The organism is Microbacterium elymi, assembly GCF_021582895.2.
Lineage (GTDB): Bacteria > Actinomycetota > Actinomycetes > Actinomycetales > Microbacteriaceae > Microbacterium > Microbacterium humicola.
This window is the reverse complement of record NZ_CP091139.2, coordinates 2113557-2227887: the sequence shown is the minus strand read 5'-3', so window position 1 is coordinate 2227887 and position 114331 is coordinate 2113557. Positions and strand designations below refer to the sequence as shown.

The window sequence follows — 114331 nt, the reverse complement described above, 5'->3', positions numbered from 1 at the left end:
CAGGATCGGGGCGCTCATCGCGGTGCCATCCGGATGGCGCCGTCGAGGCGGATGGTCTCGCCGTTGAGGTAGCCGTTGTCGATGATGGACAGCACGAGGCGGGCGTACTCGTCGGGGACGCCGAGTCGTGCCGGGTAGGGCACCTGCTGGCCGAGCGAGTCCTGCGCCGCCTGCGGGAGTCCGGCGAGCATCGGGGTCTCCATGATGCCCGGGGCGATCGTGCACACCCGGATGCCGTACCGCGCCAGCTCGCGGGCGATCGGCAGGGTCATCGCGTGCACGCCGCCCTTGCTGGCCGAGTAGGCGGGCTGCCCGATCTGGCCTTCGAAGGCGGCGACCGACGCGGTGCTGACGACCACGCCGCGGTCGCCGGTGTCGGTGGGCTCGGTCTTGGCGATGGATGCCGCGGCCTGCGAGATCACGTTGTACGTGCCGATCAGGTTGACCTGGATGACCTGGGCGAAGGCGGCCAGCGGCGACGGCTCGCCGTCGCGGTCCAGCACCTTGGCGGGCGGGGCGATCCCGGCGCAGTTGACGACGACCCGCAGCGGGGCGGCGGAGGCGGCGACCTCGACCGCCGAGGCGACCTGCGCCGGGTCGGTGACGTCGGCGGCGGCGAACGTGCCGCCCAGTTCGGCGGCGATCTCGGCTCCCCGCGACTGCGGCAGGTCGACGATCGTGACCCTCGCGCCCTTCTCTGCCAGCCGCCGCGCGGTGGCCAGGCCGAGGCCGCTGGCGCCGCCGGTGACGAGGGCGGATGCTCCGCTGATCTCCATCTGTTCTCCTTCGAACCGTCCCGAACCGTCTCGAACCGCCGACCTCGAGCAGCCGACATTCCGTGCCAGCATACGCGGGACTCAGTCTCACCGTGTGCGGGCCGGCGGCGTTCTCCCCAGGGTAGCCCGGACGGGTGTTGACTGGGGGCATGGAGATCCGGATCAAACGGGTGTATGCCGAGGCCGAGGCATCCGACGGGTTCCGGGTGCTGGTGGACCGGCTGTGGCCGCGCGGGCTGTCGAAGCAGAAGGCGCAGATCGACCTGTGGGACAAGGATGTCGCCCCCAGCACCGAGGCTGCGCACGGCGTTCCACCACGATGGCATGCCGTTCGATGAGTTCGCGCGGGCATATGCCGCCGAACTGGCGGGGAACCAGGATGCGCTGGACGCGCTGCGGCAGAGCATCGCCGGGCACGACGTGGTCACGCTGCTGTTCAGCTCGCAGGATGCCGACCACACCCACGCCGGGCTGCTGCGCGACGCGCTCGCGGCCTGACCCCGTTCTTCTTCGAAATCGTACGATTTGGCCGACTGCACATGAAACTTGGCCGAAATTGATGTTCACTCGGCCGGATCGTACGATTTCGCCGCCCGGCGGGTCAGCCTGAGCGCCAGCGGGCGCGGGTCTGGCCGGCCTTGACGCTGCACACCATGGGCGTGCCCTTCGTGGTCACGCCGTGCGCGCCGATGGGCGCGCAGAACGACCCGGGATGCACCGTCTTCGGCGCGGCGGGCTTGGGCGCGGCCGGCTTCGGGGCGGGCGCCGTGCCCACAGCATCCGGCATCAGCGTGATCGTCCCCGCGGTGGCGGCCTTCTGCTGCGGGCACGTCTGCAGGATCCGGGTCATCGCATCGCGCTCGGGCGGTGTCACCCACAGGTCGTAGTCGGCCTTGACCGTGATCTGACGGGCGACGTATGCGCAGCGATATCCCTTGGCCTTCGGCAGCCAGGTCGCGGCGTTCCCGGCCCCCTTCTGCGCATTCGACGGCCCGTCGACGGCGAGCAGGTTCAGCGGATCGTTGGCCAGCGCCTCGCGCCGGGTCTGGCTCAGCCTGCTGAGCGCCGCTTTGCCAGGCATCCATCAGCGCGACGACGTGGTCGATCTGCACCGCGTTGGAGGTTCCCCGGCCCCGCACGAAGCTGATGGTCTTGCCGGTGTACGGGTCGTGCAGCATGCCGGTCAGCACGAGGCATCCGTGCGTGCCGGCCTTGATCACCACCCTCGTCAGATCGCGGCGCAGGATGTCGTTGCGGGTATCGCATCCGTTGCGGTCGACGTCCTTCCACGCCTGGCCGAAGACGACGGTGCGGTCATAGCCGGTCTTGGGCGCACGGCCCTTCACCGGGATCGTCGCCAGCAGTGCGAGCGCGGTGCCGGCGGCCGGAGGGCGGGATGTCGGGGTCGGCGTCGCCGTCGGCGTCGCCGTCGCCGTCGGTGTCGGCGTTGGCGTCGCCGTCGGGGTCGGGGTCGGCGTCGGCGTGGTCGTCGCGGTGGCCGCGGCATCCGCTGCCGGTTGCTCGGTCGCCGACGTCGACACGGATGCCGGGGGCGCGGCATCCGGCGGAAGGGTGGCGCCATACACCCCGGTGCCGGTGATGACCACGGCGCAGGCGACGATCGTGACGACCGCGCCCGCGGCCCGCCCCTTCAGCCCGGCCCAGGAGGGGCGGCCGATCAGCAGCGTGTAGAGCCCGGTGCCGAGCGCGACCAGGCCGGCCATGATCAGCAGGCCGCCCAGTCCGGTCGCGCTGACGGCGACGAGGAGCAGCACCCCGGTCAGTCCGATGCCGACCCACAGCGAGGGCCGCTTCCAGAGTCGCCTGTTCATCCCGGTCTGCCGTTCCGCATCGATCCGCTGCCGCCATCGCGTCCACCATCGCAGATGAGAGCTCTCTCATGTTAGTGGGTGCGCGAGGCAGTGAGGCCGGGTAGCCGCCGCCCGATCCGCGTGCGAGACTGCCGCCCATGCAGCTGACCGACGTCGCCGACCTGCTCGCAGGGTTCGACGGCGTGCGCGCCACCGGCGGTGACGGCGAACCGGCGCAGTGGCGGTATCACGGCCGGATGGTGGCCCGACAGCTCGATGCCACGCACATCGTCATCCGGTCGGCGTTCGACCATCGGGAGGGGGTGCTGGCGCGGCATCCCGGCACCTTCAGCGTGCCGACCCGCTTCCGAAAGCACATGATGGTGGTCGCGGACCTCGAGGCGGGTGACGAGCGCGCGATCGCCGACGCGCTGGCGGCAGCCTGGCAGCTGCAGTGCTCACCGGACTGATCCGGAGCCGGTCGCGCGATCGCGGTCGAACTCGCCCGCGCCGGCTTCTTCGTCTACGCGACGGGCGCGGCAGCCGGCACGGCGGGCCGAGTGAGATCGATCGGCCTGAGACCATCGAGGACACCGGGGACCTCATCGCAGCCGCCGGTGGGACCGGCGCGGCGCGCGTCGTCGACCATGAGGACCCGGCGGCGGTCGGGGACCTGGTGGCCACGATCGAACGCGACCCACCAGGCCACGCGGCCCCGATCCTGCTCACCAACCGACTCGCACGACGCTGCCAATGGAGATCCTCGCCACCACCACCACCCACACTCCGCCCCACCGCCGTCGCCTGATCCGATAGGCAGGCAGGATGGACGCATGTCCACCCCCATGACGCCGGTGGCGGTTCCCGCCGCCGTGGCCGAGCTGGCGCGCGGCGCGGCGCTGACGCCGGTCTGGCAGAACGAGCTGGGCGGACTGACGTTTCGCACGGACGACGGCCGGTACATCAAGTGGGGTCCGCACGACCCGGAGGGGATGCCGCGGCCCAAGCGCAGCGGCTTGCGCTGGGCCGCCGCGTACACGCACGTGCCCGAGGTGCTCGCGGTCGGCGCGGATGGCGAGCACGAATGGCTCGTCACGGCCGCGATCGAGGGCCGCTCGGCCATCGATCCGCGGTGGATCGCCGATCCGGCCACGGCCGTGCGCGCCGTCGGGGAGGGGTTGCGCCGGCTCGCACGAGGCTCTTCCGGTCCAGGAGTGTCCGTTCGACTGGGGTGTGCCGCAGCGGATCGCGAACGCGGCGGGCCGAGGCATCCGCGTTCCCGTCGCGCTGCGCACTCCCCCGCCGATCGACGCGCTCGTCGTCTGCCACGGCGACGCGTGCTGCCCGAACACGCTGCTGGATGCCGCGGGCCGGCCGATCGCGCACGTCGACCTGGGTGCGATGGGCGTCGCCGACCGGTGGGCCGACATCGCCGTCGCGGCCATGAGCACCGAGTGGAACTACGGGCCCGGCTGGCAGGATGCGCTCATCGAGGCGTACGGCGTGGCGCCCGACCAGGACCGACTCGCCTACTACCGGTCGCTGTGGAACGCGACGTGAGACCGTGACCCTCGTCCGAGAATGCCCGTGCGGCAGCATCCGTTCCTATGACACATGCTGCGGCCCGCTGCACCGCGGCGAGCGCGAGGCCGGCACGGCGGCGGAGCTGATGCGGGCGCGATACAGCGCCTATGCGGTCGGGGTGCTGGATTTCGTGTTCCGCACCTGGCATCCGCGCACGCGGCCGGCCGCGATCGAGCCCACGCCGGGGATGACCTGGACCGGACTGGAGATCCTGGCGACCGAGGACGGCGGGCCGGAGGACGAGTCCGGTGTGGTGGAGTTCCGCGCGCGGTTCGCGGCCGACGCCGGCGACGGGATGCTGCACGAGCGCAGCCGGTTCGCGCGGCGGGCGCGGCGGTGGGTGTACGTGGATGGCGAGATCCGGTAGCGCTGTTGCGCCGACCCGCCCGCATCGTCCCGCCGCCTCACGCCGCCCGCCCGCATCGTCCCGCCGCCTCACGCCGAAACCACATCAATTCGCCGAGAGCACATCAAACTCAGCCCAGACTCATGTGCACTCGGCCAAATCGTACGATCCCGGGGAAGAAGGAGAGGAGAGGAGAGGAGGGGGGTCAGAGGGACCAGACGAAGGTCCAGGTGCCGGCGGCCAGGGCCGCCAGGACGGATGCCGCGGCGACCCCCGCGGCGATCAGCACGAGCACCGCATCGCGGGGCCGCAGGACCGACCGCCGCGCCCACGTCCGTGCGCCCGGCGCCCCGAACCCGCGGGCCTCCATCGCGGTGGCCAGCTTCGTGCCGCGTCGGATCGCCAGCACGAACAGCGCGAACGCCTGCCCGGACAGGCGCCGCACCCGCCCGGTGTCGGCCACGCCGCGGGCCCGCCGCGCGAGCGAGAGCTCACGCCAGTCCTCGATCAGCAGCCCGACCAGCCGCAGCCCCGCCAGCGCGCCGAGCACGAACCGGGCCGGCAGCCGCAGCAACTGCGACAGTCCGTCGGCCAGGTCGGTCGGGTCCGTGGTCGACAGCAGCACGACGGCCGGCAGCGAGATCGCCAGCACCCGCAGCAGGATCGCCGCCGCCAGCTCGAGCGACCCGTCGCTGACGTGCACCAGCCCCCACTGCAGATAGGTCTGGCCCGCCACCCGGCCGTACAGGACGGTGGCCGCCGCGCCGAGCACCGCCGCGATCAGCAGCGGCCAGGTGCGCAGCCACAGCATCCGCGCCGACAGTCCTGACCACGGCATCAGGGCGAGCACCAGCACCAGCGTCACCCCGGCCGAGACCGGGTCGATCGACAGCAGCAGGGTGACGGTGATCAGCAGCGTCGCCACGAGCTTGGCCACCGGGTTGAACGACGAGACCCGGGCGCGCGGGTCGGCGACCAGGATGCTCATCGCCCGACCTCCGCCGGCACACCCGACAGGCGCAGCTCGTCGTCGGCCAGCGCGTCGACCAGCGCGCGGTCGTGCGTGACGAACACGACCGCGGTCCCGGCATCCCGCACCTCGTCGATCAGGTCGGCCAGCTCGCGCCAGGTGCGCGCATCCTGCCCGTAGGTCGGCTCGTCCAGCACGAGCACCCGCGGCCGGGTCGCCAGCGCCGCGGCCACGGTGAGCCGCCGCTTCTCGCCGCCGGAGAGCGTGAACGGGTTCACCGCGGCCAGCCGGGTCAGACGCAACCGGTCCAGCAGCGGGTCGACCCGTGCCGCGATCTCGTCGTCGCCGAGTCCGGCGGCGCGAGGCCCCACCGCCAGCTCGTCGCGCACGCGCGCGGTCAGCAGCTGGTGCTCGGGGGTCTGGAACACCATGCCGATGCGGGTCAGGCAGCTGCCGCGAGGTCCACGCCGCCGGCTTCGGGCCGATCCCGTCGCGCAGCGCCGCGTCGGCGGCCAGCTCGCCGCCGACCGGCGTGAGCAGCCCGGCGAGGGTCATCGCCAGCGTCGACTTGCCGGCGCCGTTGGGTCCGGTCATCGCGAGGGCGCGGCCCGCGTGCGCCGACGCGGTGATGCCGGATGCCGCGACCTGCGGCATCCGCGATCCGAACGAGCGCCGCCCCACCGCGAGGCCCTGCGCGTGCAGCGAGCGGCACTTGCTCGCCCCGGCCCCGTTCCCGGGGCGATCGCCAGGGCGCCGCGCCGGGCACCCACACGCCCGCCTCGGCCAGCGCCGCCGCGTGCCGGCCGAACACCGCGGCCGGCGGCCCGTCCGCCAGCACCCCGTCCGGCCCGAGCACCACGACCCGGTCCATGTGTGCCGCCCACAGCTCGACCCGGTGCTCGACGACCACGAGCGTGGCGCCCGCCGCGGCGTGCAGCACGGCGTCGCGCACCTCGACGGCCCCGTCCGGGTCGAGGTTCGCGGTGGGCTCGTCCAGCAGGACCAGTCCGGGTCGCATCGCCAGGACCCCGGCCAGCGCGAGCCGCTGCTTCTGCCCGCCCGACAGCTTCGCCGTCGGATGGCCGCGGCCCAGCCGCAGTCCGACCGCGTCGAGCGCCGCATCCACCCGCCGCCAGATCTCCTCCCGCGGCACGCCGAGGTTCTCGCACGCGAACGCGACGTCGTCGCCGACCCGGGCCAGCACGACCTGCGCATCCGGGTCCTGCAGGCACCAGGCCGGCCCGCCCGCGGGCGGCCGCGGGCGGCATCCCGTCCACGAGGAGGCGACCGGTCTGCTCGCCGTCCTCCTCTTCGCCGAGCACGCCGGCCAGCCCCCGCATCACGGTGCTCTTGCCGGCACCGCTCGCGCCCAGCAGGCGACCCGCTGCCCGGCGGGAATGTCGAGGTCGAGCCCCGTCACCGCCCAGCGGCGGCGGCCGGCATGCCGCCACCCCCATCCTGCGGCGGTCACGGCGACCGGGTCGAGGGTCACGTCCGGCTCCTAGGCGGCGTCGGGATCGTCCGACTCGCGCGAGCGCGCCTCGCGTCCCGCGCCGAACCGGTCCAGCGCACCGGTCGCGGCCAGGGCCCGCACGATGAGCCACGACACCAGACCGGCCAGCAGGATGCCGGAGACGATCGCGGCGACGAAGTAGATGGCGCGCGGGCCGAACTCGTAGGCCGCGATGGAAGAGAAGTTGGTGTCCAGGATCGCGGTGGACAGTCCCGCGACGGCGCCGGCGACCAGTGCGCCGAGCAGTCGCCAGTTGCGGTACAGCAGGATCGCGAAGCCGATCTCGGCTCCCAGCCCCTCGATCACGCCCCAGATGAAGGTCTCTGGTCCCCACTGCGTGCCCACGACCATCGAGACGACCGAAGCCACGATCTCGGTGTACAGGGCGGCCCCGGGCTTGCGGATCACCAGCCCGCCGAGCACGCCGGCGAACAGCCAGCCGCCGGCGAGCAGGCCGTCCAGTCCGGGCAGGAACGACAGGCCGGTCGACAGCGGGGTCCACGCCTGGCCCCACAGCCAGAAGATCACCCCGGCGGCGACGCCGATGACGCTGGCCACGACGATGTCGACGACCCGCCACCGGAATCGGCGGGCGGATGCCGAGGTGACGGCGGATTCGGACACAGCAGAATGCATGCGATGCTCCCTTCCTGCGCTGGCATGACCCAGATCAGGTTCGACGGTCGAAGCGTGGGTCGCTTCCTCTCAGCCCGGCTCACCGGACTCCCGTGGTTGTGCCGCCGAGTATAGTCGTCTGTCCGGTACCGTGGGCAGGTGCCCTCCGCCGACGTGACGCCCGACCCGCCGGTCGCTTCGCCCGGCGCAACGGGCGAGCCCGCCGCATCGGTCGAAACCGGCGAAACGGCCGAGCCCGCGGCATCCGTCCTCGATCTCGAGAAGCCGGATGACGCGGCGCTGCGCTGGTGGGACGGGGGCACCCTGACGGCGGTGCACATCCCCGGTTCTCTGGACATGTCGACCTCGCTTCCTGCGTCGGTGTCGCTGTTGGCGGTGCGCCCGCGCCGGTCACTGCGACGACCCGGCGTGCTCGTCCCGCTCGGGCTGGTGGTCCTGCTGGTCGCGGCCTACTGCACCACGATGGCGCTGTGGCCGCTGAACGCCGTCGCGCCGACCATCGCGGCGGTCACGGTGACGCCGCACGGCGCGGCGGCGGCATCCCTGGCGTGGCCGAAGGCGGGCGCGGCGGGGGTCGCCGTCGAGGGGTTCGGCGCGCCGCTGGCCTCCACCACCGAGCAGAGCGCCATCGCCAGCATCACGAAGGTCGTCACCGCGCTGGTCGTGCTCGACAAGAGCCCGGTCACCGCGAAGGACCAGGGGCCGACGTTCACGTTCACCTATGCCGACAACGCGGAGTACTGGAGCTACCTGCGCAACAACGAATCGGCGCTCGACGTGCCCATCGGCGGTTCGCTGACCCAGTATCAGCTGCTCGAGGGGATGCTGATCGGCTCGGCCAGCAACTATGCCGCCCGCCTGGCCGACACCTGGTGGGGCTCGGACCAGTCCTTCGCCGTCGCCGCGAACGGCTGGCTGGACGAGCACGACGTGACCGGCATCACGATCGCCGACCCGACCGGCTTCAACGCCGCCAACACGGCGACCCCGGCCGCCCTGATCCAGGTGGCGCGGCTGGCGATGGACGATCCGACGATCGCCGAGATCGTGGCGAAGAAGTCCGTGAAGCTGCCCGGCGCCGGCACGGTCAAGAACACGAACGACCTGCTCGCCGACCCGGATGTGGTGGGGATGAAGACCGGCACTCTCGACGGGTACAACCTGCTGGCGGTCAAGGACCTGAAGATCGGCGACGTCTCCCTGCAGATCGATGCGGTCGCCCTGAACCAGCCCGATTCCGACGCGCGGTGGGCCGCGGTGCGCTCACTGTTCGCCCAGGTGGACACGCAGTCCGAGCCGACGACATCCGTCGCGGCCGGCACCCCGGTCGGGACCGTGCACACGGCGTGGGGTGCGTCGGCCCCGGTGGTCACTGCATCCGACGCCGACCTCGTCGTGTGGAACAGCGCCAAGGCGAGCGCGAAGACCCAGCTGCGGCTCGGCACGGATTGGGATCGGGGCGCCCATGCCGGCACCCTGACCGTCAGCGGCCCGGTGAATGCGGCGACCGTCGACACGACGCTGGCCGCGCACCTGGACGGCCCTGGGTTCTGGTGGCGGGTCACGCACCCGATCGAGCTGCTCGGCTGGTTCCCAGCCGGCTGATCCCGAGCCGGCTCAGGCGAAGCGGACGGTCTGATTCAGGCGGGTGCGCACGTCGAAGATCTCGTTGCCGCCGATCTCTCGCGCGCCGGTGACCCCCAGCCGCAGCAGGCGCGGCAGCGCGCTGCGCGCGCACACCACCGTGCGCATCCCGCGGACCTTGCCCAGCTCGTCGATCGGGTGCACCACATCGTCGTCGGGCACCACCACGATCGCCGCGCCGAACCGGACGCGGGCGGCGCGTGAGACGGTGCGGATGCCGGCGATCAGATCCGCGATCGGAGTGCCGGCCACGGCATCCCCCACCAGCTCGCCGCGGCGCACGTGCACCGGGCCGCCGACGTCCTCGGACAGGATGCCGTAGAGCCCGGACGGCGCGAGCACGATGTGGTCGATCTTCTCATCCGGATGCCGCCCGGCGGCCACGTCGTGCCACACGGTGTAGCCCATGCCCAGGTCGGCGACGATCCGCGCGGTGGCCTCCTCGGCGAGCGCGTCGGCCAGCAGACGCCGGATCTGGAGCGGGGCGCGGCGCACGAGGGCGGGGTCGTACGGGTCGGGCAGCTCGACGCCGCGGCCGGCCCACTCCCGGATGAGCCCCAGATACTGCTCCCGCCGCCGGCCGCCCGGCTTGCCCTGCGACCGGGCGCGGGGACGCGTGTCGGTGCGCGGCGCGGGGGCGCGCCATCCGCTCCACTGCGCCGCAGCGTCCGGATGCACGGGATCCTGCCCGAAGCCGTGCCCACGGTCGTAGGCGGCGCGGGCGGCGGCACTGCCGACCAGCTCCCACGCGCGCTGCACCTGGATGAACATCGCGGCATCGCCTCCGGTGTCGGGGTGGGTCTGCCGCAGTCGCAGACGGTACGCCTTGCGCAGCGCCTCGTCGTCCGCCGTCGGGGCGACCTGCAGCACCTCGTACGCCGATGCGGACAGCGGACTGTCGAACACCGGTCAGCTCCAGAGCGGCAGGGGCGGCGTGTGGGCGAAGGCGGATGCCACGGTCTCGGCCGTGACCGCGTCCGGGTCGGCGGGCGTCCACTTCGGGTCGCGGTCCTTGTCGACCAGCTGCGCGCGGATCCCCTCGACCAGGTCGGGCTGGGTGGCGCCGAACCACATCACCAGGCCGTACTCCTGGGCGAGATCGGCGCGCAGGTCCGGCAGCTCGCGGGCGCGGCGCACCGCCTCGAGCGTGATGGCCATGCCCGTCGGCGAGAGCTGGTCCATGGTGTCGGCGGCGGCGGATGCCTCCGGCTCGGGCCGCGCACGGAGGCGTCGCCCGATCTCGGCGACGGTGTCGGCCGAGAACGCGTCGTCGATCCAGGCGCGCGCCGCCTCGAGCCGGGACGGCGCGGGCGTCTCGTCGAACAGGAGCACGATCCCCGTCGGGGAGGGCGGGTCGGCGCGGGTCTCGAGCGCCTCACGCAGGGCGTCCAGGCGGTCGCTGGGGACGAAGTGGTCGGCGAAGCCGGCGTAGATCGCGCCCGCAGCATCCATCGTCGCTCCGGTCAGCCCGAGGTATTCGCCGATGCGCCCGGGGGCGCGACCGAGCACGCCAGGTGCCGCCGACGTCCGGGGTGAACCCGATGCGGGTCTCGGGCATCGCCAGCTTCGACCGCTCGGTGACCACGCGGATCGCGGCGTGCCCGGCCAGGCCGATGCCGCCGCCCATCGTGATCCCGTCGGCGAGCGCGACGATCGTCTTGGGGTACTCGGCGATGCGGTCGTTCAGCGCATACTCGGCGCGGAAGAAGGCGGCGGTGTCGTCGGCGCGGCCGGCACGGATCTGGTCGTACAGGCTGCGCACGTCGCCGCCGGCGCACAGTCCGCGGTCGCCGGCGCCGTCGAGCACGACGAGCTCGACATCCGGGTCGTGCTCCCATTCGTCCAGGGCCCGGGCGATCTGCCCGATCATCTCGAGGTCGAGCGCGTTGATCGCGCGCGGGCGGTTGAGCGTGATCCGTCCGAGCCCGCCGCGGGAGCGGACGAGGACGGTGGGCTCGGCCGTGGGTGCGGGCTCGGGTGCGGACGGGGGTTCGGTCCTGGGCGACTCGGTCACGGTCGCCACGTTACCCGCTGCATGGTCGGCACCCGCAGGCGGCCGGGGCCGCTCCGTGCGAATCAGGGGAGGACGCGAGAGCGGTTTTCCGACAAGATAGGGAGGTACTGCCCGCGACGACGAGAGGTTCGGCATGCCCGAAGGTCAGGTGCTGGAATTCGCGGGGCTCTCCAAGCGATTCGGTGCGGTCCTCGCCGTCGACGGGTTCTCGGCCCGGGTCGAGCCGGGCGCGGTCACCGGATTCCTCGGGCCGAACGGGGCGGGCAAGACGACCACCCTGCGCATCCTGCTCGGGCTGGTGCAGCCCTCCGCCGGGACGGCGACCGTCGGCGGCGTGCCGTATGAGAAGCTCCGGCATCCGCTGCAGACCGTCGGCGCCGTGCTCGAGGCATCCAGCTTCCACCCGGGCCGGTCCGCGGCGAACCATCTGAAGGCGTATGCGCAGGCCGCCGGGCTTCCGGCTTGCGCGGGTCGACGACGCCCTGGGCACGGTGGGCCTGGCGGATGTCGCCGGGCGCAAGATCGGCGGGTATTCGCTGGGGATGCGTCAGCGACTCGGGCTCGCCGGGGCGCTGCTGGGCGACCCGGGAGTGCTCGTCCTGGACGAGCCGTCGAACGGCCTGGACCCCGAGGGCATCACCTGGATGCGCGGCCTGCTGCGCGAGCTCGCCCACCAGGGACGCACCGTGCTGGTCTCGTCGCACCTGCTCGCCGAGGTGCAGCAGACCGTCGATCGGCTGCTGATCATCTCGCGCGGCCGGCTGGTGTTCGCCGGCGGTCTGGAGGACCTCTCCGATCCGTCCGAGCACGCCACGGTCGTGGATGCCCCCGACCGCGCGCAAGCTGACGGCGGCGCTGACGGCCGCCGACATCCCGTTCGAGGTGCTCCGCACCGGCCTGACCATCCGCGGCACCGACCCGACCACGGTCGGCCGGCTCGCCGCGGACGCGGGGGTGTCGCTGTCGCTGCCGAGCGGCGCGGACCGGCGTTGGAGGAGGTCTTCTTCGACCTGGTCAACGGGCTTGCGCGTGCACGGGTCGGGGCAGGGCGCGGCCGGGACGGATGCTGCGGGTGCGGGTGCGGCGGGTGCCGTGGGCGCGGCGGGTGCTGTGGCCGCGGGCGCCCTGGGCGTTGCGGCCAGTGCGGACGACGATGCCGAGACCGAGCCGACTGTGGATGAGGCGGCGCGGGCCGAGGCGACTGTCGATGAGGCGGCCCAGGCCGAGGCCGAGGCGGCCGAAGCTGAACAGGCGGCCGAAGCTGAGCAGGCGGGGAAGCCTGACGTCACGGCCGAGGGCGACCAGGCAGGTGCCGAGGATGCGGCGGCCATGGCGCTGGCGGACGGCGAGGACGCCGAGCCCGACAGCCCGGCCGACGCCACCGACGAGGTCGAGAGCGGCTCATCGGACTCCGGTGAAGAGCCGGCCACCACGACTCCCGCCTTCGCGGTCGCGGCCACCGGCGTGATCGACATCATTCCGCCGGAGGAGGCGGAGGGCGACGTCGTCGCCGAGGAGGACGTCGTCGCCGAGGAGGACGTCGTCGCCGGCGAGCCGGACGCGCTTCCGGAGGACGACTGGCGGCACGAGGAGAAGACCCAGGCCGACCTCGCCGCGGACGACTTCTTCCACGCGTTCGACGGCTCCGCCGAGGGGGCTGTGGCGTCCGAGGCAGGGCTCGAGGCCACCGCCGCAGCCGACGAGGGGTCGGAGGCCGCAGCATCCGAACCCGAAGAGACAGCCGAACCTGCGGCGTCCGAACCCGAGCATCCCGACGATCCCGAGGTATCCGATCCTGAACCCGGCGACGACGAGGAAGGTGACCGGTCATGAGCCTTGCCACCTCGGCACGGTCGGAGACGACCAAGCTGTTCACGACGGTGATGTGGTGGATCCTCGCCCTCGTGCTCGTGGTGTACGTCGGGATGACCGCGGCCGGTCTCGGCTTCGTGTTCTCGGCGTCCGCGACCGGCGCGCTGCCCGGCGAGGGCAACGGCCCCCAGGTGCCGGCCGACGGCGTGGCCGGCGTCCTGTACAGCATCGCGGCGTCGGTGGGATACGTGTTCCCACTGCTGATCGGCACGCTGATGGTGACGGCGGAGTTCCGGCACAAGACGCTGACCCCCACGTTCCTGGCCACCCCGCGCCGGGGCACCGTACTCTGGGCGAAGGCGGTCGTCGGCGTCGGGATCGGCGCGGTCTACGCCGTGCTCGCGATCATCGCGGCCGCCGGCCCGGCGGCCGGGTTCCTCGCCGGTTTCGGGCTGGACACCGACCTCGCCTCGTCCGACACATGGGCGATGTTCGGGCGGATCGTGCTCGCGTTCGCGCTGTGGGTGCTCATCGGCATCGGTGTGGGTGCGCTGGTGCGCAACCAGGTCGCCGCCGTGGTGATCGTGCTGGCGTTCACCCAGTTCATCGAGCCGATCGGCCGAGTCGCCGCCGCGTTCGTGAAGGGCCTCGACAAGGTCACCCAGTTCCTGCCGGGGGCGGCCAGCGATGCGCTCGTCGGGCAGAGCATCTACACATCGATGGGCCAGTCCACCGGCGCGGCCCAGCTGGAGTGGTGGGCCGGCGGCATCGTGCTGCTCGCCTACGCGGTGGTCCTGATCGTGATCGGCAACTACGCCAGCTGGCGACGCGACGTCAGCTGAGGCTGCGGCTTGCGGCTTGCGGCAGCGGCGGCGGCTTGCGGCTCAGGCCTGCGCCGGGCGCGGCTTGCCCGCCCGCGGCTTTCGCGCGGGCTTCGCGGTCATCTCGGTGACGTCGGCGAGTTCGTCCCCGGCATCCATCCGCAGGGCCTTCACGAGGGCCAGTCCGTGGCGCGTGGTCAGGATCACCCGCTGGAACTCGTCGTTGCCCTCGAGATCGATCACGACACTCGGCCGGCGGCGCCGGATGACCGCGAAGTCGCGGCCGCCGGCGGATTTCCAGGTGCCCATCGCCGCGGCGGAGGGGATGTAGGTCCCCGGGTCGGGCACACCGCGCAGCCAGGTCCAGGCGTCGTCGGTGAGCTGCACCTTCACGATCTGCGAGCGCTCGAGCGCCACATTCTGCTTGCGGAATGCGAGCAGGTGCTCGGTCGCCGAGAGCACGACCTCGAGCTGCGTCGCGTCCAGCAGCAGGGTCACCATGTCTCCAGTGTGCCAGCGTTCCCGCCGGCCGACGGGCCGTTTCGCTCACAGTGCGGCAACAATCCCTCCCCGAAATCGTACGATCTGGCCGACTGCACATGAAACCTGGCCGAGATTGATGTGCACTGGGCCAAATCGTACGATTTCGACGCAAGGGGAGGGGGCGAGGCGCGGCGGTGCGAGACTGGGACGGTGACGCTGATCGAGCCCGCTCCCGCGCGCGACCTGCCCGCACCCGCGTCGGCCCTCGCGGCCGCGGCGGCGGGCGCGCGGTTGGACGCAGACCAGGCCGAATCCCTCCTGCGGGTGGACGGCACCGACTTCGAGCGACTGCTCGAGCTGGCGGCATCCGTCCGTGACGAGGGCCTCGCCGCAAGCCGGGCGACTCGGGGTCATCACCTACTCGCGCAAGGCGTTCGTCCCGCTGACGACGCTGTGTCGCGACCGCTGCCACTACTGCGTCTTCGTGGACACGCCGGGTCAGCTGGCGAAGCTGCACAAGCCGGCCTACATGTCGCCCGAGCAGGTGCTGCACGTCGTGCGGCAGGCGCAGGCGAAGGGCTGCAAGGAAGCGCTGATCACGCTCGGCGACCGGCCCGAGGACCGGTGGCCCGAAGCCCGCGCCTGGCTCGACGAGCACGGCTACGCGTCCACGCTCGAGTACGTCGGCGCCATCGCACGGCTGATCACGGCCGAGACCGGGATGCTCGCACACCTGAACCCCGGCGTGATGTCGCGCGCCGAGCTCGACGTGCTTGCGCCCCACGGCCCCCTCCATGGGCATGATGCTCGAGACGACCTCGCGGCGGCTGTTCGCCGAACCGGGCCAGGTCCACTACGGCTCGCCCGACAAGGATCCGGCGGTGCGACTGCAGGTGATCGAGGATGCCGGAGCCGCCGGGATCCCGTTCACCACAGGCATCCTCGTCGGCATCGGCGAGACGCTGCAGGACCGCGCCGAGTCGCTCATCGCGCTGCGCGAGCTGCACGAGCGCCACGGGCACGTGCAGGAGGTGATCGTGCAGAACTTCCGCGCCAAGCCGGGCACCGCGATGCGGGGCGCCCCCGATGCCGAGCCTGCGCGAGTACCTCGCCGCCATCGCGGTGGCCCGGCTGGTGATGGGGCCGCACATGCGGATCCAGGTGCCGCCGAACCTGTCGGATGCCGCCGAGCTCGCCCTGCTGGTCCGCGCGGGCGCCGACGACTGGGGCGGTGTCTCGCCGCTGACCGCCGACCACGTCAACCCGGAGCGCCCCTGGCCGGCGCTGGACAAGCTCGCCGCCCGCACCGCCGAGCTCGGCTTCGCGCTGCGCGAGCGGCTCACCGCGCACCCCGAGTACGTGCGGGATGCTGACGCCTGGATCGACCCGGAGCTCGCACGACGCCGTCGCGGCGCTGGCCGACGAGCAGACCGGGCTGGCGCGGGCGGAATCCGCCGCGGCATCCGCCCTCCCCGCCCTCGCTGCCGCCGCCGGCACGCGAGCCGATCGCGTGCAGAACTCCGGAGGATCGCGCGCTGCGGCGCCCGCCACGCCGGAATCGGCCCGAATCGGCGCGGCTCTCCGGAGTTCTGCACGGCTCGACGAGGTGCCCCGCCTCGCCGAGACCGCGGCGTCGGACCCGCTCGCCCTCGACGACGCACAGTGGGCGGCCCTGCTGACCGCGACCGGCGCCGACCTGGATGCCCTCACCGCGACCGCGGACGACGTCCGCCGGTACACGGTGGGCGAGGCGGTCAGCCTCGTCGTGAACCGCAATCTCACCACGACCGGGTTCCGGTCCGCGCCCGACGCCGACCCGGCGACGTTCACCCTCGACGAGGTGGGCGCGATCGCCGCCGACGCGTGGGAGCTGGGTGCCACCGAGCTGTGCATCCAGGGGCGGGTGCCGGATGCCGCGGACCCGGCGAGCTACCTCGACATCGTCCGCGCCGCCCGGCGGGCGGCCCCGCGCCTGCACCTGCACGCGTACCGGCCGCAGGACGTGTGGGACTTCGCCGAACGCTCCGGCCTCGGGCTGGACGCGGCCCTGCACGCGTTGCGCGACGCCGGCGTCGGCAGCGTGCCCGGCACCGGGGTCAAGGTGCTCAGCGAACGGGTGCGCGGCCTGGTCGCGCCCGGCGACCTCGAGATCGACCGATGGGTCGAGGCGATCACGGCCGCCCACCGCGCCGGCCTGCCGTCGACGAGCGTGCTGTTCTACGGGCACGTCGAGACCGCCGCGGAGCGCATCGCCCACCTGCGGATGCCTGCGCCGCATCCAGGATGAGACCGGTGGCTTCGCCGAGTTCGTCCCGATCCCGCTGCCGCCCGCCGCCGCACCGCCCGCCGCCGCACCGCACGGGGCCACCCCGCACGGGGCCGCACCGCCCGCCGCCGCACCGCACGGGGCCGGCGGCGTGCCGCTGGTGCCCGGCCGTGCGCCGATCGACGAGCACCGGGCGATGGTCGCCGTGTCGCGGCTGCTGCTCAGCGGCAGCATCCCGCACATCCAGGTCCCGTGGCCGCGGGTCGGGCGGGACGCCGCGCGCACCCTGCTGCAGTCCGGCGGCGACGACCTCGGCGGCGCCCTGCTGGACGGGCGCGTCCTCCCGCAGGCGGGCGTCGAGCACGGCAGCGAGCTGCCGGTGGCGGATGCCGCGGCCCTGGCCGCGCACCTGTTCCGGCCGTTCCGCCGCCGGACCACGGACTACCGCGAGGCGACCCGATGACGCACGCCGAGGTGGTGGTCGTCGGGGCCGGCTTCGCGGGCCTGGCCGCGGTCATGGCGCTGCGCGCGCAGGGCATCGAGGACGTCGTCGTGCTCGAGCGGGCGGCATCCCTCGGCGGCACCTGGCGCGACAACACCTATCCGGGGGTCGCGTGCGACGTGCCCAGCCACCTGTACGGGTTCGCCGGTCACCCGAATCCCCGCTGGTCGGGGGTGTTCGCGCGCGGCGACGAGATCCGCGCCTACCTCGAGCACGTGGCCGCCGCCGAGCGCATCGCGCCCTGGCTGGAGACCCCGATGCTGGACGCGCGATGGGATGCCGGCGCCTGGCGCATCCGCACCGGCGGCGCCCGCCCGGGCAAGCTCACCGCCGACGCCCTGGTCCTCGCATGCGGCCGGCTCACCGAGCCGCGGATCCCCGACATCCCGGGGCTGGAGTCCTTCCCCGGGCCGATGTTCCACTCGGCCCGGTGGGATCACCGGGCCGCGCTCGACGGCGCGCGCGTCGGCGTGATCGGCACCGGCGCCTCGGCCGTCCAGCTGGTGCCGCAGCTGGCCCGCACCGCCGACGTGACCCTGTTCCAGCGCACGCCGGCCTGGATCGTCCCGCGTGAGGACCGTCCCTACACCCCCGCCGAGCAGGCGACGTTCGCCGCGCATCCCGACGCGCTGGCCCGGCTGCGCGACGAGCTCTACCGCGAGGGCGAGGCGCGGTATGCGTCGCGTTCCGGCGATGCGGATGCCGCGGCCGCCGCCCGCGCCGTCGCGCTGACCCATCTGCACACCCAGGTGGCCGACCCCGCCCTGCGCGCGGTCCTGACCCCGGACTACGCGTTCGGCTTGCAAGCGGGTCGCTGCTGTCGGACACGTTCTACCCGGCGCTGGCCTCCGGCGCGGTACGACTGGAGCCGTCGGCCCTCGCCGCCGTCGCCGGCCGCACGCTCGTCTCCGCGTCCGGCGCCCGGCACGACGTGGACGTGCTGGTGCTGGCCACCGGGTTCCAGTCGACCCGCCAGCCGTACGCCGAGCTGGTGCACGGCGAGGCCGGCACGCTCGCCGAGCACTGGGACCGCGGCATGACCTCGTTCGGCTCGACCGTGGTCGCCGGCTTCCCCAATCTGTTCGTGCTCGACGGGCCCAACGCATCGCTCGGCCACAACTCGTCGGTGCTGATGATGGAGGCCCAGGCCGGGTACACGGCCCGCACGCTCGCGAACCGGCGGGGCGTGCTGCGGGTGGACCCCGACGCCGAGACCGCCTACACCGCCGAGATCGACCGCGCAGCGGCATCCACCCCCTGGCTGGCCGGCGGATGCCGCAACTGGTACGTCGACGAGCGGTCCGGGCGCCTCACCCTGCTCTGGCCGGGCACGGTCGACGCCTTCCGGGCGCGGCTGGCCGCGGCATCCGGTTCCGAGTTCCTGCCCGTCCCGGTGGAGAAAGGCGCATGATGACACTGCGATTCGGCTACAAGGCCTCCAGCGAGCAGTTCGGTCCGACCGAGCTGCTGCGGTTCGGCGTGCTCGCCGAGGAGATGGGGTTCGACTCGGTCTTCCTCTCCGACCACTTCCAGCCGTGGATGCACGAGGGCGGGCACGCCCCCGCCGCCCTGCCGTGGCTCGGGGCGCTGGGCGCACGAACCTCGCGGGTGCTGATCGGCACCTCGGTGCTGACCCCCACGTTCCGCTACCACCCCGCTGTGATCGCGCAGGCGTTTGCGACGCTCGGCGTCCTCTACCCCGACCGGGTGATCCTCGGCGTCGGCACCGGCGAGGCGCTGAACGAGGTGACCCTGGGGCTGGACTGGCCCGACCCGCCCGAGCGCTTCCAGCGGCTGAAGGAGGCGATCACGCTGATCCGCGCCCTGTGGGCGGGCGAGCGGGTCAGCTTCGACGGCACGTTCTGGCAGGTGACGGATGCCACGGTCTACGACCGCCCGGAGCACGAGGTGCCGATCTACATCGGCGCCTCGGGACCTGCCGCCACCCGGCTGGCCGGGCGGATCGCCGACGGCTACATCACCACGAGCGGCAAGGATCCCGCGCTGTACACCGACACACTGCTGCCCGCCCTGCACGACGGCCTGGGCAAGGCGGGCCGGGCGGCCGCCGACGTCGACACGCTGATGGAGGTCAAGGTCTCGTACCACCCCGACCGTGACACCGCGCTGGAGAAGACCCGGTTCTGGGCGCCGCTGGCGCTGTCGCCGGAGGAGAAGCGGGACGTGCACGACCCGATCGAGATGCAGCGGCTGGCCGCCGAACTGCCGATCGAGCGGGTCGCTTCGCGGTTCATCGTCTCCACCGACCCGGACGAGCACGTCGAGCAGATCGGCCGGTACATCGAGCTCGGCTTCCGGCACCTGGTCTTCCATGACCCGGGCGCCAACCAGGAGGAGTTCCTGCGGATGTACGGCGCCGAGATCCTGCCGCGCCTGCGCGCGAAGTACCGGTCGTGAGTCGGGCGCGCGTGCAGAACTCCGGAGTGTTGACGTGAACACGGTGCCCCGGGGGAGATGTGCACGATAACACTGAGAGGACTCCGGAGTTCTGCACGGGGTGGACCGTCGTCATCCCGGTCAAGCACGCCGCACACGGCAAGTCACGGCTGTCCGCGGCCGGCCGGGACCGTGCGGCGCTTGCCCGCGCGATCGCGCTGGACACGATCGCAGCCGCCTGCGGGGTATGCGCGGTGTGGGTGGTGACCGACGACGCCGACATCGGCGCGGCCGCCCGTGCCCTGGGTGCCACGGTCGTGCCCGAGGGCGAGCGGCGCGGCCTGAACGCCGCGATCGCGGCCGGCATCACTGCGGCCGCGGCCGCCCTGCCGAACGCGCACCGGGCCGCACTGCTGGGCGACCTGCCCGCCCTGCGCGGCACGGACCTGGCCGCCGCGCTGCGGGCCGCGGCATCCGTCGATCGTGCGGTGGTGCCGGATGCCGAGGCCACCGGCTCGACGCTGGTCACGGCGCGCGCGGGGGTGGCGTGGGAGTCGGCCTTCGGCGAGGGCTCGCTCGCACGGCATGTGGCGCTCGGGTGCGTCGTGATGGATGCCGCCGCCTCACTGCGTCGCGACATCGACACCGTCGATCAGCTCGAGTCGGCGGCCGGTCTCGGGCTCGGGCCGCGCACCGCGACCGTGTTCACGGGACGCCGAGACGCGGCGGAACTCTAATCCGGACGGCGGACGCGCAGCACGAGCGCCGTCACCGCCAGCAGGATGACGACCACGCCGTAGCCGACGCACACGGCGCTCAGGCCGGCCACGGGCACGAGCATTCCCGCGAGCACCGACGGCACACCGAACGACAGATACGCGAGCAGGAAGATGACCGCGAACGTGTCGGCGCGTTCGGCGGCCGGGATGCGGGGCGTCAGAGACCCGAGCACACCGGAGAACGCCGTGCCGAACCCCGTGCCCGTGACGGCGACGGCGCCCAGGTAGAACCAGAGCGATCCGAACGCGAGCGCGACCAGCGACAGGGTCGTGCCGGCGGCCAGCGCGGCCGTGCCGACGATCAGCGACGTGCGCGGCGCGCGCCGACGCAGCAGGAAGGCCGCCAGCGCTCCGACACCGGCCAGCACCACGACGGGCAGGGCCTGCCAGAGGTGGGTCGTCCCACCCGGCTCCTGGCGCACGATGTTCGCGCCGAGCGACAAGAACAGCCCGCCGGTCGCCCAGCCGGCGACGATCGCCGGCGCCGACCGCCAGAAGTCGGCCCGGATCGCGGCGGGCACCGACAGCCGGAACCGCAGCGACGCCCACGCGCCGGTGCGGCCCGGCGACGTCTCGGGCACGGTGGCGAACAGCGCCGCCACCACGAGGTAGGTCGCCGTCAGCGACAAGAACACGTCGGCGAGCGCGGCGTCTGCCACCTCGAGCGCGATCCCGGAGACGAGCGCTCCGAGTGCGAGGCCGATGCCCGGTGCGAGTGCGTTCCACAGGGCGGCGAGACCGGGGCGGTGCGCGGGGGCGAAGTCGAGTGCGGTCGCCGACAGCGCCGAGATGAGCAGCCCGCTGGCCAGACCTTGCACGGCGCGGGCGAGGACCAGCATCGTCACACTGTCGGCATGCCAGAACAGCACCATGCTGCCGGCCAGGACGACGAAGCCGGCGATCGCCACCGGGCGCCGCCCGATGTAGTCGGACAGCGAGCCCGCCGTCAGCAGGGTCAGCAGCAGGGTGACCGCGTAGACGGCGAACACCGTGCCGATCACGGACGTGCCGAAGCCGATGCGGTCGGCCAGCACCGGGTAGAAGGGCGAGGGCGCACTGGCACCGGCCAGCATCAGGATCTGCGCGGCGATGGCCAGCACGAATCCGAAGCGGTTGCCGAGGACGCCGGTGCGTGCCGATGCGGCCGTGCGCGCCTCGGCTTCAGAGCGGGTGACGCTCACAATGGACTCCCCCACAGTTCGAGATCTATCGAACGACAACGCGATGCCGCACGCGCCATTCCCCGGCCGGCGGGTTTCGGTGCGGCGCGACGTCGCCCGGTGACGGTCGTCACGCGTTCAGCGCGGCCGTCGCGATCGCGGCGGACGCCTCGACGTCCGTCATCCACAGCGGCGCGACGACCGCGCGGATGCCGAGGGCCGAGACCGCCGGGGCGAGGGCGGCGTCCTCCTCGGCCATGACCCAGGCGTCCAGCAGCCCTCCGTCGGCGCGCGCGCCGTAGTGCGCGGCGACGGCATCGGTGCGGGTGTCCACGCCGATCGCCGTCAGGCACACGTCGGCCATGCCGCGGACGACGCGTCCGCCGATGATGCCCGAGACCCCGACCACGCGGGCGCGGGTGGCCCGCAGGGCGTCGCGCAGGCCCGGGACCGCCAGGATCGGCCCGATCGAGACGACCGGGTTCGACGGCGCGAGCACCACGACGTCGGCCGCGGCGATCGCCTCGCGCACGCCCGGGGCCGGTGTGGCCCGGTCGATCCCGGGATTCTCGAACGCCCGCGGGGCGAGGGCGGCGCGGTGCCGCGTCCACCACTCCTGGAAGTGCATCCGCCGCCCGTCCGCCAGCAGGACGTGCGTGTCGACCTCGCTGTCGGTCATCGGCAGCATCCGCACGCCCAGCGGCCAGCGACGCGACAGCTGCTGGACGACCTGTGTCACCGACATCCCGTCGCGCAGCCAGCCGGTGCGCGCCAGGTGGGTGCCCAGGTCGAGGTCGCCGAGCGTGAACCAGGGCCATCCGGCGCCCCACTCCTGCAGTTCGGCGTTCACCCGCTCGGTGTCGCCGGACCGACCCCAGCCGCGGGCGGTGTCGTTCTGCCCGGCCAGCGCGTAGAGGATCGAGTCGACGTCCGGCTGCAGGCGCACGCCGGACAGCCACAGGTCGTCGCCGGTGTTCACGACGGCGGTGGCGGGATCGGCGCTCGTGGACGCGAGCGCCGCGCGGACGCCGAGCAGGAACTTCGCGCCGCCCACGCCGCCGGCCAGGACCACGACGCGGGCGGATGTCACGGGCAGCCGCTCAGAGGTGGAATTCGTCGCTGGCATGGGGCAGCGGCAGCGACGAGACGGCGTCGATCAGGTCGTCCACGGTCTGCCGAGGGGCGACCACGTCGACGGTGAGCCCGACCCGGCGGGCGTCCTTCGCGGTGCGCGGTCCGATCGCGGCGATCACCGTCTCGTCCGGGATGTCGGCGAACTGCTCGCGCACCTGCTGGGCGACCGAGCCGCTGGTGACCAGGATCGCGTTGATCCGGCCGTTGGCGACGTCCCGCGCGATGCGCTCGGTCACCGGCACCCCGACCGTGCGGTAGGCCACGACCGAGCGCACATCGTGACCGGCGGCGATCAGCCGCTTGGTCAGCACCGGCTTGGCGATCTCGCTGCGGAGGGTGAGGATGCGCTTGGGGTCGGGCTCGAGCGCGATCATCTCGTCGGCCATCCCGGCAGCCGAGTTGTCCTTCTCCGGCACCAGGTCGACCCGGTAGCCCACCGCCTGCAGCGCCGCCGCCGTGGTCTCGCCCACCGCCGCGACCCGCGTGGAGGCAGGGATCACCGCGCGGTACGCGTACAGCACGTCCACGGTGGTGGCACTGGTCAGGGTGAGCCAGTCGAACCGGCCGTCGCCGAGGTCGGCGAGCGCCTGCTCGAGCCCGGCGAGATCCTCGGTCGGGGCGAAGTTGATCAGCGGCGCCACGACCGGAACAGCCCCCTGCGCACGCAGCGTGGCGGCGACGCCGTCGCCCCACGGGCCCCCGCGGGGCACGAGGACGCGCCATCCGGTCAGGGGCTTGGCGACGATGGCGCCGGTATGCGGGTGGGCTGTGTTCATCATGTGGTGTTCAGGGTCGGCTCACGGATAATGACGTCGGCCGCCCCGTGTTCGAGCAACCGACAGGCGCATTCGACCCCGGCGCGCATCTGCGCGTTTCGGGTTCGCGCCGTCGGCAGCACTCGCACCATTGCCACTGCCTAGCCACCGAGCATACCCCCGCCCGGGCCGTGCTCCTACCTGAGCGCCTCCCGGAGCGTCCGGCACAGGCCGTGCGGGCCGCCGGATCTCAGCGGGTGTAGAGCCGGACCAGACCCCACACGGTCAGTCCCACCGCCGTGGCGACCCCGGCCACAGCGACCACCGCCATCGCCGGGTTCTTCCGGGCGAAGGTCCGGGCATCGGCCGCGCCGCGCTCGGCGGCGCGCGAGATGCGCTTGGGCACATTCGCCTTCTCTTCGATCGCCGCCAGCGCCGCCTTCAACTCGGCGCGCGCGCGTTCGACGGGGTCGTCGATCCCGAGGGACACCGCCGTGCGCGGCACCGGGACGTCGGTCTCAGAACTCATCGGCCACATCCTTCACGATCTTCACGTCACGGGCGACGGCCTGGCCCGGATTCTCGCGCCTGGTGAGCCGGCGGAACCGCAGCAGGCCGAGCAGGGCGAACACCGCGGTGATCACGATCATGATCCCGAACACGACGATCGCCGACAGCCAGACCGGCCACCACGACGACAGGCCGGCGATCAGGAACGTGCCGAACACGGGAACCGACCAGAACAGGAAGAACAGCGCGACGACCATCCATCCCGCGCCGAACCCGGCATCCTTCGCGGTCTTCGCGACCCACGCCTTGGCTTGCGTCGATCTCGGCGACAACGAGGTTGCGGATCAACTCGGGCAGATCGCCCAGAAGGGTCAGGAACCCGTCATCGGCGCGGTCGCGGAAGCCGCGTGGAGTGGTCATCTCAGCTCCCATCGCGGTCGCGGAGCGCGTCCTTGACCTCGTCCGCCGTCGTCTGGGCGGCCCGGGCGACGTCGTCGCCCGACCGCGTGCCGGCGCGGACCGCGGCATCCACCCGCTCACCCGCCGTGCCGCGCGAGCTCGCCGCGCGCGTCACCTTGACCGCGCCGTCCCACAGCGCGTTCGGCAGCGCCATCACGGCGGACTTGCCGAAGTCCTTGGCCCGATCCACCTGCTTCTGCACCGCGGGAAGCTCCCAGACCCGCTCGGCCTGTTCCTTGATCTGCTCGTAGCGCTCACGACCTGCCCGCGCGCCCAGGACATATCCCGCAGCCAGTCCGATCACAAGTCCGACTTTTCCCCGCATCAGGTCTCTCCTCACGGTTGGTGTCCACCCCAGGGTAACGCTGTATTCCATTTCAGGCATCCACCCCTGAAGACGAGGGCTTCTCGCCGAACAGGGCACGGCGGCGCAACCGGTCGGCAGTGGCCGCGGCATCCGGGACGACCTGTGCGAGCCCGCTCCCGGACAGCCAGGCGCCGGTCGCCGCCAGGCGCGGCAGGGCTTCGACCGCGCTGCGCACCCGGTCGGCGGCGGCGGTGCGGCCCATCAGGGCCCGGGGCGGGGCGAGCGTGAAGCGGGCCCGGTCGAAGGCCCGCACCTGCTCCGGCCGCAGGGCGACGCCGAACAGCGCGGATGCCTCGGTCCGCGCGAGCTCCGCGGCCTCCGCCTCGTCCATCCCGGCGGTGGGCGGCGGCATGCCGGGTCCGCCGAACGCGACCCGCACGAGGTGCCGTCCGCCGGCGGCGGGGATCGCCCACTTGGCGGTCAGGTGCAGCGCACCCGAGGCGGCGCGGGACCCCGGTGCGGCGACCACTTCGGCGCCGCGGGGGCGGGCGTCCAGCTCGGGTGCGTCCAGGACGAGGGTGACGGTCTCGACCGGGGTGCCGGCCGGCGCCGCGGCCGGCAGGCCGGGCACGATCGGTTCGAGCAGACGCCGGGCCTCGCGCTCGGGCACCGCGAGGATCACCGCGTCGAACCGCTCCGGCGGGGGCGCCTCGTCGGTGGTGTCGAACTCGTCCGAGGATGTGTGCACGATCCATCCCGCACCGGACGACGCGCCGGCGGCCTCGAGCGCCGAGACCGTGACGCCGACCCGCACGTCCGCACCGAGGTCGTCCAGCCGGGCGGCCAGCGCGTCGACGAGCCGCGACATCCCGCCGGCCATCGATCCCGCGCCGGACTGCCGAGACGTGTCGCCGCGCACGATCGCGACCGCGCCGGACAGCGAGCCGGCACGGGTGAGCGCGGCGTTCAGGCCGGGGGCGGCCAGGTCGACGTCGATGTCGTCGGGCAGCGCCCCGAACACGCCCGCGGTGAGCGGGGCGACCAGGCGGTCGAGCACCTTCGCGCCCATCCGGGAGCGCACCAGGGTCGACAGCCGCCGTTCGTGCCCGATGGTCAGCGGCGGGCGGAGGCGGTCGAGGTAGGCCCGCCATGCGCCGCCGGTGCCGAGGATCCGGCGCACCTCGTCGCCGAACATGTTCTCCGGGATGCCGAGGACCGCGTCCGCCGGCAGGGGGCGGCATCCGTCCCGCCCTCGATTCCGCTGACCCAGCGCGTCTCTGTCACCGGGGCGATCACCGCCTCGCTCAGCCCGAGGTCGGCCACCAGCGCGGCCACCGCGCCGCCGCGTGCCGAGAACGAGTCGGCGCCGGTGTCGGCCGGGATCCCGTCCAGGTCGACCGTGCGCACGGTGCCGCCGAGCCGGTCGGCCGCCTCGTACACGGTGACCGACAGCCCTACTTTCGCGCACTCCAGCGCGGCGACGAGGCCGGCGATCCCTCCGCCGACGACGGCCAGCCGGACGGCACCGGCCTGATCGGCCAGCTGATCGAGCGGGATCGGCTCCGAGCCTGGTCCGGCCGTGGGCGCGGGATCCTCTTCATGCGATGCCACGGGTCCATCCTTCCATCCGGGCCCGGACGCCGCCTGGGATCTACTGGAGCGCGGAGGTGAGGCGTGCGATGTTGTCCAGCACCGTGGAGCGCAGCGGCTGCCCGCATCCATTCCTCCAGGGTCAGCTCGCGCGAGAGCTGACGGTACTCCTCCTCGATCCGGCGCATCTCGGCGACGAACTCCGCGCCGCGCACGAGCATCGAGATCTCCAGGTTCAGACCGAACGAGCGCATGTCCATGTTGCTCGAGCCGATGATGGCGACCTCGTCGTCGACGGTCATCGACTTGGAGTGCAGGATGAGCGGCCGCCGGTACAGCCAGATCTTCACCCCCGCCTTCAGCAGCGCCTCGTAGTAGCTGCGCTGAGCGTGGTAGACCATCGCCTGATCGCCCTCTTCGGACACGAACAGCTCGACCTCCACCCCCCGGTGGCACGCGGTGGTCACCGCCAGCAGCATCGCCTCGTCGGGCACGAAGTAGGGGCTGACCATGATGACCTTGCGCTTGCGCGTAGTACAGCAGCGCGAGGAACAGCTTCAGGTTGTTCTCGAATCGGAAGCCCGGTCCGCTGGGCACGATCTGGCAGTCCAGGTCGCCCGAGCTCGGGGTGATCTCGAACAGCTCGACCTCGTCCTCGAGCGTCTCGTCGGTCTCGCTGTACCAGTCCGAGAGGAACACGGCGTTCACCGACGCCACCACCGGGCCCTCGATCCGCACCATCAGGTCGACCCAGTGCAGTCCGCGCCGGATGTTCTTGCGCAGGTTGTAGGTGGAGTCGGTCACGTTCTGCGAGCCCATGAACGCGACGTCGCCGTCCACCACCAGCAGCTTGCGGTGGTTGCGCAGGTCGGGACGCTGGTATTTCCCGCGCAGCGGCTGGACCGGGAGCATGAGCTGCCAGTGCGCGCCCATCGCGGTCAGCCGCTTCAGGGTGCGCCGGTAGTGCGGCTTGCCGCGGTTCGCCCAGTGGTCCAGCAGCACCCGGACGGTCACCCCGCGGGCCGTGGCCTCTTCGAGCGCCCGGAAGAAGTCGTCGGTCGCGGCATCCGCCTGCAGGATGTAGAACTCGACGTGCACGTACTTCTTCGCCTGGCGGATGGCCCCCGCCATCGCCGCCAGACTGGCGGCGTAGTCCGAGATGAGATGCGCGTCGTTGTCGCCGGCCAGCGGCATGGCGCCGAGCGTGCGGTTCATCGTGACCGTCGAGGTGAACCAGTCCGGCGCGTGCGGGCGCAGCGTGCCGAAGTCGAGGTGCGCGCTGGTCTCGCGGATGTAGTCGTTGATCGCGTCCTGTTTGCGCCGCCGCTTGCGCGGCAGCCGCGGGGTCCCGATCAGCAGGAATAGGAACACCCCGACGAAGGGGATGAAGTAGATGGCCAGCAGCCATGCCATCGCGGCGGTCGGGCGGCGGTTGCGCGGCACGATGATCACCGCGGCGATGCGGATGGCGATGTCGACGATCAGGATGACGATCGGCCACCACGTCGCGATGAACGCCGTCATCCGGCCCCCTCTCGGCGAATCCTCGCTCCAGCGTAGCGGGCGCGCGCCGTCGGCCGTGACGCCCACCGCGGAGGCGTCGCGAGGATCGAGCGGGTCAGTGCTCGGAGGCGGGCGGGGCCGGCGGCATCCCCCGCTTGGCACGCTCCTCCGCCTCGACCTTGGCGTAGGTACGGCGCTCGTTGCGATCCATCCGCACGACCGAGCGCAGGATGAACAGGAACAGCCCCAGCACCACGACGGTCGGGATGAGCGACCAGAACGCGGCGACCCAGAAGTTGTCCATGCCTCCATCGTACCGGCGCCGCCGGAGCACCGGATCCGCTACTTGACCAGCGGGAAGAGGATCGTCTCGCGGATGCCGAGGCCGGTGATCGCCATCAGCAGCCGGTCGATGCCCATGCCCATGCCGCCCATCGGGGGCATGCCGTGCTCCATGGCCCGCAGGAACTCCTCGTCGATGCGCATCGCCTCGACATCGCCGGCGGCGGCGAGGGTGGCCTGCGCGACGAACCGCTCTCGCTGGATGACCGGGTCGATCAGCTCGGAGTACCCGGTGGCCAGCTCGAAGCCGCGAATGTACAGATCCCACTTCTCCACCACGCCGGCGATCGTCCGGTGCTCGCGGACCAGGGGGCTCGTGTCGACCGGGAAGTCCATCACGAATGTCGGACGGGTCAGCCCGCCCTTGACGAAGTGCTCCCACAGCTCTTCGACCCACTTGCCGTGGGTGGGATGCGGCGGCTCGTCCACTCCCTGCGCGTCGGCCAGCGCGCGCAAGCTCGTCGAGGGAGGTCTGCGGGGTGACGGTGACACCGGATGCCGCGCTCAGCGAGTCGTACATCGAGATGCGGTCCCAGTCGCCGCCCAGGTCGTATTCGGTGCCGTCGGCCCAGGTGACGGTGGTGGATCCGGCGACGGCGATCGCAGCGTTCTGCACGAGCTCCTGCGTGAGGCCGGCGATGCCGTTGTAGTCGCTGTACGCCTGGTAGGCCTCGAGCATCGCGAACTCGGGGCTGTGGGTGGAATCGGCGCCCTCGTTGCGGAAGTTGCGGTTGATCTCGAACACCCGGTCGATCCCGCCGACGGCGGCGCGCTTCAGGTACAGCTCGGGAGCGATGCGCAGGTACAGCTCGGCGTCGAACGCGTTCGAGTGCGTCACGAACGGGCGCGCCGAAGCCCCGCCGTGCTGGATCTGCAGCATCGGCGTCTCGACCTCGATGAAGTCGTGCGCGGCGAAGGTCCGGCGCAGGCTGGCGTTGACCTGGGCGCGGGCGCGCACGGTCTGGCGCGCCTGCTCGCGCACGATCAGATCGAGGTACCGGCTGCGCACACGGCTCTCCTCGTTGAGCTCGGTGTACATGTTCGGCAACGGCAGCAGCGCCTTGGACGCGATGGCCCAGTCCTCGACCATGATCGACAGCTCGCCGCGGCGGCTGGAGATGACCTGGCCGCGCACGTAGACGTGGTCGCCGAGGTCGACCAGCTCCTTCCAGCGCGCGAGCTGCTCCTCGCCGACGACGGCCAGCGACACCATGGCCTGGATGCGGCTGCCGTCGCCGGACTGCAGCGACGCGAAGCACAGCTTGCCGGTGTTGCGGCTGAACACGACCCGGCCGGCGACCGCGGCGGTGACGCCCGTCTCGGCCCCCGCCTCGAGGTCGCCGTAGCGGGCGCGCAGGTCGGGGATGGTGTCGGTGACCGGCACGCTCACCGGATACGCGCCACCGGCGGCATCCGCCCGCTCGGCGATGAGCCGCTCGCGCTTGGCCATGCGCACGGCCTTCTGCTCGATGACGTCCTCTTCGGTCGTCTCGGGCGCGTCGGCCGGTGCGGTGCGGGGGGTGTCGGTCATGCGGCGGGGCTCCTCGGAAGTCGCCGTCCAGTCTATCGGCGCGGCACACTGGTACTCGGAGGCGATCGTATGGTCCAGCCGAGGCACCGCGCGCGGGCGGCTGCCGTCCTTGCGACGCTCGCGGTCGCCCTCGTCTCCTGTGCGCCGGCCCCCACCCCGACCCCGGTTCCGACACGCACCGCGTCGGCCCCGGCATCCGCCTCTCCGAGCGCGCAGGCGACGACGACGCCGATCCGGCACCTCGTCGTGATCTTCGGCGAGAACGTGTCTTTCGACCACTACTTCGGCACCTACCCGGTCGCCGCCAACACCGACGGCACGCCGTTTCATGCGGCATCCGACACTGCGCACGCGGACACGCTGACCACGTCCGGGATGCTGACGCACAATCCGAACGCGTCGGCGCCACGCCGTCTCACCCACGAGCAGGCGCTGACCTGCGACCAGGACCACGACTACACCGACGAGCAGCGCGCGATGAACGGCGGCCGGATGGACCGGTTCGTCGAGCACACGTCGCGGGACGCGTGCCGGAGCGGGTTCGGCGAACCCGGGCTGGTCATGGACTACTACGACGGGAACACGGTGACGGCGCTGTGGAACTACGCGCAGCGGTTCGCGATGAGCGACAACTCGTGGGACACGGTGTTCGGCCCGTCCACGCCCGGCGCCATCGACCTGATCTCGGGGCAGACGTGGGGCATGACCCTCGTCGATCCGCACAGCGGCGCGGTCGTCCGCGATCCGGCACGGGTCGCCGCGCCGGACGCGCAGGGCCGCGGCACCCTGATCACCGACGTCGATCCGGCTCTCGACGACTGCAGCCGGCGCGGCACGAATGCTCCGCTCGGCCGGTTCCCGGCATCCTCCCGCACGATCGGCGACCTGCTGTCGGCCGCGCACGTGACGTGGGGCTGGTTCTCCGGCGGGTTCCGCCCGACCTCGGCATGGGATGCCGCCACCGGCGCGCCCGCGCAGTGCGGGGCGAGCCGGACGAACGTCGGCGGGGCGCGCATCGCCGACTACGTCCCGCACCACGAGCCGTTCCAGTACTACCCGTCCACCGCCAATCCGCATCATCTGCCCCCGACGTCGGTGGCGATGATCGGGTACGACGATCGCGCGCACCATCAGTACGATCTGACCGACTTCGACGCCGCACTGACCGCCGGACGGCTTCCCGCGGTGTCGTTCCTGAAGGCGCCGGGCGCGCAGGACGGCCACGCGGGCTCCTCGGACCCCCTCGACGAGCAGGCCTTCCTGGTGGGCACCCTCAACCGGCTGCAGACCTCGGCCGACTGGGCCTCGACCGCAGTCGTGATCGCGTACGACGACTCGGACGGGTGGTACGACCACGTCGCCCCGACGATCCTCAACGCCTCGCGGTCATCCGACATCGACGCCGCCATCTGCGCCGACGCGGCCGCGCCCGTCGCCGGCGGTCAGATCGGGCGCTGCGGGCCCAGCCAGCGGCTGCCGCTTGCCGGTGATCTCGCCCTACGCGCGGGCGGGGCGATCGACCACACCGCGACCGAGCAGACCTCGATCCTGCGGTTCATCGAAGACAACTGGCGCACCGGCCGCATCGGCGGCGGCAGCTTCGATGCGCGGGCGGGCACGCTGGACGGCCTCTTCGACTTCGACGGGCCGCCGCACGCCGAGCCGCTGCTGCTCGACGCGAACGGGTCCGTGCGGCACTGAGCCGCGTGCCCCTCCTGTCGTCGGTTCGGTCGACGCGAATGGCTGTCCTGGGGCCGAATCGACCGCCATATGCGTCGACCGAGACTCCGCGGGCCGGTTCGGTCGACGCGAATGGCTGTCCTGGGGCCGAATCGGCAGCCATATGCGTCGACCGAATGGGCGGATGCCGCATCCGCCCGCCGCTCAGGGCTTGAGGTCGGCGGCGTCGCCCGGGTCGGCGAGCGCCTGATCGACGCTGGAGTGCACGATCGTCGACAGGAACGCGCGCGGGTTCTCCACGCCGGCCGAGGCGAGCAGATCGGATGCCTGCCGCACGATCGATCGCGAGAACTCGGTCGCGGTCGCGATGGCCTCCGCATAGGCCGGGCGGTCGGCATCCGCCACCACCACCGGCTCGCAAGCCCAGCTCGACCGCGAGCGCCTGGGCGATCGGCAGCACGGCCGCCGGTGCCGTGACCGCGGCGAACGCGTCGGTGAGCTGGCGGATGTCCATGGATGTCCCGGTGAACGTGATCGCCGGGTGGATCGCCAGCGGGATGGCGCCGCGGGCGGCGGCGGGCGCGAGCACGTCCAGGCCGTGGCCGGGATCGGTGTGCAGCACCAGCTGGCCGATCTGCCACGCCTCGACCTCGGCGAGGCCGGTCACCAGCCCCGGCAGTTCGTCGTGCGGCACGGCCAGCACGACCAGCTCGGCGCGGCGCACGATCTCGGGCGTGTCCAGGAAGGGCACCCCGGGCAGCACCGACTCGACCCGGTCGTCGTCCGACCCGTGCGTGATGCCGACCACGGCGTGTCCGGCGCCTGCCAGCGCCGCGCCGATCACCGGGCCGACCCGGCCCGCGCCGATGATCCCGACCCCCAGGCGCCCGTCGGCCCTCACAACCGCCCACCCCCGCCCGGCGTCGCCGGATCCTCCCCGGCCCAGCGGTGGCTGCGGTCGGTGGCGCCGGCCGCGACGGCGGCGGCCTCGGCGCGTGCGAACAGCGCGACCGCGGCATCCCGGTCCACCGCCCCGAGCTGGCCCGAGACCCGCCCGGGGATCGTGTGCGCGTGCACCTTGGCCGCGCCCAGCGCGCGCGCGAGCGGGCCCTGATGCAAGCCCGACGCTCTGCAGCCGCGCGAGCGGGAAGATGCCCAGGTTGCGCCACACCATCCCGCGGCGCAGGCAGCAGTCCGGCCTCGGCCAGGAGGAAGCCGTTGCGCCGCCACGACAGCGGCCGCAGGATCCGCGCGCGGCGCGGCGTGTTGGTGTACGGGTCGGCCGCGCCGGGGCCGAGGATGCCGTGCTCGAACACGAGCGGCCACTGCTTGCTCCGGCATCCCGGGCATGACCAGCCGCAGCACCCGCTCGACGTCGGCGCGGTCGCCCACCGGCAGCACCTCCGAGAACTGGTCGGTCTGACCGGAGTTCGCGCTCTTGCCGCTCATCCGGTTCACCCGCACCGCCCACCAGCCGAACGCGCGCCACATCAGCGGCTGGCTGATCTCGACGGCGTGGATGCGGCCGGGCGGCAGCGTCTCGGTCACGGTGGTGAACAGGCCGTAGGTGATGCGCACGCCGTCCGGCGTCGGGGCGATCGAGTACCGCAGCGACTTGGTGATCGACCGCATCAGGACGGCACCGAACGCGAGGAACATCGGCACGATCGTGAACAGGATCCACGGCGTGCCGACGATCGAGCCCCACACGGCGATCGCGATCAGGGCCAGCAGCACCAGCGTCCGCCCGCCGAACAGGTGCGCGAGGATCAGCCGCACCACCGGGATGGACACGACGGATGCCGGTTCGGCGACCGGCTCCTCCGCGCCGAGGACGAGGGAGTTCACGGCGTCGGTGACCACGGATGCCGCGGCCGCCACGCGCGAGCCGGCCGGGGGCGCCGCGCCCCGGGCCCGGGCCTCGGCCAGCTTGCGGCCCGAGGCCAGGCGCAGGATGTCGCCCCGGACCGCCTCGGCGTTCGAGGTGGACAGGTAGTCGAGCTTGACGTTGGCGTCCGAGCCGGCGCCGACGACCTCGAGCTTGGCCATGCCGCACAGACGGGCAAGCATCGGCCGGGTGAGGTTCACGCCCTGCACGCGGTCCAGCGGGGCACGGCGATGGCTTGCGGAACAGCACGCCCTGCCGCACCTCCACGTCGTCTCCGGTGATGCGGAACGTGTGGAACCGCCACGCCAGGTAGAACAGGCCGATCAGGACCAGCACCACCACGAGCACGGCCAGCAGTGCCAGCAGCACGAGGTTGTGCGACAGGATGAAGTCGATCGGGTCGCCGCTGTCCTCGAAGTCTCCGGCATCCGGCACCGCGGAGTTCACGAAGAAGTCGATGATCCGCTCGCGCAGGTTCGAGATCACGAGGCCCGCGACCACGACCAGCACGAACCCGCCGCGGAACAGCGGCGTGAGCGGGTGCAGACGGTGCCAGTCGCCGTCGCTGAGCGGCGAGCGCGCGCCGGGCAGCGGAGCCCCCTGCGCCGGCGGTCCCGCAGCCGGCGGCACGGGCTCGGCGGTGGTCATAGTCCGGTCCTGCGGGTCTCCGCCACGGCGATGAGGGTGTCGCGCAGCCGCTCGGCCGCGCCCTGGGTGAGCCCGGGGATGACGACGCCGGTGGATGCCGCGGCCGTCACGAGCTTGAGCTGCGCGATGCCGAACGCCCGGTCGAGCGGGCCATGGGTGATGTCGACCAGCTTGCATCCGCCCGTAGGGCACCGCCACCTGGCGCTGCCAGAGGATGCCGCGGCGGAACACCAGATCGTCGTGACGCAGCTGATACCCGAACGACCGAGCCTGCCGCGGGGTGATCACGGCGGTGGCCGCTAAGACGGCGGCGGCGATGCCGCCGGGGATCCACACCCATGCCTCGTGGGCGAAGACCGACAGCGCCGTGGCCGCGATCAGCACGACCACCAGCATGGCGGTCACCGAGATGAGCCGCACCCAGACGTAGGCCCGCGCGAGCTGATGCCAGGTGCCGTCGCCGAGCGGCAGGCGGTTGTCGCCGCGCGGCTCGAGGACGACGTCGAACGTGCGGTCGTCGAGCACCGCGTCGCCGAGCTCACCGGGGGTGGGAGCCTCCGGCGAGACCGGAGTCGTCCGGTCTGTCGGATCCGGACCCGCCTCGGGGATGTTCGTCATCGTCGTCCTTCCGGATCGTGCAGAGGTGCTCGGCGATCAACCCGCCGGCCACCAGCAGGGCGGCGCACACGACGGTCGCGATCAGCGCACTCAACGAGCCTACCGACGGGTCGTTGGGCCGGGTCAGCAGAAACAGGATGAGGCCGAGTCCCAGCCCGACGAACAGCGCGCCCAGCAGGCTCGAGGCCTTCGCCAGCATCGCGACCCGCACCGCGTGGAACGGGTTGACCGGTCCGGCGGACCGGCCGTGCGTGGCCCTGTGGATGGGCAGCGCGAACAGGACGACGACGATGCCGAGGACGACCAGCATGATCGGCAGCGACACCATCGGGGTGAACGTGGGGCGCCCGGCCGCAGTCAGCAGCTGGTCGAACAGGTAGCCGGCGCCGACGCCGAGCACGGCGGCGATGATCAGCGACAGCGGTCGGGTGCGCTTCATCCGTCCTCCCCCAGGCGGTCCAGCAGCGCGCGCACGGGGCCGGCGCCGGGCAGCTCCGCGTCCGGGTCGAGGGCCAGCCACGGCGCGAGCACGAACGAGCGCTCGGCGGCGCGCGGGTGCGGCAGCGTCAGCGCCGGATCCGCGCTGAGCACCGCGCCGTACGCGATGATGTCCAGGTCGAGCGTGCGGTCTCCCCACCGCTCCGCGCGCACCCGGCCGTGACGCGCCTCGATCTCGTGCAGCGCCGCCAGCAGCACCGACGGGGCCAGCCGGGTGCGCAGCGTGGCGACCGAGTTCAGGTATCGGGGGGCCGCGGCATCCGGCCCGTCCGGCTTGATCGCGATCGACGAGATCGGCTCGGCGACCCGCACCCGGTCGGTCAGCGGCAGGGCGCGCAGCTCGGCGGCCGCGGCATCCAGAGTCCCGTCCCGGTCGCCGAGGTTCGCACCCAGCGCGATCACCACCGGGGTGCCGGGCGGGGGCTCCGGGACGAACCCCTGCGCGAGCCGCCGGCTCATGCCGACTCCCGTTCGCGGCGGATCGTGACGGTCACATCCTCGAACGGGACCGTGATCGGGGCGTCCGGCTTGTGCACGGTGACGGCCACCGCACGCACCCCCGTGAACGAGAGCGCCCGCTCGGCGATGCGCGCGCCCAGTGTCTCGATCAGGTTGACCGGCTCGCCGGCGATGATCTCGGTGGCCGCCACGGCGACGTCGCCGTAGTGCGCGGTGTCGGCCACGTCATCGGATGCCGCGGCCGCCCGGGTGTCGACGAACAGTGTCAGATCGACCACGAACACCTGCCCCTCGCGCCGCTCGTGCGGGTAGACGCCGTGGTATCCGAACGCGCGCAGGCCGCGCAGCGTGATCTCGTCGAGCTCGCCCATCATCCTCTCCACGCCTTCGCGACGCGCAAGCGCGTCGCGGGTGCCGGCCACATCGTGCACCCGCACCCCCCACACGCCGGCCTGGGCGGCCAGGACGCTTGCCACCGCGGTCGCCAGGTCGCGGCGCTGCTCCGTGGCGGGGCCGGCGTCGTCCTCCTCGAGCAGGTCGGCGAGGAACCGCTTGCGGCTCGTGCCGACCAGCACCCGCGGGCCGAGCCCCACCAGCGCCGGCAGCCCGCGCAGCATCTCCCAGTTCTGCACCCCGCGCTTGGCGAAGCCGATGCCCGGATCCAGGATGATCCGCGCCGGGGGATGCCGGCGGCCGCGGCCGCCTCGATCCGCCCGACGAGTTCGGTGACGACATCCCGGGCCACGTCGTCGTACTGCGCATGCGCGTACATGTCGTCGGAGTGGCCGCGCCAGTGGCTGATCACGATGTCGACCTCGAGGTCGGCGGCCACCCGCAGCATGTCCGGGTCGGCCAGGCCCCCGGCGACGTCGTTGATGATCCGCGCCCCGGCCTCGACCGCCGCGCGCGCGGTCGCCGCGTGCATGGTGTCGACGCTGATCAGTGCGCCGGCGGCGGCCAGTTCGCGGATCACCGGCACGACGCGATCGCGCTCCACCGATGCCTCGACGTGCGCGGCGCCGGGTCGGGTCGACTCGCCGCCGATGTCGAGGATGTCGGCGCCGTCGGCGCGCAGCGCCAGCCCGTGCGCGATCGCGTCCTCGGTGTGCAGATACCGTCCGCCGTCGCTGAACGAGTCCGGGGTGACGTTGACGGCTCCCATGATCAGGGTCATGCGCTCTCCCGTCCGATCAGGGCCACGAGTTCGGCCCGTGCCGCCGGGTCGGCGAGCTCGCCGCGCGCGGCGATCGTGACGGTCGAGGCATCCGTCTGCTTGCCCCCGCGCATCGTGACGCACTCGTGCACGGCGTCCAGCACCACCAGCACGCCCCGGCAGTCCAGCGCCTGGGCGATGGTGTCGGCGATCTGCTCGCCCAGCCGCTCCTGCACCTGGGGCCGGTCGGCGAGGATGTCGACCACCTTCGGCAGCGCGCCCAGGCCCACCACCTGCTCGCCGGGCAGGTAGGCGATGTGCGCGCGCCCGGCGAACGGCAGCAGGTGGTGCTCGCAGACGGAGCGGAAGCGGATGCCGCGCAGCATCACCGCGCCGGACGGCGTGGTGTCCGGCGCGGGGCCGGACGACACCGAGATGGTGTGCGCGAGGGGGGCCGCGGCATCCTGCCCCACCCCGGCGAAGAAGTCGGCGTACAGCTCCGCGACCCGCTGCGGGGTCTGTCGCAGGCCGGGGCGGTCCGGGTCCTCCCCGATCGCGTCGAGGAGCTCCCGGACCAGGGAACTCACGCGCTCACGGTCCACGGCCACACGCCCGAGCCTACGCTGTCGCGGGACGCGCCTGCCCGCTGGGGCGACGGCGCGCTCCGGCGTGCGAACCCTCCTCGGCCTCGGTCGAGGCGGCGATGCCGGCCGGCTGGCGCGGGACCTCGACCGGGGGCATCGCCGAGACCGGACGCTCGTCGCTGGAGAGCCACTGCGGGCGCTCCGGCAGCTTCGTGATGTCGGTGAAGATGTCGGCGATCTCGAGGTGGTCCAGCGTCTCCTTCTCCAGCAGCGCGAGCGCCAGCCGGTCGAGGACCTCGCGGTTCGCGTTCAGCACCTGGTAGGCCTCGTTATGCGCCTGCTCCAGCAGCGCCCGGACCTCCTCGTCGACGGTCTCGGCCATCGAGTCGGAGAAGTCGCGGCCGTGGCCCATGTCGCGGCCGAGGAACATCTCGCCCGAGGACCCGCCCAGCTTGACCGGCCCGATGGCGGCGGTCATGCCGTACTCGGTGACCATCTTGCGGGCGATGCCGGTGGCCTTCTCGATGTCGTTGGATGCCCCGGTGGTGGGGTCGTGGAACACGATCTCCTCGGCGACCCGGCCGCCCATGGCCCAGGCCAGCTGGTCCTGCAGCTCGTTGCGGGTGATCGAGTACTTGTCATCCAGCGGCATGACCATGGTGTAGCCGAGGGCCTTGCCGCGCGGCAGGATCGTGATCTTCGTGACCGGGTCGGAGTAGTTCATCGCCGCGGCGGTCAGGGCGTGGCCGCCCTCGTGGTACGCGGTGATCAGCTTCTCCTTGTCCTTCATCACCCGGGTCCGGCGCTGCGGACCGGCGATGACCCGGTCGATCGCCTCGTCCAGGGCGCGGTTGTCGATCAGCTTGCGCGTTCGAGCGGGCGGTCAGCAGCGCGGCCTCGTTGAGCACGTTGGCCAGGTCGGCGCCGGTGAACCCCGGCGTCTTGCGGGCCACGACCTCGAGGTCGACCCCGTCGGCCAGCGGCTTGCCGCGCCCGTGCACCTGCAGGATCTGCAGGCGGCCCTGCAGGTCGGGGGCGTCCACGCCGATCTGCCGGTCGAAGCGGCCCGGACGCAGCAGCGCCGGGTCGAGGATGTCGGGGCGGTTGGTCGCCGCGATCACGATGACGTTCGCCTTGGGGTCGAACCCGTCCATCTCGACGAGCATCTGGTTCAGGGTCTGCTCGCGCTCGTCGTGGCCGCCGCCCAGGCCCGCACCGCGGTGCCGGCCGACGGCGTCGATCTCGTCGATGAAGATGATCGCCGGGGCGGTCTCCTTCGCCTGGCTGAACAGGTCGCGCACGCGGCTGGCGCCGACGCCGACGAACATCTCGACGAAGTCCGAACCCGAGATCGAGTAGAACGGCACGCCGGCCTCGCCGGCGACGGCACGGGCGAGCAGGGTCTTGCCGGTTCCGGGAGGGCCGTACAGGAGCACGCCCTTCGGGATCCGCGCGCCGACGGCCTGGAACTTCGCCGGCTCCTTGAGGAAGTCCTTGATCTCCTCGAGCTCTTCGATCGCCTCATCGGCCCCGGCGACGTCGCCGAAGGTGACCTGGGGCATCTCCTTGGTCACCAGTTTCGCGCGCGACTTGCCGAACTGCATGACCTTGCTGCCGCCGCCCTGGGCCGAGGAGAGCAGGAACCAGAACAGCAGACCGAGGATCACCATCGGCAGCGCAGCGACAGGAAGCCGTCGAACCAGCTCGCCTTCGGGACGGCGTCGTTGTAGCCGTCCTTCGGGTTGGCGGCGTTGATCGCCTCGACCACCTGGTCGGCCCGGGCCGACACGTAGTAGAACTGCACGTCGGTGGAATCCTGGTACGCCGTGGAGAGGGTCATGTCCACGCGCTGGTCGCCGTCGGTGTTGACGACCTTGGTGACCGTGTCGCCCTTGAGCAGGTTCAGGCCCTCCTGGGTGGTGATCTGCTTGGCCCCGCCGAGGCTGGAGATGAGGGAGAAGCCGACGATCAGCAGTACCCCGATGAGCAGCACATACATCAACGGGTTGCGAGTGATCTTCTTGAAATCCATGGTGGGGCGACGCCCGAGCCCTTTCCTTGCGATCCGCATGCTCGCGGATTGTCGTTTCAGGGTATCGCGCGCCCGCTAGGGGTCGTCTGTGCATTCGCCCACGGCGTACAGGCGCCGGGGCTGCACAGGCTCAGCTGTAGACGTGCGGGGCCAGCACCGCGACATCCCGCAGATTGCGGTACTTCTCGTCGTAGTCCAGGCCGTACCCGATCACGAACTCGGTCGGGATGTCGAAGCCGACGTACTTCGACTCCACGTGCACCTTGGCCGCCTCGGGCTTGCGCAGCAGGGCGAACACCTCGACCGAGGCTGCACCGCGCGATGCGAAGTTCTCCAGCAGCCAGCTCAGGGTCAGGCCGGAGTCGATGATGTCCTCGACGATGAGCACGTGCTTGTCATGGATGTCGGTGTCCAGGTCCTTGCGGATCTGCACCACGCCGCTGGACTTGGTGCCGCTGCCGTAGGACGAGACGGCCATCCAGTCCATCGGGACGACCATCGGCAGCGCCCGGGCGAAGTCGGCCATCACCATGACGGCGCCCTTGAGGACCCCGACCAGGAGCAGATCCTTGCCCGCGTAGTCGACGGCCACCCGGGCCGCGATCTCGGCGAGCTTCTCGCGGATGTCCTCCTCGGTGACGAGGACGGTCGTGATCTGATCGGAGATGTCCGCCGCGCGCATGCCTCGAGTCTACGGGCCGGTCCCGGACGCGCCGAATGCCCGGGATTGACTGCGCGGTGGATTCACTGCGCGGTGGATTCACTGCGCGGTGAACTCGATCCGCGCGCCGCTGCGCTGCGCCCGGCAGCCGGGCAGATCGATCGGCCCCTGTCCGCGCCAGTCGATGACGAGCCGGGCGACCTCGAGGGTCTGGGCGCGGGTCAGGCTCTGCCCGAATTCGCTGGCCACCACGTGCCGGATGACCCGGTGGCGCAGGGCCGCCGGGTTCGCGGCGAGCGCGGCCACCGATACGGCGATGCCGGCCTCGGCGGGCTCGACGATGTCCTCGATGGTCTCGTCGATCATCTCGGCGAAGGCCGCGGCATCCTCGCGCAGCTGGTCCGCAGTGCGCGCGAGCGCCTCGGCGATGCCGGGTCCGAGCTCGGCCTCCAGGACCGGCATGACGGTGCGGCGCACGCGCACCCGCGCATAGGCGGGGTCGTCGTTCTGCGGGTCGTCCCACGGCTCGGAGCCCTGGGCGGAGCAGGCCGCGCGGGTGGTCGCCCGCGGGATCTCCAGGAACGGCCGCAGCAGGGGATGCCGTCCAGATCGGATGCCGCGGCCATGCCCTGCAGGCTCGCGGCGCCCGATCCGCGGGCCAGGCCCAGCAGCACCGTCTCGGCCTGGTCGTCGCGGGTGTGGCCGACCAGGACGGCGGCCGCGTCCGCCTCGGCCGCGACGCGGGACAGGGCCCGGTAGCGGGCCACCCGCGCGGCCGCCTCCGGCCCGCCGTCGGCGCCGACCTGCACCCGTTCGACGCGTGCGTCCAGGCCGAGCTCCTCGGCCTGCCGGGCGGCGGCCTCGGCGACTTCGCCCGAGCCGGGCTTGCAGCCCGTGGTCGACGGTGACGCTGATCAGCGTCATCCCGTGCTTGGGCGCCTCGAATGCGGTGGCCGCGGCGAGGGCGAGCGAGTCGGCGCCGCCGGAGAGCGCGACCACCACGGCGCCGGGCCGCACCTCGGCCAGGGCCGCCCGGACCGCCCGACGGGTGTCGGCGACGGCGGGGTCGAGACTCGGCCGGTGCTCCATTCCCTCACGGTACCGCCGCCGCACGCCGCTAGGCTGGTGCGCGGAATAGGCTGGTGCGCGGAATTCCTGTCACCGAAGGAGCACAGCATGGGCGCGTACGACGCCGTCATCGAGATCCCGCGCGGCAGCCGCGTGAAGTACGAAGTCGACCACGAGACCGGGGCCGTCCACCTCGACCGCATCCTCTACACGGTGTTCGGCTACCCCGCGGAGTACGGGTTCTTCGACAAGACGCTCGGCGAGGACGGCGACCCGCTGGATGTCCTGCTGCTGCTGGACCAGACCCTGTTCCCCGGGGTCCACGTCACGGTGCGCCCGGTGGCGGTGCTGAAGATGAGCGACGAGGCCGGCGGCGACGACAAGGTGGTCGCGGTCCTGGCCAAGGACCCGCGCTGGGCGCACATCCAGGACGTCGACGACATCCCGGAGCACACCAAGAACGAGATCTCGCACTTCTTCGAGCACTACAAGGACCTCGAGCAGGGCAAGTGGGTCAAAGTCGACGACTGGGCGAACGCGGCCGAGGCCGAGCGCCTGGTCGGCGAGGCATACGCGCGCTTCGAACAGCACTGACGCAAAGCGTCAGGCGCGCTCAGACCGAGATGCCGCGGCGGGCCATGAACGGGACGGGATTCGTCGTGCTGCCGTTCACATAGACCTCGAAGTGCAGGTGGCAGCCGAACGAGTTGCCGGTGTTGCCCTCGCTGGCGATGACCTGCCCGGCGCTCACGTACTGGCCGTACCGGACGTGGATGCCGCCGGGGCGGATGTGGCCGTAGCCGGTGCCGATGCCGCTGCCATGGTCGAGGCGGATGTAGTTGCCGTATCCGCCGTTGTACCCGGCGTAGGTGACCCGGCCGGAGTGTGCGGCGTAGATGTTCGATCCGCACGGGCCGGCCAGGTCGACGCCCTCGTGGAATCCGCTGGAGCAGTAGGCGCTGCCCGCACCAGACCATGCGCGGTCCGTAGCCGGAGCTCTGCCCGCCGCTGTTCGGCCGGCACCAGCCGGAGCCCAGCACCGAGCCGCCCCCGCCGGAGCTGGCGGGCGACCCGTCTCCCCCGCTGTTGTGGTGCTTGGCCGCTTCGGCGGCGGCCTTGCGGGCGGCCTCCTCCGCGCGTTTGCGCGCGGCGGCTTCGCGGCGCTTGCGCTCCTCCTCGGCCTTGCGGCGCGCCTCGACCCCGGCCCGGTAGCCGGCGATCGTCTTGGCGGTGTTGTCCTTGAGGGCCGCCAGCTTGCGCCTGCAGCACATCCAGGTGCGCGTTCTGGTTGGCCACGGCCGCCTCGGCGGCGTCGGCGGCCTGCTGCGCGGCCACCATCTTCTTCTCGGCGATCTTCTGCAGCCGGTCGCGCTCGGCGCGCTGCTCTTCGCCTGGTCGGTCAGGCTCTGGGCGGAATCCCGGGCGGCCACGGCATCCGAGTACACCGCTCGGTTCGCGTCCAGGCTTGTCCATCGTGCCCAGGCGGGCCAGCAGGTCGTCGGCGTTCGCGGCCGAGCCGGACAGGAACAGCTCGAGGGAGGCGTTGTCGCCGCCGTTTCGGTACAGCTGGGCGGCGACGCGACCGGCCTTGTCCGCGGCATCCGTCGCCGTCTTCGCCTGCGCGTCGGCCTGCGCCTGCAGGTCGTCGGCGCGGTGGGATGCCTCGAGGAACGCCTGCTTGCGCCTCGAAGTACTCCTGACCCCGCTGCTCGAGAGCCGCTGCGCCTCGGCCGCCGCGTTCTTCAGGTTCTGGATCAGCGTCTCGATCCGGCCGATCTCGCCGTTCTTGGCCGACTGGTTGGCCTTGGCGCGCTTCACGTCGTCCCACGAGGGATAGTCGGCCGCGTACGCGGCGGGGATGCGGGGGGCCGCTGCGACGCCCACCGCGGCGACCCCGACGATGCCGAGCGCGAGCGCGCCCCGTCGGGTGACCGTGCTCGGCCACAGTGCACGTCGTTCGCGCTCGGTGGGGGCGCAATCGCAGGCGTCGGGATCGACCTGTTCGTCGAGCACGCGGCCTCCTCTTCGTTGCGGTGTCTCACCGGGCACTATCGGCACAACTCGCTCCACAGTAACAACATCCGTCACAGATACAACAGATTTCGCTCCTGTGCGGGCACCCCGACCATCTTGTGCCCTGCCCTTCCCGCGCCGCGGAGCCGGCCGGGCGGGTCGCCGAATCGGCCCCCTGCCCGATTCGCGAAACGTGGCCGAATCTCTTATGCTTGAGCGTCGGCAAGCGTGAGCACCAGGCCTGCGAAGGCAGGGGTTCATCGGGCCCCATCGTTTAGCGGCCTAGGACGCCGCCCTTTCACGGCGGTAGCACGGGTTCGAATCCCGTTGGGGTCACTCTTCCGATACAATTTCATAGTTCTGGCCCTGTAGCGCAGCTGGTTAGCGTGCCGCCCTGTCACGGCGGAGGTCGCGGGTTCAAGTCCCGTCAGGGTCGCTCCAAGCGACGGGCCCTTTCCGAAGGGCCTTTCGTGTCGGACGCGGCGGAAGTTTCACACGGATGCCGCGTGGCTCTGTAGCTCAGTTGGTAGAGCGCACGACTGAAAATCGTGAGGTCACGGGATCGACGCCCGTCGGAGCCACACGGATGATCATTACGTCATCCTAGAAACCCTCGCGGAGCTTCTATCCGCGGGGGTTTTGCTTTGCCCTGGTGAGAGGCGGTCACGCGTTCCAGCCACGCGACGACGCGTACTCATGGATGCTGTCGACCATCCGCCCGATGAACGGGTCGTCGCCGAGCTTGCGCTCGCGCAGCATCCGCCGCCGCCGCGTAGGCGATCACGATGCCGTCCGTGATCTCATGGGCGCGCGCCTCAGCCCAATCGCGGTCGAGGCCGACCCGCGCCGCCACCCTGACCAGCGAATCGAGGCTGATCCGTCGGACGCTGTACTCCCCCTCGATCGACATGGCGAGCTGTTGATGAGGCGGGCAATCGCGGCGATACCTGGGCCGCCCTCGGACTGATACTTCATGTCCGGCGGCACGCTCAGCGCCTGACAGAGGTCCTCCTGATGGAGCCGATGCCAACGCCCGTCTTCGAGCCGGCGGTCGTAGCGCGTGGAAACGAACACCGCGTGCCTACGTTCGGTGGTCACCAAGAAGTCGTCAGACCTCGCTGACGTCGACGACGAGGCCGAGCTCTCGGAGAACGCGCATGAGCCGGAAGAGCGTGACGGTTGTTGACCCGTTCTCCAGCCGCACGACCCACTCGCGAGTGACGCCGGCGCGGCGCGCGAGCTCAGCTTGAGACAGCCTCAGACCTTCGCGGCGCTCAGCAACGAGTGCCCCGAAGTCGGATGCAGCGCGTACTTCCATCTCCACCTCACAAGTGACTTATAACGCACAACTCTGCATGTGACTTATAACGCACACAAGGGGAAGCGACTTATACCGCATGCTCCGTGCACATTCAAGGCCGGCCTAGCGACCGGTTCCGCGGCTTGCCATGCTCAAGAGATGCGGCACTCAACTCCACCTCCCGGAAGATCTACGAAGAGGTTTTTGAAGCAGAGCACGGACGGCACCCACTGACGTAGGGGCTTCGTCTCTTCTCCGAGGTCCTCAGCGGCCGAGGGCCTGCCGGACCTGGTTCGCCGTCTGCTCCACCCAGGGTTCCTCCATCATGTCGAGATGCTCACCCGGCATGACATGCACTTGGAGGCCGTCGGCCACCCACGGTGTCCATAGCGGCTCGGGGTCGGGACCGACGGTCGCCTTGAGCAGAACCGCACCCCCCGGATACTGCTTCGGCTCGTACCGCGACACGAGTTCAACCGACACGTTGAGGAAATCGTGCATCATGTCCAGCTGCTCCTGCTCCCTGGAGCGGCCCCCCTGGCGCGGCACGTTGTCGCGGACCGCCCGTCGAATACGCACAACGCGCAGCGCTCCGAAGCCGCGCCGCAAGAGCGAGCGCACGGTGAGCGGCGCGAGCTTGAGCACCTCCACCGGCCTCGTGACCGTTCCGACCGCGATGGCGCGTGCGAGGGCTGCCGGGCTCGCACCCGCATCCATGCCGAGGCGCTCAGCGACACTCGAGAGCGTCCGTGACGCGTAGTCTCGCCAGTGCTCGCCGATCCCCACATACGAGTCGAAGAGCAGTACCGGTGCCCCGACGGTCTCGCCCTGTGCGATGAGCTGCTGGGCCATCTCGAAGGCGACGACCCCACCGAAGCAGGATCCCCCGAGAAGGTACGGACCCTCCGGCTGGACGGCCTTGATCTCGTCGATGTATCGGGTCGCGAGGTTCTCGATGCTGACGGTGCGGTCGAACCGATGCCGGTGGCTGTCGAGCCGGGTCGCGGCACGGATGGCGTGCACCGGCTGGTCGGGACCGAGCCGTGCCGCCAGGGCGCGATAGAAGAACACGTACCCACCGCCAGCATGGATGAGGAAGAGAGGCGCCTTGTCTCCGCGCGGCTGCAGTGGCACGACCAGCGCAGCGGGAGGGTCGAGGGCATCACGGAGGAAGCGCGCCAGACCCGAGACGGTCGGATCGGAGCGGAATTCCAAGGCGGAGAGCCCCTCGGCGGCGACGCCGAACTCCCGGCGGACCTGTGCGAGCAGCCGAACGATCTGCGCGTCGGTCAGCGACGCGCCGGCTTCACCACCGGCGGGAGGCTCCGAGCCGACCGCCGAAATCCACACGGATCGCAGACTCTGCTCGAGATCCGTGCCTTCGAGGGCCACCGTTCGAAGCTCCGGCGTCATCGAGACGAGAGCCGTCAGCCGCCGGCTCAGCGCTCCGACGGTGGAGGCGTCGAACAGCACCTGAAGAGGCAAGTCGACGCCGAATTCCTCACCCAGCTGAGAAATGAGCCGCAAGCCCCAGAATCGACTGACCGCCGAGTTCGAAGAAGTCGTCGTCGGCGCCAACCGCCCTGAGGTCCAAAACGGCGCAGAAGGCCGCTGCCACCCGGACCTCCATCGGCGAGATCGTGGTCGAGTCGCCAGCCGGAACGGCATCAGCTCCGGGTTCCGGTTCGGGAAGGCGTCGCCGATCGATCTTTCCGTTAGGCGTGAGGGGCAGTTCGGCGAGCATCATGAACTGGTGCGGGACCATGTAATCAGGCAGCGCGTCCCGCAGGTGGCGACGCAACTCGGCGCCCGTTGGGGCACCGTCCTCGGCAGGTACGACGTACGCCACCAGCCGGGCTGCCGCGGTCTGTGCGCGGTAGGCGACCACCACGGCGTGCTGGACCGCGTCGTGTGCGAGCCAGAGCCGCCTCGACCTCACCCACCTCAACCCGGAATCCGCGAATCTTCACCTGCTGATCCAGGCGACCAAGGTGTACCAGTTGCCCTGCCCGAGTGAACCGAACGAGATCACCGCTGCGGTAGACCCGGGAGCCCCTCCCTCGGTCATCCACCCAGGTCTCGATGAATTTTTCGGCCGCCAGGTCCGGCCTGCGATGGTAGCCGCGGGCCAGTCCCTCGCCAGAGATCAGCAGTTCGCCGGCGATGCCGATCGGTACAGATTGCAAACGGGCGTCCACGACGTGGAAACGCGTGTTGGCGACAGGGCGGCCGATGCTGATGACGGCCGGGGCCGACGTGATGCGCTGCACGGAGGACCAGATGGTGGTCTCCGTGGGTCCATACATGTTCCAGAGGGAGCTCGTCCGGTCGATCAGTGGCTGGACGAGATCGGGCGGCAGGGCTTCGCCTCCGATGAGCCCCTTCAGGCCGGGGGTCCCTTCCCAGCCCGAATCGATCAGCATCCGCCACGTCGCCGGCGTCGCCTGGAGCATCGTGATCGCCCCGCTGTCGAGGTGCGCGCGCAGCAGTCTTCCGTCGGCCGCGGTCTCCCGGGTGGCGATCTCGACGTGGCCGCCCGTGACGAGCGGCAAGTAGAGCTCCAATCCGGCGATATCGAAGGACAGGGTGGTGACGGCGAGGAGCGTATCGTCCTCGCCGCAGCCGGGTTGCTCGGCCATCGAGCGAAGGAAATTCGTCAGGGCGCGGTGGGGGATCTCGACACCCTTCGGGCGTCCCGTGGATCCCGATGTATAGAGCACGTATGCCAGGTCCTCGGGATCGGGTCGTACGCCTGGCTGATCGGTGGCCCCACTCGCCACGCGAGGACGGTCGACGTAGACGATCGAACGATCGCCTGTATCGAGATCGCCCTGCATTCCCGTCTCTGTCAGCAACACACGCGTATCCGAGTCCTCGAGCATGTAGTCGAGCCGGTCGCGAGGGAAGGCAGGATCGAGAGGCACATATCCTCCCCCCGCCCTGAGGACAGCGAGAACACCCACGAGCAGGTCGACGGACCTGTTCAGATAGACCCCGACCAACGTTCCCGGCCCCACCCCCGCGACGCGAAGCTCCTCCGCGAGGTCTCGGGCGCGTTCGCTGAGCTCGGCGTAGGTGAGCCGTTCATCGCCGCACGACACCGCAATGGCATCCGGCCGCCGCTCCACCTGCCATTCGAAGAGGTCGACGACGGTATCCTCGCTGGGGTAGTCGCGCTCTGTCTCGTTCCACGCATCCAACTCGGCGCGCTCGGCATCGGTGAGCATAGACACGGAGTCGATCGGGACATTCGGATTCGCCATGAGCCTCGTGAGGCAGGCAAGGTAGTGCGCGAAGACCGCATCGCGGTCGGCGGCTTCATATACGTCGTCGCTGAAGTCGATGGACAGCGTGGGATGCTGGCTGCCGTCGAGGTCGTGGATCTGGACCTGCATGCTGCCGTCACCGTAGCTCGGCCGGTACCAGTGATGGTCAATGGGCATATTGGCGAACGGCCCGAACCGGGCCTTGACGTAGTTCAGTGTGACGTCGTACGCGCGGCCGCCGGGATTCCCTGCCGCATACGGCAGATGGCGTTTCGTGCCGAGCGCTTCGGACTGCACCTTCTTGACCAGGGTCTGGAAAGTGTCGTCGGCGCCCACGCTCACGTCGAAGGGATTCTGCACCATGAACAGGCCGATCGCCGACTGGAACGGACGTTGCCTGTTGTGCCACGTAGTCCCGATGACGACCCTCTCGTGACCGCCCAGCTTGTGCAGATAGGCGATGAGCGCGGCGCAGAAGACGCTGTACGCCGAGAGATTCTCTGACAGGGCGCGTATGTCCTCTGATTGGGCGAAATCGCGAACCGCCTGGGTGAGTTCCGGTCCCAGCGGATGGTCCACGCGATGACGGTGCGACACCGAGTTGGGAGTAGTCCGACCGTCATAGAAGACCACAGGATCCGGGGGACTTGAGACTCTCTGGTTCCAGTAGGCCTCGCGGATCCGGTACTCCGGAGTATCCGCCTCCGCCAGGTCGCGCTCAACGTAAGAAGCGAACGACGGTGCTTCCTGGGGGACGGCGGCATGTCAGACCCGGAAAGATGGAGATACCAGGCGCCGATGCGCTGGAACATCAGGGCGATCGATGAGGCATCGGTCAAGATCTGATGACACACGAAACCCCAGGCGTACCTGTCCGGAGCAAGTTTCAGGATCGTGGACTCGAAGGGGCGCACTGACAGATCGATGACCGCGTCGACATTCTGCAGCGCCCAGGCTTCGAGGTCGCCGTCGACGTCTGCGCTGGCGGACAGATCGATGAACTCGGAAGTGAATTCCAGATGCTCCCGCACGTCGGCGCGCGGGCGACCATGAGCGCGCGTGATCCTGGTGCGGAGCGCGTCGGCCTCGTCGATCACGCGTCGGAAAGCCTCGTGGAAACGAGAGAGGTCCAATTCACCGTGAATGATGAAGACGCTCTGCTCGTTGAAGATCGGCTTGTCGGGTGCCGCTTCCTGCCCCAGCCAGATGAGGAACTGATTTCGGGTCAGCCCCGTCTCCTCATCCACGAGGTCGTCGTCGGTTCGCCCCCACGGCGAAGCTGCACCAGACATTGCTCACGCTCCCCACGGCCGCGCATCATTGTGCCTACCCCGCTCACCAACGGCCCGCGGTCATACTCTATTGCGTAACGGTGCGGGCCAGTCCGCGCCTGATCGGCGGATGCATGGGAGTGAACGCAGGGGTCGGGCGGGAGCAGACGGTGGGCATCGAGTGGCTTTGGGATGCTGTCAGCGCGGCCGCCGACCACGACTGCAGGGCTACGACGCGTGTGTGGCGTCTTACTCTTCCCCACTTTGACTCGAGTCAACTCGACGAGGCCGTCCGGCTGGGTTGGCTCACCCGCCTCGAGCTCGAGGCGGCGAACCGCAAGGTCGGAGCCGAGTTGCGGAGCAGGCTCGGCGCGCGACGAGTCCTCCGACGCCTCGTTGTCGCCGCAAGCCTGGGAAGGGCTCCAACCGAGGTGGCGGTGGATACGATGTGCCCCCGTTGCGGGGACGCCTCGCATGGGCGGCCACACGTGGTCAGCCCCGTCCCGAACGCGCCGCAGATCAGCACATCGTCCATCGGCGACCGCGCCGTCATCGCACTCAGTTCGGATTCGCTTGGCATCGACATCGAGTCATCCGGCCGGGCAGATCTTCTGCACAGAGGACACGGAACACGTGGGATCGCCGGATGGGAACGAGTGATGCAGGTTTGCCCTCCGAACTCTTCCACTGTGGAAGTATGGTCTGCGCTTGAAGCCCTGTCGAAGACCACGGGGCGCGGGCTCTTGGCTTCCCCCAGGAACTCGAGACGGCGATCGCCATGCACCGACTGTCATGGATTCCGGATGCGGGCGGACGGATCATCTGCGTCGCGGCGGCGGACGCGATGCCCGTTGCGACGATCAATGTGGCCGTATGAGCTGCCTCCGTGCGACTGACGTCACCCGCCGCTGAGCTCGCGCACCATCGGCAGATCCGGCTCGGCCCAGTCCAGGGCCGACAGCTCGGCGGGGCGCACCCACTCCATCCGGTCGTGATCGGTGCTGTCGGTCGGACGCTCCCCTGACAGGGTCGCGGCCAGACAGGTGAGGCGGATGCTGCGGCCTGCGGCATCCGTCACGTCCGTCCGCAGGACCTCCCCGATGCGGATGTCGATGCCCAGCTCTTCGCGGACCTCGCGCACGAGCGCCTCGGCCGGCGACTCCCCCGGTTCGACCTTGCCGCCGGGGAACTCCCAGCGGCCCGCGTCGGCCTTTCCCTCACGGCGACGGCAGGCGAGGATCCGGTCGCCGTCCACGATCACCGCGGCGACGACGTCGAGCGGGGCGGCGGTCATGTCGGCATCGTCGCACAGCGCACGGATTCCGTCACCGCACGCGCCGGTGCCCCCGAGAATGACGCCCGGTATCACCGCGCAGACGACGACCTCTTGCAGGGTGAACGTCACGGTGTGACACGGATCCGCGGTATCCCTTCCGCAACGGACCCGGGCACGATAGAGTGACAGCGGCTGGAGCAGTGGGATGCTCCGATCATCGGCCGTGGGAAGCCGATGAGCCGTCTGGGGAATACGACAGGTGGGAACCTGTCGCGACATTACTGGGGAAGTAAAGATGTCGACTGGGGACGCGTTGGCACGCGTGCGCTTGACCGCGCGTGCACTATGACGGCGATCGACGCACTGCCGGGAGTGATCGGCTTCGATCAGCTCACGCCGTCGCGCCACGCCGAGACACCGCACACGGCGGCCGTGACGACCGGCGTCTCGCCGCGCGTCCAGCCCGCGCTGGAGCGCCGCCTGCTCTGGGAGCGGCGGTACCGCCGGCGGCTGCGGGTCTCGGACGCGATGATCGTCCTCGGGGCCTCCGCGGGTGCGGGGGCGCTCGACCTGCTCACCGAGGCATCCGGGCCGATCGACGCCTGGGCAATGCTGCGGATCCCGCTGCTGACGGCTGCGGTGTGGATCGGGATGCTGTCGCTGTTCGGCACGCGGGCGATGGCGATCCTCGGCGGCGGCGCGACGGAGTACAAGCGCGTGGCGCACGCGACCGGTCTCGCCTTCGGGATCGTCGCGATGCTGTTCGTGGTCTTCCAGTGGCACGGGGTGCGGATGCAAGCTGATCGCCGCACTCCCGCTCGGCCTGTTCGCCGTCCTCGTCGGGCGCTGGAGCTGGCGCCGCTGGCTGATCGCCCAGCGCGAGTACGGCCACTGCACGGCGCGCACCCTCGTGACCGGCACCCGGGACGACGTCGAGTACGTCATCCGGCAGCTCGAGCAGGATACCAACAAGGGCTACTCGATCGTCGGAGCGGCGCTCGAGGACGGGTCTCAGACCCCCATGATCGTCGACGGACGCACCTATCCCGTTGTGGGGACGACGGGTACGGTCGCGCTGCGCGCGCGCCAACTCGGCGCCGACTCCGTCGTCGTGGCGAGTCGACTGGACAGGGAGCCGGATTTCATCAAGCGCTTGAGCTGGGAGCTCGAGGGCACGGCATCCGAACTCATCCTGTCCAGTCGTCTCGCTGATGTCGCCGGCCCTCGGATCTCGCTTCGCCCGATCGACGGCCTGCCGCTGATCCACGTGAAGATCCCCGAGTTCGAGGGCGGACGGCACCTGCTCAAGCGCGCGATGGACATCGCCATCTCTGTGCTCGCGCTGATCCCGATCACGCTGATCGGCCTGCCGATCGCGCTGCTGATCAAGCTCGAGGACCGCGGCCCGGTGTTCTTCCGCCAGGTCCGCGTCGGTCGGGACGGCACCCAGTTCAAGATCCTCAAGTTCCGGACGATGCACGTGGATGCCGAAGCCCGCCTGGCCGAGCTGAGGGACGCCAACGAAGGGTCCGGTCCGCTGTTCAAGCTCAAGCACGATCCGCGCATCACCCGGATCGGCACCGTGCTGCGCAAGTTCTCGCTGGACGAGCTCCCGCAGTTCTGGAACGCGCTGCGCGGCGACATGAGCGTGGTGGGCCCGCGCCCGCCGCTGCCCAGCGAGGTCGATGCGTACGGCGGCGCCGTGTATCGCCGGCTGTACATCAAGCCGGGCATCACCGGCCTGTGGCAGGTGAGCGGGCGCAGCGACCTGTCGTGGGACGAGAGCGTGCGGCTCGACCTGCGCTACGTCGAGAACTGGTCGGTCATGACCGATCTGATGATCATGTGGCGGACCTTCCGCGTGATGATCGACCCGAAGGGGGCCTACTGACTCGTTCGGGTGCCTACAGCATCCGAACCACCGACTGGATCCGCGACCATGCTCCCCTTCCCAAAGGACACGATCGCCGCACGGCACGTGTCCCCATGGTCGCGGATCCCTGGGTATAGATGAGATGATCAAGCGCCGACATCCGCGCGGGAAGCAGCGGATGTCGGTGGGGATCCGACTGGGGAGGCGGAGCATGAGCGATCAGAAGCGCACATCGGCGCTGACGACGGGGATGAAGGTCGTCATCGGCGTCGTGGCGGCGGTCGTCGTGGCGGGCGTGGTCGTAGTAGCCGTCCTGTGGAACGCACAGGCGACGCCGACCGCGGCACCCGGACAGACGGCCTCGCAGGCGGCGAACGGGTCGGGCGGATCGAGTGGGCCGAGGGGATCGAGCGGGCCGAGCGGATCGACCCCGTCGACCAAGGCATCGGCCAAGCCCGGTCCTCTGCCGCAGGCGACGCCCACTTCCGGGTCCGAAGTCCTGCCGCCGACCGCCACGCCGGACGACCGCCTGCCCTCGATCGCCCCGGCGACACCGCTGGTGAGCGCGCCGCTGCCGAAGTCGGCGGCGAAGGATCAGGGTCTGGTCAAGGGCTTCCCCGCCTCGGTCATGGGCCCGACGGTGAAGGCGGACGTGGTGTCGTCCTCGATCGCCACACAGGGCACCCGGATGCAGGTCACGCTCGTCGCCCGTTCGTCCGAGTCGGAGAAGGCGATCCGAGCCCACTACGAGAAGCTCTGGGAGTCGCTCGGAATGCAAGCCGGGATCCAGCGACGACGGCTCGGTGGCCTTCATCGGGCGGTACGAATCGGTGACGCTGGCGACGGGGTCGTCCGGGACCGGCAACCGGTACACGATCTTCGGCGTGTTCCGGACGAAGTGAGGCTGCATGTACATCTCGTTCTCGAACAAGCCGAAGCAGGCCCAGAAGCAGAAGACGGATGCTGCGGCCGACCCGGCGGCGACGGGAACGGGCAGGCGCCGAGGCGTGCGAGCGGTCTCGTCCGCCGTCGTCAGTCTCGGGATCGTCTCGATGCTCACCGACATCTCGTCCGAGTCGGTCAGTGCGATCCTGCCCCTGTACATCACCGGGTTCCTCGGGCTGTCGACGATCGCGTACGGGTTCATCGACGGGCTCTACCAGGGGATCAGCGCCCTCGTCCGGATCGCGGGCGGATACACGTCCGACCGGCTCGACCAGCCGAAGTGGGTGGCGTTCGTCGGCTACGCCCTCGCGGCCGTCGCCCGCATCGGGCTGCTGTTCGCCTCCGGGTTCGCCGCGCTGACCGCCGTGATCTCCCTGGACCGGATCGGCAAGGGCATCCGCACCGCTCCCCGTGACTCCGTGATCACCGCGTCGTCGCGCCCCGACAACCTGGGCACGTCGTTCGGCGTGCACCGCACGCTGGACAACATCGGCGCCGCCGTCGGGCCGCTCATCGCATTCGTCATCCTGCTGCTGATCCCGAACGGCTACGGCACGATCTTCGTGGCCTCGCTGGCCTTCGCGGTGGTCGGCGTCGCGGTGCTCGGCCTGTTCGTGCCGAACGTGCGGGCGCAGCGACCGTTCCCGGATGCCGTGCCCGCGGCATCCGTCCCTCCGGCGCCGCGCGCCCCACGGCCGCCCCGCCCGAAGTTCGACTGGAGCGTCATCACGGCCGGCCCGATGCGGCGGGTGCTGGCCGCGGCCGGGATCCTCGGGCTGCTGACCATCGGCGACGGCTTCGTCTACCTCGTGCTGCAGGCACGCAGCGACTTCGCCGCGCAGTGGTTCCCGCTGATGTACGTCGGCACCAACATCGCGTTCCTCGCGCTGGCCATCCCGCTCGGCCGTCTGGCCGACCGCATCGGACGGGCGCGGGTGTTCGTCTTCGGGCACGTCGGCCTGCTGGCCGCGTACGTGGTCGCCGCTCTGCCGATGGCGGACGTCGCGGCCACGCTGCTGTGCCTGGCGTTCCTCGGAGCGTTCTACGCCGCCACCGACGGCGTGCTGGCCGCGCTGGCCGCGCAGCTGACGACTCCCGAGACGCACGGCACCGGGATCGCCGCGGCACAGACGGTGGTCGCGTTCACCCGGTTCCTCTCGGCGGCCGGCTTCGGCATCCTCTGGTACGCCGCGGGCCGCGAGACGTCGATGATCATCGTCTCGGTGCTGCTGGTGATCGCCATCCCCCTCATCGCGCTGCTCCTCCGCCCGTATCTGGCTGCCCGCGGGCGAGAGGTCGACGCGTGAGTCCGCGGGTCAAGTGGCTGGCGATCACCCTCGTCTCGGTGCTGGCGCTCGGGGTGACGGCGGGCGTCGGCGTGTACGCCTGGGCGCAGTACCAGGCACGGCAGAGCGCTCCGTCGGCCGCAGAGACCACCGCGCCGACCGAGTGGGCGCAGGGCGACCGGATCGTCTTTCGCAACACCGCCACCGGGCAGGGTTACGGGCTGGTGGGCAGCGTGCCGCTGGATGATCCTGGAGGGGCGCGTGCGCTGACCGATATCGCCTGCGATCGGGTGGACGCCACCGACACCGCGTTCTCGTGCCTGCGGTCCGAGCGGGGCATCACGCCGAGCTACAACGCGCGGATCTATGACGACGCGGGCGCGGAGCAGCTGGAGTGGCCGCTGCCGGGCGTGCCCAGCCGGACCCGCTTCTCCCCCGACGGGTCGCTCGTGGCGACCACCGCGTTCGTCACCGGCCACGCCTATGCGACGATCGGGTTCTCGACCGAGACGGTGATCCGCAAGACGTCGGACGGGAGCAGCTTCGGCAACCTCGAGGACTGGACGCTGTACCTCGACGGCAAAGTCAGCGCCCCCTTCGACCGCAACTACTGGGGCATCACGTTCGTCGACGACGACACGTTCTACGCGACCGTCGGCATGACCACGGTCGGGCAGACGTATCTGGTCAAGGGCGACATCAGGAAGCGGACGCTGCGATCGGTCATCGAGACGGTGGAGTGCCCCTCGCTCTCGCCGGACGGCACGCGCATCGCGTTCAAGCGCGTCACCTCGGGCGCCGGCCCGACCGTGCACTGGACGCCCGCGGTCTTCGACATCGCATCAGGCAAGGTGACGGTGCTGGATGCCGAGACCCGCAGGCATCGACGATCAGATCGAGTGGCTGGACGACGGCACGCTTCTGTACGGCATGCCGAACGACACCCCCGGCGATTCGGACGTGTGGGAGCTGAAGGCCGACGGGACGTCTGCGCCGACGCTGCTCATCCCGCACGCGTGGTCGCCGGCCGTGGTGCGGGAGTAGTCCTACTTCACGTGCTCGCGGTACCAGGCGTACGTGGCCTCGATGCCCGGCCGCAGGGCGATGTTCGGTTCCCATCCCAAGCCGCGAAGCCGACTGACATCGAGCAGCTTTCGCGGGGTCCCGTCGGGCTTGTCGGCATCCCATTGCGTGTCGCCCTCGTACCCGACGACACCGGCGACGGTCTCGGCGAGCTCGCGAATGGTGATGTCCTCTCCTGTGCCCACGTTGACTGTGTCATCCGCGTCGTAGTGGTCGAGCAGGAAGAGCACTGCGGACGCCAGATCATCGACGTGCAGGAACTCACGCCGAGGCGATCCCGTTCCCCAGAGCGAGACGGTGGATCCGTTCTCGCGCGCGTCGTCGAACTTCCGGATCATCGCCGGCAGCACGTGTGAACTCGTGAGATCGAAGTTGTCCCCCGGACCGTACAGGTTCGTGGGCATCGCGGAGATCCAATGCCGGCCGTACTGCCGTCGGTAGGACTGGATGGCGATGATGCCGGCAATCTTCGCTATCGCGTATGCCTCGTTCGTCGGCTCCAGCTCTCCGGTCAACAGCGACGACTCCGAGATGGGCTGGGCTGCGTACTTCGGATAGATGCAAGACGATCCGAGGAAGAGCAGCCGATCCACATCCGCGGCATGGGCCGCCTCGAAGATGCTCGTCTGGATACGGAGGTTGTCGTTGAGGAAATCGACCGGCGCCGTGGAATTGGCGAGAATTCCGCCGACGCGCGCCGCCGCCACGATCACCACATCGGGCGCGGCATCCCGCACCGCATTGGCAGTGGCCTGAGAATCACGAAGGTCGAGTTCCGATGAACGCCACCCCACGAGGTTCCGGAATCCCTTCGCCTCGAGTGCCCGCCAGATCGCCGAGCCCACCAGGCCGCCATGTCCCGCCACATAGATGACCGCGTCGCGATCGAGTGTGCGCTGTACCATTTCGTCTCCCCATCGACGCAGTATGGAATCTCGCCCTTCAGCTCTCATGCTACGGGAAATCACCATGCCCGTAGCGGGGTCGTCGCGCCATCGGAGACGTGGGAATCGAGCGGCGCCACGCTAGAGTGAGCGTCGGGGAACAGTGCGGCTGGGGAGCTTCAGGCCGCCGGCCATCTCGCAATGTTTCGGTGAAGCATCGACAAGGGGCATGCATGACCACCACGAAGATCGCTCTGATCACGGGCATCACGGGGCAGGACGGGTCGTATCTGGCCGAACTCCTGCTCGAGAAGGGCTACGTGGTGCACGGGCTGATCCGGCGTGCATCGACGTTCAACACCCAGCGCATCGATCATCTCTACCGCGACCCGCATGATGAGGATGCACGTCTCTTCCTCCACTATGCGGACCTGACTGACGGATCGCGTCTCGTCACCCTCATCGAGCGGATCCGACCGGACGAGGTCTACCACCTGGTTGCGCAGTCGCACGTCCGCGTATCGTTCGACGAGCCGGAGTTCACCGGGGACGTGACGGGAATGGGCACCACCCGCATTCTCGAGGCCATCCGGGAGTCGGGACTGCCCACTCGCTTCTACCAGGCGTCCAGCTCGGAGATGTTCGGGGCGACGCCCCCACCGCAGAACGAGTCGACGCCGTTCTACCCGCGGTCACCGTACGGCGCAAGCCAAGCTGTACTCGTACTGGATGACCCGGAACTACCGCGAGGCCTACGACATGTACGCGGTCAACGGCATCCTCTTCAACCACGAATCCCCCCGTCGAGGGGAGACATTCGTTACCCGGAAGATCACGATGGCCGCCGCCCGGATCGCCTCCGGTCTGCAGGAGCACCTCTACCTGGGCAATCTCGACGCTGCTCGGGACTGGGGGTACGCCAAGGAGTACGTCGAGGCGATGTGGCGGATGCTGCAGGCCGACGAACCGGACGACTTCGTGGTGGCGACCGGCACGACGTACACCGTGCGGGACTTCCTGCAGTTCGCTTTCGAGCATGTGGGTCTCGACTGGGAGAAGCACGTCCGCTTCGACCCGCGGTATGTGCGCCCGACCGAGGTCGATGACCTGATCGGGGATCCGACGAAAGCCGAGGCGCGGCTCGGATGGAAGCCTCAGACGCACGCTCCGGACCTCGCTCGTCTCATGGTCGACAGCGATCTGGAGCTCGTCGCAAGCCGCAGCCTCGCATGACGGGGGAGACCGATCGATACCTGCTGGTAAAGGCGAAGGGCGGGTTCGGCAATCGGATCCTCTCCGCCTGCACCGGTGTGGTCATCGGGGCGCTGACCGGTCGGACGGCGGTGATCGACTGGCGAGACGGTGAGTACCTCCCGCGGGGCGAGGACGCCTACCCGCTGCTCTTCGACAGCCCGACGCCGACTCAGGCGGCCGAACTTGACGACATCGCGTCGGTGAGCCCGCAGGTGTGGAAGGGACGACTCGCACAGCATCCGACCGACGTCATCTCGGAGCTCTTCCCCGCTCACCACAGCAATCCGTTCGTGTATCGCAAGCTGTCGATCGACCTGTCACACCCTGCCGTAGAAGAACGCGTCGCCGTGTTCTGGTCCTACTTGCCGAAGATGGCGAGAATCCGGCGTCATGCCGCGAAGAGCCCTCAGTTCCGCAGGCATGACCCGCAATCAGCTCACCCAATGGGCCCTCGGTCGATGCTTCACCCCGAACGCCCGCGTACGGAAAGAGGTCGAGGCGCTGTTCGCCGGGCGCGAGCGCCCCGTCATCGGTGTGCACATCCGGTACACCGACCGCAAGGTGTCATTGGATCGCGTGTTCCGCGAGGCGGCCAGACTTGCTGCGCGCGTGCCCGATGCGCAATTCTTCCTCGCCACTGACAATCACGGGGTGCAGGAGCAGTTCCGATCTCGTTTCGAGAATGTCTTCGTGATCGACAAGGAACTTGGCGACGACGACAATTCGCTGCATGAGCACCTGGTCCTCGACGACCCTCGCCGCGAGGCCGAGAACGCCCTCATCGATATGTGGGCGCTTGCACAGTGCGACTGGCTCATCCATTCGCGCCATTCGACGTTCTCGGTGGCTGCCGCCCTCATCGGCGGCATCGCCGCGAGCCGCCAGCGCGATATCGACCGATGGAACGTGCGCGTGGTCGTCAAGCGATGGGTCCAGACCTGGGCCTAGGTGCTCTGCCCTGGCGACTCCGGTTCGACGGTGCCAGCCGGTGACGTCGCGGTCTTCGCAAGTCGGCGCTTGCTGCCCACGACAATGAGCCACGCGATCAGAGCGCCCACTGCCGCGCCGATCGAATTCGAGAGGATGTCACGGACTGTGGGAGTGCGGTCCGGGATGACGATCTGCGCGACCTCGACAGCCGCCGATATTGCGATCCCCAGCACCGCACCATACGCGGGGTGGCGGAACAGCAGCGTGAGGAAGAACCCCATCGGCACGAAGAGCACGATGTTGGCGACGAACTCGACCCAGCCATCTCCGAATGCCGGGACTCCCGGAAGTGAGCGCAGACCCGCCGCCAGGACGTGGATGACCCCGCCGTACGAGACCGGTGCGAGCAGAATGAGGGCTGCGACCAGGAGGTAGCAGCCGAGCCCGACCAGCGCGGCTCGGCGATATCGCGGCGGCGAGTCACCCGTGGTGCGCATCGGCGCTCCTCGCCGTCGGCAGCACCGTCACCGGTCCGTTGACCTCCGCACGTGAAGCCCGCCTCATCCCGGAGACGAGCTCGACGTCCGAAATCGATATCGTGCGCATGGCGGCGGTCAGTCCTGCCACGAGGAAGAACAACCCTGCCGAGATCGGGAAGGACAGGCCATCGAAGAACAGAAGCAACGTGCAGATGGTGATCATCGCCGCTGCCAGCCCCCTGCTCATCGCGGTCGTGTCATCGAACGGCGACCTCGTCCCGGCGACCAGGGCACTCCCGATCGCAGAGAATGCCACAGCAGCGAAGCAGATCAGACCGAAGACGCCCAGCTCCACCGTCAGGAGCACCCACGCGTTATCGAAGATGTAGTAGCGGGGAAGGAACGTACCGAAGCCCTGCCCGATCAGCGGCGATGACGAGATGAACTCGGGAACACGAGCGAGGGCGTCCGTGCGCGACTGCGTGCTCGGGTCGTCGGAGGCACCGACGAACAGCCCGACAATCGTGCCGAACATGCCAGGCACCAGCGCGAGGACTCCCAGTGCGAGGACGCCGCCGCCGATGCCGATCGTCCATCGGAATCGTTTGGGGATGGCCGGCATCGACCCGATCAACGCGATGGCGAGCCCGATGATCGCCGACCGGGATACCGCGATGACCGACGCGATGAGGATGAGGGCGACCGGAGCCCACCACACCCCAGCATGCGGAGAAGGCCGATTGCGGAAGCCCTTGTGAACGGCCACGGTGATCGCGAGCGGCAGCGCCGCCACCACCGCCGTCCCGTATTCGAGCGGGTGGATGGCCGTGCCGGAGGCGCGGGTGAATGAACCGCGCATGGCGACACCGGAGCCGTCGACGGCGATGCCGGGAATGGATACGATCCAGTCGAGCAGCGTCTGACCGGTGAGGAACTGCGCAAGGCCCAGCGCCGCAAGCGCGCCACCGGCGATTGCGATCCTCCGGACGAGCGTGGCGGCATCGGCGTGCGTGCGAATGCCGTCCATGGCCACCAGGAGCACGCCACCCCAGGAGGCCAGCCGGATCAGCGCGGTCGTGGCCGGGCTGATCTGGTCCGCCGGCTGCCCCCGAAGCATGGCCGCCGCGAAGCTGATGAGGACGACCACGATCAGCGCGCCGAAGGCGAACCTCAGAGGCTGTCGAACCGGCACCGTCACGTGCGTGCGTGCCTGGAGCTTCGAGAGCAACCACCAGAACAGCAGGATCAGTCCCCACAGCAGCGACGGACGCCCGAGGCCGCCGAGGGCCGCGATCGAGACACTGGACGGGATCGCGACGAGCAGCACCAGGTATACGGTGAGCATCGTCGCCGCCGTGAACCCGGAACTCCCGACGGCTCGCGCCCGCCGCGAGGCCGAGACGGGCGGAGGGAGGGCCGGACTCGGAAGCGCCACGATACCTCTCAGTCGCCGGTGTGCGGGCGCCCGCGTCCGGTGGATGCGCCGACCGGCTCCGCGTCAGCATCGGTGAGGGCAGGACCGGTCTCGACGAGATCCGGATGCGCACCCTCGGCCTCGACGTCTGCGACTTCTGCGCCCGGCCCCTCGTCGCCATTCAGAACGCGCTCGTCCTCCGGCGCTCTGGGCTCTCCCGCGTGTCCGCCCTTGCGACCGGTGCGGCGCGCTCGGCGCGCCAGCCCGTCCACGAGACTGGCCACGATCAGAGAGAGCGCCACGACCGCGAGACCCACCCCCGCCGTAATGATGAAACGCGTCTTCTGCTCGCAGGCTGCTCTTCTGGTCCTCGGTCAAGGTCGTGATCGACATCTGATCGACGGCCTTGACCTTCTGCTCGATCTGCAGATCGTGCAGGACGCGCGTCGTCGTCCCGATCAGGTCATCGAGAGCGGCGCCGGCGTCGGCGTCGCTCTGCGCGACCACCGTGGTGCTGATCACCGGTCCGGCCATGACCGGATCCCGCACGACGGTCACCTCGATCCCGGGGTACTTGTCCGCGACGGACCCGATCCCCTGCTCGAGTTCATCACCCGAGCGACGATGTCGGCGGCCTGCGTCAGTCCGCCGAGGAACAGATAAGGGTTCGTCGTCCCTGCCGGCACGGTTCCCTCACCGGGAAGCAGAAGCTGAGTCGCCGTGCGCTGATAACCGGGCTTCACAACGGTGAAGGCACCGAAAGCCATCACGACAGCCAACAGCAGGCCAGGCACGACGATGTACCAGCGCCGGAGCAAGCCGCGCAGTGTGTCGGCAAGATTCATGTCCTCAAGTCTCCCATTCGCGGTGCGGGGTCAGACGTGGTACTCCCGCGTCGACCTCGGTGACCGATTCGCGGACGCCGTACAGCGCGGTCCACGGCGATCGCCGCCCAGCCTCCGGCGATCAGGCCGGCGAGCGCCAGCGCAGCCGCCGCGAGCAGCTGAGTGGAACGCGAGGAGGAGATCTCAATGATCTGCGTGGTCAGCGGCTCCACGCTAGCTGTGATCCGGTCGGACGGCGCGGTGAGCGATGCGCTCTGCTGTGCGCGAGCGACCCCCAGGATGTTGTCCAGGATCGACTGCTGCATTCCTGCCACCCAGTCACGGGTTGCACCCACGATCTGAATGTCGATCGTCGCCGTGGGGAAGCTCGCCATCCATTGATTCCCTGCATTGCGCAGCGACACCATGACGCCCTGCCGCACACCGGCGCCGTAATACGGCGCGTCGGCCGAGGAGTAGGTCGGGACCGGCTTGCCGCGGTTGATCTCCGTGGCCACCGCGCTCGCGAACGCGATCACGCTGGAGTCGTCGGTGCCGCTCCCGGGAATGAGTGTAGACCGGGTCGGCAGGGTGAAAGTGATCGTTGTCTTGGTGTAGAACGAGCCCCCACCGCGGTAGAAGGTCACGCCGATGGCGGCCACCATAATGAGGACGATGAGGAAGGCATACCAGCGCCTTCCGATCGCCCCGATTACATCGCGAACGCCCACGCTGCCCCCGTTCCCCAATCGGCGCGTGTTCGGTCAGCATACACATCCCCGCATATGAAGCACCGGGGGTCCGCTGAGGATCCGCCGCATGTTCGTGCCACGACCGCCTGGCCGCTACGGTGATACCCAGGGGCTGGCGCGGGGACGCCGCAGAAAGGGCGGGTCGATGCTCGACCTCTCGATCATCGTCGTGTCGTACCACAATGCGAAGGATCTTCCGGGGCTGATCGCCTCGATCGAGCCGGCCGCGGGGGACCTGACCTGGCACGCCACGATCGTGAACAATGCCGTGGACGAGGATCTGGTCGGTCTCATCCCCGGAAACGACAATGTGAGCGTCGTCGACTCCGGAGCCAATCTCGGCTACTCGGGTGGCATCAACGCGGGTCTGGGTCGGGCGCCCCGCGCACGGATCACAGTGTTCCTCAACCCCGACCTCGCGCTCCGCGCCGGTTCGCTGACCCTGCTGGTTGCGGCTCTGGACTCGGCAGCGAGCCGCAGTGCCTCAGATCCTGGACGCGCAGGACCGCCGACAGGACTCGCTCCGGCGAGAGCCGACGCTCCTGCGGGCGCTGGGCGAGGCCGCTTTCGGCGATGCCTGGCCGACTCGTCCGGGCGCCCTGTCGGAGACTGTCCGCAACCCCGTGGAATACGCGCGTCCCCACCCGATCGATTGGGCGACCGGAGCGGTCCTCGCCGTGCGCAGCGACGTCGTGGACGCCGTCGGCCTGTGGGATGCTGCGCGGTTCTTCATGTACTCGGAAGAGACCGACTTCGCGCGGCGAATCCGTGAGCGGAGCGAGTTGCTCGTCTACGTGCCGGAGTCCATCGCCACCCACCGCGCCGGCGGATCGGGCAGGCTCACCGAGCTCGACGCGCTCCTCGAGGTCAACAAAGTCCGGTACTACCGCAAATGGCACGGCCCCATCGCCGCAAGGGCCTTCCACCTCATCGTGTTGCTGCGCAACGTCCTCCGGCCGCATCGCCCGGGGGCGCGGGCCGCCGCACACGCACTCGTGTCGCGCCGCACGCGCGGCCGCCTGCCTGGGGGGACCGATGAACCCCGGGACGATCATCATCGCCGCCCACAACGAGGAATCGGTCCTGGGACGCACCCTCGACGCGCTCGCAGAGCTGCGCGAGGACGACTCCGTGCGGGTCATCGTCGTCTGCAACGGCTTGCACCGATGGGACGGCGGCGCTCGCCGCCTCGCGCACGGGGGTGCAGGTGGTCGAGCTCGCCGCCGCATCCAAGGTCGGCGCCCTTCGGGAGGGTGACCGGCATGCGGGCCCAGGTCCGCGCATCTACCTCGATGCCGACATCGTTCTGACCAGCAGAGCGGCCCGGGATGTGATCCATGCCCTCTCGACGGGCTCGCTCGCCGGTCGCCCGGCGCAAGCGGTTCGACACCCGCCGCGCTGGATGGGCGGTGCGCCGCTGGTATCGGATCCGGCACGCCCTTCCTTCGATCTCGTCCGCACTCTGGGGCGCGGGCTGCTACGCCCTTTCCGAGCGCGGACGCCAACGGTTCGGGGAGTTCCCAGACCTGGTCTCGGACGACCTGTTCGTCGACAGCCTGTTCTCACCCGAGGAAGTCACCATCGTCGACACGGACCCGGTCGTCGTGACGGCACCACGTCGGCTGGCCGACCTCCTGCGCATCCTCCGTCGAAGCTACCGGACCCAGCGCGAAGTGAGTGACCGGAACGACGGCCTGTCAGAGGGCCAGCGAGGGCAGTTGGCCGACATCAGGGTTCTGCTGCGGCGGGAACCGGCGCTCATCATAGATGTCTTCGTGTATGTCGTCGTGATCGGATGCGCCCGCTTCTCCGCCCGCACATCACGGTCGGCACAGCGATGGGAGAGGGACCGGAGTTCCCGCGAACTGGGGTGACGCCTGGGTGACCAGGTTCAGCCGACGGCGGCGGTCGCGAAGAACCGCTCGTGCCAGACCTCGAGCGACATCAGCGTCCAGATCCGGATCTCCTCGTTGAAGTTCCCGCTGTCATGCCGGTCGAGGAGATCACGCACTGCCTTGCGGTCGAACGTCTCGGCTACGAATGATCCCGGTCCCGTGAGTCGGTCGTGCACGCTGTCGCGCAGGGAGGTGCGGAACCAGGAATCGAGCGGGACCCGGAATCCGACCTTTCGCCGGTCGACGATGTCGGCGGGGAGGTGGCGGCGCGCCACCTCCTTCAACACCCATTTCGTCTGACCTGTCCGTACCTTCATCGACGACGGCAGCCGGAAGGCGAGCTCGGCGAGGCGGTGATCCAGCAGCGGAGGACGCAACTCCAGCGAGGCTGCCATCGACATCCGATCTCCGCGCTCGAGAAGGTTGTCCGGCAGCCAGCTTGCGCAGGTCGGCCAGGAGCATGGCGCGCACGGGATCCACGGCGCGGGCAACCGCCGCCACCGAGGAGCGCCGGGTCGGAACGCCGGCGAGCAGCTCTGCGCGCTCGCGGGCGGAGAATGGTGCGAACCAGGTCCGGAATTGTTCGTCTCGGTCCGGCGTCCCCCACACCCGCAGGCCGATCCGCGCCTTCGCCAAACGTGCAGGCAGATGCCGATCGACGGCGTCGCCGATCGCCTGCCGGGCTCGGCCGGGAAGGACGGATGCGGCCGCCATGGTGCGGGCGACCCGATATTTGGGGTAGCCACCGAAGAGTTCGTCTCCGCCCTCTCCCGACAGCACCACCGACACGTGCTCACGCGCCGCCTGCGCCAGCCGATACACGGCGAAGTCGGCCGGCTCCGACATCGGGGCATCCCGGTGCCAGGTCAACTGCGGCCACAATTCTTCGAAATCGGCCGCGTCGACCCGTACCTCGTGATGATCGGTTCCGACGTGTTCGCTGACCTGCCGCGCGAAGGGAAGCTCATCATGCCTCGGGTCTCCGAACCCCGCGGCGAATGTCTTGAGACGCCCACCGTGCAGCTGGGCTGCCTTCGCGACGATCAGGCTGCTGTCCACGCCACCGCTCAGGTACGCGCCCACCGGGACATCCGCGACCAGGGCAGCCTGCACCGCGTCCGTGATCGCGGCGTCGACCGCGTCCACAGCCTGGTCCGGTCGCCAAGCCGCGGCATCCTCGGCGGACGGCTCCCAGTACTGATGCTCGATCTGCCGCCCGTCCCGGGTGAACTCGATGCGGTGCGCAGCCGGCACCTTCCGAATGCCTTCGAACAGCGTGTGCGGCGCGGGGACCGATCGCCCGTACAGATAGGCGTCCAGGCTCTCGAAGTCGACACGGGGCGACTGTCCCATCCCGGCCAGGACCGCCTTGACCTCAGATCCGAACAGCAGTTCGGTGCTCGTCACCCGGTAGTACAGCGGCAGGACACCGAGTCGATCGCGCACGAGATGAAGCGTTCCCGTCGACCTGTCCATGGCGGCGAACGCGAACTGTCCCACCAGGCGATCCACGTATCCGATGCCGTGGCGGGCCAGACCGGCCAGAAGTGTCTCACTGTCACCATCTGTGTGGAACGGATAGTCGAGGGAACGGCGCAGCTTCCCGATAATTGAAGATCTCGCCGTTGAACACCAGCGACCAGCGACCATCTGCCGACTGCATCGGCTGGTGCGATCCGGCCAGGTCGATGATCGAGAGTCGACGATGCCCGAAGCCGACGGGCCCATCCACCCACCAGCCGCCGTCGTCGGGCCCCCGGTGACGCACGGTCCCCGCCATCGCCTCGATGGTCTCCCGCGTCGCCCCAGCCCCGTCGTAACGGACCATCCCCACGATTCCGCACACACCCCGATGCTATCGTGCGCGCGGTTCGATACATTGGTGGGATCGACGATCGTCGGCGGATCACTGGGGGTCTCCCGCATGACAAGGACGAATACACGCCCGCGCGTGCTCATCATCGTGCAGAACCTGCCGGTGCCGTTGGACCGCAGAGTCTGGCTGGAGTGTCAAGCGCTCAACGCCCAGGGGTACGAGGTCTCGGTCATCTGCCCTAAGGGTCCGGGGGATCCCTCGTTCCAGGAGATCGACGGCATCCACGTCTACAAGTACGCGCCCGCTCCCGAGGCGAGTGGCCTCCTTGGCTTCGCCGTGGAGTTCGCCTACTCCTGGATTCGGACCGCGCTGCGATCGCTGCGGGTGCGACGTCGACACGGCTTCGACGTGATCCAGGCATGCAACCCGCCGGACACTTACTGGCTGCTGGCCCTCCTCTGGCGTGCGCGCGGCGTTCGATTCGTGTTCGACCAGCACGATCTGAACCCGGAACTGTACATTTCACGGTTCGGTCGGCCTACGGGCATCCCGGGCCGGATGCAGCTCGGCGGCCTCGTGCTGCTCGAGCGCAGCACCTATCGAGTGGCCGACCGGGTCATCTCCACGAATGGCTCGTACAAGCAGATCGCGCAGCGCCGCGGCGGCGTGCCTTCTGAAGTCGTCACCATCGTGCGAAGCGGGCCGGATACCACGGTCATGCGGCCGGTGTACCCGGATCCGGCCATTCGCGAGGGGGCGGACCACGTCCTGGCATACCTGGGGATCATGGGGCCTCAGGACGGTGTCGAGAATATCCTCGCCGTGATGGACGACCTCGTGCACCACCGTCAACGCACGCGCGTGCGCGCTGTCCTGATGGGCTTCGGCGATTGCCTCGACGAGCTCAAACGGGAGTGCACGAAGCGCGGACTCGACGACTATGTCGTGTTCACCGGACGCGTCGGGCCCGATCAGATCGCACAGTATCTGAGCTCCGCGGACATCGGGTTGGGCCCCGATCTGAACACACCCCTGAACAACGTGTCGACGATGAACAAGACGATGGAGTACATGGCCTACGGCGTGCCCGCCGTGTCCTTCGATCTGACCGAGACGCGCGTGTCTGCGGGTGACACCGGAGTGTTCGTGTCCTCCGGCGACATCTCCGCCTTCGCGGACGCCATCGAGGCACTGCTCGACGACCCCGACCGGCGCGTGGAGCTCGGGGTGCAAGCGCGCCGACGGGTGGTCGACGAACTCGACTGGAAGCCGCAGGCGGAGGCATACGTCGGGGTCTTCGACGATCTGCTGGCGAATGCAGCCACTCCGGAGCGACAGGCGAACTGGCCCTACGCTCCGCGCCCCACCACCGACGCTGATCATGCAGCGGCGACGTATGTCGATCTGGATGACGAGCACGAGCTGCGACGGTTCCTACGGGAACATACCGGGCCTGAGCGCGCCGGCTCGTGATGTCCTGGGAATGAGGCATCGTTCATATAACGTGTTCATCACAGTTTCATCAATTACTCTGCTAGCACCCACCCTTCCGCTACCCCGGAGTAGTAATGCCTCCCGAGAATCCGCAGACGCGCGCGTCTGCCCGCCGTGCCCGCAAGCTGACCAGACGCACCCGAAAGCTGATCGCCGTCCTCGCAGGCACGGTGGTCGCGGCTGGAGCGCTGGCCGCGGTCCCGGCGCTGGCCCGCGCCCAGTCCACGCCCGGGATCTTCTCCGACAACCTGTCCCCGGCCGTCGCGGTCGACCCCGATCGGTCCGCCGTCGAGCTCGGTGTGGCATTCTCACCGCAGCACAACGGCGACGTCACTGCGCTGCAGTACTACCAGAGCCCCGCTCGATCGGGCGTCACGTCTGCGACGCTGTGGTCATCCGATGGCGGCGTGCTCGCACGCGTGAACGTCGGTCCCAATGGCACCGCAGGGTGGCACACCCTCCCCCTTGACGACCACATCCGACTGCGTGCGGGCGAACAGTATGTCGTGTCGTACCACGCCTCGCGTGGCGCGTACTCGGTAACGGAGAACGACCTGACCTCGTCGCGCAAGCAGAATGGATTCGTGCTGCGCGCCAACGCCGGCGTCTACCAGTACGGACAGTCGGCCTTCCCTCGGCACACCTACAAGGGATCGAACTACCTCGTCGACGTCGTGTTCCACAAGTCCGGCGGCGGGAGAGCGCCGAGCCGACGACACCCGCTCACCCGACGCCGAGCACCGAGCCGACCTCCGCAAACCCGGTACCGAGTACTCACCCGACCACCAAGCCCACAACCAGGCCGACACCGAAGCCCACGGCCAAGCCGACTCCGAAGCCGACCACCACGCCGACTCCGAAGCCGACACCCACGACCAAGCCGACCACGCCTCCGAGCACGCCGCCAGACGCGGGAAGCACGTCAGGCCCGGGCTGGACCGTGAATGCCAAGACCGTGGGGCTGGCCCCGCTCGGTCTGTCCTGCGCCACGCTGCCGCGCTATTCGGGCAGCGCTGACGTGCCGGCGGGGACAGTGATCTCCGGAAAGCTCATCACGAGCGGGTTGAACCTGTCAGCGGGAAACATCACGATCGAGAAGAGCTGCATCCAGCCCACCAGCGCCGGTCGAGGGATGCCGATCATCAGCACCCAGGACTACAACACCTTCAAGATCGCATCGAGCAAGGTCACCGTTCGGGACAGCGAGATCGACGGTTCGAAGCTCAGCAAGGAGAGCGCCGCCTGGGCCACCGGCACGATGGGCAATGCCAACCTCGTGAGCAACTACATCCACGGCTTCGGCAGCGGCATCGCCGTCATGAAGTCCGGATCCAGCCTCGATGTCCGGATCGAGCGGAACTACGTGACCGACCTGATCGCCTGGGGCGACCCCGCCACCACCGGGAACCATTGCGACGCGTTCACCGTGCGCGATTTCACTGCCGCGTCGCGCGCCGACCGTCAGCTGGCGATCGTCGACAACCGGTTCGACGCGAACTCCGGCAACGACACGGGTGCGCTGTTCATCCAGTCGTACTCCGGCCGCATCGACAACGTCCTCGTGCAGGGAAACTACCTCGAGGGCAATGGCTACCAGATGGGCGTCAACGAGCTGAACGACCCGTACAGCAACCTGCGGGCGGTCAACAACCGATTCTCCGGCACCGGATTCGGCGCGACCTACGTGCAGCGCGGTCCGGGATGGGCGCAGTGGGCTGACAACTACATCTACAGCTCAAGCGGAGCCGATGCGAAGGGCTCGGTCGTCCGCCAGCCGTGATCCTCGGATGACCTCGTGACGGGAGGATGCGGTGGCGATCGCCACCGCATCCTCCCGTCCGTTTCAGTTCCGCACTGCATTCCGGAGCACTTCCGCATGCGCGGCGGCCATCGTGTCCAGGCCGACGTCGGCGACCGTCGCGACGTCGTCCGTCTCGTCCCCGCGGCGACGGAGCACACCCTCGGCGACCGTCGTGATCGCGTCGGCGAGCTCTTGCGCGTTCGGCTGATGACGCGATCGGCGGCGCTGTGCAGCCACCCGAGCATCCGTCACCCCATCCGCCGCCCCGGTCGCATTCGAGACCAGCACAGACCGGCTCCGATCTCGTGCGATCAGCTCGCGAGAGCCGCCGACGTCGCTGAGAACGAGAGGAAGGCCATGCCCCATCGCTTCGGTCGCTGCCATCGGCCAGCCCTCGAAGAATGAATTCAGCAGGAACGCGTCGGCTTGCGCTCAGAAGCACCCCGGCATCGGAGTTGCCGAACAGGTGAACCCGCTGTGCGAAGCGGCTTTCTCGCCGCAGACCGTCGGCGCGGCGATACTCCACCCAGTCAGAGGGGTCTCCCGCCAGCACGAGGTGCATCGGGACATCGGTCTGCGCGAGGGCCCGAACGAAGCCGGCGACGGTACCGGCATTGTTCTTCTGCGCGTCGTAACGGGCCAGGCACACGAAGACCACATCGTCCTCACCGAGCACTCCCCCGAGCCCGTCCGCGAGGTGGTCTCGCGCGACGCGACGCGCTTCCGCATCCGGCGGACCGGGATTCGGTGCGCCGTTCGGGACGACCACGAGCCGATCGTGCAGGGACGCCGGAACGTGGCGTGCGTGGAAGTCCGCGACGACGCGGCTGACGGCCACCGCCGTGAAGCTGTGAGCCAACAGCGTCTCGAATCGGCTCCACTGCGCCCGGGTGTAATGGATCTCGGTGTTGTGGAGGACGGGGATCAGCGGGAGCCCGGTCTGGATGGCCGCCTTCTCCAGGAGCGGAGGTGCACTGTGCGAGCTGCACGACATCGGCATCGATCCCCTGCAGGGCGGTGGCCTGGGTCTCATCCGGCGGCACCGAGATCACTTCGACGCCGGCGGCGCGAAGACGCATCGCGCGGGGGCCGTCGCCGACGCAGACGATCACCGGCCGGATGCCGTGCCGCGGCATCCGGCGCACCAGCATCTCCACAACGGCCCCGATCCCACCGATGTCGAGTCGATCCGTCACGATGGCGCACACCATGTCGGTGGCATGGACGGCGCTGTCTGGGACCGGGGCTTGCGGCCTTCGGGTGGGCCACCGGTGGGAGCGAGTACACGCGACCGGAGAAGAGTCGCCGCAGGATGGGATGGGCGTAGGCGTAACGCCACTTCGGCGGCAGCAGACTCGTCCCATCGGCCAGGGCACCGAAGAGCCGCGCGCTGACCGCACCCGCCACCCGGCCCGAGGTCAATGTCACGCCGTCTCCACGGCCTCGGTGCGCGGCCGGGTGGGAATGAGCCCGGCGTACGGCCGACTCCGTCGCGCGGGCAGGAGTTCGGCCAGGTCGTCGCGCTGCACGCCGACGGCGAGCCACAGTCCAGCCTCCTGCGAGTGACCGACCACGTAGGTCCTGTCCTCGAGTTCGAACGCGGAAAGGACCGCCGGTTCGAGGTTTGTCAGGATAAGAAGTTCCTCCCTCTTGCGCTGCGCGATCAGAGCCTGCATCCCGGCGCGGTCCTCGGAGGACGCAGCAAACGGAAGGCCGAAACGGGTGAGGCCGTCGACCGCCGTGCCGCCGGTTCCCGTCGACCTGAGATCTGCTGCTCGGATCGATGAACTGCCGCTTGCGCCGCGCGAGCTCATCGATGACGAACCGCACGTCGGCGAGCACGATGTCGCTCAGGGTGACGGGTGCCTGGGCTCGGACAGCCGCCCAAGACTCTCGTCCCCACCGTGCCAGGCCCTGTGCCTTGCGGCGCAAGCCTCGACCAGCCGCCCGGGCTCCCGCCTGCCTCGATCGTGCCGCACGTGGTCTGCAGCGGCAGCAGGCCGGGGTAGGCATCCCCCACCCAGCGATGGGCGACGTCGAGGCGGTCGAGGTTCACGGTGAGACTGTTGTGTGTGAGCGGGATGTCGCGGACGGCGGCCCTTCGTCCGCGACTGCGCATGCGTGCCGAGTACTCGACGGCGTAGGCGTGCCAACCGAGCGAAGCCTGGTCCGCCAGGGGCTCGTCGGCCCATTGCCGGCGAGTGATCATGAACAGCACCTCGTCCATGCTCTCCACGTCGCGCCACGTGGGTGCCGCCGCGCCGAGGGCGATCACGCGGTCGCGAATCCGCCCCTGGATGCGCTTGTGCGCGTCGATTCCGGCGGCCCCGACGACGCCGACGGACGCGTCCGCCAGGAGTTCACCGGCAACGCGTTCCAACTCGACCAGGGAGTGCAGGTACACGTCCTGGTGGACGAACACGATCACGTCGTTCTCGGCCTGGGCTGCACCGTGGTTGAGCGCTGCTCCCGCCGTCGCGAACACACCGTCTCGGTTGTCGACGGGAAGGAACTGCGTCTCAGACGCGTCTACACGGCCGGCGTCGATCGACCGCTGCAGGCAGCTGGCCAGGACATCGGGATCGTTGAACACACACACGATGGACACCGGAGTGCGCGCCCCTTCCGCCGGCGCCGTGGCGTCGTCGCTCATCTACCCATCCTCCCTGAACCTGCGAATGTACGGGATCCGCTTGCCCCATTTGGATCGGGCGACGATGGTCAGCAGCTCGGGAATGACCCGTGGTGCCATCAAACGTGTGACCGCCAGATGCAAGACGGTCACGGCCACCGCAACGAGGACCACTGAGGTCCACGCGGGCAGCGTCTGAGTCGCTGCGGCAACGCCCCATCCCCCGGCTCCCGAAATCGCCACGGCGGCGAGCAGGAATCCGAATGGCCTGGCCACCACACGCGCGCGCGTCTTGAGAAGCCGAGATGTCAGGAACCATCGCGAGATGGTGGCGATGATGCACACGCCGAGGAACCCCCAGGCGATGGCGACAAGCCCGAGATGCGCCAGGGCGGCAGTCGTTCCGAACGTGAGGGCGTCGATGATCAAGGCATAGACGAACCACACGCCGGGTCTGCCGACGCCGTAGAACATGCCGTAGTCGAGCCAGGCGCCCACGGTGAGGATGCCGGCAAGGGACAGGATCTGCGCCACCTGATAGCTTGCCTCCCACCCTTGTCCGAAGACGATGGGGACCAGGAGGGGGGCGGTGACCGCCAGGATCGTCAACGGCAGGGACAAGGCGAAGTAGACCAACTGCAGGGCCCGCAGATAGGCGCTGCGAAGCCGCTCGGGTTGATCGCGGATCTTGGCGAACGCGACCTGCATCACCGGGACGATGGCGCTTCCGGTCAGATCCTGTACGACCTGGACGAGCCGTTGCGCGATGTTCATGTAGCCGAACGCGGCGACACCCAGAGTGGCGGAGATCACGGCGGCCTCACCCCAGGCCCGCAGCATCGCGACGAACTCGACGCCCAACACCTTCCCGCCGAACGTCGCCATCGTCCGGAACTCCGACGGGGAGAAGGATCGTGTGGGTCGCCACCTCGCGGTGATCCAGGCGAGGATCGTGGTGATCAGCGGAGCCACCAGTGTCTGCGCCACCAGCGCCCACACACCGAACCCCGAGAATGCCATCACCATCGCCACGACCTGCGCCAGGCCCGCCGCGATCGCGCCCTGTGATGCGAGGACGGCGAAGCGCATCCGACGGCGAAGAAGTGCCATCGGCACGGAACCCGCAGCGGTGAGCACGACCCACACCGACAGGGCCTGCATGACCGGGACCACATCCTCATCCCGGAACACCAGTCCCAGCACCGGCGACAACGCCATCATCGCGCCGCACAGGACGACACCCGCCGCGAGCGAGAACCAGAACGCCGTGCTGAGCATCCGCTGATCGCTCTTGTCGACCTGCACGATGTACGCGGCGAAGCCGAGGTCGGCCAGCAGGAAGAAGAAGGGCAGGACAGTGGATGCCTGCGGCCACCGTGCCGAAGTCCTCGGGCGAGAGCAGCCGGGTCAGGACGGCGATCGTCACGAAGCCGAGAAGCCGGATCGCCCACTTCTGAGCGGTCAGCCACAGGACTCCGGAAGCGGCCCGGCCGCTGACGTTGCCCGAGTCGCCGTCGTCCCCTCCGGTGTCGCCGCCTCCCACCGCCACTGTCACGTCGGGCGGGGTCCACTGGGGCTCCGGGACGGACCCGTACTCCGTCTCCGGGACGGCCCGGTAGTCCGGCTCCTCCGAGGGTGGATGAGTCATCCGAGATCACCACCCGCACCTGGGCCCCGCAGCCCGCCGCGAAGAAGTCGGCCGATCTTCTCCAGGAGACGCCGGCCTTCGCGCGGAAGATCGAGGATCCATTCGCGCCGGCGGTAGGAGCCCACCGCGGCTGCATAGAACTCCGCCATGCGGTCGGACATGGCATCCAGTCCGAATCGCTCGACGGCGAACTCCCGCCCGAATCGGCCGAGCTCCCGCCGCTGAGAATCGTCGACGATCAGAGGGGCGGCGATCCGCACGAGATCGCCGACGGGGTCGGCGGGTCGATCTGGGCTCCAATAGCTGGATCGTGCGAGCGCGTTCGCGGTACCCGGCTCGAACAGCTCGGACCACCCCGCCTCGCCCTGCACGATGAGCGGCTTGCCGAACGCCAGGGCGCGTGCGGCCGACCCGCCCATGCCCAGCATGATGTCGGCCGCGGAATACGCGGGTCGAGGATCGGAGGACGGTCCGAGCAGGCGCACGACCTGGCGCCCCACCGCCTCGTTGACCGCACCCGCCTGAGCTCGCAGCGCGCTCTCCGCGTCACCGCCGCCGACGACGAACAGTGTGGCTCCGGTGGAGGCAAGGTCGCGCATCGCCTCGATGGCCACCCCGATCGAGACCGCCTTCATGCGGCTGTCCAGCCGACTGACGATCCCCATGAGCACGCCGTCGCCCAACTCATGCGTCGTTCGGAAGCCATCCCCCTCGGCGCCCTCTGGCGAGTCCGCCGTCAGATCCACCGGCGGCGAGACGAGGATCGTTCGACCGGGTCGCGCCGCCAGCTCGTCGACGAGGTAGCCGGTGCCGACGACCAGCGGCATGTGCCGGTGCACAACCGGGGTGACGCTCATCTCGTACACGGTCTGCACCCACGGCAGGCGTCCGAATCGGGAGGGACCCCAGTAGGTCGGGCGGGCCGCACCCCACATCCCGTACACGTGGATGAGATCGACGCCCAGCGCCTCGGCCATCCGCTTCAGCTGCCGGGCGTGGGCCGCCATGCCCGGCTCCGGCTCGTAGGCCTCGATGCGCACGTCCCGCGTGCACGCGTAGTCGTACAGGCTCGGACCGGGCCCGGCGCTGCGCCGATCGCCGACGAGAACCGACTCGTACCCGCGCGCACGAAGCTCGTGCGCGAAGTCGACGGCGTTGATCTGCGTGCCGCCGAGTTCGAGGCTGTTCAGGTGGACGAGGATGCGCATGATCGGACCGCTCAGCCGATTGCCTGGTGCAGCGCCGCGACGACGACATCCTGCTGCGCCGCGGTCAGGTGCGGGAACATCGGCAGCGACAGGATGCGGTCGGCCGCGGCTTCGGCGACGGGGAACTGTCCCCGTCGGTAGCCGAGACCCGCATAGGCGTCGGCCAGCGGCACGATCGTCGGGTAGTGGATGCCGACGCCGATGCCGGCCTCGCCCAGCTCGGCCATGACCCGGTCGCGTTCGGAGACGCGGACGACGTACAGGTGCCAGACATCCTCGTTGCCCGGATGCACCGCGGGGACACGCACCCCATCGATGTCGGCGAGGAGCTCGGCGTAGCGGGCCGCGGCCGCGCGCCGCGCCTGGTTCCAGCGATCGAGCCGGCGCAGCTTCGCCCGCAGCACCGGAGCCTGGATCGCGTCCAGCCGCGCATTCATTCCGATGTGGTCGTGCACGTACTTGACCGAGCTGCCGTGTGCCGCGAGGTTGCGGATGAGGGCCGCGGCATCCGCATCATCGGTCATCACGGCACCGGCGTCGCCGGCCGCGCCCAGGTTCTTGCCCGGGTAGAAGCTGGTCGCCGCGATCCGCCCCAGTGCGCCGGCGCGGCCGGCCGCGGATGTCGCGCCCTGCGACTGCGCCGCGTCCTCGATGAGCACGAGTCCGTGCCTGTCGGCGATCGGCGTGATCCGTTCGACCGGTGCCGTCTGGCCGAACAGGTGAACCGGGACGATCGCGCGCGTGCGATCGGTGATGGCCGCCTCGATGGCGTCCGGATCGATCAGCAGGTGGTCGTCGTCGACGTCGACGAAGACGGGGACGGCTCCGATCCGCGATGCCGCCTCGGCCGTCGCGATGAACGTGTTCGCCGGCATGATGACCTCGTCGCCGGCCTCCACGCCGGCGGCGCGATATGCGAGCTCGAGGGCGTCGGTGCCGTTGGAGACGCCGATCACGTGGTCCACGCCGATGTAATCGGCGTACTCCTGCTCGAACGCTTCGACCTCCGCTCCGCCGATGAAGCCCGCGGACGCGAACTGGCGCTGCCACACCGGCAGCACCTCGTCGGCGATCTCGGCCTGCTGTGCGGCCAGGTCCAGGAACGGCACGTTCACGCGTTGTCTCCCATTTCTCGTGCGGGTACGCCCGCCCAGGTCTGCTGATCAGGCACATCCCGGGTGACGGCGGCCCCCATCCCGATCGTGGCCTCCGCCCCCACCGTCAGCCCTTGCCGCACGGAGGCGTTCATCCCGATGTATGCCGCTTCGCGTATGCGCACGGTCCCGCCCAGCGCCACACCCGCCGCAAGAGTGCTGAAGTCCTCGAGCACGTCATCGTGTGTGATCGTGCTGTTGGGCATGATCACCACATGCCTTCCGATATGGGCGTCTGCGGTGACGACGACCGAGTCGAGAAGGATGCTGCCCACGCCGACGTCACTCGAGCTGCCGAGCCGCGCGGAGCGCGCGACATAGGTGGCGTATCGGTCGTCGCCGATGCCGAACTTCGTGAAGCGGCGGACGATGCTGCGGCGGCTCGCGCTCGGACCCACGCACACCAGCAGCTGCCTCGGTCCGCTGCGGCGCGAGCGCGAGCGGTCCGATCACGGGCACGCCGGCCACCTCTGTCTGATGCAGGTCCACATCATCATCGAGGATGCCGGTGACCCCGGTGATACCGGCGGCGAGGACTTCGCGGGCCAGCCCGCTCGCCCCCACGAGCAGCGAGCCCGCACTCATGATCCCGATCCCCCGGGATGTCGCAGCTCCGCGATGACGCGCTCCTGGTCGGCGCCGGTCAGCGCGTGGAAGACCGGAAGGATCAGCGTCCGATCGGTGAGGCGCTCGGTCACCGGCAGCCCGCGCTCGGGAGTCAAGTGGCGATACGGCGGTTGCCGGTGCGAGGCCATGATGCCACGGCGTGCCGAGATGTCTGCGCGGGCGAGGGCCTCCAGCAGCCCTTCCCGATCCGTGGGGTACTCGTCCCCGACCTCGACCCAGAACGACTGGAAGTTGCCGGTGCCGTAGTCGGGATCGGCGACCGCACGCAGCCCGCCGATCTCGGCGATCGCCTCCTGGTAGCGGGCCGCGATCTCACGGCGACGCGCCACGACCTCCGGCAGCCGGCCGAGCTGGACGAGTCCGACCGCGGCCTGCAGGTCGGTCATCCGGAAGTTGAAGCCGACCTCGGTGTACTCCTCGGCGGGCGGCAGGACGGACCGGTGACGATCGGCGGCAGACACACTCATCGCGTGTTCGCGCAGATGCTTGGCCCGCGACGCCCAGCTCTCGTGCGTGGTGGTGAGCATGCCGCCCTCGCCGGTCGTGAGGAGCTTGCGAGGATGGAACGACCACGCCGCGATCTCGGCGCCGGCGCCCACCGGCCGCCCCTTGTACGTCGATCCCGCGCCGCACGCGGCATCCTCCACCACGATGATCCCGAGCGGATCGGTGACCGCGCGCACATCGTCGAGGTCGAGCGGGACGCCGCCCTGGTCGACCGCGATGACCGCGCGGGTCCCCGGCGTCAGCGCGGCGCGCACCGTCTCACCGGTCACATTGCCGGTGAGCGGGTCGACATCCGCGAAGACCGGATTCGCGCCGACATAGCGCACGGCGTTCGTCGTGGCGATGAACGAGAACGACGGGATGACGACGTCATCGCCTGCTCCGACGCCGGCGACGATGAGCGCGAGATGCAGCGCCGTCGTGCGAGCTGGTCGTGGCCACCGCGTACGGCGCGGCCATCACCGCCGCGAACTCCTGCTCGAACCGGGCCACGCGCGGTCCCTGCGCCACCCAGCCGCTCGCGATCGCCTCCGCGACGGCATCCGCCTCTTCCTGGCCGAGCCAGGGGACCATGACGTTGATGCGCTCGCTCATGATGCGGCCACCGCACGACCGGCCGCGATCTCGTTTCGCAGCGGACGCCACCACTCGACGAGTTGACGCAAGCCCGTCCTCGAGGCCGATCGTCGACTCCCAGCCGAGGTCCCGCTTCGCGGCGCCGACGTCGGCGAGTCGACGCGACACGTTGTTGACCGCGCGCTCCGGGCCGAACTCGACGCCGAGGTCCGAATCCATCGCCCGCAAGCGCCTCGGCGAGCTCGAGCAGACTCGTCTCGGTGCCGCTGGCGATGTTGTAGGTGCCCTCGACGATGTCGCTGCCCGCCGCCAGCACGTTCGCACGGGCGATGTCGGGCACGCAGACGAAGTCCATCGTCTGCTTCCCGTCACCGAAGATCAGCGGCGGCTTGCCGTCGACGATCCGCTCCATCCAGCGCACCAGCACCTCGGTGTACAGTCCGTGCACATCCATGCGCGGGCCGTACACGTTGAAGTAGCGCAGCAGCACGTAGTCGATGCCCTTCATCGCACGGAAGCTGCGCACCAGTCCCTCGTTGAAGGTCTTCGCCGCTCCGTAGAGGGTGTCGTTGTTCTCGTGGTGGTGCCGCTCGGTCGTCGGGAACTCCTCGGCCATGCCGTAGACGGACGCGCTGGAGGCGGCGACCAGCTTTCCGACCTTGTGCGCGGCGGCGGCTTCGACCACGTTGAACGTGCCGTCGACAAGCACCTCGAGGGCGAGTCGAGGCTCTTCGGCGCACTGGGTGATCCGGATGGCCGCCTGGTGGAACACGATGTCCTTGCCCGCGACCAGCTCGTCCACGACCGCCCGGTCGCGGATGTCGCCGTCCACGAGCGTGGCCCGTCCGGTCGCCAGCGCATCGTCGAGGTTCGCGACCCGGCCGCGGACGAGGTTGTCGAGCACGTCGACGTGGGCGGCTCCGGCATCCAAGAGCTGGTCGACCAGGGTCGAGCCGATCGTTCCCGCACCGCCGGTGACGAGGATGTTCGCGCCTTCGATCTGGGTCATGTCCGGTCCGTTCCGTGGGTGGTGTCTACAGGGTAGGGGGCGCCGTCGCGGCCGAGGCTGCCCTTGGCTGCTTCGAGGATCGACAGCACGCGCAGTCCGGATGCGCCGTCGGTGCGGGCCTCGCGTCGGTCGCGGATCGCGGAGGCGAACTCGGCCGTCATGTTCGACAGCGCCTCCTTCTCGGGGAGCGCCGGGGCCCAGGTGTCGCCGAGTCGGTAGGAGATGTTGGCGGCGCGGGCATCGGTCGTGGTCGCCTTGGACTGCTCCGCGAGGTCGACCCCGCGGTCGTAGACGCTCAACCGCTGCTGCGGGTTGAGGTCGTCCCAGACGAGGGTGCGCTTCGTGCCGCCGATGACCATCTGGCGGATCTTCGTGGGACTGAGCCAGTTGACGTGCACGTGGGCCATCGCACCGCCCGCCAACGGCATGGCGAGATACCCGATGCACGATTTGCCGGTGCGCAGCGGATCGGCTCCGTGGGCGGACACGGTGGCGGAGTCGATGCCGCCGGGCAGCACGAAGTCGATGATCGACAGGTCGTGCGGCGCCAGATCCCAGAAGACGTCGACGTCGGGCTGGATGAGACCGAGGTTGATGCGGACGCTGTCGATGAAGAGGATGTCGCCGAGGTCGCCGGCCGCGATCAGCTCGCGGATCTTCAGCACCGCGGGGGTGTAGCAGTAGGTGTGATCGGCCATGAGCACGAGCCCCTCGGCCCGTGCGGTCTCGACCATCTCGTGCCCGCGTTCGACCGTGTCGGCGAGCGGCTTCTCGACCGTGACGTGCTTGCCGGCGGCCAGCGCCGCCATCACGACGGAGTGGTGGGTGCGGGCAGGTGTCGCGATCGCGACCGCATCGATGGCGGGATCGGCCAGCACCTCGTCGAGACTCGCCGACACCGGCACCCCGCCCACGCGATCTGAGACCTGTTGGGCGCGCTCGATGTCGAGGTCGCAGATGACGGCGAGGTCCCATTCGGAGCTCGCCGCGAAGTTGCGCGCCAGGTTCGGGCCCCAGTATCCGGCCCCGACCACAGCGACGTTGAGTCGTTCAGTCACAGAAATCCTTGTCTCGTCGCGTCGCCCTCCCCCGGCGGCGCGGCGGCTGCTATTCGGCCGGCGTGAAGGTCACGTCCACCCAATAGTTGTTCGTCGACAGGTTGGAGGGGAAGTCTTGTGAGTAGACCCAGGCACTGCCCTGGGCAGGGATGGTGAACGGCCCGACGCTCGTTGCGGCGGCCAGCGTTCCCATATCCACGGCATAGCGGCCGGTCGTGCTGTAGAGGCCGACCCGATACTCGGTGTTCGGCTCGAGCGTCACCGGCGTCGCGAACTGGGCGGTCTGCCACCCGTCGGCGGTCTCGCCCATGAAGTCGACCTGGGCGATCTTGGTGCCGTCCGCGTTCCAGAGGAACCCGGTGTGCTGCCCCGTGTTCGCGCTGCCCTTGTAGAACCGCACCCCGGTGGCTTGGCCGGCGGTGTCCACGGTGAAGCGGGTCGCGACCTGGACGGCGTCGGGGTCGTTCCACCAGGGGTTGGATGGCAGTGCGTCACCGAAGATCGTCTCCGCGGTCTTCACGACAGGCGGGTCGGCTGTGGCGAACGACCACGTCCCGCCGGTCACCGTAGCGCCGTCGACGGTGACCGTGACCGAGTACGAGGCCTTCCACGCGAGCGGGTCCGTCGGGGTGAAGGTGACGGTCTTGGTGGCGGCGTCGTACGCGGTGGTCCCCGCCACGTTCCCGATCGAATTCGCCAGCGCGATCCGGGCGGTTCCCGGATCGGTGTCGAACGTGGCCGTCACCGTGGTCGTCGGCGAGACATCCACCGCGGCGCTGGCCGGCGTGGCCGAGGTGACCGAGTACACCACCGCCGGTTCCGGCGTCGGCGTCGGCGTCGGTGTCGGCGTGGGCGTCGGGGTCGGCGTCGGCGTGGGCGTCGGGGTCGGCGTGGGCGTGGGCGTCGGGGTCGGCGTGGGCGTCGGCGTGGGCGTCGGCGTCGACGACTGCCCGTCGAACACGATCTCGGCGTCGACGAAGTATGAGGTCGCGCCCACGGACTGCGTCGGGAATCCACCGTTCGCGGCGTACAGGTAGCGTCCGTTCTGGGTCGCCAGCCCGGTGATGTTCCCGTTCACCAGCGCGGAGGAGAAGAAGCCGTACTGGGACGCGTAGTGGCCGGCGGGCGCGAAGTACGACACGACGTACGTCTGGCCGGGCGACACCTGGACCGGAGTCGTCAGTGCTCCCGCTGCCAGCCGGTATCGGTCTCGTTCGCGAAGATCACACCGGCGAGCTTGGTGCCGTCTGCGGCCCACAGCGATCCGTTGTGGGTGCCGGTGTTTCCCGCGCCCTTGTAGAACCGGACCGCGGTCACCTCGCCGGGTTCGGCGACGGTGAACGCCGTTCCGACCTCGACCGCGGCGGAATCCGGTTCGGCCGTCTTCTGCGGGATGGTGCTGCCGAAGAGGGTCTGGGCCGTGCCGGAGACGGCTGTCGCGAATTCCACGTCGACGAAGTAGTTGGTGGAGTTCCACGATGTCGTCGGTCGGCCCGACGAACCGTAGACGAACGTCCCGTTCGCAGGAGAGGTCGCCGTGAGCGGTCCGCTGGTGACCGGTGCGGCGAAGGCTCCGCCCTTGTACGTGTAGTTCCCGTGCGGTGCCAGATACGAGACCGTGTAGACCACACCGGGAGCGATGTCCACCGGAGTGCTCAGCACGGCCCGCTGCCATCCGCTCGCCGATTCGCCGGAGAAGGTCACGGTCGCCAGGGGCGTCGAGCCGGAGCCCCACAGCCAGCCGATGTGCGTGCCGGTGTTCGTCGCCGCCTTGTAGAAGCGGATCGCCTGGACCTGCCCGGGAACGGATGCCGTGAACGACATCCCGAGGACGACGGAGTCGGCGTCGTCGGTCGCCGTCGTCGCCCCGGTGGGCGGGCCACTGAACATCGTGACGATCGACGAACCGGAATCGGATGCGGTGGTGAACGACCAGGTGGCGGCAGACCCCGCTCCCCCGTTCGCCCCGACGACGCCGGAGACCGCGACCGTGACGGTCGCTCCGGCCGACAGCGTCGACGACGGGGTGAATGTCACGGTCTTGCCGTCGCCCGACAGCGATGTGGCTCCTGCGACCGCGGCACCCCCGGCACTGGCCGTGATGGTCGCCTTGCTCAGCGCCGCGTCATACGTCGCGCTGATGGTGGAGCCGGTCGACACACCGGTGGCGCCGTCCTGCGGTGAGGCCGAGACCAGAGTGGGTCCGGCGGCCTTCGCGGCGAAGACGACGTCGACCGCGTAGTCACTGGTCGAAGACTGGTTCGGGAAGCCGCCCGCGTAGGTGAAGACGGCGCCGTTGGCGGGAACCTGCAGCGGTCCGCGGGTGTAGGCGCCGGAGAACTTCCCCGAGGACACGGAGTATCCGCCCACCGGCGCCGTGTACGAGGCCACGTAGGTGGTGCCGGCGGAGACGGACACGGGTGTCGACAGCGTCGCGGTCTGCCACCCCTGCGTCGGCTCGTCGGTGAAGTTCACCGTCGCGAGGGCGGTTCCAGTGGCGTTCCACAGCGTTCCCGTGTGGACACCGCCGTTGCCCGCGCCCTTGTAGAAGCGAAGCGCCGTGATCGTCCCCGCCTGCGTGCTGGAGAACCTCACCCCCAGCGTGACCGCATCGGTATCGGATGCCGAGGCGATGTCGGGGCGCGTCAGATCGGTGAACAGTGAACACGGGCAGGTTCCGTCGGGCAGTACGACGCTCGCCGTCGTGAACGCCCACGTCCCCGTTCCCTGGGCGAGGGCGACGCCCTGCTCATCTGTCGCGGCGACCGTCACGGTGTACTTCGTCGAGTTCGCCAGCGCAGACGACGGGTCGAACGTCGCGGTCTTGGTGGTGGAGTCGTACGTGGTCGTCCCGGGGACGGCGGTCCCCGAGGCGTCCTTGAGCGTCACCGAGAGGGTGGCCGTGTCGACAGCACGGGAGAAGGTGATCGTGATCGGATCGCCGACCGGGTTGCTGGACGACCCCTGGGTGGGAGTGGTCGTCATGATCCGCAGCGGCGACCCGTCCACCTTGTCGAACAGCACATCGACGTAGTAGTTCGTGTCATACCAGCTCGAGGTCGGCAGCGTGCCGGGGGCTCCGAACACCCCGGGCGAAGCGGCGCCGACGCCCGGAGTCACGGACACGGGGCTGCTCGGCTGTGCGTCATACGGCCAGTACCGCGCGTCGGCCGCGTATCCGCCCTTGGGCGCGGTGTACGAGACGGTGTATTTCTGCCCGGCGATGACCTCGATCGGTGTCGTGAAGAGGGCCTTCTGCCACCCGGTGGCAGTCTCGTTCGTGAATGTCACGGTGCCCAGCCGCTGCCCGGTGGAATCCCACAGGGATCCGACGTGGGTCCCCGTGTTCGCCGTGCCCTTGTAGAAGCGCACGCCGTTGACGAAGCCGTCGCTGGTCGGAGTGAACTGCAGGCCGAGTTCAACGGCGGCGGTGTCGTCGGTGCTGGTGATCACGGGAGTGGTGTTTCCGAAGACGCTGTACGGGGCGGTCACGGTGACCGGAACGGAGACGCCGGCGGATGAGTAGTTGGCGCTGTCGTCGATCGCCCGGGCCGTGATCGTGGTGGTGCCCGAACCCTGCTGGATGTACGTGTAGGTCCAGGAGGTGGTGCCGGTGGCCGGATGCCAGGTCGACCCACCGTCGGTGGAGACTTCGACACCGGCGACGACGCCGCCCACATCGGCAGCCGTGCCGGTCGCGGTGACCTTGGTGCCGCCGGCGATCGTCGCTCCGATCGCCGGGCTCGTGATGGTCGTGGTCGGCGGTGTCGAATCCGTGCTCTTGGATGCGGCCGTCAGACCGCTCATGAGAGTGGAGGGCTGGGCCCCCATGTCGGCGAGCATGTTGACCTCGGCCTGCTGCATGCGCGGGTCGGCGGGTGCACCGTCACCATCGTGCGTCGCGTCCAGGCCCCAGCCCCACTGGATCGTTCCGGCGCCGAACACCAGCGCGCCGCTCTGGGCGCGATAGAGAGTGAGATGGTGTTCGGTCGTTCCGGGCACCACGACGTTGCCGTAGTCGGTCAGGTACTGCGGAGTCGGACCGATGGTGGTCGAGAGCCGGATGAGCCCCGCCGGCCGGAAGCCGTTGTCGACATCCTCGTCCGACTCGTAGCCGACGGTATGCGCCGCCAGCGCCTGCGACGTCCCGGCAGCAAGAGAGGTCAGGCCGGTGTTGCGCCACAGCCGCGTCTTGCCCTCGGCCGCGGTGACGGTCAACGGCAGGTCCGTGTTGTTGCTCATGTACATCGTGCCGGTGAGCCCGTTCTCCGGCAGCGTGCCGCCGTCCGCGGCGGACGCGAACCGTGGATCTCGCCAGGTGCCCGTCCACTCCGGAGTGGAGTCATCGATCTTCGCCCCTTGCGGATGGGCGGCGTTCCCCCATGTCTCCTTGTACGACACGAGCGTGCGATACGGCGTGCTCGATCCGTCGGCAGCGGACGCTTCGTAGCGCGTGTGCCAGTACACCTCGTTGCCGGAGAGGAACTGCAGATTCACGCCCGCGTCCCGGGCGGCCTCGACGTTCTTGCGCTGTGCCGCCGACCAGTACTCGTCATGGCCGACCGACAGGAAGACCTTGTGGTTGAGCAGCTGCGCGCCGTACCGGTCGGTGTCGACCCCGGCCATGTAGCTGACGTCGTAGCCGTTGCGCTCGAGGAAGCGCACGGTGGCGTACTCCGAGCTGAAATAGCCGTCGCGCCCGTCGACCCAGCCGCGCGTGACGATCGGCCGGTTGTAGCTGATCTTGTACGCCCGGCCGTTGGCCGCCCCCTGGTAGAAGTCCGATCCACCGTAGGTGTTGTAGGCCTGCCAGGTCGGATCGGATGTCTGGAAGACGACGTCGGAGTGGTTGCCGTCGTTGCGGACGATGAAGATGATGTGGCTCTCGCCGCCGGTGTCATTGCGGTGCAGCAGAGCGATGTAGACACCCGATACGGCGGTGGAGGGCACATTCCACGACGCCGACACGCCCCACGTGCCGCAGTCGTAGAGCTCTGTCGTCTCATCCGAGATGCACTCGGGCTGCTTCTGCGGCAGGGTCGCCGTCACGGGAACGGACTGGATGAACCGGGCCCCGAGGCCCTGGTAATACCCGGTGCGGTAGATGTCGACCTTGTACGAGGCGGCATCTGTGTCGATCTTGAACGCGATCTTGCTGCCCGCGTTGACGCTGATGTCGGTGGCGAACCCCTGGATGCTGGGGTCACCGGCCCCCTGGATGTCCCAGACGTACGGATCCGTGCCGGGCTTCGAGTTCTCGCAGACGATGGGGTTGATGCTCGGGCCGCACGTGCTGCCGGTCGCGTTGGCCGGTTCGGGGACCGTGATGGCCACGAGGGCGCTCGCGACGACCACGAGTGTCGCCAGAAGTCCGGCGGCGCGCAGGCGCCGACGCGCCGTCCCGATGACAGCTGCTGAATTGCGCATATTCCCCAGTCCCCAGAAGACCGACGCCGGCTCGCGGGCAGCGAGCGCATCGACCCAAGTTGTAGACCCGCGTCACCCTGCCTGTGATACCCCAGATGGCAGAACGAGTGAGTCTCCCCGCTCGCGAGTATAGCCACGACGCGCGACACGCGACAGGTCTGTTTCCTCAGATCGGCTCAAGATACCTATGCTGAGGGCACCCATCGCACCGGAGGCGCCCCCGTGAGCATTGCCGAATCGGCCGACATCCAGCCCACCGCCGACGTCGACGGACGCGCCGACATCGGCGCGAACACGCGCGTGTGGCACCTGGCCCAGATCCGCGAGGGCGCCCGCGTCGGCAGCGACTGCAACATCGGCCGCGGCGCCTACGTCGGTCCGGATGTCGTCATCGGCGACAACTGCAAGCTGCAGAACTACGCCCTGGTGTACGAGCCCGCGCGGCTGGGCGACGGCGTGTTCATCGGGCCGGCCGCCGTGCTCACGAACGACGAGTTCCCGCGGGCGATCACCCCGGACGGCGCACTGAAATCCGCCGACGACTGGCACGCGGTGGGCGTGACGATCGGCCAGGGCGCATCGATCGGCGCCCGCGCCGTCTGCATCGCCCCGGTCACCGTCGGCGCCTGGGCGCTGGTCGCCGCCGGTGCCGTGGTGACGAAGGATGTCCCGGCGCACGCGCTCGTCGTCGGCGTGCCCGCCCGCCGCATCGGCTGGGTCGGACGCGCGGGGCGGCCTCTGACCCAGGAGGGCCGACGCTGGGTGTGCCCCGAGACCGGCGAGCGGTACCGCGAGGACGGCGAGACGCTCACGCTCGTCTGAGGGCACGGCGCTTCGTCTCGCTGCGCTCGCTCAGCGATCTTGAGGAGCAGCACGGCGCTTCGTCTCGCTGCGCTCGCTCAGCGATCTGTGGGAGGGCTGGGACGGGAGTGGCGATCACATGCCATTCCAATGGTAATCTCATGGTATGCGGACCACCATCGATCGTTCCGGACGCCTGGTCGTCCCGAAGGAGCTTGCGCGACGCCATCGGGATCAGCGCTGGGGTCGTCGACATCCACGTCGTGGGGAACGTCCTTCAGATCGAGGTGCCCGACGTCGCAGATCCTCTCGTCCAGGACGAGGACGGCCGCCTCGTGGTGGCGGCCAGCGGTTCGACCATGACCGACGACGACGTCCGCGAGCTGCGCCTTGGCCTCCAGCAGCGCTGAGCGTCTCCTCCTGGACACGAGCGCCGCCCTCGCACTGCTCATCCTCGATCACGAAGCACACGTCGCCGTTGCCGCGCGGGTCCGCGGCCACGAGCTCGGACTGGCCGGCCACGCCGCGTTCGAGACGTTCTCGATACTGACCCGTCAGCCCAGGCCGTGGCGGTTGTCGCCTGCGGCCGCCCATCGAGCCATCAGGGCCGGATTCCCCGCGGGTCACCAGTTGTCGACTGACGGAGCAGATCGCCTGTTCGCGCAGCTGCCCGCAGCCGGCATCGGCGGAGGGGCGGTGTTCGACGCGCTCGTGGCGGCGGCCGCCCACGAGGCGGAGACGCTGATGATCAGCCGTGACCGACGTGCGGCCACGGTCTACCGTGCGATCGGGGCCGCGGTCGAGTTCGTCTGAGATCCGACGACCAGGGCGCTTCGTCTCGGTCGCTTCGCTCCCTCGCTCAGCGAGCTGGGGGCGACCGCGCTTCGCTCCCTCGCTCAGCGAGCTGGGGGGTGGTGCGAGCTGGGGGGTGATCGCGCTACAGCTCGCCGGGGGCGATCGCCTGGGCGTCGAGCTCGTCGACGATCTCGCGGGCGACCGAGGGCGCACCGGCCTTGCGCGGGGCGTAGACCACGAGCGAGTGGAACATGAACCGCACCACGAAGGCGAGCGCCAGGGTGATGGCGGCCGCGATCACGCTGGACAGATGCCAGGTGTTCACCAGCAGCGCGATCATCGGGATGCGCACGACCGCCTCGGCATTGTTGAACGCGAACGACTTCGCGAACCGCGACCACACACCGGATGCCTCGCCCCTCATGTCCTGGAACACGAAGCGCTCCTGCAGCACGAAGTTGCCGACGATCGTCAGCTCGGCGGCGATCACGGCGGCGGGGATGTAGTGCATCCCGAGCTTGGTGAGCGCCCACATGATGATGAGATTCGCCACGGCACCGAGTCCGCCGATGATGGCGAACAGCGACATCTTGCCGAACCGAAGCCCGGTCAGCTGCACCAGGAAGTGCACGCCCTGACGCACCGATGCCTTCGACTCGCCGGCGAACCGGTCGGCGAAACGGAACGGCACCTCGGCCACGCGCAGGCTTTTGCGCGCGAGGATCTCGAGCAGGATCTTGAACCCGCGCGGCTTGAGTCCGTCCAGATCGATGGTGCGCCGGTCGACGATGAAGAACCCGGTCATCGGGTCGGACACGCCGCGCAAGCCGGATCGGGAACATCGCGCGGGTGATCATGGTCGACAGGCGCGAGATGAGCACGCGGGTGCGGTCGGCCAGCCCCTGCGCCGACCCGTCGCCGAGGTAGCGGGATGCCGCGACCAGGTCGACGTCGCCTTCGGCGAACCGGTCGCACAGCAGCCCGATGTCCTCCGGCGGATGCTGCAGGTCGCCGTCCATGACCAGACAGACATCCGATTCCGCCGCGCGCATGCCCTCCACCACGGCACCGCCCAGGCCCCCGGTCGCGTGCTCGCGATGGATCAGCCGCACCGGCACGGGCGCGTCTCGGCCATCCTGCAGCCCGGCCGCGGCTTCGCGCACCGCGGCGGGTGTGGCATCCGTGCTGTCGTCCACGAAGATGATCTCCGCATCGATGCCGCCGATCGCCGCGATCGTGCGACGCACGAGTTCGGCCACGTTGGGCGCCTCGTTGTACGTCGGGACGATGATCGACAGCTGCATGGGACTTCCGTGATGCGGACGACGCGGGGTGCGTCGTGCCGGTTCCATCGTCGCATGCGCACCTGACGTTGTGCTGGCGTCATCGGCATTGCTCAGCCGACGCTGGGCGAGCTCACCAGGGCCCCGGATCGCTCCCCGGTCGCAGGCGCCCCGTAGGATCAGGAGCCATGCGAGTCAGTGTGATCGGGTGCGGGTATCTGGGGGCGGTGCACGCCGCGGCGATGGCGCAGCTGGGCCATGACGTGATCGGCGTGGATGTCGACGAGGTCAAGCTCGCCGCGCTGCGACGCGGAGAGGCTCCGTTCTTCGAGCCGGGCCTGCCCGAGCTTGCGCGACGCGACCGCCAGCGGCCGGCTGCGCTTCACCGACGACATCGCGCAGGTCCGGGGCGCACAGGTGCACTTCGTCGCGGTGGGCACCCGCAGCTGCGCGGCTCGCACGGGGCCGATCTGCGCTACGTCGATGCCGCGATCGAGTCGCTCTTGCCGCACCTGAATGCGGGGGATGTCGTGGCCGGCAAGTCGACGGTCCCGGTCGGGACCGCCGCCCGACTGGCCGAGCGGATCGCCGAGGCCGGGTCGGGGGCGGTGCTGGCCTGGAACCCGGAGTTCCTGCGCGAGGGCTTCGCGGTGAAGGACTCGCTCACCCCGGACCGCCTCGTGTTCGGGCTGTCGCCCGCGGCGGACGCGGCATCCGCCGGCGAAGCCGCCCTGCGCGAGGTCTACGCGGACGCGATCGCGGCCGAGACGCCGCTGGTGCTCACCGACTATGCGACCGCCGAGCTGGTCAAGGTGTCGGCGAACGCGTTCCTGGCCACGAAGATCTCGTTCATCAACGCGATGGCCGAGATCGCCGAGGCGACGGGCGCGGATGTCACCCAGCTGGCCGATGCGATCGGCTTCGATCCACGGATCGGACGGCGCTTCCTCGGAGCCGGGGTGGGGTTCGGGGGCGGATGCCTCCCCAAGGACATCCGCGGATTCATGGCGCGCGCCGAAGAGCTCGGGCGCGGGGAATCGGTCGCGTTCCTCAAGGAGGTCGACGCGATCAACCTGCGCCGGCGCCGCAAGGTCGTCGACAACGTGGTCGAACTGCTGGACCACGAGCCGTACGGCAAGACCGTGGCGGTGCTCGGCCTCGCGTTCAAGCCGCACTCGGACGACGTGCGCGACTCTCCCGCACTCGATGTCGCGGTGCGGCTGAAGGGGCTGGGCGTCGAGGTGCGCGCGACCGACCCCGAGGCGATCGAGAACTCGCGCGCGCTGCACCCGAGCTGGACTATCGCGCGTCGTTCGAGGATGCCGTCCGCGGCGTCGACGCGATCGTGCTGGTCACCGAGTGGGACGAGTACCGCTACCTCGACCCCGAGGTGGTCGGCGCCCTGGTGGGCGCGCGGAACGTGGTGGACGGTCGCAACAGCTACGACCCGGCCTGCTGGCGTGCCGCCGGCTGGACCTACCGCGGCCTCGGCCGCCCCTGACCCGCCCTTTCTCGCGTCGAAATCGTACGATGTGGCCGAGTGCACATCATCCTGGGCCGAATTTGATGTGCAGTGGGCCAAATCGTACGATCGCGCACAGCGCCGACCCAGCAGGAGGTTGGGAGAATGGAGGCATGACGACCTCCGCGACCTCCATCAAGATGTTCGGCGCCGAATGGTGCGGCGACTGCCGCCGCACCAAGAAGCAGCTCGACGAGCTCGGCATCGACTACGAGTACATCGACCTCGTCGCCGACCCCGAGCCGCCGATGTGGCCAAGGAGATCTCGGGCCGCACGAACATCCCGGTCGTGCTGTACCCGGACGCCTCGCACCAGGTCGAGCCGTCCAACGGCGACGTCGAGGCGAAGCTGCGCGAGCTCTCGCTCATCTGACGCCCGCACACCGGTCCCCGGGCGGGGCGCTTCGTCTCGCTGCGCTCGCTCAGCGACCTGCGGGCGACCTCATGCGCTCGCTCAGCGACCTGCGGGCGACCTAAGCTGAGACGGTGGACGACGGCGTCGAGCGCAATACCCGGACGATCGAAGAATCGGTGATCACCGACTTCGAAGACCGCATGACCTACAGCGGATACCTGCAAGCTGGGCACCCTGCGCAGGCGCAGCATCCGCTCAGCTCGCCCGAACACCACGACGAGCTGCTGTTCATCATCCAGCACCAGACCACCGAGCTGTGGCTGAGGCTGATCCTGCACGAGCTCGGCGCGGCATGCCGGCTGCTGCGCGAAGACGAACTCGCCCCGGCGCTGAAGTGCATCGCCCGGGTCAAGCACATCCAGAAGACGATCACCGACCAGTGGTCGGTGCTGGCAACGCTCACCCCGAGCGAGTACGCGCAGTTCCGCGGTGTGCTCGGCAACGCGAGCGGCTTCCAGTCGGCGCAGTACCGCGCCGTCGAGTTCACCCTGGGCAACAAGCACGCCGGGATGCTGAAGGTGTTCGCCGCGGATCCGGAGAACCTCGCGCTGGTCGAGGCGGCGCTGCGCGCACCGAGCCTGTACGACGAGTTCCTGCGGCTGCTGGCCCGCGCCGGGCATGCCGTTCCGGCCGCGGTCCTCGAGCGCGATGTCACGAAGGCCTGGGAGTACACGCCCGAACTGGTCCCCGTGTTCGCCGAGATCTACGCCGACCCGGCAGCGCACTGGGGCGCCTACGAGACCTGCGAAGAGCTCGTCGACCTCGAGGACAACTTCCAGCTGTGGCGGTTCCGGCATCTCAAGACGGTCGAGCGGATCATCGGCCACAAGCGGGGCACCGGGGGCTCCAGCGGCGTCGGCTTCCTGAAGCGGGCACTGGACCTCACCTTCTTTCCCGAGCTGTACGCCGTCCGCACCGAGATCGGTGCCTGAGATGGCGCATTCGGATGCCGAGGCCCTGCAGGCTCTTCTCGGTCCGTCGGCCCGATTCTGCCGCCGCGGCCTGACCGGCCAGGACGGCGTCGCGCTCGCGCCGCTGATCGACCATCATCTGCATCTGCATCTGGTCGACGAGCATGCGCTGCCCGCCCACGGGATCGCCGGCGCCGTGGATCTCGGCGGCGATCCGGCGTACTTCGCCCGGCGGCCGAAGCACGGCATGCCGCAGGTGGAATATGCGGGGGCGTTCCTGACCGTGCCGGGCGGCTACCCCTCGTTCCGGTCGTGGGCGCCCGCCCAGATCGTGCACATCGTCACCTCATCCTCGGCGGCGCCCGGGGTCCCGGGCGGGGCGCGGACCTCGGTGGACGAGATGGCGGACGCCGGGGCATCCGTCATCAAGGTGGCCCTGCACAACACCGAGGGCCCGGTCTTCGACACGCATACCCTGCAGGTTCTGGTGGCCGCGGCGCACGACCGCGGTCTGCCGGTCGTCGCCCACGTCGAAGGCGACGGGATGACGCGGCGCGCGTTGGATGCCGGAGTCGACGTGCTCGCCCACGCCCCGTTCACCGAGCGGATCGACGAGGACCTCGTCGCCGCGGCGGTCGCCGCCGGGCAGCGGTGGATCTCGACGCTGGCGATCCACGACGACCCGCAGCTCGCCCTCGACAACACCGCCGCGTTCGCCGCCGCCGACGGCCGGGTGCTGTACGGCACCGATCTGGGCAACGGCGACCGGCCGGCCGGCCTGGTGCCGGCCGAGCTGCGCTGCCTGCACCGGGCCGGGATCCGCGGCCCGGCGCTGATCGGCGCACTCACCGACCCGTGGCCGCGCGCCGCGTTCGACCGCGGCGTGGCGACGTTCGTGACGGGCCCGGCGCCCGACGCCGAAGCGGGCATCCCCGCCTGGCTCGGCGGAGCGACCGTCGTCCCCGCCGAGGAGCTGATCACCCGTGAGCCCTGACGCGGCACCCACCCTCGCCCAGGCGCAGGCCGAGGCATCCGGTCTGGACGCCGCCGATCCGCTGCGCACCCACCGCGACGCGTTCGTCGGCTCCGAGACCCCGCTGGTCTACTTCGACGGCAACTCGCTGGGACGCCCGCTGCGGGCCAGCGTCGACCGGGCGGCGTCGTTCGTCCGCGACGAGTGGGGCGGGCGCCTGATCCGCGGGTGGGACGAGACGTGGATGGACCTGCCGTTCTCACTCGGCGACCGGATCGGCGCGGCGGCGATCGGCGCGGCGCCCGGGCAGACCGTGATCGGCGACTCCACCACCGTGCTGCTGTACAAGCTGGTGCGGGCGGCCTTCGATCTCGCGCACTCGACCGACCCGCGGCGGGTGGAGATCGTGGTGGATCGCGACAACTTCCCCACCGATCGCTACCTCGTCGAGGGCATCGCCGCCGAGCGCGGCGGACGCGTCCGCTGGATCGATGTGGGCCTGACATCCGGCGTCACCGCGGCGCAAGCTCGGGGTGCGGTCGGGCCGCAGACCGCCGTGGTGCTGCTCAGCCACGTCGCATACCGGTCCGGGTATATGGCGGATGCCTGCGGCTCTCACCACGATCGCGCACGACGCCGGCGCGCTCATCGTGTGGGATCTGTGCCACTCGGTCGGTGCGGTCGAGGTGACCGCGGATTCCTGGGGGTTCGACCTGGCGGTGGGGTGCACCTACAAATACCTGAACGGCGGACCCGGCTCACCGGCCTTCGCGTACGTCGCCCGCCGGCACCAGGAGCGACTTGCCCCGCCGATCCAGGGATGGATGGGTGCGGCCGACGTGTTCGCGATGGGGCCGGAGTATGAGCCGGGAGCCGGAATGCGCCGCTTCGTGTCGGGCACGCCGTCGATCACGGCGATGATCGCGTTGCGCGACATGGTGCCGCTGATCGAAGAGGTCGGGATCGGGCCGATCCGCACGAAGTCGATCGCCCTGACGTCGTTCACGATCCTGCTGGCCGACGCGTGGCTCGCACCCCTGGGCGTCACCGTCGCCTCGCCGCGCGAGGCGGCGCGGCGCGGAGGACACGTCGCTCTCGCCCATCCCGCCATGCGCGCGGTGACGGCGCGGCTCTGGGAGCAGGACGTGATCCCCGACTATCGCGATCCGGGCGGCCTGCGCATCGGGCTCTCCCCGCTGTCGACCTCGTTCGCCGAGGTCGTGACCGGGATGGCGCGCGTACAGGAGGCGCTCCGCGCGGTCTGAGGCGGTACGGGTGGGCCGGGTGGAGCGGGCCGGCGCGGGCCGGCGCGGCGCGGGTACGCAGGCGCCGGGCGATCCCGCCGGCGGCCGTACACTGGCGCGATGAGCCACGACGCTCCCGACACCGCTTCGCCCGCGCCCGCGCCCGAACCCGCCGGGCCGCACCCGCCCGCGCCCGAACCCGAACCCGCCGGGCTGCCCGCCCAGGCCGCCACCACCCCGCCCACGCCGCGGCTGAGCGTGGGCGTGATCACGCGCTACGCCATCGGCTCGATCGGCACGGGCGGGTTCGCGACGCTGCCCGGTCTGGTGCTGACCTACTACCTCACCGACTCGCTCGGGGTGGCGGCGATCGTGGCGGGGCTGGTCATCACCCTCGCCAAGATCTGGGACGTCATCATCGACCCGGTGGTCGGCGCACTGAGCGACCGCGACCGCACGCGGCACGGGTCGCGGCGGCGGCTGATGCTCATCGGGGCATGCACGATCCCGCTCTTCTTCGCCCTGACGTTCGCCGCGCCGCCGGCGTTCGGCCCGACCCTCGGCGCGGTGTGGGTGGTGATCGCCTTCCTGCTGACCGCCACGTCGTTCAGCCTCTTCCAGGTGCCCTACATCGCCCTGCCGGCCGAGCTGACGCCGGGGTACAACGAGCGGACGCGCCTGCTGACCTGGCGGGTCGTGATGCTCACCCTCGCGATCCTGCTGTTCGGCGCCGGCGGCCCGGCGCTGCGCCGCGTGACCGGCGACCCGGTGACCGGCTACCTCGTCATGGGCGTCGTCGCGGGCGTCGTGCTGGGCATCGGGATGCTGGTGGCCACAACCGTCGCGCGGCATGCCGGCGGCAACGCGGGCACCGCCGCAGCCACCGGCGCGGGCGCCTCGGCGCTGTCGGCGGAGGGCGGCATCCGCGCGAACTATGCGGCCGGCATCGGCGCCCTCCGCCGCAGTGCCCCGTTCCGTACGCTGCTGACCACCTACCTGCTGCAGGCGCTGGCGACCGGGCTCATGCTGGCCGGCGCGCAGTACGTCGCGACGTGGGTGATGCACTCCGAGTCGGCCGTCGAGCTGCTGTTCGTGGCCCTGATCGCGCCCGCGTTCGTCGCGGCGCCGCTGTGGGGCTGCTGGCCGACCGCATCGGCAAGGAGCGGTCCTTCGCGATCGCCAGCGTCGTGTTCGCCGTCGCGGCGCTGTCGCTGCTGGGCCTGCAGTGGAACACCGGCGACTGGGCGTACCTGCCGGTCGCCGTCGCCGGCATCGCCTACGCCGGGATGCAGTCGCTGCCGATGGCCATGCTCCCGGACGTGATCTCGCACGACGAGCGCACCCACGGCCGCGGCCGCGCCGGCGCGTTCAGCGGCGTCTGGACCGCCGGCGAGACGATCGGCTTCGCCCTCGGCGCCACGGCCCTGTCGATCATGCTCGCCGTCACGGGATACGTCTCCTCGACCGCCGGGACCACGGTCACCCAGCCGGATGCCGCGGTCACCGGCATCGTCATCAGCTTCAGCGTGCTGCCCGCAGCCCTGATCGCCGGCAGCCTGATCGCGCTGGGACGGTATCGGCTCCGCCGCCACGACATCGAGTCGGCGGCATCCGGTCGCACCGACGGTGAGACGGGGTCCCATGCGTAGACTGTGACCGAAGCGCCCGAAGGAGAGCGTCGTGCCCACCAGCAACACCCCGAAGCCGGCCCCGAAGCGGGCCCCCGCGAAGCGCAAGGTCGCCGCATCCGCCCTGTCGGATGACGTCCGGGCACCCCTCGATGCCGCGATCGCCGCGGTCCAGCGGGGGGCACGCTCCTGGAGCCATCTGACGCTGGAGCAGCGGGCCCGCCTGATCGAGCGCATCCGCGCCGCCGTGGTCACCTGCGCCGACGAGTGGGCGATGACCGCCGCACGATCGAAGGGGCTGGACGAGACGCATCCGCTGTTCGGCGAAGAGTGGCTGTCCGGACCCTACGCGATGCTCACCGCCCTCGACGGCTACCTGGCCACCCTGCGCGCACTCGCGCGCGGCGCCAGCCCGCTGGACGGCGTGAAGACGGATGCCGCTGCCCACGGCGGCCTGCGCGCACACGTCTTCCCCGCCTCGCGCATGGACGGCCTGCTGCTGTCGGGCTACACCGGCGAGGTCTGGCTTCGACCCGGGACGACTCAGGCCGCCGCGCGCGACGCCGCCGGCCTCGGACAGCGACGGCCCGCCGAACCCGCCACCGTGGGCCTGGTCCTCGGAGCCGGGAACATCACCTCGATCCCGGTGCTGGACGTGCTGTACGAGCTGCTGGCCGCGAACCGGGTCAGCGTCCTGAAGGTGAACCCCACGCAGGACTCGCTGGTACCCGTCTACGAGCGCGCGCTGGCGCCGCTGATCGAACCCGGGTTCCTGCGCATCGTCCACGGCGGTGGGGATGTCGGCGCGTATCTGACCGGGAATCCGGCCTTCGATCACATCCACATCACCGGCTCGGCGGCGACGTTCGACGCGATCGTGTGGGGCACCGGCGCCGAGGCGACCCGACGACGCAAGGCCGACGACCCGAAGCTGACCACGCCGATCACCGCCGAGCTCGGCGGCGTCTCGCCCATGATCGTGGTGCCGGGGCGCTGGACCGACGCGGACCTGGCATACCAGGCATCCCATATCGCGACCATGCGCCTGTACAACAGCGGCCACAACTGCATCGCCGGGCAGGTCGTCGTCATCAGTCGCGACTGGCCGCAGCGCGACGCCTTCCTGGCCGCGCTGCGCGCCGCGTACGCCGCCGCGCCCCAGCGGCCGATCTGGTACCCGAACGGCGAGCGCCGGCTCCAGGAGGCGGCCGAAGACTATCCGGACGCGGAGTGGTCGGCCGACCGCACGCGCGCCCTGATCGACGTGCCCGGCGATGGCGAGGCGACTGCACTGGAGACCACCGAGTACTTCGCCCCCGTCCTGGGCGTGGTCGAACTGGACGGCAACGGGCAGGAGTTCCTCGACGCGGCCGTCGCGCACGCCAACGACAGGCTGGCCGGCACCCTCGGTGCGAACGTGCTCATCGACCCCGACACCCAGCGGGCGCTTGGCGCCGGGTTCGAGCGTGCGATCGCCGCGCTGCGCTACGGCGGCATCGCGGTCAATGCCTGGACCGGCATCGTCTTCGCCACCCCGATCCTGTCCTGGGGCGCGTTCCCCGGCGGCACGATCCAGGACGTCTCCAGCGGCATCGGAGTCGTGCACAATACGCTCCTGCTGGACCAGGTCGAACGCTCGGTCATGCGCGGCCCGTTCCGCCCCTTCCCCCGTTCGGTCGGCGGGAGGAACCGCTTCTCGGCGCTGCCCAAGCCGCCCTGGTTCGTCGATTCGCGCACCGCCACCCCGGTCGCCGAGGGACTCACCCGCTGGCACATGGACCACAGCATCCCGCGCCTGGTCGCCACCCTCGCCCAGGCGATGCGGTCGTGAACCTCGACGCCGACTACGTCATCGTCGGGGCCGGTTCGGCCGGCGCCGCCCTCGCGGCCCGCCTGAGCGAAGACCCCTCCGTCTCGGTCCTGCTGCTCGAGGCCGGCGGGCCGGACAAGGCGATGGAGCTGCACGTCCCGGCCGCGTTCTCCACGCTGTTCCGCGGCCGGTACGACTGGAACTACGACACCGTGCCGCAGGCGCAAGCTGGAGGATCGCACCGTGTACTGGCCGCGGGGCAAGACCCTCGGCGGCTCGTCCTCGCTGAACGCGATGATGTGGGTGCGCGGGTTCGCCGCGGACTACGACGCGTGGGCGGATGCCGCGGGGAGCACTGGTCGTGGGACGCGCTCGTGCCCTCCTTTCGTCGCGCCGAGCGCACCCAGGACGCCGTCGACCCGACGCAGGGCATCGACGGCGCACAGCCGGTCGAGCACCAGCGCGATCCGCGTCCGCACACGGCCGCGTTCCTGCGGGCCGCCGACGAGGCCGGGTACCCGGTCACCGCGGCGAACCTGCCCCGGGACCAGGGCTTCTCACAGACGATGGTCACGCATCGGCGCGGCGCGCGGGCATCCACCGCCGATGCCTATCTGCGCCCCGCCCGCCGGCGCCGGAACCTGACGGTGGTGACCGGCGCGCTGGTGCGGAGGGTGACGTTCGCGCGCTCCGCCGAGCACGCCCCGCGCGCCACCGGCGTGTACGTGGACATCGCCGGGGTGACCCGGCACGCCCGCGCACGGCGCGAGGTGATCCTGTGCGGCGGAGCTGTGAACACCCGGCAGCTCGCAGCTCAGCGGCATCGGGCCGGCCGCCGAGCTCGCCGCGCATGACATCCCGCTCGTCGTGGACGCGCCCGAGGTCGGCGCGAACCTGCAGGACCACCTCGTCGCCGGGCTCGCGCCGGCCGCGCAGGGCGGCACGCTGTTCGGCGCGGAGAGGCCCGCGCAAGCTGGCGGACTACCTGATCCGCCGGCGCGGCATGCTGACCTCGAATGTGGCCGAGGCGTACGGATTCGTGCGCACCGACGTCGCCGAGCGCGCCGGCGGACCGGCCGGGCTCCCCGACATCGAGATCATCTTCGCCGCCGCGCCGTACGTGGGCGAGGGGCTCGTGCCGCTGCCGGGCGAGGGGATCACGGTCGGCGCGATCCTGCTGGAGCCGCGCAGCCGCGGCACGGTGCGGCTGGCCTCGGCCGATCCGACCGCCAAACCGCTGATCGACCCCGCGTATCTGAGCGACCCGGTCGACCGGGAGACGCTGCTGGCCGGCCTCGCCGTGTGCGAACGGCTGATCGACACCGAGGCGCTGCGCGCGGTGACGACCGGCTCCTGGGTGCAGCCCGTCGGCGGAGAGCGGATGTCGCCGGCCGAACGCGCCGAGGTCTCGCTGCGCCGCTACTCGCACACGCTGTACCACCCGGTGGGCACCGCGCGGATGGGGCAGGATGCGGCATCCGTCGTCGACCCCCGCCTGCGGGTGCGCGGCGTCGAGGGCCTGCGCGTGGCGGATGCCTCGATCATGCCCAACATCATCCGCGGGCACACCAACGCCCCCGCGATCGTGATCGGCGAGGTCGCCGCCGACCTCATCCGGGGATGAGGCCGACGACGACAGCCGGTGGCACCGTCAGGCGTGGACCGCGTAGCCGGCCGTCCAGGCGACCTGCTCGCGGACGGCGAGGACCATCTGCAGGAAGCCGAGCGCCTCGAGCTCGCGGGCGCGCTTGAGGCTTCCCGCGTCGACGGTCTTCAGCCCGGCGGCCTCGATGACGCCGCGCAGGCTGTCCTTCGCCGCATCGTCGTCACCGGCGAGCTGCACCGTCGTGACGGCGCCGCCGACAGCTCCGGTGGCCAGGGTCGCGGCGAAGTTCGTGTTGAACGCCTTGACGACGCGGGACTGCGGAAGGGCGGCCGCCAGCTCGGCAGCGGCGGACGAGTCGGCCGGGACGACGAGCCCGTCGAACGTGGCGAAGTCGACCGGGTTGGTGAGGTCCACCACGACCTTGCCGGCCAGGCGGTCGCCGATCTCGCCGGCGATCTCGGCCAGCGCGGGGTACGGCACCGCGAGCACGACGATCTCGCCCGAGACGGCGTCCAGCCCGACGGCCGTGCCGCCGACCTCGGCCGCCAGCTCCTGTGCCTTGGCGGTGTCGCGCGCGGCGATCTGGACGGCGGCGCCGCTCTTGGCGGCGATCTTCGCGATGGCCGATCCCATGTTCCCCGTGCCGATGACGGTGACAGTGCTCATACTGGTGTCCTTTCCCATAAAGTTGTAATGGCAACTATCTAGTGGAACGGGTTCTGCGGCAGGATATTCCCGGAGGTGCAGGATGAGTGCCCAGGTCCCCCGCATGGACGAGCGCGAGGCGCGCGCCTGGCTCGCGCTGATCGGCACCGCCCAGCTCTGCCCGCCGCGCTGGACGCCCAGCTGCAGGCCCAGGCCGGGATGACGCACTTCGAGTTCATCGTGCTCTCGGCGCTGCGTCGCTCCCCCGAGGGAATGCTCGGGATGTCGCAGCTGGCCGCCGTCACCGCCGCGACCCTGCCCCGCCTGTCGAAGGTCGTGCAGAAGCTGATCGGGAGGGGACTCGTGGAACGGCGCACGGATGTCGCGGACCGCCGGGCGGTGAACCTCACGCTCACCTCCGCCGGCCGGCGTGCGCTCGTGCGCGCGACCCCGGGCCATATCGCCCTGGCCCGGCACCTGGTCATCGACGCCCTGACCCCCGCGCGAGCTGGACGCGCTCGCCGACGCGCTCGAGCCGGTCGTGGCGGCCCTGGACCCCCACCGGAGCGTCCAGCGGATCGCCGGCGGCGACTGACCGCGCGGAGCTACCCGCGGTCGGCGAACCGGTCCGTCGCCGCGCGCAGCGCCCGGGCGATGCCCGGCTCGCCGGCCGAGTGGCCGGCATCCGGGACGATGACCAGCTCGGCCTCGGACCACGCGCGATGCAGGTCCCACGCGGTCATCGCCGGTGTGCACACGTCGTAGCGGCCCTGCACGATCACCGCCGGGATGCCCGCAGCCGCGCCGCGTCGTCGATGAGCTGGCCCTCGCGCAGCCAGCCCCCGTTGAGGAAGTAGTGGTTCTCGATCCGGGCGAAGGCGACCGCGTGCTCCGGCTCCACAGCCTCGGCGACGCGCCCGGGATCGGGCAGCGGCGAGACGGTGGACGCCTCCCACCGACTCCACGCCACCGCGGCCGGCACGTGCACGGCCGGGTCGGGGTCGCACAGCCGCCGGTGGTACGCCTCGATCATCCGGGAGCGCTCCAGCAGCGGGATCGGGGCGATGAAGTCCTCCCACAGATCGGGGAACAGCACCGATGCCCCGCCCTCGTAGAACCACTCCAGCTCATGGCGTCGCAGGGTGAACACGCCGCGCAGCACGAGCTCGCTGACCGCCTCGGGATGCGCCTGCGCGTACGCGAGGGCGAGCGTGCTCCCCCATGACCCGCCGAACACCTGCCACCGGTCGATGCCGAGGTTCTTGCGCGAGCGCTCGAGGTCGGCCACCAGGTGCCAGGTCGTGTTGTGCCGCAGATCGGCGTCCGGCTCCGAGGCGTGCGGAGTGGAACTGCCGCAGCCGCGCTGGTCCAGCAGCACGATGCGGTACCGCTCCGGGTCGAAGAACCGCCGATGCCACGGCGCCGTGCCGCCGCCGGGGCCGCCGTGCAGGAAGACCACCGGCTTGCCCTCGGGATTGCCGCTGACCTCCCAGGCCACCCGGTTGCCGTCGCCGACCAGCAGCATCCCGCTGTCGTACGGCTCGATCTCCGGATAGAGGATGTCGTCGAGACCCGCCGGTGTGCTCACCGCTCTCCCCCTGTCACGACGCACAGATCGCGCCCCTGACACGTTATCGTGCCCGACCGCCGGAACCCGGCAACCCCGCCCGCAACCCGTTCCACGGCGTGGGCCCGAGGAATAGGCTCGGGAGGTACGCCCGACCGCGAGACCGCTCAGGAGCACGCATGGAACCGATCATGCTGGGACTGCTCATCGCGGTGGTCGGGGTCCTGGTCATCGTCATCGTCACCGCGCTGGCCCAGCGGCTGGGCGTGGCCGGCCCCTGCTGCTGGTGGCCGTGGGACTGGCGATCGCCCTCATCCCGACGGTCGAGATCCCGCCGATCCCGCCGGAGATCATCCTCGTCGGCGTGCTCCCACCGCTGCTGTACTCCGCGTCGGTGAACCTGCCGGCCGTCGAGTTCCGGCGGGACTTCACCTCGATCTCGGGGCTGGCCGTGGTGCTCGTGCTGGTCAGCGCGCTCGTGCTGGGCGTGTTCTTCTGGCTGGTCGTCCCGGGCTGCCGCTGCCGGTGGGCATCGCGCTGGGCGCCATCCTGAGTCCGACGGATGCCGTGGCCACCTCGATCGCGAAGCGGCTGGGGATCAGCCCCCGCGTGGTGACGATGCTCGAGGGCGAGAGCCTGCTCAACGACGCCACCGCCCTGGTGCTGCTGCGCACCGCCGTGGTGGCGATCGCGGGAAGCTTCTCGGCCTGGGCGGCGATCGGCTCGTTCGTGTGGGCGGTGCTGGCCGCGCTGATCATCGGCGGGGTCGTGGGCTGGCTGGCGCTGCGCTGCGCAGGTGGATCCGCGGCTCGGCCGCCAACACCGCCATCAGCTTCACCGTGCCGTTCCTCGCGTATCTGCCCACCGAGCAGCTGGGCGGCTCGGGCCTGGTCGCCGCGGTGGTGGCCGGGATCGTCACCGGTCAGGCCGGCCGGCGGCTGCTGACCCCGGACCAGCGTCTGAGCGACACGATGAACTGGCACACCATCGAGCTGATGCTGGAGGGGGCGGTGTTCCTGGTCATGGGCCTCGAGCTGCGCGAGGTCATCTCCGCGAACATCGCCGGCTCGGGCGGTCTGTGGCACGGCGCCTGGCTGGCCCTGTCGGCCCTGGCGATCGTGCTGGTGGTCCGCGCCGGCTACGTCGCGCTGCTCGTGTCCGGCAGCGGGCGCCGCGCCCGGCGCGTGGACCGGGACCGGCTCAACGGGTTCAGCGCGCGGCTGGATGCCGTGGCCGACGGGCGCGAGACGCTGCCGGACCGCAGCCGCCGCGGTCACCCCGAGCGCACCGACCGACGGGTCAACGCGATGCGCACGCGGGTCACCCAGTCGCTGGCCGACCTCGACTACTACGAGGGCTCGCCACTGAACTGGAAGCACGGATCGGTCATCGTCTGGGCGGGGATGCGGGGCGTCGTCACGCTCGCGGCCGCGCAGACCCTGCCGCGCGAAGGTCTGGACCACCGGGCGCTGCTCGTGTTCGTCGCGTTCCTGGTGGCCCTGATCAGCCTCATGCTGCAGGGCTTCACGCTGCCCCTGCTCGTGCGCCGGCTGGGCCTGGGCGGCGAGGCGGCCGAGGCGGTCAGCGCCGAGGAGCGGGCACGGCTGGCCGCCGAGCTCGAGCAGGCCGCGGTGACCGCGCTGCAGAACGGAACCGTGGTCAAGCGGGACGGGACGCCGTTCACTCCGGGACTGCCCGAGAAGGCGGCCGAGCGGATGAGCGCGCCGCCGGCCGAGGACCGGTCGGTGGCGGCCCGCGAGCTGCTGGAGCTGCGGATGGCCGCGATCGAGGCGATGCGCGCACGCCTGGACACGCTCTCGCACGACGGCACCTTCAGCACCGCCGCGCTGCGCCATTCGCTCGCCGAGCTGGACGCCGACCAGCTCAGTCTGCAGGCTCCGGCTGCAGGATGAGTGATGGGCGGGCCGCCACGGGGCAGAATGAGAGCATGCACGACCACACGCACCCCCCGATGCACTCCGCCGCCGAGTGCCCGGAGTGCTTCGTCGAGCTCGAGCGCGACCGCGGCTGGTGGCAGGCGCGGCCGGCCGGCTCGCGGCTGGTGGGCCTGGTGGTCGCCCGCGACGACATGCCCTCGATCATGCGCAGCGCGACGACCTCACCCGGTTCGGGGTGCCGATCGAGGGGTTCCGCCACCCGGCCCCGGAGACGCTCGAGTCGTGGGAGGAGCGGCTGGTCCGCCTGTTCGGGACGCTGCGCCGCGGCGATGTGCTCGTGGTCGCCAGCATCCACGCCCTCGGCCGCGACATCAGCGAGGAGACCCGCACGGTGGCCGAGCTCGAGCGGCGCGGGGTCGTGGTGAAGGTGCTCAGCCACGAGGGACGGCACCTGTTCGACGCCGGACGCTGAGATTCAGGCGTCGTCCTCGTCGTCGCCGGCCTCGGCGTCCAGCAGCGGGAGGTCCTCGCGGGTGACCAGGCGCGCGGCGATGGCATGCTCGACCAGCCGCACCCGCCGGTTCGTCGCGTAGGAGCGGGCGCCTCCGCGCATCCCCGGCACGCCGATCCGGTCGAGCTTGTCGCACACGTTGTCGAGCTTGCGGTTGAACCGGGTCAGCGTCCAGCCCAGTCGCTGCGCGGCCTGCGCCGACGTGGGCAGTTCGCTCATCCCGGCTCCTTCGCGCCGCAGCACGGGCTCGGCCAGCGCGAGGATCATGACCCGCTGGCTGTGGGTGAGCGGCACGTCGCCGATCGTCGACTGGCCGTCGTCCTCCTCGAACCGCACCGTCTCGCGGAACGCCGGCTCGGCGGCATGGACCACGAGCTCGTACGTGGTGGGTCCGGCGCTGAAGATCACCGTGGTCGTCTCGAACACGAGCGGCAGGCGGGCGCCGGGTGCCAGCCATGCCTGCACGCGTCCGCCCGAGTCGGTGACGGTCGCGGCCAGCCGCGACCCGACGTTGGAGAGCAGCCACAGCCCGTCCTGGCACTGGATGGTGAGGAAGTGCCGGTGCAGGAACAGGTTGTCCTCGAGCGCCAGGTCGCCCTCGCGGCCGACCGTGAACACGCTCCCGGGATGCACCGGGAACCGCTCCCCGGCGAATTCGACCGTGACCGGCTCGTCCTTCGTCTGCGCGTCGGTCATGACACGCACTTCGTCGTGGCCTGCGAGGCTGCCGCCGTCGGCGCGCAGCGTGCTGACGGCGATGCAGGTCCGGCCGGAGTCGTCGGCCGGCTGGGTGACGGTCGCCTCGTCCACCTTGCGGGGCTGCCCGGGGCATCCGCCCGCGACACGTCCTGCCAGAGGAAGACGTCGTCGGCGGCGCCGTCCGCGTTCTTCCACGTCCACACCACCTGGCCGCCCTTCACGGTGCCGGTCAGGTCGGTGGGGGCCGGCACGGTCGCCGGCAGCGCGTCCTGCGGCTTGCTGGTCGTGCTGCTGGCCTTCGGCTCGGCGCTCGCGTCGCCCAGGAGCGCGGGCAGGGCGACCAGGGCGACGATGACGATCGCGACCACGAACACTCCCGCGCCGATTCCGGCCCACAGGCCGATCTTCGGCCGGGAGCGGGCGGCCGGGTCGGCGGGCGCATCGGCGAGGGCGGGGGCCGGGGGCGACCCCGGGATGTCGGGGATGCGCATCACCGTCTCGTCCAGCGACGGCGCGGTCGCGTGCGCGGCGGCCGGCGTACGCACGACGGTGTCCTCGGAGGCGGCCGGCCCGGGCAGGGTGGGCGCCGGCCGGGTCGGGGCGGTGGTCGGCGGGCCGGCGTGGGTGACGTCGGCGGGATGCGTCAGCCCGGCCGCCGGCGCGGTCTCGGGGTCGATGCTGACCACGCCGCGCACCCGGGTGAGGCCGTCGTCCTCGTCCTCGACGATGTCGTCGGGCATCCCGTCGTCGAGGATGTCGATCGGGGCCACCGCCAGCGACAGCTCGATCTGCACCTTCTGCAGCGCCCGGGCCAGTTCGAGCGCGGACGGGAACCGGTCGGCCGGGTTCTTGGCCATCGCACGTTCCAGCGCGCGCTGCGAGCGACGGGGGCACGTCCTGCCGGCCGAGCGGCGGCACCGGGATGGTCTCGATCCGCTGGATGAGGTCGGCGGCGGTGTTGCGCTGGCCCTGCAGCTCGAACGGCGAGCGCCCCGCCAGCAGCGTGTACACCGTGGCGCCGAGCGCGTACACGTCCGAGCGGACGTCGCTGCGCGGCACGTCGGCGAACGACTCGGGCGGCGACCACGGGATCGACAGCCCCGCCGACTCGGCGGCCGCCGTGGTGGTGGAGGCGATGCCGAAGTCGGTCAGCGCGGGCCGGTTGTACTCGGTGACCAGGATGTTGGCCGGCTTGATGTCGCGATGCAGCACGCCGGCGCGGTGCGCGGTCTCGACGGCGGCCGCGACCTGCACGCCCACGCGCAGCGACTCGGCGACCGAGAACGGCTCGCGCCGGTAGCGCACCTGCAGGTTCGGCTTCGGGCAGTACTCCATCACGAGGTAGGGGCGTCCGTCGCCGGCCACCCCGGCCTGGTAGATGGTCACGATCGCGGGGTGCGTGGACAGCATCGCCATCACGTTCGCCTCGTCGGTGAACTCGCGCACCGAGCCGGACGACATCCGATCGGTCAGCAGTACCTTCACCGCGACGCGGCGGCGCGGCAGCTTGCTGCTCGTACAGGTAGACGTCGGCGAACCCGCCCGACCCGAGCAGGTCGATGTACGTGAAGCCGGGCAGCTCCGGCGGCGCGGCGGGGGTCCGACGGGGGCTCACGCGATGTCCTCCACGGTCACCGTGATGCCGTCGCCGAGGTCGAGCACGTCGCCCGGCACGACGACGTTCCGCTCGCCCGGGTGCAATCGGACCGGGTCGGCGCCGATGCGGCGCAGCGTGGTGCCGTTGGTGGTGTGCAGGTCGGTGGCCAGGATGCTGTCGCCCTCCACCCGCACCTCGAGGTGGCTGCGCGAGATGTCCTGCTCGGGGCTCTCGACCGCGATCAGGTGCGGCAGATCGGTGCCGGTCACCCGCGTGGAGCGCGGACGGCGGCCGATGACGACCGTGCGATCCAGGGCCACCAGCTGCCCGGTCGACAGGCGCAGTCGCCCGGGTGCGGTCGGTCGCGGCGGGGCGAGCGGCTCGTGGGCTGGGTCCTCGGCCGTAGCCGCGCCGCGCAGGGCACGTGCCTGGGCGACCGAGACGGTCTCGCCGTCATGATCTCCGCGGACACGCACGGAAGCCACTGTATCGGCGACGTCCGTCGCGTCGGAGGTGTCGGCGGCCGGCACGCCGTGGGGCGGAGTGGGCGCGAGATCGAGGGGGATGCCGGTGATCTCGGGGATCAGCGTCGCATCCGCCGGCACCCAGGTGTCCAGACTCGGCTCGGTCCCTTCCGTCGGCTTCGGCTCGGGTTCTGCAGGCTCGGCCTCGAGTTCGGGCTCTTCGGGTGCGGGCTCTTGCACGGCCTCGGGCGCGGGTTCTTCAGGGCCGGCGGGGACGGGCACGGCGGCCGTGACCGCAGGCACCGGCTCGGACCCGTCGGCCGCGGCATCCTCATGGGTCCAGTCCACGGTGACCGCCGACGCGCGCACCACGCCGTCGCGCAGCGGCAGGCGGACGTCGTCGCCGTCCCCGGAGGCGGACAGCTGGATCTCGGTGCGGGTGATCCCGGACAGCACCCGCTCGGACCAGGTGGTCACCCCGACGCCGGTCAGGCGGGCGGGCGCGTCCCCGCCGAGGGCGGTCACGGTGATGTCGCCGCGCACCGCGACACGCAGGCCGTCGGGCTCGGCGACGGCGACCACGAACGGCGGGATGGCGACCAGCGAGGTGCCGAAGGCTCCGGTGAGCGCCTCGAGCACGGCGGCCAGGCCCCGTCCCTCGTCCACCTGCCGCCAGATGCGGGTGAGCAGATCGGTGGCGATGTCGGCGTCGATGAGCACCACCGTGGCACGGGTGGCGACCAGGTGTGCCTGGCCCGGGGCATAGCGCACGGCGACCATCAGCGGGCTCCTTCACTCAGACGCGGTTCACGGGGTCGGGTGTCGGCATCCAGGTCATCATCGTCGTCCGGGAAGACCGGCTGCGTGCCGCGGCCGCTCGAGCGGCCGTCCCCGAGGACGCTGATGGCATCGACCACGAGAGCGGTGATGTTGTCGCGCCCGCCGTGCAGGATCGCCTCGTGCACGAGCCGGGTCGCGGCCGCCTGGGGGTTCGCCTCCTCGCGCAGGATCGCGTCGATCCGCTCGTGGTTCAGCTCGCCGGTCAGCCCGTCCGAGCAGACCAGCATCCGGTCGCCCTCCTCGGCCGGGATCAGCCAGTAGTCGGGATCGCCGTCGCTGCCGGCGCCGATGGCACGGGTGATGACGTTGCGCCGCGAGTCGCGCGTGGCCTGGGCCTGGTCGAGCTCGCCGCGGTCGATCAGCTCCTGGACCACGGAGTGGTCGACGCTGATCTGCTCGAACTCGCCCTGGCTGAGCCGATAGGTGCGCGAGTCGCCGACGTTGATGGCCAGCCAGTACCCGTCGCCGTCGATGTCGGCGATCGCGACCCCGGTCAGGGTCGTGCCCGCCCCGGCGCCGCCGGCATTGGGCAGCCGCTCGACGCCCAGTCGTGCCCGGTCGAACGTGGTGCGCAGGTCCTCGACCGAGACGCTCGGCCGCCCGATCAGGCGGGAGAACTCGTCGATCACAGTGGCGCTGGCGACCTCGCCCGCCTGGTGGCCGCCCATCCCGTCGGCGACGAGGAACACCGGGGATGTCGCGACGTACGAGTCCTCGTTGAGCCGGCGCCGCAGTCCGGTGTCGGTGGCGGCGCCGGCCTGCACGGTGATGACCGGGGTCACGGCGGGATCCTGCGCGGGGGCGGTCACTGTGCGGTCTCCACGGTCACGCTGCGATCGCCGAACTCGAGGCGGTCGCCGGGTCGCACCGGGGTGCGCATGCCCGCGACGAGGCGCGCCCGGCGTCCATTCCGCTCGAGCACGACGCCGTTGGTCGAGTGCCGGTCGATCACCCAGGCGCCGTCGGCGTCGCCGCCCATCTCGAAGTGCGTCTTGGACAGCGATAGGGTCTCGTCGCGCACCGCCACCACGGTAGCGCCGTCCTCGTGGGCGGGATTGCGGCCGAACAGCGTGCGCCCGCACACGCCGGTGCGCGTGCCGTTGTCCCAGGCCAGGAGCGCGGCGGGCGCGCTGGCCGCGGCCGGCGCGGGCGCGGGCGCGGCGTCGACCTGATCGCGCGCGACGGTCGCACCGAGCGTCTGTCCCTCCGCCGCGGACATAGCCTCGCGGCCCTCGCCGGTCGGCACCGAGGGATCGGCGGTGCTTCCGGAACGAAGGACAGCGTCCTTCTTTGCAGAAGCCTCCGCGAACGGGAGTGCCGAAGGGCCGGATGCCGCCAGCTGCCCGTCGCCGGACGCCTGCGCGCCGCGGAATCCGGGGACGGCGGAGATCACCCCGGAATACTCGATCGGGAGGGCGGGAGTGGCGCGCGGCGGGGCCACGAGCACCAGTGGGGTGGAAGACGGCGGGGTGGAAGACGGCGGGGTGGAAGACGGCGGGGTGGAAGACGGCGGCGTGTATGCGGCGGCCGGCGGGGGCGCGTATCCGAGCACCGGTGCGACGGAGCCGGTGGGGGGCACGGCCGGCGGGACGGAGACGGCCGGCGCGACCGCAACCGGTGGTCCCGACGGCGCCGCGGTGCGAGCGCGCGCGACGACGGATCGGGCTGCCAGATCGTGCCATCCCTGTCGATACGGGCTGCGGTCGAACAGGGGGCTGAAGTAGCCCACCACGATCGATCCGGCCAGGGCCCACACGATGTTACGCACCAGTGCACGCCAGAAGCCGATGGGCGCTCCGGTCTCGCGGTCGGCCAGCTCCACGCCCAGCAGGCGCTGACCGACCGAGCCGGCGCCACCCTGCATGAGCGTGTACACGATGCCCCACGCGACCGCTGTGACCCAGACCACGAACTGCACGATCAAGATCGCGGCGGCAAGCGTCCCGGGGTCGGCGGGGCGCAGCGAACCGAACACCGCCGCGGCGACCAGGCCGCCCACCAGGAGCACCGCGCCGAGCGCGATCGCCGCGTCCACCACGTAGGCCAGGGCGCGCGCGCCCAGAGACGCCCCTGCGTTCATGCGGTCTCCTCCTGCGGTCGCTGCTGGTCCGCATCGGTGCCATTCTGCCCGTGCTCGGCACGGTCTGCGCGCGGGCGCGGCGTCCGCGGGGTGGGAAGCCACCGCTCCAGTCGGGTGCCGAGCGGCAGCGAGCGGAGGTTGAGCCGGGCGCCCACCCGCCGCCAGAACCCGTGGGAGCGGCCGATGTCGCCCACGATCTCGTCGACGTGCTGCCAGAACCGGTCGACGTCCTGGTCGGTCGGGTCGGCCGGCCCCCACACCTGCGCGTCGGCGTGCTCGGCGAGAACCGTGACGGACGGCTGGGCGAGCGCGGTCCGCACCGCCGCGGCATCCTCGTTCCGGGTCGCGCCGGTGCGCACCGGCGTGCCGTAGTCGACCGCCCGATCCATCAGCTCGTCCCAGCCGCCGCTGATCCGGTCGGACGCGCGCTCGGCGAACTGCCGCTTGCGTCGGCGGCTGGTCTTCAGCGCTCCGATCACGAGGAACGGCGACGCGATGAGCGCGAGCACGCCCGCACCGATGCCGACGGCGCCGAGGATGGCCAGGAGGATGCCGGCGGCCGGGTTCTTGTCGTCCTTCTTGCCGTGGTCGGCCGGCACCGTCGGCGGCTCGTCCGCCGGCTGCTGCTCGGGCGGCGGCGGCTGGAGGACCTGCGGCTTGGGCTTCGACTTGGGCTTCGTGGCCTGGTCTGTGGGCACGTGGTCCTTGGGCGGCGTCGGGTCGAACGCGACCCAGCCGACGCCGGCGAACGGCACCTCCACCCAGGCGTGCAGGTCGTCCCCGGTGGCCGAGAACGTCGTGGCGGACGCGGCATCCTCCCCCGGGTAGAAGCCCATCACGACCCGCGCCGGAATGCCGAGCTCGCCGGCCAGCAGCGCCATCGCCGCCGCGTACTGCTCGTCGTCGCCGACCATCTGCTGCGAGCCGAGCAGCGCCGAGATGCGCGCGGCCCCGTGACCGGCCAGCGACCGCACCTCGCCCTCGAGCCCGTGGCTGAAGAACCCGCCGTCGGCCAGGTACTTCTGCAGCTTGCGCACCTGCTCGATGGGCGTGCTGGCGTCCGCCGTCGCCTTGGCCGCGATCGCCGCGAACGACTCCGGGACGCCCTCCTGCGTGGGGATCTTCACCGGCACGAACGGCACCTTGGCCAGCGCCTTGTCGGTGGGCTGGTCGGCGACCACCGTCTGCAGATCGTACTCGTCGCCCTTCTGCAGGCTCGCGGTGACCAGGCCGGTCGAGGTGGCCTCGTTGTACAGCGCGGACCGGCCCAGATCCTCGGCGCGGGCGCCGGTGAACGTGACCGACTGCACGGCGCCGACCTCGGGCAGCCAGACGCCGTCCAACGCGCCGATCTCCACATGCACGTCCGCGGGCGTGCCGGTCGCGGCGGCGGACATGTTCGCGCGCACCGGCGAGAACGCGCTGGACGAGCCGAACCCGGTGTCGGACACGTTGTAGACGGTGCCGCTGTACGCGTCCATCACGGCGAGCCGGACGCGGGCGCTCCCCGGCAGCCCGTCGACGGTGAACAGGGTCTTCTCGCGGTCGTCGCGAACGTACTTGCGGAATGACTGCAGCGGGCTGGCGTAGTCGTGGATGTCGAACGGCGGGATGACGACATCCCGCAGGACGTACCGCGGCGCCGCCGGAGCGGCGAACCCGCTGGTGACGACCCCGGCGACCACGGCCAGCACGATGATCCCGGCGCTGGTGGCCAGTCGGCGGCGCGTGCCGGAGCGCGTGGCCTGCCCGGTCTCGCCCAGCGAGACCACGGTCTCAGCCGGCGCCCATGCCTGCCGGAGGGCGAGCCAGCCGACCGCGACGACGGCGAACACGATGCCCTGCACGATCGGGGCGGCCGGGCTCGAGGTGCCCAGCGCGATCTGCACGATGAGGCACGCCCCGGCCGGGCAAGCGCCCAGGCGGGCCGGCGGCGCAAGCGCGAGGCTGCCGGCCAGCACCGCGGCGACCAGCACGAGCAGGAACGGCATGATCCCGAAACCGTCGGCCACCGTCAGCGGGGCGACCGTGGTGACGACGTCCTTCCACGACGTGATGACCCCGGCCGCCAGCGCGCGCAGCGAGTCGAGGGTGGGCACGAACCCGAGCAGAGCGCTGTGCGGCACCGCCAGCGCCGAGCCGAAGACGAAGTAGACGCCGATGGTCGCGGCCGCCACGATCAGGATGCCCCAGCCCAGACGGGCGCCGAGCGCGGCGACCCCCAGCCCGAGCACGAGACCGCCGAGCGCCGGCAGCAGGTACGACGGTCCGCCGAACGTGGGCCAGAAGCCGATGATCGGGACCAGGAGCAGCAGGGCGATCCCGGACAGGTCCAGGACCCAGCGCCGGGTCGGCAGCGAGACCGTCACGACAGCACCTTCCGCAGGGCCAGGGGCAAGCTCGTCCAGTGCGCCCACCGTCACCACCGACGCCTCGCCGATCCGCCGCATCGTGGGCGCCACGCCGGCTTCGGCGCGGATGGCCAGCACCCGGGCGCCGTACGGCAGTCGTGAGCAGGCGAGCCGCAGGCGCGCAGGCATCCACCGTCGATCCGCACACCAGCACGACGATCGACGCGAGCGGGACGGCGGCCGCGACCGCGCCGGCGAGGTCCTCGATCCGCCCGTGCCTGGTGCGGGATTGCTCGAGCGCGGCCAGGGAATCGAGGAACCGCTTGCCGCTGGAGGCCGGCAGCGTGCGCCCCGGCACGTGCACATCCACCCGGCGCGAGTCGCGCAGCGCGCGCAGGCCGAGCGAGCCCGCCACCGAGATCGCCAGCTCGAACTCCTGCGGTGTGCGGAAGTCGCCCGGCACCGTGGACAGCGCGATGACGAAGTGCGACCGGCGGGTCTCTTCGTACTGGCGGACCATGAGGTCGCCGGTGCGCGCCGTGGAGCGCCAGTGCACGTGCCGCAGATCGTCCCCGGCCTGGTACTCGCGCAGCGCGTGGAACGACACGTCGTCGGGCGACAGATCGGAGGCCGGCAGCCCCTCCAGGTCGCGCATGAACCCGAGCGTCTGCCCGTCGAACGCGATCGTCTTCGGGTGCACATAGAGATCGACCGGCTCGTCCTTGCGGTGCACGCGCTCGAACAGCCCGATCGGGTCGCCGCGCACGACGCTGACCGGGCCGATCGGGAGCACCCCGCGCCGGCGGGTGGGGATGGCGAACAGCTCCTCGACCGACTGGCCCGGGGCGAGCCGCTGCACGGCGAACACCCCGCGGCCCGCGCCGACCGGCAGCACCACGCGGGACGGCAGGATGGCGCGACCGGACGGGTTCGAAAGGGTCAGTGCGCCGACGGCGCGCTCGCCGACGACCACGCGGGTCCGCGTCAGATCGAGGTCGACGTCGTAGGCGGTGCGGCCGATGAGCAGCAGTGCGCACAGTGCGAGGATGACCGTGAGCACGACAGCGGCCACGACCATCTCGGACCAGCCCATCGTCTCGCCGCCGATCCACAGCGCGACGGTGACGGCGATCAGCACCCAGGTGATGGGGCGGATGACGCGGGCCGCTGCCCGCGCACCGCGGAGCATCGCGGTGCCGGCGCGGGCCGCGGCATCCTGCCACGGCGACCGCTCATCGGTCGCCGGTGCGCTGATCGTCGACGAGGTCATCAGGCCACGGACCTCGCCTGCGGTGCGGCGACGCCGTCCAGGACGCGGGCGATGACGGTGTCGGCGGTCACGCCGGAGAACTCGGCCTCGGGGTCGAGCACGAGCCGGTGCGTCCACACCGCTCCGGCGAGCGTCTTGATGTCCTCGGGGATGACGTAGTGCCGGCCCTGGCCGGCCGCCCACACCTTGGCCATCCGCACCATCGACAGCGACCCGCGCACCGAGACGCCCACCCGGGTCGACTCGTCGTTCCGGGTCGCCTCGGACAGCTGTGCGGCGTAGCGCAGCACCGCGGTCTCGACGTGCACGGTGGCGGCGAGGTCCGCCATGTCGGCCACGGCACCGGTGGTGATGATCGCCTGCAGGTGCGCCGACGGGTTGCGGTCGGCGGATCCGGCGAGGATGCGCTCGGCCACGGCCAGGTCGGGGTAGCCGATCGAGGTCTTGATCAGGAAGCGGTCCAGCTGCGCTTCGGCAGCTTGTACGTGCCGGCCTGCTCGATCGGGTTCTGGGTGGCGATGACCAGGAACGGCCGACCCACCTCGTGCGGCTGGCCGTCGACGGTGACCCGCGACTCCTCCATCACCTCCAGCAGCGCGGACTGCGTCTTCGGCGAGGCGCGGTTGATCTCGTCGGCCAGCACGATGGAGGCGAACACCGGTCCCCGGTGGAACTCGAAGGTGCGGGTGTTCTGGTCGTAGATGGTGACCCCGGTCACATCCGACGGCAGCAGGTCGGGCGTGAACTGGATGCGACTGGACGTGCCCTGGACGGTGGCGGCCAGCGCCTTGGCCAGGCTCGTCTTGCCGGTTCCGGGCGCGTCCTCCAGCAGCACGTGGCCTTCGGCGAGCATCGCCGACAGCACGAGCGCGACCACCTCGCGCTTGCCCATCAGCGCCTGGTCGACGTTGTCGACCAGGCGGGCGAAGGTGCCCTGGAACCAGGCGGCCTGTTCCGGTGTCATTGTCATCTCGATATCCGTCCTTCTGCGACCCGCGCTACCACGTGGATCTCTGATAGTCCTTGCCGTCGATGGTCACCCAGACCTGCGAGCCCGGGTCGCCGAAGTAGCAGCCCAGCTCGATCGAGCCGTTCGCCGGGAAGTCGTAGCGGGAGCCTCCCGTGAACGGGGTGCCGCCGTTCGGGCCGGTGGCGTTGCAGTACACCGTGTGACTGCCGGCGTCGAAGTGCGACACCGTCACCTTGAAGAAGGAGCACGTCGACGTCGTGCACATGCCGGACACCTTGTGGGGAGTGCCGCGCGAGACGACGGCGGTCGGATTCGGCGGATCCGCCGTCCTCGCGCTGGCCGATCCGATCGATCCCCAGCCGGCCGAGTTGTGCGCCTGCACCTCGATCTTGTGCGTCTGGGAGTAGCCGTACGTGTCGGACGTCGATCCGCTCGATGACTTCGTCTGCCAGCCGCCGCCGTCGATGCGAATGCGGGTCTGGTCGACGGCGTCGCCGTTGGCCGATCCCGGCGACCAGCTGTAGGTGATCTTCTGTCCGTTCGCCGATGCACTGGCCCCGGGCGTGCCGGGCACGCCGTAGGGCTTGGCGCCGGTGGAGGAGCCGGAGGCCGCACCCGTGTAGCTCGCGCCGTCGACGGTGGAGACCGCCCGCACGCGCACCTTGTACGTCGTGCCGTTGCTGAGGCCCGTGACGGTGTTCTTCGTGCCCGTCCAGCTGCCGGCCCAGGCACCGCCGTTGAGGCTGTACTGGTATCGGATCTCGCTGCTGGTCGCGCCGTTGCCCTCGGCGGCGGCGTAGCTGACCGTGATCTTCTGGTCGCCGGCGGTGGCCGTCGGCGTGCCCGGCGCGCCCGGCGCGACGACACCGCGCCTGGCATCCGACACCGGGCTCCACGCGCCCCAGCCGGCCTTGTTCTCGGCGCGCACCTTGTACACGTAGTCGGTCGTCGAGGTGTCGACGGTGACCGCCTGCGATGTCGTGCCGCCGCCGACGGTGACGGTGCGCAGCGTGGAGGACCCGCGCATGACCGCGAGCTGGTAGCTGGACACCGCGTCGCCGTTGTCGTTGGGCGCGTTCCACGACACCTTCATCTGCGCCTGCGATCCCACCGGCGACATCATCGACGTGGTCGGCTTGCTGGGCGCGTTCGGCGCCTTCGCCGGGATCTCGGTCGCCGACCAGGAGCTCCAGCTCGACGGCTCGGGCGCACGGTTCACCGCCTGCACGCGCACCTGGTAGGCGACGCCGTTCTCCAGCCCGTCCCACGTCATCGAGTTGCCGCTGACCTTGGTCTTCTGGGCGATGCCCGACGGCGGGGCCGGCGAGATCTCCAGGTTGAACGACTCGACCGGCGAACCCGGCGTGGGCGGTGTGACCCACGAGACCTTCAGGCTGCTGTCGCCGAAGACGAGCTTGGGCGCCTGGGGCGTGTCGGGGCGGGCATCCGGACGTGCCGTCTCGGACGCGGGCGAGGCCGGCGACGGGCCGACCCGGTTGGTGGCGACGACGGTGAAGTTGTACTCGACGTTGTTCGTCAGCCCGTTCAACGTGCAGGTGGTGGCCTGGCACGCCTTGCTGTACCCGCCGCCGACGGCGGTCACGGTGTACCCGGTGATGGGCGCGCCGTTGTCGACGGGCGGCGCCCAGGACAGCACCACGGTGCGGTCCTGCACGCTCGACACGGTGGGCTTGCCGGGGGCCGCGGGCACACCCTGGACCGTGACGATGACGTGCCCCTCGACCTCGCGGTCGGGGTCGCCGGTGGCGTCCTGGATGCGGTAGCGCACCGTCATCCGGCCCACGAAGTCGGCGC

91 protein-coding genes, 3 tRNA genes, 36 pseudogenes and 1 riboswitch (2 of these 131 only partly in view) are annotated in these 114331 nt (G+C 70.6%); of the genes and pseudogenes, 54 read left to right on the top strand and 76 right to left on the bottom strand.

Features of this window, described 5'->3' with window-relative positions:
• Both L2X98_RS12095 and L2X98_RS12090 read right to left on the bottom strand, forming a co-directional pair.
• Positions 1-18 carry the 5' end (the start) of an enoyl-CoA hydratase/isomerase family protein gene (locus L2X98_RS12095; RefSeq protein ID WP_259611062.1) on the bottom strand. It extends 741 nt beyond the left edge of the window, so 18 of the gene's 759 nt are visible here — the first part of the coding sequence; the start codon lies at positions 16-18; its stop codon lies beyond the left edge, outside the window.
• A complete protein-coding gene (locus L2X98_RS12090) occupies positions 15-776 on the bottom strand; it encodes an SDR family NAD(P)-dependent oxidoreductase (protein ID WP_259611061.1) in 762 nt (253 codons plus the stop codon). Before L2X98_RS12090 ends, L2X98_RS12095 begins: the two co-directional genes overlap by 4 nt.
• 149 nt (positions 777-925) lie before the next feature.
• On the opposite strand from L2X98_RS12090, the gene L2X98_RS21095 reads away from it, so the two are divergent.
• Entirely contained in the window at positions 926-1114 is a 189-nt protein-coding gene (locus L2X98_RS21095; RefSeq protein ID WP_354002764.1) for a DUF488 domain-containing protein, read from the top strand.
• On the top strand, positions 1101-1274 hold the full coding sequence (locus L2X98_RS21090) for a DUF488 family protein, N3 subclade (protein ID WP_354002763.1): 174 nt from the start codon (positions 1101-1103) through the stop codon (positions 1272-1274). The genes L2X98_RS21095 and L2X98_RS21090 overlap by 14 nt, the downstream gene beginning before the upstream one ends.
• Positions 1275-1377: 103 nt before the next feature.
• Here the strand turns inward: L2X98_RS21090 and L2X98_RS12080 are convergent, their stop codons facing one another.
• The gene (locus L2X98_RS12080) at positions 1378-1857 is read right to left on the bottom strand and encodes an HNH endonuclease family protein (RefSeq protein ID WP_259611060.1); all 480 of its coding nucleotides are present in this window, start codon (positions 1855-1857) and stop codon (positions 1378-1380) included.
• A 245-nt stretch (positions 1858-2102) separates the two neighbouring features.
• On the opposite strand from L2X98_RS12080, the gene L2X98_RS12075 reads away from it, so the two are divergent.
• The 5 genes and pseudogenes from L2X98_RS12075 (at position 2103) to L2X98_RS12055 (ending at position 4538) form a co-directional block, all read left to right on the top strand.
• Complete coding sequence (locus L2X98_RS12075) at positions 2103-2468, top strand: hypothetical protein (RefSeq protein WP_259611059.1); 366 nt, start codon at positions 2103-2105, stop codon at positions 2466-2468.
• Between the two features lie 277 nt (positions 2469-2745).
• On the top strand, positions 2746-3057 hold the full coding sequence (locus L2X98_RS12070) for a hypothetical protein (RefSeq protein ID WP_259611058.1): 312 nt from the start codon (positions 2746-2748) through the stop codon (positions 3055-3057).
• Positions 3042-3395 (top strand): hypothetical protein, encoded by a 354-nt coding sequence (locus L2X98_RS12065; protein WP_259611057.1) that lies wholly within the window; start codon positions 3042-3044, stop codon positions 3393-3395. Before L2X98_RS12070 ends, L2X98_RS12065 begins: the two co-directional genes overlap by 16 nt.
• Positions 3396-3420: 25 nt before the next feature.
• Positions 3421-4147, top strand: a pseudogene (locus L2X98_RS12060) (phosphotransferase).
• Between the two features lie 4 nt (positions 4148-4151).
• Entirely contained in the window at positions 4152-4538 is a 387-nt protein-coding gene (locus L2X98_RS12055) for a YchJ family protein (protein WP_259611056.1), read from the top strand.
• Between the two features lie 184 nt (positions 4539-4722).
• Here the strand turns inward: L2X98_RS12055 and L2X98_RS12050 are convergent, their stop codons facing one another.
• The 3 genes and pseudogenes from L2X98_RS12050 to L2X98_RS12030 form a co-directional block, all read right to left on the bottom strand.
• Positions 4723-5505, bottom strand: a complete 783-nt coding sequence (locus L2X98_RS12050; protein WP_259613306.1) for an energy-coupling factor transporter transmembrane component T family protein — start codon at positions 5503-5505, stop codon at positions 4723-4725.
• Positions 5502-6979, bottom strand: a pseudogene (locus tag L2X98_RS19480) (ABC transporter ATP-binding protein). The gene L2X98_RS12050 and the pseudogene L2X98_RS19480 overlap by 4 nt, the downstream one beginning before the upstream one ends.
• A gap of 9 nt (positions 6980-6988) precedes the next feature.
• Positions 6989-7636 (bottom strand): ECF transporter S component, encoded by a 648-nt coding sequence (locus tag L2X98_RS12030; protein ID WP_259611054.1) that lies wholly within the window; start codon positions 7634-7636, stop codon positions 6989-6991.
• A riboswitch (TPP riboswitch) is annotated at positions 7631-7740 on the bottom strand. Its footprint overlaps the gene before it by 6 nt.
• Before the next feature lie 34 nt (positions 7741-7774).
• Here L2X98_RS12030 and L2X98_RS12025 point away from each other — a divergent pair.
• On the top strand, positions 7775-9241 hold the full coding sequence (locus tag L2X98_RS12025; protein ID WP_259611053.1) for a D-alanyl-D-alanine carboxypeptidase family protein: 1467 nt from the start codon (positions 7775-7777) through the stop codon (positions 9239-9241).
• A 12-nt stretch (positions 9242-9253) separates the two neighbouring features.
• On the opposite strand, the gene L2X98_RS12020 is transcribed toward L2X98_RS12025, so the two are convergent.
• Together L2X98_RS12020 and L2X98_RS12015 are read right to left on the bottom strand one after the other, a co-directional pair.
• Positions 9254-10186: a J domain-containing protein gene (locus tag L2X98_RS12020; RefSeq protein WP_259611052.1), complete on the bottom strand. Its 933-nt coding sequence runs from the start codon at positions 10184-10186 to the stop codon at positions 9254-9256.
• 3 nt (positions 10187-10189) lie between these two features.
• Positions 10190-11195: pseudogene (locus L2X98_RS12015) on the bottom strand (enoyl-CoA hydratase/isomerase family protein).
• Between the two features lie 232 nt (positions 11196-11427).
• On the opposite strand from L2X98_RS12015, the pseudogene L2X98_RS19475 reads away from it, so the two are divergent.
• The 4 genes and pseudogenes from L2X98_RS19475 to L2X98_RS12000 form a co-directional block, all read left to right on the top strand.
• Positions 11428-11676, top strand: a pseudogene (locus L2X98_RS19475) (ATP-binding cassette domain-containing protein); the annotation flags it as partial.
• Between the two features lie 55 nt (positions 11677-11731).
• Positions 11732-11941: pseudogene (locus tag L2X98_RS19470) on the top strand (ATP-binding cassette domain-containing protein); the annotation flags it as partial.
• 175 nt (positions 11942-12116) lie between these two features.
• The gene (locus tag L2X98_RS12005; RefSeq protein ID WP_259611050.1) at positions 12117-13127 is read left to right on the top strand and encodes a hypothetical protein; all 1011 of its coding nucleotides are present in this window, start codon (positions 12117-12119) and stop codon (positions 13125-13127) included.
• Positions 13124-13948: an ABC transporter permease gene (locus L2X98_RS12000; protein WP_259611049.1), complete on the top strand. Its 825-nt coding sequence runs from the start codon at positions 13124-13126 to the stop codon at positions 13946-13948. The genes L2X98_RS12005 and L2X98_RS12000 overlap by 4 nt, the downstream gene beginning before the upstream one ends.
• A gap of 42 nt (positions 13949-13990) precedes the next feature.
• Here the strand turns inward: L2X98_RS12000 and L2X98_RS11995 are convergent, their stop codons facing one another.
• The gene (locus L2X98_RS11995; protein ID WP_259611048.1) at positions 13991-14428 is read right to left on the bottom strand and encodes a hypothetical protein; all 438 of its coding nucleotides are present in this window, start codon (positions 14426-14428) and stop codon (positions 13991-13993) included.
• A 355-nt stretch (positions 14429-14783) separates the two neighbouring features.
• Between L2X98_RS11995 and L2X98_RS21085 the strand changes: the two are divergent.
• The 8 genes and pseudogenes from L2X98_RS21085 to cofC all read left to right on the top strand — a co-directional run.
• Positions 14784-15017 (top strand): annotated as a pseudogene (locus L2X98_RS21085) (hypothetical protein); the annotation flags it as partial.
• 187 nt (positions 15018-15204) lie between these two features.
• Positions 15205-15783, top strand: a complete 579-nt coding sequence (locus tag L2X98_RS21080; protein WP_354003091.1) for a hypothetical protein — start codon at positions 15205-15207, stop codon at positions 15781-15783.
• Positions 15777-16697: a radical SAM protein gene (locus L2X98_RS21075; RefSeq protein WP_354002762.1), complete on the top strand. Its 921-nt coding sequence runs from the start codon at positions 15777-15779 to the stop codon at positions 16695-16697. Before L2X98_RS21080 ends, L2X98_RS21075 begins: the two co-directional genes overlap by 7 nt.
• A 130-nt stretch (positions 16698-16827) precedes the next feature.
• Positions 16828-17139 carry a hypothetical protein gene (locus tag L2X98_RS21070; protein WP_354002761.1) on the top strand — a complete coding sequence of 104 codons (312 nt, stop codon included), beginning with the start codon at positions 16828-16830 and terminating at the stop codon, positions 17137-17139.
• A complete protein-coding gene (locus tag L2X98_RS11985) occupies positions 17136-18218 on the top strand; it encodes a flavin-containing monooxygenase (RefSeq protein ID WP_259611047.1) in 1083 nt (360 codons plus the stop codon). Before L2X98_RS21070 ends, L2X98_RS11985 begins: the two co-directional genes overlap by 4 nt.
• On the top strand, positions 18170-18589 hold the full coding sequence (locus L2X98_RS11980; protein ID WP_259611046.1) for an alpha-lytic protease prodomain-containing protein: 420 nt from the start codon (positions 18170-18172) through the stop codon (positions 18587-18589). Before L2X98_RS11985 ends, L2X98_RS11980 begins: the two co-directional genes overlap by 49 nt.
• Positions 18589-19596, top strand: a complete 1008-nt coding sequence (gene fgd / locus L2X98_RS11975) for a glucose-6-phosphate dehydrogenase (coenzyme-F420) (RefSeq protein WP_259613304.1) — start codon at positions 18589-18591, stop codon at positions 19594-19596. Before L2X98_RS11980 ends, fgd begins: the two co-directional genes overlap by 1 nt.
• 59 nt (positions 19597-19655) lie before the next feature.
• Complete coding sequence (cofC, locus tag L2X98_RS11970; protein WP_259611045.1) at positions 19656-20312, top strand: 2-phospho-L-lactate guanylyltransferase; 657 nt, start codon at positions 19656-19658, stop codon at positions 20310-20312.
• On the opposite strand, the gene L2X98_RS11965 is transcribed toward cofC, so the two are convergent.
• From L2X98_RS11965 to lysS, 11 genes and pseudogenes are all read right to left on the bottom strand, one after another.
• Positions 20309-21535 (bottom strand): MFS transporter, encoded by a 1227-nt coding sequence (locus L2X98_RS11965; protein ID WP_259611044.1) that lies wholly within the window; start codon positions 21533-21535, stop codon positions 20309-20311. The genes cofC and L2X98_RS11965 overlap by 4 nt on opposite strands.
• Positions 21536-21644: 109 nt before the next feature.
• The gene (gene cofD, locus L2X98_RS11960; RefSeq protein WP_259611043.1) at positions 21645-22604 is read right to left on the bottom strand and encodes a 2-phospho-L-lactate transferase; all 960 of its coding nucleotides are present in this window, start codon (positions 22602-22604) and stop codon (positions 21645-21647) included.
• 10 nt (positions 22605-22614) lie between these two features.
• Positions 22615-23424 (bottom strand): uroporphyrinogen-III synthase, encoded by an 810-nt coding sequence (locus L2X98_RS11955; RefSeq protein ID WP_435526279.1) that lies wholly within the window; start codon positions 23422-23424, stop codon positions 22615-22617.
• 229 nt (positions 23425-23653) lie between these two features.
• On the bottom strand, positions 23654-23932 hold the full coding sequence (locus tag L2X98_RS11950; RefSeq protein ID WP_259611041.1) for a hypothetical protein: 279 nt from the start codon (positions 23930-23932) through the stop codon (positions 23654-23656).
• Positions 23922-24245 carry a phage holin family protein gene (locus L2X98_RS11945; protein ID WP_354002760.1) on the bottom strand — a complete coding sequence of 108 codons (324 nt, stop codon included), beginning with the start codon at positions 24243-24245 and terminating at the stop codon, positions 23922-23924. Before L2X98_RS11945 ends, L2X98_RS11950 begins: the two co-directional genes overlap by 11 nt.
• 89 nt (positions 24246-24334) lie before the next feature.
• Entirely contained in the window at positions 24335-24697 is a 363-nt protein-coding gene (locus L2X98_RS11940) for a hypothetical protein (RefSeq protein ID WP_259611040.1), read from the bottom strand.
• Positions 24698-24749: 52 nt separating this feature from the next.
• A complete protein-coding gene (locus L2X98_RS11935) occupies positions 24750-25874 on the bottom strand; it encodes a protoporphyrinogen/coproporphyrinogen oxidase (RefSeq protein ID WP_259611039.1) in 1125 nt (374 codons plus the stop codon).
• Positions 25793-26143: pseudogene (locus L2X98_RS11930) on the bottom strand (FAD-dependent oxidoreductase); the annotation flags it as partial. The pseudogene L2X98_RS11930 and the gene L2X98_RS11935, both read right to left, overlap by 82 nt.
• Before the next feature lie 187 nt (positions 26144-26330).
• A pseudogene (gene cls, locus L2X98_RS11925) lies at positions 26331-27793 on the bottom strand (cardiolipin synthase).
• 94 nt (positions 27794-27887) lie between these two features.
• The gene (locus L2X98_RS11920; protein WP_259611037.1) at positions 27888-28076 is read right to left on the bottom strand and encodes a hypothetical protein; all 189 of its coding nucleotides are present in this window, start codon (positions 28074-28076) and stop codon (positions 27888-27890) included.
• A gap of 38 nt (positions 28077-28114) precedes the next feature.
• Positions 28115-29645 (bottom strand): annotated as a pseudogene (gene lysS, locus L2X98_RS11915) (lysine--tRNA ligase).
• A 69-nt stretch (positions 29646-29714) separates the two neighbouring features.
• Here lysS and L2X98_RS11910 point away from each other — a divergent pair.
• Entirely contained in the window at positions 29715-31346 is a 1632-nt protein-coding gene (locus L2X98_RS11910; protein ID WP_259611036.1) for a phospholipase C, read from the top strand.
• Positions 31347-31529: 183 nt separating this feature from the next.
• Here the strand turns inward: L2X98_RS11910 and L2X98_RS11905 are convergent.
• The 4 genes and pseudogenes from L2X98_RS11905 to L2X98_RS22670 all read right to left on the bottom strand — a co-directional run.
• Positions 31530-32226: pseudogene (locus tag L2X98_RS11905) on the bottom strand (DUF2520 domain-containing protein).
• The gene (locus tag L2X98_RS11900) at positions 32223-33422 is read right to left on the bottom strand and encodes a PH domain-containing protein (RefSeq protein ID WP_259611035.1); all 1200 of its coding nucleotides are present in this window, start codon (positions 33420-33422) and stop codon (positions 32223-32225) included. The pseudogene L2X98_RS11905 and the gene L2X98_RS11900 overlap by 4 nt, the downstream one beginning before the upstream one ends.
• A gap of 85 nt (positions 33423-33507) precedes the next feature.
• Positions 33508-33861: pseudogene (locus L2X98_RS22675) on the bottom strand (PH domain-containing protein); the annotation flags it as partial.
• A 228-nt stretch (positions 33862-34089) separates the two neighbouring features.
• A pseudogene (locus L2X98_RS22670) lies at positions 34090-34197 on the bottom strand (PH domain-containing protein); the annotation flags it as partial.
• Here L2X98_RS22670 and L2X98_RS22320 point away from each other — a divergent pair.
• Positions 34154-34291, top strand: coding sequence for a hypothetical protein (locus L2X98_RS22320; protein ID WP_435526193.1), 138 nt, complete (start codon positions 34154-34156; stop codon positions 34289-34291). The pseudogene L2X98_RS22670 and the gene L2X98_RS22320 sit on opposite strands and share 44 nt — an antisense overlap.
• A 108-nt stretch (positions 34292-34399) precedes the next feature.
• On the opposite strand, the gene L2X98_RS11890 is transcribed toward L2X98_RS22320, so the two are convergent.
• From L2X98_RS11890 to tilS, 8 genes and pseudogenes are all read right to left on the bottom strand, one after another.
• Positions 34400-34918: a DUF3180 domain-containing protein gene (locus tag L2X98_RS11890; RefSeq protein ID WP_259611034.1), complete on the bottom strand. Its 519-nt coding sequence runs from the start codon at positions 34916-34918 to the stop codon at positions 34400-34402.
• Positions 34915-35436, bottom strand: coding sequence for a 2-amino-4-hydroxy-6-hydroxymethyldihydropteridine diphosphokinase (folK, locus tag L2X98_RS11885; protein ID WP_259611033.1), 522 nt, complete (start codon positions 35434-35436; stop codon positions 34915-34917). The genes L2X98_RS11890 and folK overlap by 4 nt, the downstream gene beginning before the upstream one ends.
• Positions 35433-35810 (bottom strand): dihydroneopterin aldolase, encoded by a 378-nt coding sequence (gene folB, locus L2X98_RS11880; RefSeq protein ID WP_354003047.1) that lies wholly within the window; start codon positions 35808-35810, stop codon positions 35433-35435. The genes folK and folB overlap by 4 nt, the downstream gene beginning before the upstream one ends.
• Before the next feature lie 111 nt (positions 35811-35921).
• Positions 35922-36598: pseudogene (gene folP / locus L2X98_RS11875) on the bottom strand (dihydropteroate synthase); the annotation flags it as partial.
• Positions 36599-36606: 8 nt separating this feature from the next.
• A complete protein-coding gene (folE, locus tag L2X98_RS11870) occupies positions 36607-37197 on the bottom strand; it encodes a GTP cyclohydrolase I (RefSeq protein WP_259611032.1) in 591 nt (196 codons plus the stop codon).
• 10 nt (positions 37198-37207) lie between these two features.
• A pseudogene (ftsH, locus tag L2X98_RS11865) lies at positions 37208-39205 on the bottom strand (ATP-dependent zinc metalloprotease FtsH).
• Between the two features lie 130 nt (positions 39206-39335).
• Entirely contained in the window at positions 39336-39887 is a 552-nt protein-coding gene (gene hpt, locus L2X98_RS11860; RefSeq protein ID WP_259611031.1) for a hypoxanthine phosphoribosyltransferase, read from the bottom strand.
• A gap of 78 nt (positions 39888-39965) precedes the next feature.
• A pseudogene (gene tilS / locus L2X98_RS11855) lies at positions 39966-40955 on the bottom strand (tRNA lysidine(34) synthetase TilS).
• Between the two features lie 87 nt (positions 40956-41042).
• On the opposite strand from tilS, the gene L2X98_RS11850 reads away from it, so the two are divergent.
• On the top strand, positions 41043-41528 hold the full coding sequence (locus L2X98_RS11850) for an inorganic diphosphatase (RefSeq protein ID WP_259611030.1): 486 nt from the start codon (positions 41043-41045) through the stop codon (positions 41526-41528).
• A gap of 19 nt (positions 41529-41547) precedes the next feature.
• Here L2X98_RS11850 and L2X98_RS21065 read toward each other — a convergent pair whose 3' ends face one another.
• Positions 41548-41832, bottom strand: a complete 285-nt coding sequence (locus L2X98_RS21065; protein ID WP_354003046.1) for a M23 family metallopeptidase — start codon at positions 41830-41832, stop codon at positions 41548-41550.
• 1378 nt (positions 41833-43210) lie between these two features.
• On the opposite strand from L2X98_RS21065, the gene L2X98_RS11840 reads away from it, so the two are divergent.
• The 3 genes from L2X98_RS11840 (at position 43211) to L2X98_RS11830 (ending at position 43528) form a co-directional block, all read left to right on the top strand.
• Positions 43211-43283: transfer RNA gene (locus tag L2X98_RS11840), tRNA-Glu, on the top strand.
• A 26-nt stretch (positions 43284-43309) separates the two neighbouring features.
• Positions 43310-43383: transfer RNA gene (locus L2X98_RS11835), tRNA-Asp, on the top strand.
• A 72-nt stretch (positions 43384-43455) separates the two neighbouring features.
• Positions 43456-43528: transfer RNA gene (locus L2X98_RS11830), tRNA-Phe, on the top strand.
• A 113-nt stretch (positions 43529-43641) separates the two neighbouring features.
• Here the strand turns inward: L2X98_RS11830 and L2X98_RS11825 are convergent.
• The 8 genes and pseudogenes from L2X98_RS11825 to L2X98_RS11790 all read right to left on the bottom strand — a co-directional run bounded on the left by L2X98_RS11825 (position 43642) and on the right by L2X98_RS11790 (position 50078).
• Complete coding sequence (locus L2X98_RS11825; RefSeq protein ID WP_259613413.1) at positions 43642-43857, bottom strand: hypothetical protein; 216 nt, start codon at positions 43855-43857, stop codon at positions 43642-43644.
• A gap of 59 nt (positions 43858-43916) precedes the next feature.
• A pseudogene (locus tag L2X98_RS22315) lies at positions 43917-44021 on the bottom strand (hypothetical protein); the annotation flags it as partial.
• Between the two features lie 34 nt (positions 44022-44055).
• Positions 44056-44265 (bottom strand): helix-turn-helix domain-containing protein, encoded by a 210-nt coding sequence (locus tag L2X98_RS11815; protein ID WP_259613302.1) that lies wholly within the window; start codon positions 44263-44265, stop codon positions 44056-44058.
• A 246-nt stretch (positions 44266-44511) separates the two neighbouring features.
• Positions 44512-45720, bottom strand: a complete 1209-nt coding sequence (locus L2X98_RS11810) for a thioesterase domain-containing protein (RefSeq protein WP_259611029.1) — start codon at positions 45718-45720, stop codon at positions 44512-44514.
• Between the two features lie 28 nt (positions 45721-45748).
• Positions 45749-46012: a hypothetical protein gene (locus tag L2X98_RS11805; RefSeq protein ID WP_259611028.1), complete on the bottom strand. Its 264-nt coding sequence runs from the start codon at positions 46010-46012 to the stop codon at positions 45749-45751.
• Positions 46013-46015: 3 nt separating this feature from the next.
• Positions 46016-46135 (bottom strand): annotated as a pseudogene (locus L2X98_RS21055) (hypothetical protein); the annotation flags it as partial.
• Positions 46136-46169: 34 nt separating this feature from the next.
• Positions 46170-48805, bottom strand: a pseudogene (locus tag L2X98_RS21050) (non-ribosomal peptide synthetase); the annotation flags it as partial.
• 877 nt (positions 48806-49682) lie between these two features.
• Positions 49683-50078: a (deoxy)nucleoside triphosphate pyrophosphohydrolase gene (locus L2X98_RS11790; protein ID WP_259611027.1), complete on the bottom strand. Its 396-nt coding sequence runs from the start codon at positions 50076-50078 to the stop codon at positions 49683-49685.
• Positions 50079-50694: 616 nt separating this feature from the next.
• On the opposite strand from L2X98_RS11790, the gene L2X98_RS11785 reads away from it, so the two are divergent.
• Positions 50695-51951, top strand: coding sequence for a sugar transferase (locus tag L2X98_RS11785; RefSeq protein WP_354003045.1), 1257 nt, complete (start codon positions 50695-50697; stop codon positions 51949-51951).
• 201 nt (positions 51952-52152) lie between these two features.
• Here L2X98_RS11785 and L2X98_RS11780 read toward each other — a convergent pair whose 3' ends face one another.
• Positions 52153-52449, bottom strand: a complete 297-nt coding sequence (locus L2X98_RS11780; protein WP_259611026.1) for a hypothetical protein — start codon at positions 52447-52449, stop codon at positions 52153-52155.
• Positions 52450-52841: 392 nt separating this feature from the next.
• Between L2X98_RS11780 and L2X98_RS11775 the strand changes: the two genes are divergently transcribed.
• On the top strand, positions 52842-54185 hold the full coding sequence (locus tag L2X98_RS11775) for an MFS transporter (protein WP_259611025.1): 1344 nt from the start codon (positions 52842-52844) through the stop codon (positions 54183-54185).
• 622 nt (positions 54186-54807) lie between these two features.
• Here L2X98_RS11775 and L2X98_RS11770 read toward each other — a convergent pair.
• On the bottom strand, positions 54808-55002 hold the full coding sequence (locus tag L2X98_RS11770) for a hypothetical protein (RefSeq protein WP_259611024.1): 195 nt from the start codon (positions 55000-55002) through the stop codon (positions 54808-54810).
• 26 nt (positions 55003-55028) lie between these two features.
• On the opposite strand from L2X98_RS11770, the gene L2X98_RS11765 reads away from it, so the two are divergent.
• Positions 55029-55208, top strand: coding sequence for a hypothetical protein (locus L2X98_RS11765; RefSeq protein ID WP_259611023.1), 180 nt, complete (start codon positions 55029-55031; stop codon positions 55206-55208).
• A gap of 2 nt (positions 55209-55210) precedes the next feature.
• On the opposite strand, the gene L2X98_RS11760 is transcribed toward L2X98_RS11765, so the two are convergent.
• Positions 55211-56152 carry a GDP-L-fucose synthase family protein gene (locus tag L2X98_RS11760; RefSeq protein WP_259611022.1) on the bottom strand — a complete coding sequence of 314 codons (942 nt, stop codon included), beginning with the start codon at positions 56150-56152 and terminating at the stop codon, positions 55211-55213.
• 212 nt (positions 56153-56364) lie between these two features.
• Between L2X98_RS11760 and gmd the strand changes: the two are divergent.
• A pseudogene (gene gmd, locus L2X98_RS11755) lies at positions 56365-57364 on the top strand (GDP-mannose 4,6-dehydratase).
• Between the two features lie 441 nt (positions 57365-57805).
• Positions 57806-58333: a nodulation protein NodZ gene (locus L2X98_RS11750; RefSeq protein WP_259611021.1), complete on the top strand. Its 528-nt coding sequence runs from the start codon at positions 57806-57808 to the stop codon at positions 58331-58333.
• Here the strand turns inward: L2X98_RS11750 and L2X98_RS11745 are convergent.
• From L2X98_RS11745 to L2X98_RS11735, 3 genes are all read right to left on the bottom strand, one after another.
• Positions 58330-58812: a VanZ family protein gene (locus tag L2X98_RS11745; protein ID WP_259611020.1), complete on the bottom strand. Its 483-nt coding sequence runs from the start codon at positions 58810-58812 to the stop codon at positions 58330-58332. The two genes, L2X98_RS11750 and L2X98_RS11745, sit on opposite strands and share 4 nt — an antisense overlap.
• A complete protein-coding gene (locus tag L2X98_RS11740) occupies positions 58796-60139 on the bottom strand; it encodes an O-antigen ligase family protein (protein ID WP_259611019.1) in 1344 nt (447 codons plus the stop codon). The genes L2X98_RS11745 and L2X98_RS11740 overlap by 17 nt, the downstream gene beginning before the upstream one ends.
• Positions 60140-60237: 98 nt before the next feature.
• Positions 60238-60525: a hypothetical protein gene (locus L2X98_RS11735; RefSeq protein WP_259611018.1), complete on the bottom strand. Its 288-nt coding sequence runs from the start codon at positions 60523-60525 to the stop codon at positions 60238-60240.
• Between the two features lie 10 nt (positions 60526-60535).
• Between L2X98_RS11735 and L2X98_RS11730 the strand changes: the two genes are divergently transcribed.
• Positions 60536-60871, top strand: a complete 336-nt coding sequence (locus L2X98_RS11730) for a hypothetical protein (protein WP_259611017.1) — start codon at positions 60536-60538, stop codon at positions 60869-60871.
• Between the two features lie 178 nt (positions 60872-61049).
• Here L2X98_RS11730 and L2X98_RS11725 read toward each other — a convergent pair whose 3' ends face one another.
• Positions 61050-61697, bottom strand: coding sequence for a hypothetical protein (locus L2X98_RS11725; RefSeq protein ID WP_259611016.1), 648 nt, complete (start codon positions 61695-61697; stop codon positions 61050-61052).
• Positions 61698-61929: 232 nt separating this feature from the next.
• Between L2X98_RS11725 and L2X98_RS11720 the strand changes: the two genes are divergently transcribed.
• The 3 genes from L2X98_RS11720 (at position 61930) to L2X98_RS11710 (ending at position 63658) form a co-directional block, all read left to right on the top strand.
• Entirely contained in the window at positions 61930-62556 is a 627-nt protein-coding gene (locus tag L2X98_RS11720) for a glycosyltransferase family 2 protein (RefSeq protein WP_259611015.1), read from the top strand.
• 263 nt (positions 62557-62819) lie between these two features.
• On the top strand, positions 62820-63041 hold the full coding sequence (locus L2X98_RS11715) for a hypothetical protein (protein ID WP_259611014.1): 222 nt from the start codon (positions 62820-62822) through the stop codon (positions 63039-63041).
• Between the two features lie 80 nt (positions 63042-63121).
• Positions 63122-63658 (top strand): hypothetical protein, encoded by a 537-nt coding sequence (locus L2X98_RS11710; protein ID WP_259611013.1) that lies wholly within the window; start codon positions 63122-63124, stop codon positions 63656-63658.
• 17 nt (positions 63659-63675) lie between these two features.
• Here the strand turns inward: L2X98_RS11710 and L2X98_RS11705 are convergent, their stop codons facing one another.
• From L2X98_RS11705 to L2X98_RS11695, 3 genes and pseudogenes are all read right to left on the bottom strand, one after another.
• Positions 63676-64080, bottom strand: coding sequence for an asparagine synthase C-terminal domain-containing protein (locus L2X98_RS11705; RefSeq protein ID WP_259611012.1), 405 nt, complete (start codon positions 64078-64080; stop codon positions 63676-63678).
• A gap of 106 nt (positions 64081-64186) precedes the next feature.
• Positions 64187-65329 (bottom strand): annotated as a pseudogene (locus L2X98_RS11700) (asparagine synthetase B family protein); the annotation flags it as partial.
• Positions 65238-65507: a hypothetical protein gene (locus L2X98_RS11695; protein WP_494337247.1), complete on the bottom strand. Its 270-nt coding sequence runs from the start codon at positions 65505-65507 to the stop codon at positions 65238-65240. The gene L2X98_RS11695 and the pseudogene L2X98_RS11700, both read right to left, overlap by 92 nt.
• A gap of 123 nt (positions 65508-65630) precedes the next feature.
• Between L2X98_RS11695 and L2X98_RS11690 the strand changes: the two genes are divergently transcribed.
• From L2X98_RS11690 to L2X98_RS11680, 3 genes are all read left to right on the top strand, one after another.
• Positions 65631-66968, top strand: coding sequence for a glycosyltransferase family 4 protein (locus tag L2X98_RS11690; RefSeq protein WP_259611011.1), 1338 nt, complete (start codon positions 65631-65633; stop codon positions 66966-66968).
• A gap of 95 nt (positions 66969-67063) precedes the next feature.
• A complete protein-coding gene (locus tag L2X98_RS11685; RefSeq protein WP_259611010.1) occupies positions 67064-67933 on the top strand; it encodes a DUF4082 domain-containing protein in 870 nt (289 codons plus the stop codon).
• The gene (locus tag L2X98_RS11680) at positions 67930-68769 is read left to right on the top strand and encodes a right-handed parallel beta-helix repeat-containing protein (RefSeq protein WP_259611009.1); all 840 of its coding nucleotides are present in this window, start codon (positions 67930-67932) and stop codon (positions 68767-68769) included. The genes L2X98_RS11685 and L2X98_RS11680 overlap by 4 nt, the downstream gene beginning before the upstream one ends.
• Before the next feature lie 63 nt (positions 68770-68832).
• Here the strand turns inward: L2X98_RS11680 and L2X98_RS11675 are convergent.
• From L2X98_RS11675 to L2X98_RS11620, 12 genes and pseudogenes are all read right to left on the bottom strand, one after another.
• A pseudogene (locus L2X98_RS11675) lies at positions 68833-69210 on the bottom strand (glycosyltransferase); the annotation flags it as partial.
• Positions 69211-70214: 1004 nt separating this feature from the next.
• A complete protein-coding gene (locus tag L2X98_RS11670; RefSeq protein WP_259611008.1) occupies positions 70215-70604 on the bottom strand; it encodes a hypothetical protein in 390 nt (129 codons plus the stop codon).
• On the bottom strand, positions 70601-71443 hold the full coding sequence (locus L2X98_RS11665) for a glycosyltransferase family protein (protein ID WP_259611007.1): 843 nt from the start codon (positions 71441-71443) through the stop codon (positions 70601-70603). The genes L2X98_RS11670 and L2X98_RS11665 overlap by 4 nt, the downstream gene beginning before the upstream one ends.
• Positions 71444-72727 (bottom strand): oligosaccharide flippase family protein, encoded by a 1284-nt coding sequence (locus tag L2X98_RS11660; RefSeq protein WP_259611006.1) that lies wholly within the window; start codon positions 72725-72727, stop codon positions 71444-71446.
• A 339-nt stretch (positions 72728-73066) separates the two neighbouring features.
• Complete coding sequence (locus tag L2X98_RS11655) at positions 73067-74278, bottom strand: glycosyltransferase family 4 protein (RefSeq protein WP_259611005.1); 1212 nt, start codon at positions 74276-74278, stop codon at positions 73067-73069.
• 11 nt (positions 74279-74289) lie between these two features.
• Positions 74290-75393, bottom strand: a complete 1104-nt coding sequence (locus tag L2X98_RS11650) for a DegT/DnrJ/EryC1/StrS family aminotransferase (protein WP_435526192.1) — start codon at positions 75391-75393, stop codon at positions 74290-74292.
• Entirely contained in the window at positions 75390-75830 is a 441-nt protein-coding gene (locus L2X98_RS11645; RefSeq protein ID WP_354002759.1) for an LbetaH domain-containing protein, read from the bottom strand. Before L2X98_RS11645 ends, L2X98_RS11650 begins: the two co-directional genes overlap by 4 nt.
• A gap of 183 nt (positions 75831-76013) precedes the next feature.
• Positions 76014-77160, bottom strand: a pseudogene (locus L2X98_RS11640) (DegT/DnrJ/EryC1/StrS family aminotransferase).
• Positions 77157-78151: pseudogene (locus tag L2X98_RS11635) on the bottom strand (NAD-dependent epimerase/dehydratase family protein). The pseudogenes L2X98_RS11640 and L2X98_RS11635 overlap by 4 nt, the downstream one beginning before the upstream one ends.
• Complete coding sequence (locus tag L2X98_RS11630) at positions 78148-79209, bottom strand: Gfo/Idh/MocA family protein (protein ID WP_259611004.1); 1062 nt, start codon at positions 79207-79209, stop codon at positions 78148-78150. Before L2X98_RS11630 ends, L2X98_RS11635 begins: the two are co-directional and overlap by 4 nt.
• Before the next feature lie 49 nt (positions 79210-79258).
• Positions 79259-80374 (bottom strand): DUF4082 domain-containing protein, encoded by a 1116-nt coding sequence (locus tag L2X98_RS11625; protein WP_259611003.1) that lies wholly within the window; start codon positions 80372-80374, stop codon positions 79259-79261.
• Between the two features lie 14 nt (positions 80375-80388).
• Positions 80389-84636, bottom strand: a complete 4248-nt coding sequence (locus tag L2X98_RS11620; RefSeq protein WP_259611002.1) for a DUF4082 domain-containing protein — start codon at positions 84634-84636, stop codon at positions 80389-80391.
• Between the two features lie 228 nt (positions 84637-84864).
• Here L2X98_RS11620 and L2X98_RS11615 point away from each other — a divergent pair, with 228 nt between their 5' ends.
• From L2X98_RS11615 to L2X98_RS11605, 3 genes are all read left to right on the top strand, one after another.
• Positions 84865-85458, top strand: a complete 594-nt coding sequence (locus tag L2X98_RS11615) for an acyltransferase (RefSeq protein ID WP_435526278.1) — start codon at positions 84865-84867, stop codon at positions 85456-85458.
• Between the two features lie 194 nt (positions 85459-85652).
• Complete coding sequence (locus L2X98_RS11610; protein ID WP_259611000.1) at positions 85653-85847, top strand: AbrB/MazE/SpoVT family DNA-binding domain-containing protein; 195 nt, start codon at positions 85653-85655, stop codon at positions 85845-85847.
• Positions 85828-86250, top strand: coding sequence for a PIN domain-containing protein (locus L2X98_RS11605; protein ID WP_259610999.1), 423 nt, complete (start codon positions 85828-85830; stop codon positions 86248-86250). Before L2X98_RS11610 ends, L2X98_RS11605 begins: the two co-directional genes overlap by 20 nt.
• Before the next feature lie 124 nt (positions 86251-86374).
• On the opposite strand, the gene L2X98_RS21045 is transcribed toward L2X98_RS11605, so the two are convergent.
• Together L2X98_RS21045 and L2X98_RS21040 are read right to left on the bottom strand one after the other, a co-directional pair.
• The gene (locus L2X98_RS21045) at positions 86375-87037 is read right to left on the bottom strand and encodes a GtrA family protein (protein ID WP_354002758.1); all 663 of its coding nucleotides are present in this window, start codon (positions 87035-87037) and stop codon (positions 86375-86377) included.
• A gap of 133 nt (positions 87038-87170) precedes the next feature.
• Positions 87171-87536: pseudogene (locus L2X98_RS21040) on the bottom strand (glycosyltransferase); the annotation flags it as partial.
• 167 nt (positions 87537-87703) lie between these two features.
• Here L2X98_RS21040 and L2X98_RS11595 point away from each other — a divergent pair.
• The 9 genes and pseudogenes from L2X98_RS11595 (at position 87704) to L2X98_RS11550 (ending at position 97642) form a co-directional block, all read left to right on the top strand.
• Positions 87704-89016: pseudogene (locus L2X98_RS11595) on the top strand (UDP-glucose dehydrogenase family protein).
• 134 nt (positions 89017-89150) lie between these two features.
• Positions 89151-89410 (top strand): annotated as a pseudogene (locus L2X98_RS11585) (glutaredoxin family protein).
• Between the two features lie 113 nt (positions 89411-89523).
• Positions 89524-90384, top strand: a complete 861-nt coding sequence (locus tag L2X98_RS11580) for a tryptophan 2,3-dioxygenase (protein WP_259610998.1) — start codon at positions 89524-89526, stop codon at positions 90382-90384.
• A gap of 1 nt (position 90385) precedes the next feature.
• Positions 90386-91357, top strand: a complete 972-nt coding sequence (locus L2X98_RS11575) for an amidohydrolase family protein (RefSeq protein WP_259613297.1) — start codon at positions 90386-90388, stop codon at positions 91355-91357.
• Positions 91347-92601: pseudogene (locus tag L2X98_RS11570) on the top strand (kynureninase). Before L2X98_RS11575 ends, L2X98_RS11570 begins: the two are co-directional and overlap by 11 nt.
• Before the next feature lie 99 nt (positions 92602-92700).
• Positions 92701-94229, top strand: a pseudogene (locus tag L2X98_RS11565) (MFS transporter).
• Positions 94230-94260: 31 nt separating this feature from the next.
• Positions 94261-96039, top strand: a complete 1779-nt coding sequence (locus L2X98_RS11560; RefSeq protein WP_354002757.1) for an aldehyde dehydrogenase family protein — start codon at positions 94261-94263, stop codon at positions 96037-96039.
• A 222-nt stretch (positions 96040-96261) separates the two neighbouring features.
• Positions 96262-96872, top strand: a pseudogene (locus L2X98_RS11555) (GMC family oxidoreductase N-terminal domain-containing protein).
• Positions 96869-97642 carry a GMC family oxidoreductase gene (locus tag L2X98_RS11550; protein WP_354002756.1) on the top strand — a complete coding sequence of 258 codons (774 nt, stop codon included), beginning with the start codon at positions 96869-96871 and terminating at the stop codon, positions 97640-97642. The pseudogene L2X98_RS11555 and the gene L2X98_RS11550 overlap by 4 nt, the downstream one beginning before the upstream one ends.
• A gap of 27 nt (positions 97643-97669) precedes the next feature.
• On the opposite strand, the gene L2X98_RS11545 is transcribed toward L2X98_RS11550, so the two are convergent.
• Positions 97670-98308, bottom strand: a complete 639-nt coding sequence (locus L2X98_RS11545) for an NADPH-dependent F420 reductase (RefSeq protein ID WP_259610996.1) — start codon at positions 98306-98308, stop codon at positions 97670-97672.
• Between the two features lie 180 nt (positions 98309-98488).
• On the opposite strand from L2X98_RS11545, the pseudogene L2X98_RS11540 reads away from it, so the two are divergent.
• A pseudogene (locus tag L2X98_RS11540) lies at positions 98489-98659 on the top strand (MarR family transcriptional regulator); the annotation flags it as partial.
• A 215-nt stretch (positions 98660-98874) separates the two neighbouring features.
• Here the strand turns inward: L2X98_RS11540 and pip are convergent.
• Positions 98875-99794 (bottom strand): annotated as a pseudogene (gene pip, locus L2X98_RS11535) (prolyl aminopeptidase).
• Positions 99795-100122: 328 nt separating this feature from the next.
• Between pip and L2X98_RS21035 the strand changes: the two are divergent.
• From L2X98_RS21035 to L2X98_RS11520, 3 genes and pseudogenes are all read left to right on the top strand, one after another.
• Positions 100123-100781 (top strand): annotated as a pseudogene (locus L2X98_RS21035) (cation:proton antiporter domain-containing protein).
• The gene (locus tag L2X98_RS11525) at positions 100676-101749 is read left to right on the top strand and encodes a cation:proton antiporter domain-containing protein (protein WP_354002755.1); all 1074 of its coding nucleotides are present in this window, start codon (positions 100676-100678) and stop codon (positions 101747-101749) included. The pseudogene L2X98_RS21035 and the gene L2X98_RS11525 overlap by 106 nt, the downstream one beginning before the upstream one ends.
• Before the next feature lie 59 nt (positions 101750-101808).
• Positions 101809-102206 (top strand): annotated as a pseudogene (locus tag L2X98_RS11520) (recombinase family protein).
• 3 nt (positions 102207-102209) lie between these two features.
• On the opposite strand, the gene L2X98_RS11515 reads toward L2X98_RS11520, so the two are convergent.
• The 9 genes and pseudogenes from L2X98_RS11515 to L2X98_RS11475 all read right to left on the bottom strand — a co-directional run.
• A complete protein-coding gene (locus L2X98_RS11515; RefSeq protein WP_259613294.1) occupies positions 102210-102941 on the bottom strand; it encodes an FHA domain-containing protein in 732 nt (243 codons plus the stop codon).
• Positions 102942-103916: 975 nt separating this feature from the next.
• A pseudogene (locus tag L2X98_RS11510) lies at positions 103917-104405 on the bottom strand (serine/threonine-protein kinase); the annotation flags it as partial.
• Positions 104406-104555: 150 nt separating this feature from the next.
• Positions 104556-105785, bottom strand: a complete 1230-nt coding sequence (locus tag L2X98_RS11505) for an FHA domain-containing protein (protein WP_259610994.1) — start codon at positions 105783-105785, stop codon at positions 104556-104558.
• On the bottom strand, positions 105785-106627 hold the full coding sequence (locus L2X98_RS11500; RefSeq protein ID WP_259610993.1) for a PP2C family protein-serine/threonine phosphatase: 843 nt from the start codon (positions 106625-106627) through the stop codon (positions 105785-105787). The genes L2X98_RS11505 and L2X98_RS11500 overlap by 1 nt, the downstream gene beginning before the upstream one ends.
• 23 nt (positions 106628-106650) lie before the next feature.
• Positions 106651-107925, bottom strand: a complete 1275-nt coding sequence (locus L2X98_RS11495) for an RDD family protein (protein ID WP_259610992.1) — start codon at positions 107923-107925, stop codon at positions 106651-106653.
• Positions 107922-110102 (bottom strand): transglutaminase-like domain-containing protein, encoded by a 2181-nt coding sequence (locus L2X98_RS11490; RefSeq protein ID WP_354002754.1) that lies wholly within the window; start codon positions 110100-110102, stop codon positions 107922-107924. Before L2X98_RS11490 ends, L2X98_RS11495 begins: the two co-directional genes overlap by 4 nt.
• A gap of 532 nt (positions 110103-110634) precedes the next feature.
• Positions 110635-110931 (bottom strand): annotated as a pseudogene (locus tag L2X98_RS11485) (DUF58 domain-containing protein); the annotation flags it as partial.
• Between the two features lie 614 nt (positions 110932-111545).
• Positions 111546-112516 (bottom strand): annotated as a pseudogene (locus L2X98_RS11480) (AAA family ATPase).
• A 28-nt stretch (positions 112517-112544) separates the two neighbouring features.
• Positions 112545-114331: the 3' portion of a fibronectin type III domain-containing protein gene (locus L2X98_RS11475; protein WP_435526191.1), read on the bottom strand. Its footprint extends 373 nt past the window's final position; only the last 1787 of its 2160 coding nucleotides appear in the window; its start codon lies beyond the right edge, outside the window; the stop codon is at positions 112545-112547.

Coding starts and splice junctions, on each gene's coding strand:
- L2X98_RS12090 (WP_259611061.1), bottom strand. CDS start 776: ATGGAGATCAGCGGAGCATCCGCCCTCGTCACCGGCGGCGCCAGCGGC.
- L2X98_RS21095 (WP_354002764.1), top strand. CDS start 926: ATGGAGATCCGGATCAAACGGGTGTATGCCGAGGCCGAGGCATCCGAC.
- L2X98_RS21090 (WP_354002763.1), top strand. CDS start 1,101: ATGCCGTTCGATGAGTTCGCGCGGGCATATGCCGCCGAACTGGCGGGG.
- L2X98_RS12080 (WP_259611060.1), bottom strand. CDS start 1,857: ATGCCTGGCAAAGCGGCGCTCAGCAGGCTGAGCCAGACCCGGCGCGAG.
- L2X98_RS12070 (WP_259611058.1), top strand. CDS start 2,746: ATGCAGCTGACCGACGTCGCCGACCTGCTCGCAGGGTTCGACGGCGTG.
- L2X98_RS12050 (WP_259613306.1), bottom strand. CDS start 5,505: ATGAGCATCCTGGTCGCCGACCCGCGCGCCCGGGTCTCGTCGTTCAAC.
- L2X98_RS12030 (WP_259611054.1), bottom strand. CDS start 7,636: ATGCATTCTGCTGTGTCCGAATCCGCCGTCACCTCGGCATCCGCCCGC.
- L2X98_RS12005 (WP_259611050.1), top strand. CDS start 12,117: ATGCCCCCGACCGCGCGCAAGCTGACGGCGGCGCTGACGGCCGCCGAC.
- L2X98_RS12000 (WP_259611049.1), top strand. CDS start 13,124: ATGAGCCTTGCCACCTCGGCACGGTCGGAGACGACCAAGCTGTTCACG.
- L2X98_RS11995 (WP_259611048.1), bottom strand. CDS start 14,428: ATGGTGACCCTGCTGCTGGACGCGACGCAGCTCGAGGTCGTGCTCTCG.
- L2X98_RS21080 (WP_354003091.1), top strand. CDS start 15,205: ATGGGCATGATGCTCGAGACGACCTCGCGGCGGCTGTTCGCCGAACCG.
- L2X98_RS21075 (WP_354002762.1), top strand. CDS start 15,777: ATGCTGACGCCTGGATCGACCCGGAGCTCGCACGACGCCGTCGCGGCG.
- L2X98_RS11985 (WP_259611047.1), top strand. CDS start 17,136: ATGACGCACGCCGAGGTGGTGGTCGTCGGGGCCGGCTTCGCGGGCCTG.
- fgd (WP_259613304.1), top strand. CDS start 18,589: ATGACACTGCGATTCGGCTACAAGGCCTCCAGCGAGCAGTTCGGTCCG.
- L2X98_RS11955 (WP_435526279.1), bottom strand. CDS start 23,424: ATGAACACAGCCCACCCGCATACCGGCGCCATCGTCGCCAAGCCCCTG.
- L2X98_RS11950 (WP_259611041.1), bottom strand. CDS start 23,932: ATGAGTTCTGAGACCGACGTCCCGGTGCCGCGCACGGCGGTGTCCCTC.
- L2X98_RS11940 (WP_259611040.1), bottom strand. CDS start 24,697: ATGCGGGGAAAAGTCGGACTTGTGATCGGACTGGCTGCGGGATATGTC.
- L2X98_RS11935 (WP_259611039.1), bottom strand. CDS start 25,874: ATGTTCGGCGACGAGGTGCGCCGGATCCTCGGCACCGGCGGCGCATGG.
- L2X98_RS11920 (WP_259611037.1), bottom strand. CDS start 28,076: ATGGACAACTTCTGGGTCGCCGCGTTCTGGTCGCTCATCCCGACCGTC.
- L2X98_RS11910 (WP_259611036.1), top strand. CDS start 29,715: ATGGTCCAGCCGAGGCACCGCGCGCGGGCGGCTGCCGTCCTTGCGACG.
- L2X98_RS11890 (WP_259611034.1), bottom strand. CDS start 34,918: ATGAAGCGCACCCGACCGCTGTCGCTGATCATCGCCGCCGTGCTCGGC.
- folK (WP_259611033.1), bottom strand. CDS start 35,436: ATGAGCCGGCGGCTCGCGCAGGGGTTCGTCCCGGAGCCCCCGCCCGGC.
- folB (WP_354003047.1), bottom strand. CDS start 35,810: ATGATGGGCGAGCTCGACGAGATCACGCTGCGCGGCCTGCGCGCGTTC.
- hpt (WP_259611031.1), bottom strand. CDS start 39,887: ATGCGCGCGGCGGACATCTCCGATCAGATCACGACCGTCCTCGTCACC.
- L2X98_RS11850 (WP_259611030.1), top strand. CDS start 41,043: ATGGGCGCGTACGACGCCGTCATCGAGATCCCGCGCGGCAGCCGCGTG.
- L2X98_RS11825 (WP_259613413.1), bottom strand. CDS start 43,857: ATGTCGATCGAGGGGGAGTACAGCGTCCGACGGATCAGCCTCGATTCG.
- L2X98_RS11815 (WP_259613302.1), bottom strand. CDS start 44,265: ATGGAAGTACGCGCTGCATCCGACTTCGGGGCACTCGTTGCTGAGCGC.
- L2X98_RS11805 (WP_259611028.1), bottom strand. CDS start 46,012: ATGGTCCCGCACCAGTTCATGATGCTCGCCGAACTGCCCCTCACGCCT.
- L2X98_RS11790 (WP_259611027.1), bottom strand. CDS start 50,078: ATGACCGCCGCCCCGCTCGACGTCGTCGCCGCGGTGATCGTGGACGGC.
- L2X98_RS11775 (WP_259611025.1), top strand. CDS start 52,842: ATGTACATCTCGTTCTCGAACAAGCCGAAGCAGGCCCAGAAGCAGAAG.
- L2X98_RS11770 (WP_259611024.1), bottom strand. CDS start 55,002: ATGTCGAAGACCGCGGGCGTCCAGTGCACGGTCGGGCCGGCGCCCGAG.
- L2X98_RS11765 (WP_259611023.1), top strand. CDS start 55,029: ATGCCGAGACCCGCAGGCATCGACGATCAGATCGAGTGGCTGGACGAC.
- L2X98_RS11760 (WP_259611022.1), bottom strand. CDS start 56,152: ATGGTACAGCGCACACTCGATCGCGACGCGGTCATCTATGTGGCGGGA.
- L2X98_RS11750 (WP_259611021.1), top strand. CDS start 57,806: ATGACCCGCAATCAGCTCACCCAATGGGCCCTCGGTCGATGCTTCACC.
- L2X98_RS11745 (WP_259611020.1), bottom strand. CDS start 58,812: ATGCGCACCACGGGTGACTCGCCGCCGCGATATCGCCGAGCCGCGCTG.
- L2X98_RS11740 (WP_259611019.1), bottom strand. CDS start 60,139: ATGCTCACCGTATACCTGGTGCTGCTCGTCGCGATCCCGTCCAGTGTC.
- L2X98_RS11730 (WP_259611017.1), top strand. CDS start 60,536: ATGATGAAACGCGTCTTCTGCTCGCAGGCTGCTCTTCTGGTCCTCGGT.
- L2X98_RS11725 (WP_259611016.1), bottom strand. CDS start 61,697: ATGGTGGCCGCCATCGGCGTGACCTTCTACCGCGGTGGGGGCTCGTTC.
- L2X98_RS11720 (WP_259611015.1), top strand. CDS start 61,930: ATGCTCGACCTCTCGATCATCGTCGTGTCGTACCACAATGCGAAGGAT.
- L2X98_RS11715 (WP_259611014.1), top strand. CDS start 62,820: ATGAACCCCGGGACGATCATCATCGCCGCCCACAACGAGGAATCGGTC.
- L2X98_RS11710 (WP_259611013.1), top strand. CDS start 63,122: ATGCCCTCTCGACGGGCTCGCTCGCCGGTCGCCCGGCGCAAGCGGTTC.
- L2X98_RS11705 (WP_259611012.1), bottom strand. CDS start 64,080: ATGTCGATGGCAGCCTCGCTGGAGTTGCGTCCTCCGCTGCTGGATCAC.
- L2X98_RS11695 (WP_494337247.1), bottom strand. CDS start 65,507: ATGGTCCGTTACGACGGGGCTGGGGCGACGCGGGAGACCATCGAGGCG.
- L2X98_RS11685 (WP_259611010.1), top strand. CDS start 67,064: ATGCCTCCCGAGAATCCGCAGACGCGCGCGTCTGCCCGCCGTGCCCGC.
- L2X98_RS11670 (WP_259611008.1), bottom strand. CDS start 70,604: ATGAGCTCGCGCGGCGCAAGCGGCAGTTCATCGATCCGAGCAGCAGAT.
- L2X98_RS11665 (WP_259611007.1), bottom strand. CDS start 71,443: ATGAGCGACGACGCCACGGCGCCGGCGGAAGGGGCGCGCACTCCGGTG.
- L2X98_RS11655 (WP_259611005.1), bottom strand. CDS start 74,278: ATGCGCATCCTCGTCCACCTGAACAGCCTCGAACTCGGCGGCACGCAG.
- L2X98_RS11620 (WP_259611002.1), bottom strand. CDS start 84,636: ATGCGCAATTCAGCAGCTGTCATCGGGACGGCGCGTCGGCGCCTGCGC.
- L2X98_RS21045 (WP_354002758.1), bottom strand. CDS start 87,037: ATGACCGGGTTCTTCATCGTCGACCGGCGCACCATCGATCTGGACGGA.
- L2X98_RS11575 (WP_259613297.1), top strand. CDS start 90,386: ATGGCGCATTCGGATGCCGAGGCCCTGCAGGCTCTTCTCGGTCCGTCG.
- L2X98_RS11550 (WP_354002756.1), top strand. CDS start 96,869: ATGACATCCCGCTCGTCGTGGACGCGCCCGAGGTCGGCGCGAACCTGC.
- L2X98_RS11545 (WP_259610996.1), bottom strand. CDS start 98,308: ATGGGAAAGGACACCAGTATGAGCACTGTCACCGTCATCGGCACGGGG.
- L2X98_RS11515 (WP_259613294.1), bottom strand. CDS start 102,941: ATGACCGACGCGCAGACGAAGGACGAGCCGGTCACGGTCGAATTCGCC.
- L2X98_RS11505 (WP_259610994.1), bottom strand. CDS start 105,785: ATGGTCGCCGTGCGCTATGCCCCGGGCCAGGCACACCTGGTCGCCACC.
- L2X98_RS11495 (WP_259610992.1), bottom strand. CDS start 107,925: ATGAACGCAGGGGCGTCTCTGGGCGCGCGCGCCCTGGCCTACGTGGTG.